This window comes from Streptomyces sp. NPDC089799 (genome assembly GCF_040684755.1).
Taxonomy (GTDB): Bacteria; Actinomycetota; Actinomycetes; order Streptomycetales; family Streptomycetaceae; genus Streptomyces.
In genome coordinates, this window is record NZ_JBFBGR010000035.1 from 1 (window position 1) to 88,834 (window position 88,834).

The following is an 88,834-nucleotide window of genomic DNA, read 5'->3' on the forward strand; positions in this document are numbered from 1 at the left end:
ACGGCACCCTCGCAGCACCGCGACACGCGATTGCGCTCGACAAGCCGGTCGGGCAGTGGCTCACCAACATCCGCCGGCCCGGAGGACTCGGCAAAGACCCCGCACGCGCCCGACGGCGGGCCGCCGCCCTCACCGCCATCGACCCCGACTGGAACCCCGGCGAGAACGGGTGGACCGTCGACTGGCAACGGCACCACGCCTACCTCGCCCAGCTCCTGGACGACGGCGCGCTCCTCGACGCAATCGTGCCCGGGGTGACCCGGCACGGCGAAGACATCGGCCGCTGGCTCGCAACCCAACGCCGCGACTACCACCGGCTCAACGCCGAACAGCAGCACCGCCTCGCCGAACTCGGCGTCACCGCAGCACCCGCGGGCGCCCGCCGGGCGCCCGCGATGACGAGCACGGTGTCCACAACCGGGCGCGGCGCGGAAGCCTTCCACAAGGGCTTGGCGGCCCTGCAGCAGTACCTGGCGCGGGAGGGCTCGCTCATGAGGATTCCGCGATCGCACGTGGAGACCGTGCGCCACGACGGACAGGAGGTGGAGGTCCGGCTGGGGGTGTGGCGCAGCAACATGCGCAGTCGGCGGGGTTCGCTTCCGGAAGGGCAGCGGAGGCAGTTGGAGGACCTCGGCCTGTTCGACTGACCCGCCCTGGGTGCGGGGCCCGTACGGTGGCGACCCATAACCGGATAGGCGGATGAGCTGTCTGTGTGGGTGTGACGGGAGCAAGCGAAGGCGCTTCCACTGGTTTCTTGCGGCGCAAGGTACTGGGTGAGTATCTTGTACCGCATGACAAAGGAACTGTCCGCGGCCGGTGACCAGCGGCGCAGTCAGCTCCTGCGCGGAGTGCTCGACCTGTGCCTGCTCTCTCTGATCGCCGAACGGCCCAGGTACGGCTTCGAGTTCGCCGAGGCGCTCGCAGCGGGCGGCATGGAGCTGGTCAGCGACGGCAGCATCTACCCGCTGCTCGCACGGATGGAGCGGGCAGGACTCATCTCTTCGTACCGTGCCCCGTCCCCCAGCGGCGGTGCCCCGCGCAAGTACTACCGCCTCACCGAGGCGGGACACGCCGAACTGAGCGGCGGCCGGGCCGGCTGGCTCGCCTTCGCCGGGCAGGTGGGCCGCATCCTGACCGCCACAAAACCCACGGGGGGAACCACACCATGACCAACGCGCAGATCCTCGCCGCCTGCCGCAGCAACTGGGAGTACCGGGGCATCGACGACGCCTCCATGAGAGATGCTCGAGGAGCTCTCCGCGCACCTTCAGGACGCCCAGGCAGCCGGCCGCACGGGACAGGACGTCATCGGGGGCGACGTCCGTACCTTCGCCGCCGCATGGGCACGGGCGCGCACCCCGTTACCGCTCCGCATGCTGCGCACCGCGTCCCTGGGGTGCTTCGCCATCGGCTGCCTCCTGCTGTTCTCGTATGCGATCCGGTGGACCACCAGCCTGGACATAACCCCCGGCCAGCTCGCCTTCTGGGCGGTACTCGGCACGGCCACCGTCACCTGGGAGCTGCGGCGCGGCAGCCTCGGCATACGCCGGAGCTGGGCCCTCGCCCTCGCCGCCGCCCTGCCCGCAGCGCTCCTCACCGAATGGCTGGCCGGCGACGCAGTGCTGCTCGAACTGCCTCTGTGGGCCGCGCCCCTCCTGCTGCTCCCCGGACTGCCCTACGCCATCACCGACGCACGCGCCAAGAAGAACAGCCGAGCCTGAACACCACGACCTGTCGGCCAGGCCCACACCGAACACCTCCCCGACAAAAACCACCCACTACACCGGCACCCGGAATCGCCAACCAGAGAGAACGACGCGACCGGCCCGACAACGGCCGACTCGCCGCGCTCACCGAACCCGGCATCCACTGGGCGCAGCAGAGCAGGATTACCCAGCCACCGGCACCGGCACCGGCACCGGCAGGGTTATACGTAGTGGGCAGCCCCGTTACAGGACATGCCCAGCGCTGCGGTGAGCTGTTTGATGTCGAGTTCGGCAGCAAGGGTGAGCAGCCGGGTCGAACGCAGGACTCGTGGCAGCAGGCCGACCGGGGCCAGGCTGTCACGGATGTGGGCGGCGCCGGCCGGTCGTGTGTGGGTTCTGGTCAGGCGGGTCACCAGGACATGTGGATTGTCCGTGCCCAGCGAGGCCCGGTGGTCGAGGCAACCCGTGAGCGCCTTCCACGTCGCGGTATCGAGTGCAAGGTCGGCGGTGCGTCCGGGGAAGCGGACCGCGTGACGGGCAGGGGTGAGGTGGTCGAGGGTGAGGAGGCGCAGTTCGGTCGTTGTCGCCGCGTGGAGGAGAGCCGCCAGGCCGATGAAAGCCTCGTGCGGGTGCATCTCGCCATGGCTGTTCCAGCGGCGGTACAGCTTGCGCTGCTCGTGCAGGGTGAGGGTGGCACCCTTGAAACCGCGTGACTGCGGGGCGTCGAGAGGCGCGGCCGGGTTGTGGAGCACCACTTTGGTGCGGTGAGCGTGGGCGAAGAACTGGCGCAGGCCCGCCAGCCAGGAAGCCCTGCGGGCCGGGTTGCGAGCCAGAAAAGCTTCGAGGTCGGTCGTGTTCACCCCTGCCCAGGTGGTGTGTCCCTTCGCGTGGAGGTGGAGCGCCAGGTCCCGAACGGTGTCGAGGCGGATCTCGATGGTCTTGAGCTGATTCGGTCGCAGCCCGAGACGCCCTGCGTTCTCCCGCCGGGCCACCATCACCTCCGCGAAAGCGTGTACGGCGGGTCGCAGCGGGGCCGGAACAGCCTCTATCCGGCGCTCACGACGAGTCGCAGCCCGTGTGCTCTGGATGTCGGCGGGGACGTCGAGGAGGTGGTGGGCGTGGAAAAAGTCCGCTAGCAGCCGACTGAGCCAGGGGCGCGTACGGCGGGCCTCGGCGAGCAGGCTGAGCGGGTCGGTGGCGTCTGTTTCGGTGACCAGACGGGCCGTGTGAGTGAGGGCATCCGCGCCGTAGATGACGTTACGGTGCGTTGCCAGATGCGAGGCGAACTCTTCCCACCACGGCGGCGTGCGGGGCATCCGGCGGGACCAGCCGACCGCGCGGGTCCGCACCGTGTGAGGCGAGTACTCGTAGCAGCGCTTGCACATGCCCAGCGCCCACTGGGACGGCACACCGCATCCCGTACAGGCCGCAGGCGGCTCCGCCCTCGCCGGATCGGAACACGGACGGCACCACTGGGTCGCCGCATCAAGGGTGCGCCGGCGCCCGCACCGCTGACACGGGCCAAGCGCGGGCCTCCCCGCGGCCCGACGCCGGCAAGCCGCACACGTCTCCTCCGCCGAACGTCTGCCACCCCCGCAACCAGGACACGTCCGCAAGCACCAGGCACACAGGCCCGAGCCGGGGCGCAGCCAGCGCAGCTTCGTACAGCCTGGGCAGCGGCCCTGCACGGTGTCAGGGGCGGACGCTGACATGGATCTTGAACCTGCCAGGTAGAAGGGTGGACGGACAACCAAAGCCACAGTGGTCACAAGGGAGGCAGTGACCGTCCCCCGGCAACCCGCAGCGGGTCAGGCGACGGCTGCCCCGAGGCCGGTACCCGTACCGCGGGACTCGCTACAAGGAGATCTCCAGGAGCGCAGTCCAGGGCCGTACACAGGGCAGCCAAGGTGGACAGCTTCACCTGGGAAGGCTGTTTGGTGAACAGAGCCGACACCGAGGCCGCGGACAGGTCCAGGCCCGCCCTCTCGGCCAGCAGCCGCCGCAGCTGGGTTCCCGTCCACACACCGCGCTCCGCAGCCGCCATCCGCAGCCGCCACTGAACGCCTGCCGCCGGGTCCGGGAGCCCGGGTCCTGCTGAGGTCATGCCCCTCGCCCTTCTTCGGTCAGCCGGCCAGCGCGCGGACGGCGGAGTCAGTCGCGCGCCGCCAGACATCCTCGACGAAGTGCTGCGACGGCTTCACGTACGCCATCGTCGAAGCGATATGCCGGTGCCCGAGGAGCTGCTGGACCGCGATCAGATCCATGCCCCGCTCGTACTGGTGCGTCGCGCACGCCCGGCGCAACGCATGAGGCGTGAACCGGTCCTCCCCAGCCGCGCCCTCGAGATCGAGAAGACGGGCCAGGCGGTCCCGGACCGTCCCCCTCTTCATGGGCCGGCCGTCCTCGTCGCAGAACAGTGCCGGGCTGCTGGGGAACAGTGGCCGCACATCGGCCAGGTACCAGGCCAGAATCCGGTCCAGGCCCTCCAGCATCGGTGCCCACCGCGGCCGCGGTCCCGACGCGTTCGCCGCCTTGCCGAACCGCACATGCAGCTTCCCCGACCGGCCCTGTTCCAGGTGCACGTCCACCTGGTCCAGGCGCACTAGCTCGCTCACCCTGACCGCCGAGAGATACGGCGTGCGCAGCATGGCGTAGTCGCGGGCCATGGCCCGGTAGTCCGACGCGACCGCCACCCGGGACCGGGCGAAGGAGAAGAACGCCTCCAGCCGCTCCCTGCCGGGAGGAAGACCCACCGCGGCGTCGTCACCGGCATGCCGGACCCGGTTGAACCGGTCCATCCCGCCCTTCCCCACCGCGACACCGAACGTGCCACGGACCTGGACTGCATACCGCTCGACGACGAAAGCGTGGAACGTGCGCAGCATCTGCAGGTACTGCCGACGCGTACCCGCCCCCAGACCCTCAACCACCAGAGCGTGGAGCATCCAATCCACGTCCTCGACTTCCACCGCCCACACTGGACAGTCCAAACGCCCCAGAACACGGGCGAGGAGAGAGGTGTAGCTACGGACCGTCGTCGGAGCAAACCCGCGCACCACCCACGACCGGGCGAACGCCTGCGCACATTCGGCCTGGAACACCCACGGATCCGCTCCGGTATCAGGACCGGTCAGCCCGCCAGCGAGCAGACACAGCCCGCCACGCTCCCCCACACCCACACGCAACACCCCATGAATCCGTCAGCTAAGGCAGCACCTGAACAACCCCGCCCACACCGACGAACTCAACGACACACCGAAGAAAACGACACCCCGCCAGCGAAACAACCGACTCATCCACACGCCTCCCCGTTGAGCCACTGCGCCTCATCCACCAGGAACGTCCGGGGCCGCTCGGCCAGAGCAGTCTTCAGCAGCCGGTCGAACTCGCTGGGATGGCGGGGCGGCTCACCGGGCAGGCGCAGAACGTCGAAGAGCTCGTACCGCACGGCGCGGGCAGTGGGGCGGGCCCGGAAGGTAACCCTGCAGACCTCCTCGCCGCGGGCCGTCTCCAGCTCGTGCAGGCAGATGTTGACCGCGAGGGTCTTCCCGAAGCCGGCATCGCCGTGGATGCACATCATCGCCCGCGCGGCGACCGTGTCGGCGATGTTCTCCCGCGCAGTCAGCAGCGCCCGGGTGGTCACGACCGAGGCGTCCGGCAGGTCGACGTACTGGTAGATGGAAGCAGTCACCGCGGTTCCCCCTCGCCGGTGGTGCCGGAATCGGCGTCGGTACCCGCGCCGGGAGCGCTTGCGGTGCCGGGGCCGGGCGGTTCATCAGCGGCAGGCACAGCCGGCGGAAGCGCGGGGCGGGTGCGGGCGGCGAGGGAAGGCGGTGTGCGCCATCCGGCAGGCGGCGCAGCCGGCGGGATCAGGTCCGGCAGCGCCAGCCGCGACAGGTCCGACCGTTCGGCCGCCGCCAGCTCCAAACCGGCCTCCACCTCGGTCACCGCTCCCAGCCTCTCGGGCTTCCCCGGGCGGGTGGCTGCGGCGTAGCGCTCACGCTGCGCCGCGGCAAGGTCCTGCCGCAGCCGGCGAGTGCGGGCGGCCCGCGCCGTACGTACCGCGCTGATCTGCTCCGGTGTGGCAGCATCCGCCAGTTCGGCGGGCCCCAGGTACCGCCCAGTGGCGGCGTCGAAGACCTCAATGCGGTGCTGGTGGTGCGGCATGAACCGCACCCGAACCCTCAGACCCGACTGGCCCGTCATCCACGCACCTACATAGTCACGGCTCCTGAACCGGACACCGTGCGTGGAGATCACCCGGAACCGGCCGGTCTCTTCCAGCGTGAACGTCCACAACTCCTCAGCACTCACCTCCCGCAACGGCGTCGGATCCGCCTCCCATGCTTCCAACGGGGTCCTCCCGCCCAGTGGATCGGGCTGGTGCACCGTGTTCCACCACGACACCCAATCCAGCAGCCGGGCGGTGAAGTCCTCGAAGTCCAGCAGCACCTCGTCCTTCGGCCGCGCCCGGCGACGGCCCGGGCGCGGCTGACGGACGTATCCGGGCAACGAGGCCAGGAACATCGACTCAACCGCCCGGTTCAGGCCCTCCACCGTGCCCTTCAGGTGCGGGGTATAGGCGGGTAGATCCTCCACCCTCACGTCCAGGACATCGAACGCGGCCGTCACCGTCCTCGACAGGAAGTCCTTGCCCCGGTCCACGCGTACTTTCTCCGGCAGCCCACCCTGCGGCCCGAACGGCTCCTCGTGCAGCACCGCCGCACGCAACGCGGCCAGTACCGACTCCCGTGAGGGATGGCCCGGCGTCACCGCCGACCCCATCACCGTGTTCGACGCGCAGTCCACGAACCAGGTGACCCACGGCCTGCGGACAGTTCCCTCGACATCGACCAGGACAGGGGCCTGAACGTGGTCGGTCTCCCAGACCTGGTTCCGCCAGCCCCGCGGCCGCGACAAAAACACGTCATGAGCCCGCGCTGCCCGCTCCCCACCAGCAAGGCCAGCCCGCTCCCCCGGCGACAAATCACGCTGGATCGCCCGGTGGAGAGTGGGAACCGAAGGCGGCGGAGGTCCCTGTCCCCTCACAGCGCGGGCAACAAGCTCACGGTGAACGGCGGCCACATTCCCCTTCCACAACGCGAGCAAGGCACGCACCTCCGGGGTGACCGTGAACCGGTCACGGGACTGCGCCCGCTCACCAGGACACATCGCCGCACACTCGTCACGCTCGGCAGCGGCCAGCCACCGCCACACCGTCCGCTCCTTCACACGAAGCGCTTCAGCCATCGACCGGACATGCCGGGACGACAGCGCACCCTCCCGCCGCAACGCCAGGAGCCGACGCACCGCCGGCCCGCGAAGAACCCTGGCCGAAGCCTCAGGCAGCCCCGCCGTCTCCCCCAACACCCGATCCCCAGACTCCACCCCTCGATCAGACCGAGCCCACCCCACCGACTACATAAGAACTCTCGAACCTGAGACAGCATCACCCACCATGAGATAACACCTCACGACAGTGAAATCTCTCGCCTCATGACAGTGAGAAACAGCCAGCGACAACTCTCTGACCAGCCACAAAGACCCACGACCACGACCCCAGCCACTGACACACACCACCACTGACACCAACCCGAGAGATCGCAGACGGGCCGGCCGGCCACAGTCGGGACAGACTGCTGTCTGCCATCGGTGAACACCACCCCGAGCGGGCGCAACGGTCATTACCGTCCAGTCGTATGACGACGGTCACAACCCGTACGGTCGAATACCCGGCCGACAACCTGACGATGATCGGACACCTCGCGCTCCCGGCCGGTGCCGAACGCCGGCCCGCAGTCCTGATCGGACCCGAGGGAATGGGGCTCAGCGATGTCGAGCGCCGGCGGGCCGAGGCTCTGGCCGAGCTGGGGTACGTGGCGCTGGCCTTCGACCTCCACGGCGGACGCTATCTGGACGACCCAGAGGAAATGCTGGCCCGTTGCATGCCGCTGCTCGCCGATCCCGACCGCATGCGAGGAATCGGTCACGCCGCGCTCGACGTGTTGCGTGCCGAACCACGGGCCGACCCCGACCGGACCGCCGCCGTCGGCTACGGCACCGGGGGCGCAGTCGCACTGGAACTCGGTCGCGATGGCGTCGACCTGCGCGCGATCGGGACAGTCAACGCACTGACCACGGGCCGACCGGGCGAGGCGGCACGCATTCGCTGCCCCGTATGGGCCGGGGTGGGGTCGGAAGACCCGATCATGCCGCCCGCGCAACGGGAGGCGTTCACCGCAGAGATGCAGGCCGCGGGCGTCGACTGGCGCCTCGTGGTCTACGGAGGAGCCCTTCACGCCTTCCACCACCCGCCGGTCGACCACACCGTGCCTCCCGGCGTCGGCTACCACGCACGGCACGCACAGCGAGCCTGGCGTGACATCGTCGCCCTGCTCGCCGAGTGCCTGCCCATCACGGATTGATCCGATCGGCTCCTGATACTCACTCCTGCCCGCCGTCATCGTCTTCGTCCAGCTCTGGGGCATCCGGGTCGCGCAGCGGGCGCAGCTCCTCGGCGAACAACCGGTCGGCATCCACGCGCACCGAGGGGAAGGCGCGCTGCATTTCCTCGGCCAGGCCCCAGTGGGTGGTGGCGACACGGCCGTCCAGGAGTCCGCTGCTTCAGTAGCTCCCGTCGTCGCCGCCGGTCTGGCGGATGCGGGATGTGCCGCGGGTCTTCGCGCGCTGGGTGAGGTGTTCAGGCGGCGTGCCGGGGGTGCGGCGTCGGGTGCGGGTGCCGGCCGTCTGCTCGACGACGGAGTCGCCACCGGCATCGGCGTACTGCCGCACCCGGCGGCCTCCGCCCGGAGCGGCGGGAGCCCCACCCCGCGACGTCCACCACGTCAGCCCGTACAGCACACCGGCCGCAACCACCGCACCGCAGGCCGTCGCCACCGCCCAGCGGTCGCCGTCGTCCTTCGGCAGCCAGCCCCACGGGAGCGCTCGCACCAGCCACACCGCCAGGGCAAACGAGACCACGGAGGCCGCCCCGGCCGCCGCCCACCGCACCGGACCCGACATCGCCCGCCTCCCGTTCGCCGTACGCCGTACGCCGTCCTGAGCCTGACTCCAACATCGCACAGCGGTAAGAGAATTGGTGTGGTTGCGGCCAAGTCCTGTGCTGCGGTCCCGGCCGCGCTGCAGACTTGGGCCATGGACGGAAGACTTCCCGAGGGGGGCGGCGGGTCCGGCGGCGACGGCGACCCGGGGGCCGAGGCGGAGGACTGCGCGGGCGGTGCGCGTCTACCGGACGGTGAGATCCGGCTCGTCGCGCGGGGGCGCGGGCGGGCCCAGATCCACCAGATCGTCGGCGGCACGCAGCATGTGGTCCATCACCACCATTACGGGGACGGGCCCGCCGTACCGCTCGGGCTGCCGGGGCTGCGGGTGTGGATCGACCGCATGGCTGCCGACTACCGCGAGATCTGCGCTGCGGGGGAGGCTCCGGGCGGGCGTCGGCAACGCGCGGGGCGGCAGCGTGAGCTGGCGACGCTGCAAGTCCAGCTGGCCGGCGACGGGGGCCACCGGAACGGCATCAATCAGGTGCGCCGACTGCTGGCTGCTGGGGCCGTCCAGTACCTGCACGCGGCGGGCCGGGTGCCCGCCGAACCGCTGCCGGAGGCTCTGGTGGTCGACTTCGCGGTGTTCGCGCTATGGCCGGTGGTCCAGGCGCCGGTGTTGCCGGCCGGCTGGGAGGGGTATCTCGCGGTGCTGACCTCGCCGCGGCTCGCGGTGCTGGTGGCCGCTGCGCGGGAGGCCGGCCGCGGGGAGGGCCTGGGACCCGAGGAGTTCGGCCGTTCACTGGCAGAGCGGCCCTTCGCGCACGGGGTGCTGGCCCTGCTGGAGGATCTGGCCGACCCGCGGCGCGGAGGTGCCTGCCTGACGGCTCTGGCGGTGGCGGCCCGTACGCCGCCTCCGCCACAGCGGCTCGGTGGGAAGGCGACGCTGGGCTGGTTGTTCGGGGCCGGGGCGGTGGGCGGCGTCACCGGGGCCGGGGCGGAGCTGGCCGAGCGAGTCTGGGAGTGGTTGCAGGAGGCGGCGGAGGACAGTCCGCTGCGGCTGTGGCTGGCCCGGGAGATAAGCATCGCGACCGTGGGCGCCCTCGATGCTGACGGCGTCGGACCGGGCGGCGACCGCGGGTCCCGCGACCGTGAGGGCGGGTTCCTCGACGGACTTCTCGACTGAGGGGGACGGCTATGTTCGATCACCTCCGGCAGCTGCTCCACCTCGCGTTGCTGTCTGCCGGTCTGTGGCTCGGCGTCGCGGCCCTGATGGCGCTCATGGCCTACGGGCACCCCTCCTCGATCCGCCGGTTCCTCGCCGTACGCCGGATGCTGCCAGGTCTGCCCGCGCCGGTGGTCTTCGAGTCCGCACGAGGCTGGCTGCTGGCGACCGCGCTCGATGCCGGTACGGGAGAGGAGGAGACCGCCCGGCTGATCCACACCGGTCGCCTCTCGCTGCTGGGCCGGGGCATGCGGGGGCCGGTCGACGCGATGGTGCTGCGCCGGCGGCTGGCGGCGGAGGTGGCGTGGCGGGTGGCCCTATTGGCGTTGGTCACCCTCCCCGCCCTCGCCGCTGCCGTATGGCTCACATACACGGTGAGTCCGGTGTGGGGCTGGGTGGTGGCCCTCCTGGCCGGGTACCAGTGGATGATGGTCGGCACGGGCGGGGAGCCCGTGTTGCCCGCCTTCCGGTTCGTTGTCCCCCTGCTCACGGCCTACCTCTTCGCCGGGCGCGTGGACTGGTGGCACCCCTCGCCGGCGGTGACCGCGGCTCTGTGCAGCACGTATACCCTGGTGGGGATGGCCGCCCACGGGTTCTTCAGCAGCGGAGAGCGGCGCTTGGCAGAGGAGTACCTGGCCGACGAGCGGGCCGCCGCCTGGGACAGTTAGACCGCGCGGGCGGGAGTCGCGGAGAGGACGACGCCAGGAGTCGTCGCGAGGCCGCGTCAAGACGATGGTGGCGCTTGACGCCCTGGCCCATCACTACCGTGCATCCCCGAAGCGCAGTACGTAGCGTCGTTGCCAGGGGGTCTCGACAGCACGGGGGTGGTAGTGCTGACGGACGAACGCGACAGCTTGTTCCGGCGGAACTCCGTCAAGGACGGCCATGCATGCCAAGGCTGTTCCGGTGCGGCCTCGCCCGCCTCGGCACGCGACCTCGACACGTTCACGTTCGTTCCCTGCCCGCGTCAACGCCTCCTGCAGCACATCCCGAGCTTGCCGGGGGTCCTTGGGAAGGCGGAAGTCAGGCCACGGCAGCCATCGAGCCGTCCACTCCGTCGGCGGAGGCTGCTTGCCCAGGAGGTACACCGCGAACGACGGCGTCGGCCCTGAGGGCAAGGGGTAACGCAATCCCCGGCCACGCACCAGCGCGCCTGAAGGAAACCGCAGGACCCCGTCCGTCGCGTGCCAGTCCTCACTCATGCGAGCACCCTATAGAGGGTTCATGCGCAGCAAGTCCGTCCTCCGGTAATGGACGCCGGCTGTCTGCGTCGACTGGTGTTGTCCGGTGTTGTCCGGTGTTCGGTGGGCTTTCGGGCGGGTCAGGTGGTGCGGTGGGGGCCGAGGTCGAGGAGGATGGCGGCCAGTTGCTCCGGGGTGAGGGCCGGGGCGGGCAGGGCCGATGCAGGGCGTGTCCCGGTGCGCAAGGCGTCCAGGAACAGGGTCAGTTGTCGGCGCCAGGCGTGCGGCGGTCCCGCGGCCTCGAGGGAGGGGACGGAGCGGCCCAGCGTGGCCAGGCTCATGAGCAGGTCCTCGACCGTGACGTCGGGACGCATGGTGCCGTCCTGCTGGGCACGGTCCACCAGCAGGGCCATCGTCTGGTGATTGTGGACGTGGACGGCGTCGAGGGAGGTCACGCCCTCGACCGGGGTGGTCATCAGATCGTTGATGCCGCGGTCCGAGGCCAGCACGGTGAAGACCGCCTCCAGGTAGCGGGCCAGCCCCTCCCAGGCGTCGGCCGCGCCGCGGGCTTCTTCCCCGGCTGCGATCGTTCCCTGGAGCGCGTCCTGGAACACCGCGTCGATGAGGGCGGGGCGGGTGGGGAAGTGCCGGTACAGGGTGGCGTTCCCGACGCCGGCCCGGCGGGCGATCTCGTCGAGGGGGGCGTCCAGGCCCTGGGCGGCAAAGGCCTTGCGCGCGGCGGCCAGCAGCAGCTCGCGGTTGCGCAGCGCGTCCCGGCGCATCGGCGCGGGCCGTTCGGTGCCAGGGGTCACACTCTCACTCCTTGCGTTGCTCGTGTTGCTTGTGTTGCTTGTGTGCATTTCGGTGGGGCTGGGTTCGGTACGGATGCTAGTGCCATGGGTCGCCGGATCAGGCCGGGAGGCGTCGCGACCAGCGGACCGGCAGGGCGGCGAGGCCCCTGAGCATGCTCCCGGGGCGGCGTACGAGGGAGTCGGGCTCGACGGCCAGGGCGAGGTCCGGAAGCCGGCGCAGCAGTGTCTCCACAGCGATCCGCCCTTCGACACGGGCGAGCGGGGCACCCAGGCAGTGGTGGATGCCGTGGCCGAAGGCGAGGTGGCCGCGGACGGTACGGCGGATGTCGAAGCGGTCGGGATCGGCGAAGTGCTCGGGGTCGCGGGAGGCTGCGGCCAGGGAGAGCATCACGCTGTCGCCGGCCGCGATGCGGACGCCCGCGATCTCCACGGGTTCCGCGGCGAACCGGAAGGCGGCGGAGGTGACGGGGCCGTCGTGGCGGAGCATCTCCTCGACGGCGCCGTCGAGGAGGCCGGGATCCGCCCGCAGGGCGGCGAGCTGGTCGGGGTGGCGCAGCAGGTTCAGGACACCGCCCGAGATGAGATTGACGGTGGTTTCGTGCCCCGCGACGAGCAGCAGGAAGGCCATCCCGAGCAGTTCCTCGGCGGAGAGTCCGTCCGGTGCGGCGGAGGCCCGGACCAGGGAACTCATCAGATCCGGGCCGGGATCGTCGGCCTTGGCTGCGATGAGCTCGGCGAAGTACGCGCTCATCCCGCCGGCTGCGGCACCTGCGGCGGCGGGCGATGACGGCGCAACGAGCTCGGTCGACCAGGTGTGGAAGAGGTGCTGGTCGCCGGCGGGAACTCCGAGCAGCTCGCAGATGACGGTCAGCGGCAGTGGCAGGGCGTAGTCGGCGACCAGATCGGCGGCCCCGACGGGCGGGAGGGCGTCAAGGAGGCCGTCGGCGATCTGCTGCACGCGGGGGCGCATCGCCTCGATCCGCCCGGCGGTGAACTCGCGGGCGACCAGGGCGCGCAGGCGGGTGTGGTGGGGCGCGTCGGTCTGCAGCATGTTCAGGCCGATGGCGTTGCCGCCGTCGCTCTCCCAGGTCGCGGAGTGCCGTATGTCGTTGCGCAGCCGGGGGTCCGTCAGTGCGGCGCGCACCTCGTCGCGGCCGAGAACGAGCCAGACGTCACCGCTCCCGGGAATGTGGACCCGGTGCACGCTGCCCTTCTCGCGCAGGGCGGCGTAGAGGGGGTAGGGGTCGGCGGTGAAGTCCGTTCCGGCGGGGGCGAGTTGGTCGAGGGTCGGGGCAGGCATGGCGGGTCCTTTGCTTTTCGGCGGGGCAGGGAGTGATCCCCCCTCCCCCTCCCCCGTGCGTTTGGCCCGGAGTGGGCCGGTGGGCGGTCCGCTGGTCGGGGGCGGGAGGCAGGTGAGGGGCAGGTGAGGGGCAGGTCGGTGGGCGGTGCTGGGGGCGGAGCCGGGCGCCCGGCGGCTCCGAGCGGTCAGGCGGGCTTCGGCAGGGTGACCTGGGTACCGGTGCCCCGGGCCCGTACGAGTTCCTGGCGCGTGCCGCCGCGCTCCATGAGGTGGAGCTTGTAGCCTCCGGGCTTGTGGGCCTCTTCGGCGAGGTGCTTGACGACGCTCGTGCAGACGACCTCCTTGAGCTTCGCGCCGGGGCGGCCGTCGACCTTGAACCAGATCGCGGTGTCGTACCGGTCGGCGAACTGGAAGATGCCGTCGCCCCGGCCCAGGCTGAGGCACTGGGCGCCGAAGACCTGGTTGAGCACGGCGGGCGGTTCGTCCCCGATCAGGCTGAGCACGGTGTCGGCCGCCCGGGCCCCCATCGGCATCGCGGCCTGGCAGCTCATCCTCAGTGGCATGCCCGACGGCGACGCCGAGTCGCCGGCCGCGACGATCCGGCCGTCGTCCACGCTGATCAGCGTCTCGTCGGTGAGCAGACGGCCTTCGGCATCGGTGCTCAGCCCGCTGCGCACGGCCAGGTCCGGGACGGCGAAGCCGGCGGCCCAGACGGTCAGCCCGCTCGGCACCTCGCGGCCATCGGCGAGCGATACGGCGTCGCGGGTCACGGCCGTCACCTGCGTTCCGGGGCCTTCGAGCACGGTCACCCCGAGCTTCGCGAGCCGCCGGGCGACCGAGCGCCGGCCGCGGGGGTGCAGGTACGGGCCGAGCGCCCCGCCGCAGACCAGGGTGACGGCGCGGCCTTCTCCCGCCAGTTCGGCGGCGGTCTCGATGCCGCCGGCGCCACCTCCGACCACCGTCACGGCGGTCGATGCCGGTGCGGCCTCCAGGACCGGCCGCAGCCGGGCGGCCTCTTCCAGGGTGGCGAGCGGGTGGGCGAACTCCGCGGCTCCGGGAACCTGCGGTGCGGCGCTGCCGCTGCCGACGGCGTAGACCAGGTAGTCGTAACCCAGCGTGCCTCCGTCCGCGAGGGCGAGCGTACGGTCGGCCGCGTCGATCCGGGTGACGGTGTCCACGACCAGCCGTACGCGGTCGGCCAGCACGTCCTCGTACGCGACGACCGCGCTGCCCGTCCCGCCGACCAGCTGGTGCAGCCGGATCCGGTGGACGAACGAGGGGCGCGGGTTGACCAGGGTGACGTCCACATTGCCGTGCCGGGTGAGGCGGTTGGCGGCCATGACGCCCGCGTATCCGCCACCGATCACTACGACGTTCGTGCTGCTGTTCATGATGACACTCCGCTTCGGGGTTGCGGCGGAAGGAGCCGCGTGGGTGACTGCTTTGGATGTGGTGGACCGCCCGCGTCGGAGGCGGACCGTCGAGTGCGTCAAGCGGCCCATACCGCGCGGACGGCGTCCGCGCACGAGGCTGCCTGGATGCGGCCGGCCCGGGCGGCTGCCGGGCGGCGGGTCTGGTCGAGCATGTTGCGGCCGAAGACCTTGCGTGCCGCACGGTCGGGGGTGAGGACCGCCACCAGGGAGCCGTCCGCGGCGAGTGCCGCCCCCTGCTCGGTGGCGCTCAGGTGCGGGCCGACGGCTTCGGGGATCGGAGTGATGGCGACGACGCGGTCGGCACCGCGGGCGAGATGCACGTTGGCCGTCGAACGACTGCCTCCGTCCATCCACCGGCGTCCGGCCGCCGATACGGGCGGCCAGACCACGGGTACGGCGCAGCTCGCCGCCACCGCCTCGGGGAGGGTGAGGGGTGAGGCGGAATCGAAGGCGACCAGTTCTCCGCCGGCGGCGTCAACGGCGGTCACCTTCAGGTCCGCCGCGGCGGGCCAGTCCGATACGCCGGCCAGGAGCACGGCGACCGCCTTGTGGACGTCCGACTCGGGGACGGTACGGGAGGCCAGCGCAGCCCGTCCGAGGCGCTGAGCGGATCGCTGCGGATCGCGGGACCCGAGCGCGGCCCAGAGGAAGCGGGCGGTCTGGCGCAGCGTGACGGTGACATCGATCTCCGGCGCTCCGTGGAGTTCCTCGCGGTACATCTCCTCCATGCGGACGCCGGAGGTGAGCCGTGCACCGATCACGGAGCCGGCGGAGGTTCCGATCGTCACGTCGGCGCCGGAGAGGTCGAGGCCCTCCTCGGCCAGGCCGGCCAGCATCCCGACCGTCCATGCGAGACCGACCGCTCCCCCGCCACCGAGCACCAACGCCGTGCTGGTCATGAGCCCCTCACTCCTCAAACCTAAGCGGGGATCTGTCCCCGTTTTGCTGACAGGAGGACGGTAACACGAAAAACGGGGAGTGATCCCCGTTTTCTTTGGGTGCGCATTCGTCCCGCTTCCGCCACCGCCCCGGCCCCCGCCTCACAGCGGGGGCCGAAGGGAACGCCGGCGGCGGTCAGGCCTGCCGGCGGGGGCGGGCCGGGAAGTCGTAGGTGACTGCGGTGAGGTTCTCCGAGAGGTCCCACAGGCGGCGGGCGGTTTCGGGGTCCTTGGCGGATTCGGCCGGCTGCACGAGGGTGGGGTGGCCCTTGGACTCGTTGCGGCCGTCGGGCCCGATGAACTGGCCGCCCTGGGCGCGCGGGGAGGCGGCCGCGTAGAGCTGGTTGAGTGCGCCGGTCTCCACGTCCTGGGCGACGAGCCGGTTGGTGACCTTGAGGATCGATCTGAGCAGTCCGGTCGGTCCGGAGGACTGCAGGTTGGTGGCGGAGTAGCCGGGATGCGCCAGGAGGCTGCGGACGGGGGAGCCGCTCGCGCGCAGTCGCCGGTCGAGTTCCAGGCCGAACAGGACGTTGGCGTACTTGGACTGGGCGTAGAAACCGCGGGGTGAGTACGAGCGGGCGCCGTCGAGGTCGTCGAAGTGGATGGCGCCGTTCTTGTGCAGGGTCGAGGTGACCGTCACGATGCGCGGGTCCCTCCCGGCGCGCAGCCGGTCCAGCAGGAGCCCGGTGAGTGCGAAGTGGCCCAGGTGGTTGGTGCCGAACTGGGACTCGAAGCCCTGTGCGGTCAGGGAGCGCGGCGGCATCATGATGCCCGCGTTGTTGACGAGTACGTCCACGGGCGTGTCGAGGGCGTCGGCGAACGCGCGGACCGAGTCCAGGTCGGCCAGGTCCAGTAAGCGCAGCTCTGCGGAGGCTCCGGGGAGTTCGCCGCGGAGTCCGGCCAGTGCGGCCCGGCCCTTGTCGGCGTTCCTCGCGGTGAGGATGACGTGCGCTCCACGGCGGGCGAGTTCCCGGGCGGTGACGTAGCCCAGGCCGCTGTTGGCGCCGGTCACCAGGACCGTGCGGCCGCTCTGGTCGGGGATGTCGTCGGCCGTCCACCGGCCGGTGGGGGTGGGGGTGGCGGTCATCGTGCGCCTCCTTGCGGTTGCCGGGGGGTGCGGAGCAGGTCCTCGACGCTCGCCGCCAGCAGCCGGTGCAGGTGGGCGCGGTCGTCGGGGAGTTTGCGGATGGAGTGCAGGGCGGCCAGGCCGTGCGCGGTGGCCCAGATGCGGGCGATGCGGTCGTCGTAGGGGTCCGTGATGCCCAGGGTGTCCGCGATCACCGCGCCGACGGCGCCGCCTTCGGTGACGGTCTCGGCGGCGGACACGCGGACCCCGCCCAGGCCGTACATGACCTGGTAGAGGTCGGGCTCGTCGAGTGCGAAGTCCAGGTAGGCGGCCGCCGCTTCCCGGGCGGACGTACCACTGGAGCGCATGCTCGCGGCGAGCCGGAGGAACCCGTCCCTGACGAAGGCCAGCAGGATGTCGTCGCGGCCCTTGAAGTAGCGGTAGGCGTAGTTGGCGGAGTAGCCGATCCGGTCGGCCAGGCGGCGCATGCTCACCGCCTCCCAGCCCTCGGCCCTGGCCAGGTCACGGGCGGCTTGCAGGATTTCGGTGCGTGCTGCGGCGCGTTCGCGTTCGCGGCGCTGCCGGGAGGGAGAAGGCTCGCGCTGCTGCGGTGGGGGGGTCACAGCGCCCGGCTCTCTGCCGGGTTCTGCGCGCCGGCGGGGGTGTCGGTGGGGGTGTCGAAGTCGGTGTCGGAGCCGGAGCCGGAGTCGGAGTCGGCGGGCGTGTCCGGCATGCCCATCGGTGCGAGCAGGCCCAGCTGGGTGAAGAACTCCAGGGTGTTGAGCTCGTCCCAGTGCTCCACCGCCATGCCGTCCCGGACCCGCCAGATGTCCAGCGACCGCATCTCCACCGCGCGTCCGGTGGGCTCCTCGCCGAGCAGCGAGCCCAGGTGCGTGGCCCGGTAGGTGAACCTGCCGACCACGCGGTCGCCGTCGGTCAGGACGTCCTCGAGGGTGACGCGGGTGTCGGGGAAGGCGGCGAACCAGCGGCCCCAGAAGGCCCGGTTGGCCTCGCGGCCGTCCTCGACGTAGGGGTTGTGGTTGACGTACTCCTCGGCCACGAAGCCGTCCACGGCATCGGGGTCGTGACCGTTCATCAGTGCGGCGAACGCGTGCGCGACAGTCGGGTGGGACATCGGTTCCTCCGATCGACGATGTGGTTACACCGTACACGGTGTGTACGGTGTAACCAATAGTCAATCGGGTTGGCTGGATGGCGAGTTGGGGCAACCGGCCCGCGGAGAGCGCGTCGCGAGGGGACCGCACGCAGCTCCGTCCGGAAAAACGGAAGTTCACGTCGTCGCGGCAGGGGCTGGTCAGGCCGGGCGTACGAGACGTTGCGCCGCAGGCAAGCGGAACGGAACCCGGCACCGGGTCCTCACTCGGGTGCGCCCGCACCGGTATCGCGGCACCGGGCGCACCGGGCCCGGCCCCGCTCTGCCGGGTGCGGGCAGCGCAGCGGCCCCGCGCGGGGGCCTGAGAGGTTCAGCCGGCGAGGCGGGTCCCGATCCGGCAGCGCAGTTCCCTGGCCGCGTCCCGGATCTCCTCCGGCTGCCCGGCCACGTCCAACTCCGGCAGCAGCATCATCAGGGCGCGGGCCTCGGCCTCGCCGAGCAGCGGCCGGATCGGCTTCTCCTCGTCGTGGTCGAGCAGTCCGTCCAAGAGGTACGTGTCCATGCCCCCTGCAACCCTGCGGCCCGGCCACAGGACACGGAGGTACCGGGCGGCGGCCGGGACGCCCGGTGTTGCGCGCCGGGGCATCGGGGGGTGACCGAGCGCTCCGGCTGGTGAGCCGAGCGCTCCTTACTCACAAGCCATGGCCGGGAGTGGCCGCCAACCGGCGGGGACGTCGCGCATGAGCAGGGCGCAGTCCAGGGTCGCGCTCCCCGGCGGGAAGCAGTCCGGGTCGTCGAAGAAGGACGACGCGGCGGAGCGGACCCGGGCGGCTTCCACGTGCCAGGCGTCGGTCCGCAGTTCCATGCCATCCAGGTGGCGGCCGGAGCCGGTGGCCGAGAAGCCCTTCGCCCCGCCCCGGAAGAAGCGGGAAGCCTCGGCAAGATCGGCGAAGAGCTCACTGCCTCGCAGCTCGTCGGACAGCTCGACGGTGACATCCACTCGGGTGTCGCCATCCCGTGTCGCCAGTGCGACGCGCATCCGATCGGGCGTCTCGTGCACGTCGAAGTCGGCTCGGCCGTGTTCGCCGGGGAAGAGGCGGCCTCCGGCCCAGGCGTTGAGCCGCGAGGCGGTGTCGCGTCGTGGAATGTAGACGCCGGTCTCGACGCCGTCCGGTCCGTCCCACTCGACGGCGATCCGATGTGCCGCGTTCTCGCTCCGCAGACCGAACGCCTTGGGTGCCCAGGCCGGGCGGACCCTTCCCAGGCGCAGCAGGCAGATGCCCGCGACCGCGTAGCCGTGCACCAGCTGCGGGCGCAGTGCCCCGGGGAGCAGGCGTGCTGCGGCATCCGGGGCGACTCGATAGTTCACCAGCAGCCGTCGTTCGATGACGCTGGACAGTCGCAGCTGCCTCATGATCCCTCGCTCTGCGCCCCGGCGCGCTATGTGGTGTGGCGAAGCACGATCTGCTCGGGACAGACAGCGCTGGGGAACCGACCAGTGCCGGTGTCCAGGCGGCCTTCGGTTAAGTGTCCGACAAGGGGGAGTGGGCCGGTGCCGGTGGGTTCCGGGCCGGCCCACGGTCGTCGTGTGCTGCCGTCGGCTGCTGCGGGCCGGCGTCTACGCGGAACGGCGGCGCCGGGTGACGGCGTACAGGGCTGCTCCGAGCGTCACGGCGCCAGCGGCGAGCCCGCCCGCGGTCAGCGCGGTGGATCCGGTGTTGGCCAGGTTGCCGCCCGTACCGCCGTCCGGGCCCGGGGTGTTGCCGGGCGTGGAGGCGCCGGTGCCGGGGGTGGTGCTCGCCGAGGATGAGGGTGAGGGCGATGCCGTGGCCGAGGCAGAGGGGCTCGGGGAGGCCGAGGCGGATGTCGACGGGCTCGGCTGCGGTGTGGCGGCCGGCGTCACCGTGATGGTGAGCTTGGCCGCGTTGTTGCCCAGGTCCCGGTCGATGTCGGCGATCCTGAGCTCACCGGGACCGCGTTCGGCCTTGTACCGGTACTCGCCCAGATAGGTGCCCGGCTTGACCCACGGCTCGATCTTGAAGATTCCCTTCACCGAGCCGCCGGTCCCGCCGAACACCCGGCGCCCCTCCGGACCCGGGCGGCCCCCCACGAAGCTGATGCCGGGCGGCAGCTCGAACTCGGTCTCCGCCACCTTGCTGTCGGCGCCCGTGGCGGCGACCGAACCGGTGCCGTTGATCTGCCAGCCCGGATCGAGCAGGACCCGGCCGCCGGCCGGACCGGTGCCGGTGGCGCCGTGCACGGTGAAGTCGGGCTGGTTCGCCGGGTTTCCGACCGTCACTTCCCGGCCCCAGAAGTGCCATGCCTTGAAGGGCTCGGACGGCACGACCTTGACGGGTGCGGCAGTGCCCCTGGCCCCGCCGCGCTCGGGCTTGTAGACCGGCCTTCCGCCCGGGGTCCAGGTGACGTAGAAGAGGTCCTTCCACAGCTCGGGGGTCGCGGTGATGTTCAGCCCCGTGTCGATCCGGTAGTACCGGCCGGGCTCGAAGGTGCCGGTGAAGCTGCAGAACAGGTACTCGTCGCGGTACTCCCGCACCGGGTCGACCTTGAAGTGCTCGCAGTTCGACGGTCGCTCCTGCGGATTCAGCTCCAGCCCCGGCGGCAGGTGGATGCCCAGCTCCGCCCCCTGCACGGGCTTGTCACCGATGACCGTGAAGCCGAGGCGGAGGCTCTGCTTCTGGCCATTCTCCACGGTGGTGTCGAGGAGTTCCTCGGATGTGGCGAGGCCGTGGAAGGGGTCGGGGTTCTTCTTCGCCGCGTCTTGGCTCTGCTTCCCGGGAGTGGTGTCCGGGATCACCGGACTGGGCGACGGCGCTGCCTGGGCAACGGCCGCGGCGCCCAGCACCAGTGCACCGGCGGCCAAGGCCGCGGCGGTCCGCTGCGTGGCCCTGGTGCGCGTACGGTTCGACATCTTCGGAGAGCCCCCTCAAGTCCTACGGGCAGGCGTTCGAACACGCCCGATCCCTGTACGACCGCCTCCGGGGCCGACTGGTTGCCCAGGAAAGATCAAAAGATTGCCGTCACCGACGCCTTCCTCCACGGCGACCGCCCGGTTCACGGGCGCCGGGAAGCGTCCGGCGTCGCCCTTCGGCCTGTTCAGTCGGCCGGCAGGACGTTCGCCAGCCGGCCCAGCGCCGCCTTGAGCCGGTCCGGCGTCACTCCCTGCGCGCGCTGCTGGAGGAAGACCTCCGGTGCCAGGGGTGCGAGCAGGCTGTCCACCAGGGCCTCCGGGTCCGGGGCGCCGGACTCGCGCAGCAGGACCAGGACATGGACGCGCCAGAAGCCGTACGCCCCGACGGTGAAGCGCTTCTCGCCGGTCTCGGCGCCCAGCACGAGGTGGCCGTGGGTGTCCAGCAGGTCGACCATGGCGGCGTAGAAGGCGGTGAGCCGCTCGCGCGCCGGCGCGCCGGGGCCCAGGGGGGGAGCGCCGCGCAGCAGCTCTTCCTGCAGGCGGCGTTCGTGCTCGTCGAGGAGGGCCGCGGCGATGGACGTGACGTCCGGGTAGCGGCGGTAGAGCGTGCCGCGGCCGATGTCGGCCGCCCGGGCGATGTCCTCCATCGTGACCGACCTCGGATCACCTGCGGCGAACAGTTCGGCGGCGGCGGAGAGCACCTTGGCCCGGTTGCGGGCGGCGTCCGCGCGTTCCCTCGTCTCCATGGCGGCCAGCCTACCGGAATAACCGGACAGCCTGTCCGGTTAGGCCCTTCGTCGGGTATAACTGGACGCCGTGTCCGGTTACCGTTCCGGCCGATACCGAGGGGGCCCCGTCATGTCCACGCTGCTGCACCTCGACGCCAGCGCACGCCGCCAGTCCTTCAGCCGGGAGGCCGGCGACGCCGTCGCCGCCGCCTGGCGCGCGTCCCACCCGGGTGGCGTCCACGTCCACCGCGACCTGGCCCAGAGCCCCGTCCCGCAGATCGGCGAGGCGTGGACCGAGCTGTGCGACTACGTCCTGGAGCACGAGATCACCGACCCCGCCCGTTACCGGGAAGCCGTGCGCACTCCCGCGCAGGAGGCGGCGTGGGCCGTCGTCGAGCCGCTGCTGTCCGAACTCGTCTCCGCCGACGTGGTGTTGATCGCCACGCCGATGTACAACTACTCGGTCCCGGCGTCCCTGAAGGCCTGGATCGACCAGGTCACCTTCCCGCGCATGTCCCTGGCCGGGCGGCGGTTCGTCGTGGCGTACGCCCGCGGGGGCGCGTACGGCCCGGGCACCCCGCGCCACCCGTACGACCACCAGGAGCGCTACCTGCGCGACTTCTTCGCCGGACACTTCGCCGTGCCGGAGGAGGCCATGACCTTCCTCGGCACCGAACTGGTCAACTCCCTCACCGATCCCGCCCTCGCCGGCCGGCGCGGGGCGCACGACGCGTCCCGCGCGGCCGCGCTGGAGGCCGCCCGCAAGACAGGAGGGTCCCTGTGAGCTGGCTGCTCCTCGTCGCTGCCGGCCTGGTGGAGGTCGGCTGGTCACAGAGCATCAAACCGACGGCCGGGTTCACCCGCCCGCTTCCCACGCTGCTCTGCTTCGCGCTCGCCGCCGTCGCCGTCTATCTGCTGTCCCTGGCGATGAAGGGCCTGCCGGTCGGCACGGCCTACGCCGTCTTCACCGGGATCGGCGCGGCCGGCGCCATCACCCTGGGCATCGTGGTCCACAAGGACCCGGTGACTGTGGGCCGCCTGATCGCCCTCACCCTGATCATCGGCGGCGTGGCGCTGTCCCACGCGACCGCGTCGGCGGAGTAGGGAGTCCCGGCACCTGCGCGGACCGCGCGCCGCCGCGGCGAAGGCCTGGGCGGCCCGCCTGCGGGCCGTCCGCCCCCTACCGTGCTACGGGGCGAGGTGGTCGACCGGCAGCGGGACCCCCGTGTCGGAGGCGGCGGGAATGACGTCGATGCCGGGCATGGGGAGGGTGCGGTCGCCGGTGAGGACGAAGAGGATCTCGCGCGCCAGGTCCCGTACCGCCGCCCAGGCCGGATCGGTGGCCAGGGCCTCGTAGGCCCAGGGGTCCGCCGGCCGGTCACCGCACATCTCCCGGAAGTGTTCCTCGATCATGCGGAGCTCGCCCATCACGGCCGCGGCGTCGATCTCGTCCGCCTCTTCGTACGCGAAGACCGGCAGGGCGTTGTCGAAGTCGTACAGCAGGTCGTCCGTGGCGATGGGGAACGACTTCAGCCACACCTGCTGCGCAGCCGCATCGGCGGCCAACGGGATCAGGGCGGCGATCAGAAGGCGGCGGGCGGAGGAGCCGTGGTGGGCGTACACGGCTACATCCTCGCGCAGTGGGGCGCGGGCCGGCGGCGGGGGCGGGGGTGAACTCCACAGGGGCGCCGCCGCAGCCGGCCTCAGTGTCCACCGGCGGATTCGTAGGCACCGGGGTGAGTGTCGACAGACGTTTCCTTTTCGGCGCATTGCACGCCGGGAACCTTCGTTCGTTCAGTGACTACGGGCGGCTGACGGCAGCTGTCGACACAGTCATGGGGGGCCTGAGCAATGACGGATGAGAAGGAGCCGGACGAGCGCCGGCGGAGACGCGGACGAGGCGTGCGTACGAAGCGGCCGTGGTGGAAGGAGCTGCCGGTTCTGGTCGGAGTGGCATTGGTTCTGGCGTTGGTGATCAAGAGTTTCCTCGTGCAGGCGTTCTCGATCCCCTCGGGTTCCATGCAGAACACTCTCCAGAAGGATGACAGGGTGCTGGTGGACAAGCTCACTCCCTGGTTCGGTGGGACACCGCAGCGTGGGGAGGTCGTCGTCTTCCGTGACCCTGGGGGCTGGTTGCCGGAGGGGGCCCCGCAGGAGAGCAATGCCGCCCTGCGCGGGATGCAGAAGGCGCTGGCATTCGTCGGTCTGATGCCCTCGGTGGACGAGAAGGACTTGATCAAGCGGGTGATCGCGGTCGGCGGCGACAGCGTGGAGTGCAATCGCGGCGAGCCGGTCAAGGTCAACGGGAAGCCTCTGGACGAGCCGTACATCCACCCCGGGTCAACGCCGTGCGACGACTATCCGGTCGGGACGGTCACGGTGCCCGAGGACCACCTGTGGGTGATGGGCGATCACCGCAACGATTCCCTGGACTCGCGCGCCCACGTGCACGAACCGGGCGGCGGATTCGTGCCCGTGAAGAACGTGATCGGGCGCGCCGTCACCGTGGCCTGGCCGATCTCCCGGTGGGACACGCTGCCGGTGCCCGACACCTTCCGCCGGTAGCGACGCGGCCTAGAGGCGGAGGACCACCAGGGCCGCGTCGTCGGTGGCGCCGGCGGCGGGGAGGAGGTCGAGGAGGAGGGCATCGGCCAGTTGCTCGGGGTCGAGTGCGCGGTGGACCGTGAGGGAGCGGGCCAGGCGGGTCAGGCCGGTGTCGATGTCCTCGTTGCGTCGTTCGATCAGGCCGTCGGTGTAGAGCACGAGGGTGTCCCCGTCGGTGAAGGCGTGTTCGGCCTGGGGCCGGGGGACGTGCTCGGGACGGGCCCCCAGGGGCGGGTCGGTGGCCTGGTCGAGGAACACGACGGCGCCGTCCTGGCCCAGCAGGGCGGGCGGGGGATGCCCGGCGTTGCTGTAGGTGAGCGAACGGGTGGTCCAGTCGACGTTCACGGACACCGCGGTGGTGGATTCGGCGCCCTCGACCGACCGGGCGTACAGACCGAGCACTTCCAGGGCCCGGGCGGGGCCGTCCGAGGCCCGGGAGGCGGCGCTCAGTGCGCTGCGCAGCTGGCCCATGACACCCGCGGCCGCCAGGCCGTGGCCCACGACGTCCCCCACGGCCACCGACAGGCCCCCGTCCGGGAGCTCGGCGAGGTCGTACCAGTCCCCGCACACGTTCAGGGCGCCCACGGCCGGCTGGTAGCGGACCGCGCTCTGGTGGTGCCCGATGGGGCGCGGGGCGGGCAGCATCGCGTCCTGGAGTGCGAGGGCGACCGACCGTTCCCGGGCGTGGGCCTGCCGCAGCCGCTGGTTGGCCTCCTGCAGTTCCCGGGACCGGGTGTACAGCTCGGCCTCCAGCACGCGGGCCCGGTCCCCGCCCGCCTGACCGCGGGCGCGGATCAGCTCGGTGACCTCCTCCACCCGGTGCACCAGCAGGACGACGCGGCCTTCGGCGTCCAGAACCGGAGCGTTGATCGGACTCCAGTACCGCTCCTCCCACTCGCCGGGGTGCTCCGGCAGCTCCACGTCGTAGCGCTGCAGTGCCATGGTGTCCCGTTCCTCGTCGGCGAGGACGCGCCGCAGGGACGCCTCGAGGTTGCGCGCCCCCGAGGCGGTCGGATCGTTCGGGTTGTCGGGGAACACGTCGAACAGGTAGCGCCCGATCAGGTTCCCGCGCGGGTAGCCGGAGTTGGTCACGAAGTCGTCGTTCGCGTCCGCGTACACCAGATCCGGCGTCAGCAGTGCCACCATTCCGGGCAGCGCGTGGAAGACCGCCCGGTAGTCGATAGCCGGTTCGCTCACGCTCACGTCCTCGTCTTTCGGGCTCCGGGCCCACGATACGAGCCGGAGGCGCCGCTCCGGCGCGCCGACCGTCGGCTGTCACACCTCCGGCCCATCACCCCGGGAGCCGTGTTTCGGCCAGACCGGCCGATTCCCTCGAAGCGCCCTCCCATCCGCCGGGCCGTCCGCTACGAAGAACACACGACCCACCGGCGGAGTCCGGTGGCCGGACTCCCCGTGCGGGCGGTCCGGCCCTGCTCCGGCCTGCTCCAGCGACAAGGACGAAGGACTGGCATGCGATGGACGACCCGCCCTCCGACGGCCGCCGCCGGCCGCTGCTCCGCCATCCGGCCGCTGTGGGAGTGGTGCGGGTGAACCGGCCCTTGCCCTTCGGTCCCGGCCGGTCCGGTGGATCGGGCCACGGCGACCTCGCCGCGGTCATGCAGAAGGTCGCCCAGGGCGACACACATGCCTTCTCGGTCCTCTACGACGGCATCGCCCCCATGGTCTTCGGGATCGTCGTGAAGGTCGTACGCGACCGGGCCCAGTCCGAGGAGGTGGCCCAGGAGGTCATGATCGACCTGTGGCGGCGGGCCGCCCGCTACCGCCCGGACGCCGGCTCCGTCCCGGCCTGGGCCGCGACGATCGCCCACCGGCGGGCCGTGGACCGGGTGCGATCCGCCCAGGCCGCCTCCGACCGGGAGCAGGCCCAGGCCGCCCGCGAGCACACGACCGCCTTCGACGAGGTGGTCGAGCAGGTCGAGACCCGTCTGGAATCGGAGCAGGTCCGCCGCTGCCTGCGCGGTCTGACCGAGCTCCAGCGCCAGGCGGTGACCCTGGCCTACTACCGGGGGCTGACCTACCGTGAAGTCGCCGAGACCCTGCGCACGCCGCTTCCCACCATCAAGACGCGCATGCGCGACGGACTGATCCGGCTCCGCGACTGCATGGGGGTGACCACGTGAAGCACCACGCGTCCGACGCCCACACCCTCGCCGCCGCCCACGCCCTCGGCGCGCTCGAACCGGGCGAACGCCAGGACTTCGACGCCCACCTGCGGACGTGCGAGGCGTGCCGGCAGGAGGCCACCGAATTCGAGGCGACCGCGGCACGCCTTGCGGCAGCCGTGGCCCAGCCGCCACCCCCGGCGGCCAAGGCCCAGGTCATGGCAGCCATCACCGGCGTACGCCAGCTGCCCCCGCGCATCCCCGCCACCACGGCCGCGACCGCCCCCGGCGGCATGCTGCGCCGCCGGGCCGTGCCCCTGGCGCTGGCCGCCGGGGTGGCCGCCGCCGCCCTCGGCGGCATCGCGGTGTGGCAGGCGCAGCACAGAGCGGACCTCCGACAGCAGACGCAGCGGGCGCAGCAGGCACAGCGGCAACTGGACGCCGTCAGCGCCGTCCTGGCCGCGCCCGACGCCCGCACCGTGCACGGACGGGCCGCCAACGGAGCCCTGACCACCGTCGTGTCATCCGACCTGCAGAACAAGGCGGTGTTCACCGCCACCAACCTGCCCGCGCCCGCCGCGGGCAAGACGTACCAGCTGTGGCTCGACCACGACGGCACCATGCGCCCGGCCGGCTTCATCGACGGCGACGGCACGGTCGTCCTCGCCGGCAGCCCCGCCGACGCGGGCGCGGTCGGGCTCACGCTCGAACCCGCGGGAGGATCGCCCCGGCCCACCACCGCCCCACTGCTGCTGATGACCCTCCCCGCCTGACCTGCCGTCCACGCCCGCCGGGTACCCCCGGCGGCGCCGTCCGAGCCGAAAGCATCGAGGTCCCTCATGGCCAACACCCCCGTGATCGGGGACGCCGTCGTCGATTTCCGCCTGCCCGGCGGGCACCTCGGCGACGACGACACCTTCCACCGCGGCGACTACAGCCTGTCCGAGCACCGCGGGAGCCCCCTCGTCCTCGCCTTCTACCCCGGGGACGGCACACCGGTGTGCACGGCCCAGCTGTGCTCGTACTCCGACGGCCTGGAGCAGCTCCGGACCGCCGGGGCCACGGTGTGGGGCATCAGCCCGCAGGGCCTCGACAGCCATGAGGCATTCGCCCGCGCCAGGAGCCTGCGCATGCCGCTGCTGTCCGACCACGGGCGGTCGGTGGCGAAGTCCTTCGGGATCACCGCGCCCCTGATCGGGCTGCGCCGGTCGGTGTTCATCGTCGACCGCCAGGGCCGCCTGCACTGGAAGCACGTCACCGCCGTGGGCGCCACCTATCCTCCGGCCGCCACGCTGGCCGAACGGCTGGCCACCCTGACCGGCTGAGCCGCCTCCCGCCTCCTGGTCCTTTTTTCGGACCGCCACCAATCCGTCCCGGCGGCGGCTGCGAATCACGGGTGAAGCGCCGCCGGCCGGCGGCGTGCCGGGTGGTGGGAGTGCCGTGGTGGAACAGCGGAGCGTGGCCGTGGTCGGCGCGGGGGTGGCGGGTCTGACCGCCGCCTACGTCCTGTCGTCCTCGTGCGAGGTCACCCTGTACGAGGCGGACGACCGGCTCGGAGGGCACGCCCACACCCATGAGGCGGCCGGCCCCGGCGGGCGCGCGGTCTGCGTGGACTCGGGGTTCATCGTGCACAACGAGCGCACCTACCCCACCCTGCTGCGGCTGTTCCGGGAGCTGGGGATCGGCACGCAGGACGCCGAGATGAGCATGTCGGTGCGATGCGACGGGTGCGGTCTGGAGTACGCGGGCGCCCGCGGCGCGGCCGGGCTGTTCGCCTCGCGGGCCGCGCTGCGGGGCCGCCACCTGAGGCTGCTGGCCGAGGTCCCGGTGTTCCACCGCCGCGCCCGGCGCCTCCTCGCCCGCGAACGGTCCCTCCACCTCACCCTGGGCGGTTTCCTGCAGCGGGGCGGGTTCTCGCCGTACTTCGTGAGCCACTTCGTCCTGCCCCTGGTCTCGGCGGTGTGGTCCTGTCCGGCCCGCACCGCCCTGTCCTACCCGGCCTCCTACCTGTTCGCCTTCCTCGACCACCACGGCCTGCTGTCCGTCACCGGCTCCCCGCAGTGGAAGACCGTCACCGGTGGCTCCGCGGCCTACGTCGCCGCCGCCGCCAAGCGCGTACAGCGCGTCCACACCTCCAGCCCGGTCGATGCGGTCCGGCGTACCGGCCGGGGCGTTCTGGTCACCACCCGGGAAGGCGGAACCGACGCCCATGACGCGGTGGTGATCGCCACCCACCCCGACCAGGCGCTGCGCCTCCTCGCGGATCCCACCGGCGACGAGAAGCGGTTGCTGGGCGCCTTCACGTACGCGCGCAACCCCACTGTGCTGCACACCGACACCCGGATCCTGCCCCGGTCGCCGCGCGCCCGCGCCTCCTGGAACTACCGCATGGGCGGCTGCGACCCGTCGGCGGAACCCGTCCGCGTCAGCTACGACATGCGGCGCCTCCAGCACCTGCCCGAGGGCGCCGACTACGTCGTCACCCTGGGCGGGGAGGAGGGCATCGCCGCGGACCGCGTGGTGGAGCGGATGGTGTACGAGCACCCGGTGTACACCCCCGTCTCGGTCGCGGCGCAGCGTGAGCTGCCCCGCCTCCACACGGGGGTGACCGCGTACGCCGGTGCCTGGCACGGCTGGGGCTTCCACGAGGACGGCTGCCGCTCGGGTGCCGAGGCCGCCCGGTCCCTGGGGGTGCGCTGGTGAACCGGACCGGAGGAACCGCGGCACTGTACGAGTGCGTGATCGCGCATGCCCGCACCACACCTCTGCGCCACTCCTTCCGGCACCGCACCTACCTCTGGTACGTGGACGTGGACCGGCTGCCGGTGCTGCCCCGTCCGGTGCGTCCGCTCGCCCGGTTCGACGCCCGCGACCACTTCACCGGCGGCGCGGCCTCCATCCGTGCCGGGCTCGACGCCTTCCTCGCCGCCCGCGGCATCGACCTGGGCGGCGGGCGCGTGATGATGCTGGCGCACGCCCGGGTGTTTGGGTTCGTCTTCAACCCGCTCAGCGTGTACTGGTGCCACGACCGCTCCGGCGCCCTGGTGTGCGTGGTGGCCGAGGTCCACAACACGTACGGGCAGCGCCACTGCTACGTGCTGCGGACGGATGACCCCGGCGGGGCGGAGGCGGAGAAGGAGTCCGAGAAGAAGTCCGGGAAGGAATTCGGGAAGGAGTCCGGGAAGGAGTTCGAGGTGGACAAGGACTTCTACGTCTCGCCCTTCTTCCCGGTCGAGGGCCGCTACCGGATGCGGCTCCCGCTGCCCGGAGACCGGCTGCGGCTGGCCGTCCACCTCGACAACGAGGAGGGCCGGGCGTTCACCGCCGTCGTCCGGGGCCGCCGCAGGCCCGCGACGGTGCGCGCCCTGTTGTCCTCCGCCGTCCGCAGACCGTGGTCGACCGCCGCCGTATGGGTGGGCATCCGCCGCCATGGCGTCCACCTGCTGCTGCGCGGCCTGCCCGTACACCCCCGTCCCCGGTCCTCCCCGCAGGAAGGCAAGCTGTCGTGACCCAGCCCGCAACCACCTCCCACGGCCGTGCCCGGCCGTCCGGCTGTGCCGTCGGGATCCCCCCGCAGCCGGAGACGCAGGAGCAGACGCAGGGGCAGACGACGCAGGAACAGGCGCCCCCGGCCCACGGCACCGGTCCCGTCGCGCCCTCCGTCCGCCGTATCGACGTCGACGCCGTGCGCTGGCCGGACGTGGCCCGGCTGCCGCCGGCCGCGCCGGGCCGGACCGCCGTGGCCGGACACCTGGTGGGCCGTGCCCTGGAACGGCTGTCGCTGACCGTGCCCGCCGCCGGCGCCTCCGCGGCCGCCTCCACCGGTCCGCGGCTGACCGTGCACGACCCCGACGCCTTCCACCGGCGCATCGGCCGCCACGGTCTGATCGGCTTCGGCGAGTCCTACATGGCCGGCGAATGGGACAGCGAGGACCTGGCCGGCGTACTGGCCGTGCTCGCCGAGCACGTCGACGAACTGGTGCCCGCCCCGCTGCGCCGGCTCCGCGGCCTGTGGGTGTCCGCCCGGCCCGTCGCCGCCCGCAACACCCGCGCCGGAGCCCGCGGGAACATCCGGCACCACTACGACCTGTCCAACGACCTGTTCGCCGCGTTCCTCGACCGCACGCTCAGCTACTCCTCCGCGGTCTTCTCAGGCTTTCCCGCCCGGTTCGATTCCCTGGCGGCCGCCCAGCACCGCAAGGTCGACCGGATCCTGGACCTCGCCGGGGTCGGGGAGGGCACCCGGCTGCTGGAGATCGGCACCGGCTGGGGGGAGCTCGCCCTGCGGGCCGCCGCCCGGGGCGCCCGGGTCACCACCCTGACCCTTTCCGCCGAACAGGCGGCGCTCGCCCGCGAACGCATCGCCGCCGCCGGACTCGCCGACCGGGTGGAGGTCCAGCTGCGGGACTACCGCGACGCCGAAGGCCGCCACGACGCCGTGATCAGCGTCGAGATGATCGAGGCGGTCGGCGCCGAGTACTGGACCCCCTACTTCGCGGCGCTGCGCCGCGCGCTCGCCCCGGGCGGCAGGATCGCCCTGCAGGCCATCACGATGGGCCACGGCCGGATGCTCCACACGGCCGCCACCCACACCTGGATCAGCAAGTACGTCTTCCCCGGCGGCCTGATCCCCTCCCGCCGGGCCATCGCCGAGCACTCCGCCGCCGCCGGGCTGCGCACCGCCGCCGACCACGGCTACGGCGAGCACTACGCGGAAACCCTCCGCCTGTGGCGGGAGCGGTTCACCGCCAACCGGCACACCGTCACCGCCCTCGGTTTCGACGCCGTCTTCCAGCGCATGTGGGAGTTCTACCTCGCCTATTCGGAGGCCGGGTTCCGCTCCCGCTACCTCGACGTGCGCCAGCTGCTCCTCACCGAAAGGACCCGCCCGTGAGGCCCGCCGCCGATCGTGTCGCCGAGCTCCTGGGCCACTTCCTGCCCGGCCCCCTCCCGGTGCGGGTGCGTGCCTGGGACGGCAGCCGGGCGGGCCCGGCGGACGCCCCCCTGGTCGTGCTCCGCTCCCCCGGCGCCCTGCGGCGCCTGCTGTGGCAGCCGGGCGAACTCGGGCTGGCCGAGGCGTACGTCACCGGGGACCTCGACGTCGAGGGCGACCTCGCCGACGCCCTGGCGCGGGCCGGGCGGACCGTCCGCGACCGGCCCGCGGTGCGTCCCCGCCCGGCCGGCCTGGCCGCGGCCGCCGCCCTGGCCGTGGGACTGGGCGCGGCCGGGCCGCCCCCTCGGCGCCCCGACGGGCGTGCGCGCCTGACCGGGCCGCTGCACAGCGCGTCCCGGGACCGGGCCGCGATCAGCCATCACTACGACCTGTCCAACGAGTTCTACGCACTGCTGCTGGACGAGACGATGGCGTACTCCTGCGCCTACTGGACGCGGCCCGGGGATCCCGCGTACACACTGGCCGACGCCCAGCGGGACAAACTCGAGCTGATCTGCCGCAAACTCGGGCTGCGCGCCGGTGACCGGATGCTCGACGTCGGCTGTGGCTGGGGCTCCCTCTCGGTGCACGCGGCCCGGGAGCACAAGGCGCGCGTCACCGCCGTCACCCTGTCCCGCGCGCAGCGCGACTTCGTGGCCGAGCGTGCCGTGCGCGAGGGGGTCGCCGATCTGGTGGACGTACGGCTGGAGCACTGGCGGCACATCGACGGCGGGGGCTATGACGCGGCCGCCGCGGTCGAGATGGGCGAACACGTCGGCGACGCCGAGTACCCCGGTTTCGCCGCGAAGCTGCACGGTGTGCTGCGCCCGGAGGGCCGGCTCCTCGTCCAGCAGATGTCCCGGGGCGCCCGTGCGCCGGGCGGAGGGGCGTTCATCGAGACGTACATCGCCCCCGACATGCACATGCGTCCGGTCGGCCGGACCGTGGACATGCTGGAGGAGGCGGGTCTGGAGGTCCGGTCCACCGAATCCCTCCGCGAGCACTACACGGCCACGATCGACGCCTGGCGGGCCACCCTGGAACACCGCTGGGGCGAGGTGGAGGCACTCGTCGGCCGGACCACCGGCCGGGTGTGGCGCCTCTACCTCGCCGGGGCCTCACTGGCCTTCTCCGAACACCGCATGGGCGTCGACCAGATCCTCGCGGTACGGACCGCCCGCGACGGGGCGTCGGCCATGCCGGCCACCCCCGCGGGCTGGTACGCCGGGGTGAGCCCGTCGTGAACGGCACCGACTGGGACGCCCTCGCCACCAACCTCGGCGTCGCCGCAGCAGCGGCGGGGGCGGTGATGCTCACCACGTTCGCCGTCGCCGTACGCCGCGGCCTGCACCGGCTCGTCGACATCGCCTGGGGCATCGCCTTCGGTGCCGTCGCCGTCGTCACCTGGCTGCTCTCGGCGGGACACGGCGACGACGGCCGGCGCCTGCTCGTCGCCGCGGCGACGGTCGTCTGGGGGCTGCGGCTCTCGGCCCACATCGCGCGACGCTCCCGTGGCCACGGCGAGGACCCGCGCTACACGGCCCTCCTCGACAAGGCCCGTGGCAACCGGACCCTTTACGCGCTGCGCACCGTCTACCTCGGCCAGGCCGCCCTCGTCTGGCTGATCTCCCTGCCGGTCCAGGCCGCCTCCTACGCTTCCGCACCTCTCGGCGTCCTGGCGTTCTGCGGGATCGCGGTGTGGGCGCTCGGGCTCGGTTTCGAGGCCGTGGGCGACCGCCAGCTGGCACGCTTCAAGGCGGATCCGGCCAACCGGGGGCGGATCATGGACCGGGGCCTGTGGGCCTGGACCCGGCACCCCAACTACTTCGGGGACAGCCTCGTCTGGTGGGGCCTGTACCTGCTGGCCTGCACCGCCTGGCAGCCGGCTCTCGCCGTCCTGGTCTCCCCGGTCCTGATGACGCTGCTGCTCACGGTCGGGAGCGGCAAGCGCCTCCTGGAGAAGCACATGGCGGACCGTCCCGGATACGCCGAATACGCGGCGCGGACCAGCGGGTTCCTGCCGCTGCCACCCCGCCGTGACCGCCCGCGGGACGGGGGGTAGGCCGTGCGGAGGCGATCGGGCGGTGTGGGAGGGGCGCCCGCGGCCCTGGTGCCCGTTTCCGCGGGGGCGCAGCCCCGGCGGGCGAAGGCGGCCGTGCTCGTCCTGCACGGCGGCCGCGCGGACGGCCGGCGGCCGCCGCCCCCGGTGAACCTGCCGGCGCTGCGGATGTGGCCCTTCGCCACCGCGATCGCACGGGCCACGGCGCACGACGGTGTTCTCGTCGCCCGGGTGCGCTACCGGTACCGGGGCTGGAACGGCCCGGACGCCCACCCCGTCACCGACACCCGCCGCGCCCTGGAGGAACTGCGCGCGCTCACCGGCCCCGTTCCCGTCGTCCTGGTCGGCCACTCGCTCGGCGGGCGGGCGGCGCTGCGCGCCGCGGCGGCGCCCGAGGTGGAGGGGGTGGTCGCGCTGGCACCCTGGTGTCCGCCGGGAGAGCCGGTCACGCATCTGCGCGGGCGCACCGTCATCGCGCTCCACGACGAGGCCGACCGCGTCACCTCCGCCGCGGACACCTGGGCCCAGCTCGTCCGCGCCCACGGGGCGGGGGCCCGCGTTGCGGGGATCTCCATGCCGGGCGGCGGGCACACCATGGTCCATGACGCCGGTCGGTGGCACCGCCTCACGGCCGATGCCACCGCCGCGCTGCTCGGCCTCGCGGCCTTCCCCGCCGTGCTCGCCGAGGGCTTCTCCCGTCAGGGCCGGCCGCACCCGGTGCGGGACGGGGCGGGACCGGTCACCGGGCGGTGATCCGTCGGGTGCGTCGTGCGGGCGACGCTGCGCAGCGGTCCGGCTGCTCCTATTCTTCTACATGCATGTAGATTCAAGACTGGTGGTGATCTTCGCGCACCGGTCCGCCGGCATGCCCGTACGCCGGCAACGGCAGCCGGAGGAGCGCCTGTTGACGGATCACACGTCGACTGCTCCCGCACCGCCGGCGCACCCTTGCGCCCCGGCGACAGGCCGCCGGGGCGCCTGCCCTTCGCGGCCGAAGTCGTCGACGAGGTAGGGGACTTCTTCGAAGGAGACGAGGGCGACGAGGGTGACGAGGACGGGGGCAACGAGGAGGCGTGAGGCCGGTCCCGTCAACCGGGCACCGTCGTTCCGGCAGCCGGCCTGATAACTTCTACAGTGTTGTAGAAGTTCGGCGGTCGAGGCCGGAGACGCATCCGGCCGACGACCGCCCCTGACGGTTACGGAGTTCCGATGGCCCTGTGGGACCGCATCAAGGAGTCCGCATCGACGATGCAGACCCAGCTGACCGCCAAGAAGAACGAGCTGAAGTCCGGCGCGTTCCGCGACGCCTCCATGGCCATGTGTGCACTGGTCGCCGCGGCCGACGGCACCATCGATCCTGCCGAGCGGCGACGGGTCGCCCAGCTGATCACCACCAACGAGGTCCTGCAGAACTTCGACGCCATCGACCTGCAGCGGCGCTTCGACGACAACCTGGAGAGGCTCATCGCCGACTTCGACTTCGGCAAGGTCAGCGTCCTTCAGGAGATCGCCAAGGCCAAGAAGAAGCCCGCGGAGGCCCGGGCCGTCATCCAGATCGGCATCGTCATCGGGGGCGCCGACGGCGACTTCGACAAGACCGAACGGGCCGTCGTCCGCGAAGCCTGCTACAGCCTCGACCTCCCCCCGCACGAGTTCGACCTGTAGCCGGCGCGCGGCCGGTGAGGAAGCCGGCCCCGGGGAACATCGGTACAGCGGTTATCGGTGAGAACGATCTTGTTCAGGGTGTGAGGGCGCTGGTCCTGCTCTCGTACTCGCGGCGGGCCTTGCGCTGGGCCGGGACCGCGGGAAGGTCCTGGCTGCCGTCGAGCGGCTGGCAGCGGGCGAGGAGCCCTCGGTGCACGGCGGGGACGGCGCGGACGCGCAGGGTGCAGCCCTGGCCGCGCTCGCGGGCGAGGGCGGCGATGGAGCGCCCTTCCGGGTACGCGGTGCGTACGTCGCCGGTCTTCGTGGCCGCAACCGCGGGGCGGCGCCCGCCCTTGCTGCCCTTGGCCTCGGCGGCGGGCTGGTCTGCTGGCCGGGAATCGGATCGCCATCAACGGGGTTGGTGGGGGACGAACCGTTATTGGAGGAGGGCCATGCGAGCGATACAGGTGTACGAAGTGGGCGGTCCCGAGGTGCTGCAGGAGGCCGAGGTGGACCAGCCGCGGCCGGGTCCGGGCGAGGCGGTCGTGGAGGTCGCCGCATCCGGGGTCAACTTCCTCGACGTCTACCACCGCGAAGGCCGGTACAGCCTCCCGCTGCCCTTCACCCCGGGCACTGAGGGCGCCGGCACGGTCATCGAAGTCGGACCCGGCGTCGCTGACGTCGCAGTCGGGGACCGGGTCGGTTGGGTGGAGATTCCCGGCACCTATGCCGAGCGGGCCGTCGTGGACTCCTCCCGGCTGGTGCCGCTGCCCGACGACATCGGCTTCGAGACAGCCGCCGCCGTGCTCCTCCAAGGCATGACCGCGCACTATCTCGTCAAGGACGCCTACCCGGTTCAGGGCGGCGACACGGTGCTCGTGCATGCGGCTGCTGGTGGCATGGGGCTGCTTTTGACCCAGCTCATCACCCATCTCGGCGGCAGGGTGATCGGCACGACGTCGACCACGGCGAAGGCCGAGCTGGCGAAGCGTGCCGGGGCCACTGAGGTGATCCTTTCCTCCGCCGTCGACGATCTCGCAGCCGAGGTGAGGCGTCTCAACGGCGGTCAGGGACTGCCGGTTGTCTTCGACGGTGTCGGCGCGCACACCTTCGATGCGAGCCTCGCCAGCCTGCGAACCCGCGGCCATCTCGTGCTCTTCGGCGCGGCAAGTGGTGCCGTGCCGCCGTTCGATCCGATACGGCTCGCCCACGGCGGTTCGCTGACCCTGATCCGGCCCAGCCTCGGGGACTTCATCGCCGATCGCTCCGAACTGCTCCGACGGGCCGCCGATGTGTTCGAGTGGGTGCGCTCCAAGGCGCTTGAGGTCACCGTAACGGGCCGCTACGCATTGTCCGAGGCCGCCCAGGCCCACAGCGATCTGGAGGCTCGGCGTACCACCGGCAAGCTGCTCGTCGTACCCGATGCGGCCGCTATTGGACGCCGCGAGGAGACGCAGAGCTGATCGCGGGTGACGAGGTCGGGGATCTTGGAGACTGAGATGTCGAGGGCATGGCCGACCGTCATCGCCAAGATCCCCGACAGCGTCAGGCACTCAGCAGGCCAAGATCAAGTTCTGGCGGGTTTCCGGCGTATCCGGGTCACACCCCCTTCAAGATCCCTCAGCCGAGACCTGGCTCTATTCCTGCACAGTGAGCACCGTGCACATCCGGAGCGCGAAGCCGAGCCGGTGATGCTCCGTCCGCCGCAGGGCGATCAGGTCCCGGTCCACGTCGTCCGGGAAGAAGAACCGCTCCGGCTCGGGCCTCGTCGGATCCTCGGCGAACGTCCCGTACGCCTCAGCCTTTACCTGTACCCGACCTTGAGCTGTCAGCGACGTACGGCACGTGGGACCCGAGGGGCGTCTGCTCCCGTGGCTGACACTTCGTCGTGACCATTGTTCGTGACGTTCGTTGCTCCATCCGTGGACCCAATGGATGGGGAGGGCCGGGGATGTACGTGCGACGGGTCGTGGGGACCGGGATGCGCCACGAGACGTACACCGTCGTGGACGGCGAGGGACGGGTCGTCGAGACGGTGGACGACTACCTCGCCCTGTGCACCGACCGGGAGCAGTCGCCGAACACCCTCCGGGCCCGTGCCTTCGACCTGAAGGCGTGGCTGGTCTTCCTCCAGCTCCTGGACGTCGATCTGCTGGCTGCCTCCCCGGAGCACGTCGACCAGTTCGCCGGGTGGCTGCGACGCCCCGTCCAGCCGGGGCGGCTGCGATCGGCGGACGCCGATGGTCCTGCCCGGGAGCCATCCACAGTGAACCGCGCGCTGAACAGCGTCTACATGTTCTACGAGTTCCTCGCGCGCCGCGGTGTCGGCATGGGAGCTCAGCTGACGCACCGCCGGGCGGCCTCGGTCGGCGACCATGCCGGGTTCCTCGCCGGCATCGCGGAACGCGAGGTGATGCGTCGGCCGACACGGCTGAAGCAGGTCAAGCGGCGACCGGCGACGCTGACGGATGCCGAGGTGCAGGGGATCCTTGACGCGTGCGAGCGGCTGAGGGACCGGCTGCTGATGGCTTTGATGTTCGAGACGGGCTGCCGGATCGGGCAGGCGCTGGGCCTGCGGCACGAGGACATCAACACGGACCGGCGGACGCTGACGCTGCGGCCTCGGGAGGACAACGCCAACCGCGCACGCGGCAAGAGCCACGACCCGAAGGAGATCCCCGTCCGACAGACGCTGCTCGACCTCTACACGGACTACCTGTTCACCGAGTACGGCGAGCTGGACTGCGACTACGTATTCGTGAACCTGTGGAACGGCACCGTCGGCACGCCGATGGGGTACTGGGCGGCAATGAGCCTGGTCAAGCGGCTGCGACGACGCACAGGTGTCGAGTTTCACCCGCACCTGTTCCGGCACACTCACGCGACCGCGCTTCTGCGTGCAGGCGTGCGGCTGGAAGTGGCGAGTGAGCTGCTCACGCACCGCTCGGTCCACACCACGGCGGACACCTACGGCCACCTGGACACTGACGACCTGGCCGACGAGCTGGACCGGGTCGGCTTCAGGGGCTCGTGGTGAGCGGCGACGGCCACCTGGCCGCCGTCGTCCCGTTGCCCGGAGATCCGTGGGCAGCAGCCCTGCTCAGCGTGGTACGGCCGGAATTCCGAGTCGAGCGCTTCGTGCCGCCCGCCGGGCACTTCCTGGCCCCGACCCCGTGCGTGGTCACCACATGTTTGAGGAAGAACGCCTCGCGCGGGTTGTGCGCCGCGCACGACGTGGCCTGGCGGAAGGCCGGCCGGCCCGAGCGGGAGGCGTGGATCGCGGACCCGGCGAACTGGCCGGCCGGGCTGAGCCTGGACGTGGCCTCGTGCCTGGTCAGCGGATGCCGGTACTCCGGCGGACTCTCGGGCCTGTGCGACCTGCACCTGGCCGACATCAACGGTCTGCACTCGCGGGGCCAGCGCATCAGCGTCCGTGAGTACGCCGCCGCGGCGCTGGTGCTCTCCCGTCCGGCGGCGAAGCGGTGCGGCTTCCCGGACTGTGGCTACGAGATCAGCCGCAGCGGCTTGTGCGACGGGCACCACTATCGCTGGACGAAGGTCGATCGGCCTCCGCTGGCCGCGCTGCCCGTCGAGTTGATGCTCCGCAACGTCCCCAGCTTCTCCGTCGCGGGCCTACCGCCGCTGGCGGCGCTGGAGTTCCAGTACCTGCTCCAGCTCCGCACCGACCAGCGACGCTCCAAGGTGGTCCCCAGCTCCTGGGTCCGCGCGGTCAACACGGTCATCGCCGAGGACGTCTCCTCGGTGCGCAACCGTCCGGCCCACCACTGGCGTCACCTGTCGCTGAACTACACCACCGTCCCGCAGCTCTTCACCGACTTGCTGGAGGCCCTCGGAGACCTCGATGGACCCGCCGAGGAGTGGGACAGGGACGTGTGGCGCCCCGAGCGGCTCGGCTACAGCATCGAGGAACGGCAGCGCGTCGCCCCGCTGGACTTCACCGGCATCACCCAGCCATGGCTGCGGCAAGCGATCAAGCGTCACCTGCGGCTGCGGCTCGCGCGCACGGAACTGCGGTCGGCCGCGCGCAACCTCCATGACTTCGTCCTTTTCTCCCGGTTCATCGCGGAGACCCGCCCCGACCGGCAGAACGACCCGGCAGTGCTGGACCGGCCGCTGCTGGAGTCCTATATCGGCTGGGTCGGCCGCAGGACGGTGGAGCAGAAGGGGCCGTACTTCGGCCAGCCCGTGTCCCCGGGCAGTCGCAGCCGCCTACTGTCGGCGGTCTCCACCCTGCTCGAAACGTGGCGCCGCTACGACTGGCAGCCCGCGCTGCCGGCCGACGCCCGGATCCACCGGGACGAATACCCACGGCCACGCGGGCTGAAGGCCAACTTCATCGACGAGCACCTGATGGAGCAGATCGAGTCCGAGGAGAACCTGACCCTGCTCGACCCCGAGACACGCGCACTCGTACTGATCTGCCGCGACGAGGGCCTGCGCATCAGCGAAGCACTCACCCTAAAGACCGACTGCCTGAAGAAGACCCCCTCCGGCCGCTGGGCCCTGGTCCACTACAAGAGCAAGGACAAGAGCTTCCGGGCCATCCCCGCCTCCCGCGTCGTGGTGGACGCAATCCGGGAACAGCACGGCCGGGTCCGGGAACGCTTCGGTGGCGCGTGCCAGTGGCTGTTCCCCAAGGTCAGCGGCAACCCAGACGGAAAGTATCCGATGCCCTACGGCACCGTCGACACCCGATTCGACGCCTGGCTGAAGCGGATCCGCCTCATCGACTCCAACGGCGACGCCGCCGCCGTCAGCTGGCATCAGTTCCGGCACACGTTGGGCACCAGAATGGCGAACGCGGGCGTGTCCGGGCGCACCATCCGCGAGGTCCTGGGCCACACCTCCTGGCAGATGCAGGAGCACTACTCGCGCATCGCGGACGACACCCTTCGCCGTGAGTACGAGGAGAAGTACGAGGTCCGCTTCAACCTCAAGGGCGAGGCCGTCAAGATCCACCGCGACAGCGACCTGTCCGGCGTCGAGTGGCTCGCCGAGAAGATCGGCCGCCGCCTCCACGCCGTCGCCGGCGGCTGGTGCGGACGGCACATCTCCCGCCCCTGCCCTAAGACCGCAGCCGATGGCTGCTACTTCTGCCAGGACTTCCAAAGCGACCGGCAGTTCCTGCCCATCCACCAGGACACCCTCGACCGCACTCGCGAACTGCAGGCCGGCGCCGCAGCCGCCGGCCGTTCCCGGGCAGCCGACCTCAACGCACGGCTGGCCGTCGCAGTCGAGCATCTCATCACGCGCATTACCGACCAGGAGAACGACGGAGTCGCCCCGGCCCCAGACGACCTGCCTGGCGGCCCAGTCGAGACGAAGGGGGAAGCAGATGCGGGCTGACAACTCGTCCCACCTGGCCGAGGCCGCACAGCAGCGCCGCCTGGACTGCATCGAGCGCGTCCAAGCCGTCCTGGGGGCCCTGGAACGCGACGGCGGAGCGGTGACCGTCGCCGGTGTCGCCGCACGGGCCGGGGTCTCCCGAACCTTCCTCTATGACGACGCCCAGGCCCCACTGCTGGCCAAGCTGCGAGAACTCGCGAACAAGCAGCCCGCCACGGGACGACCGGCCTTGCCCGACCACCAGCGCATCACCACCAAGTCACACGAGACAGTGGTGCGAGCACTGCGGGACGCCAACCGGAAACTGAACGAGGAGAACGAACGGCTCCGCAACGAACTCGCCATGGCCCTCGGACAGCTCCGCGACCTTCGCCGAGGCATCCCCGCCCCACCCGGCTAATGTCCGGTCTCGGGGTGCGGCCCGACATCGGCGAACCGGCGGATCCGATCCTGTTCGGCGGTCTCGTCGGAGGCGTCGAAGTGCCGTACCTGGTTCCACCAGCGGTCATGGTCGTAGCCCTCGCAGTGGTTGAACTCATGAGCCGTACTGCGTAGCCGCTGCCACTCCCGCACGATCGCGGCACGCTGCCACGTCTCGGGCCGCTCCACCGCGAGGATCGTGTACAGGAGCCCGGCCGAGTCGGAGACCAGGCGGAGCAGAGACCGCATCGCGAAGGACGTCTCACCGGTCTCCCCGACCTCCTCGTACACCCGCCCCAACTGGACGTTGAGGAACGTCTCCAAGGCGCGGACGTCCTCGGGCCTGAGGTCTTCGGCGTAGGTGAGGGTGCGCTCGGACGGCGGGTTCGTCATGCGGGTGGGGCCTCCCGTTCGTACGGTGCCAGCCGGATCAGCTCCGGTGACATCTGAGCAACTCTACGGAGAGGCGGCTGACACTGTCAGCCACATAAAAGGCCAGCTCATCACGCCTACCGGGCGCAAGAGGTCCAGATAACAGCCTGCTCATCGCCCAGAAATTCCACGGGCACGAGCCGGACCGTAGCCGGCCTCCCCGAGGCCGGAAGTGCCCCGGGCCGTCCTCACCGGCCGCTCTGCGGGCGCCTGGCCCGCACCCCGGGTCTTCGGCTACGCGTCCAGCGCGGCGTGCAGGATGAAGAACAGCGTCACCGCCGAGTTCGCCGACGACAGGGCCGAGACCATGACCCCGGCGGCAGCCGTCCACATGGCCAGGCCCAGGGTCGTGAACACCGACAGCCGGTTCCTGGCGACGGGAGCCGGGCCCAGCAGGGCCGCAACCCGGCGGGGCACCGGCCCGGCGGCGAAATGGGCCAGCGAGGTGAAGGGCCCGGCCGTGGACACCAGGGCGGACTTGCCCACCGCCACTGCGACGGTGCGGCGGCTGCCGGTCCGGGCCGCCGCCTCCTCGTCCGCCCACCGCTCCGCGGTGAACGCCACCGCCGTCCGCAGCGGGCGCAGGAAGGGGTTGGCCCGCGCCGCCAGCTGCACCGCCAGCAGGAACCGGTGGTGCCGGCCCGACAGATGGGCCCGCTCGTGCGCGAACAGCGCCCGCCGCTCGCCCGGCGCGAGACCGGCCAGCATGCCGGAACTGACCACGACCCGGCCGCCGCCGCGACGGCCGGGCACGGCGTACGCGTACGGGACCGCGTCCGGCAGCACCGCCACCGACCTGCCGGCCAGCCCTGCCACGGCACGCGCGGCCTGCTTGCGTACCCGGTGGTGCCGCCACCCCGTCCCCAGGCACGACACCAGTACGGCCAGCAGGGCCGGGATCGCCACCCGCCCGGCGACCTCGTCGTACGGGACCGCCTCGCGGACCTCCGGATCCGACCAGCCGTCCGGCAGAGGATTGCCCGGCAGCTGCGCGGTCCCCACGACCATCAGCAGGGCCAGGCACAACGTGCTGCACACCGCCAGCAGCACGGCCGTCCAGGTCAGCAGCCGGGTGGCGGGCCGCGGATGGAGCCGGTGCTCGGCCAGCCGGGCGATCGGCCAGGCGGTCAGCGGCAGCACCAGCGGCAGGAAGACGAAAACCCCCATGCCGTCAGTCTTCACCCTTTTCCGACGCCTGCGCCAGCAGATCCCGCAACAGCTGCTCGTCCCCCGGCGACAGCACCGTCACGAAGCTGGCCAGCACCGCCTGCCGGTCCGCCTCCGCGTCCAGCACCTTGCGCATCCGGAGCGCCGCCAGTCCCGCCTCGTCGGCGACGGCCGTCCACTCGAACGAGCGGCCGACCCGCTCCCGCGCCACCGCGCCCTTGGCCTGCAGCCGCGTCAGGATCGTCATCACCGTCGTGTAGGCGATACCGCCGCCGATGCGCTCCTGCACCCAGCCGGCCGTGACCGGACCCGACGCCTGCCCCAGGGCCGTCAGTACCTGGGCCTCCAGCTCGCCCTGGCCACGACGACGGGACGCCTGCCCGGCACCGCCGTTCGCGTCATCTCTCACCGTCGTCAACCTCCCGTCCACAGCGAGCTCATCGTACTGACCGCCGGCCCCTTCCACGGTCCGGTGGATTCCGGAGGCCGGACGGAGGGCGTCTCGGACCCGCACGAGCGTTCCTCAGGCGGGGGCGGCGGCGGGTGGTTCGGGCGGTTCCTCTCGAAGGAGGGCTGCGATGCGTTCGGCGAGCATGAGGGTGGGCAGGTGGGTGTTCGCCGATGGGACGTCCGGCATGATCGACGCATCGGCCACCCACAGGTTCTTCAGTCCGTGCACCCGGCCGGACCGGTCGACGACCGCCCCGGCGGACGGGTCGGGGCCCATGGCGCAGGTGCCGACCGGGTGGTGGTAGGTCCAGACGCCGGCGCGGACGAACCGTTCGACCGCCGCGTCACCGTCGTCGTCCGGCGCGTTCAGCAGGCCGGCGGAGAGGGCGGCGAGCGGCCCCGCCCGGGCCACCCGCCGTGCGCGGCGCACCGCCTCCACCAGTCGCGGCAGGTCGGCGGGGTGCGAGAAGTAGCCGAGGTCGATGCGTGGCGCGTCGAGGGGGTCCGGTGAGCGGAGCCACACCCGGCCCCGCGAGCGCGGTGTGAGGAGCGCACCGCCGACGAAGAAGGTGGCGCCGGTGGCGGCGGCCGCGGTGTCGAAGGGGCCGCCGACGATCAGTTGCAGGTCGGGGGGCCCGCGGTGTTCGCCGGCCTGCGCGCTGTGCAGGGTGGCGACGAGCTGGAAGGCGCGCAGGGGGCGCCCGGCCCCCGCGTAGGCGGCATCGACGGACACCGCGGGGTGATCGGCGAGGTTGCGTCCTACGCCGGGCAGGTCCAGCACCGGCTCGATGCCCAGCGCACGCAGCTCGTCGGCCGGGCCGATCCCTGAGCGCAGGAGGATCGCCGGGCTGGAGTAGGTGCCGGCCGAAACGATCACCTGATCGCCGTACACCTCCTCCCCGTCCGCCAGCCGCACCCCGGCCGCACGGCAGCGGTCCAGGACCACACGGCTGACCTGCGCCCCGCCCCGCACGGTGAGGTTGTGCCGCGCCCGGGCCGCCGCCAGGTACGTCGATGCCGCGCCCAGCCGCTCCCCCGCGACCTCGTTGACCGGGAGCGGTCCCACGCCCACGGCACCCGGAGCATTGTGATCGGGGATCGCGGGCACCCCCGTGGACATGATCGCCTCCTGCCCGGCCGAGGCGATGTCGCTGCGTTCCGCTCCCGCGTACCGGCGGACGGGGATCGGCCCGCGGCTGCCGTGATACGGCTCGTGGCCGAAGTCCAGGTCGTTCTCCAGCGCGACGAACCAGGGCAGCACCTCGTCCCAGCTCCAACCGGGATTCCCGCGTGCCGCCCAGGCGTCGAAGTCGTACGGCGAACCGCGCAGCGCGAAGGCCGCGTTGGTGGTCGAGGAGCCGCCGATCACCTTCCCGCGCGGCAGGGCGATCGCCCGGCCGGCCGGGCCGGGCTCGCTCGTCAGTCCCCAGTCGTGCGATGCCGTGTGCGGTCCGGAGCCGTCCCGCAGCGCGGCGGGCAGCTCCACGTAGTCCGGCCCGGCCTCCAGCAGGAGCACCCGCGTGGAGGGGTCCTCGCTCAGCCGCGCCGCCAGCACGCATCCGGCAGCCCCGCCGCCCACGATCACCAGGTCGTACCCGTCCGCCATGACCCGACCGTACGCCCGGGGTGTGAGCCGGGGACGCGCCGCGCGTCCGGCCCCACCCGTTCGTACACGGCCGCCGGAATGCCGGCGGCGCAGTCCGGCCGGGTGCGGATGCGCACCCGGGGTGGGTGGGCTCGCGTTGGTCCGGCCCACCCACCCCGGAGCGGGGACGGTCAGGAGCCGGCGACGATCTCGTTCACGATCCACGCACCGAGTTCCTCGGTCATGGCGGTGTGTGCCTCGTTGCGACTGGCGCACAGGAAGGCGTCGAGTTCGCCGGCATCCGGTGTGATCGGCGCGTAGAGCGCCTTCGGGTCGTCGATGTCACCGGCGGCGACGGCGCTGATGCTGGGGATGAAGCAGGACGTGCGGATGAGGTCCTCGTCCACGGTGTTGCGGAGGAACGTCATCAGGAGGCCGGCCAGGCCGAAGCTGCCGGGGTCACCGGTGGGCAGCGGCAGGGTGAACACGCCGCCGGGGGCGCCGTCGATCTCGGGCAGCCCGCGGGTGCGGACCAGGATCTGCTCCCCGCCGGTCTTCTGCAGCCGGGCGACGACCTGGTCGCCCCCCGCCTGGGTCTTGAGCCAGGTGTCCTTCAGCGTTTCGCCGTCGCCCCTGACCGCGTTCACGTCGGGCTTCACGCCGTTGCCGGTGCCGGTGGCCACGCCGTTGGCGACACCGATCCTGCGGACGCCCCGCGCCCATCCCCCGAGCTCCTCGAGCTCCCTGAGGAACGCCACCCGCTCCGGTGCCGGTGCCGGGGTCTGGTCGACCTTCCCGATGTACCAGCGCGCCATCTGCTTCGCGGCGGGGCTGTTGAGCAGGCCGGAGAAGAGTCGGATGGACTCCCCCACGAGGGGGTCCTCGCCGAAGTTGTCCGCCGCGAAGTGGATGAACGCCTGGAGGGAGACGGGCAGCCATCCGCCGTGGTGGGGGGAGTCGTAGGAGAGGTGGAGGGAGGTCTCGTGGTCGGGGAGGGCGGGGTCCTGCTCCATCCTGGCCAGGGCGTAGCGGGTGACCAGGCCGCCCATGCTGAAGCCGCCCACGACCAGCTTCGAACGGCCGACCCGCTCGTTGAGGGCACGGCGGATGCAGTCGATGGCGGTGTCGGCGTTGTCCTTGATCGACGCCGTGCGGTCGTTGTAGCCGAGGATGATCACGTCCCGGCCGGTCGCGTGCAGTTCGGAGATGAAGCGGAAGTCGCCGTTCTCCTCCAGGCCTTCCCAGAGCCGGTCGAGGTCGCTGGACCCGCTGGAGAAGCCGTCGGAGAGGATGACGGGCCTGATGAGCTGCCGGCGGTTCAGCGGGCTGTAGTAGACCCAGGCGGTTCCGCCGCTGAGGGACCACGTCTCGTGTGCTTCCGGGGCGGAGGCGATCGCGGAGCGGGGCTCGGGGGAGACCGGGCCCCAGATGTCGACGACGGGGGTAGGCATGATCGGTGGGCTCCTTGGGCAGTTCGAAGGCTCGCCGAACGGCTGACCTCAAACGGCACCTTATGGAGCAAATCGCCGTCACGGACAGTAGCGACGACGGGTGTTCACACGAAGGCGGCCACCTTTGTCCCGAAAGGTGTACGCGCCCGCGAACACGGGCACACTGCGCCGTCCGCCCGGCCGCAGTCCGCCGTCAGGCGGTCGACCGAGGGCTTGCAGACAGAGGGAGGTCAGCCGAGCCAGACGATGTCGATGACGTAGAGGCGGCCCAGGGGGCGGTTGATGAAGTAGACGGCGGTGAGCTGGCCGACCGAGGCGGAGCGGACGTCTTCGCCCTCCGGGTCGCGGCGGTCGAAGGCGGGGAAGGACCACGGGCCGCGGGAGGCTATGTCGAGGACGTCGCGGACCATCTCGGCCGCGTGCTCGGGCAGCGTGGCGAGCGCCTTCGCGGCCTGCGGGGAGAGTCGGGCCGGCCAGGTGCTCACGGTCGTGCCCCGAGTACGTCGTCCAGGCCGACCCCGTCGGAGTCGTCCATCCCGGAGGCGATGAACGCGTCGACGGCCGGGGCGGCGGCCATGCGCGCCTGCCAGGCTCGGACGACGTCGTGGAGCGGGCTGAGGCTGTAGCTGTGCCGGGAGTTCTCCAGCGCCCGCGACCAGTCCGCCTCGAACGCGGCCGCCCACTGGCCGGACCGGCGGTCCTGCCGGATCCGGACGAGCAGCTCGGCGGCGGCCGTCGGCGCGGGGGCGGGCGGCGGTACGGGCGAGTGCTCGGGCTGGGCGCTCATGGCTCCTCCAAACGGGTCTCCCGGCCACGGTACCGGGGCCGGGAGCCGTTGACAGGAGGGCCTCGAACCCGACGGCGCGGACCGGGAGTCGGGTCCGGACCCGGAGTCGGGCGCCGACCGGGAATCGGGCGCCGACCGGGAGTCAGCAGCCGTCGATGTAGGCGCGGGCCGCCACCATGACGTCGCGTTCGCGGCCGTCGGCGATGCACTGGGCCGGGGCCTGGTCCTCCAGCTGGGGGTTCATGCCGATCATCCAGGCGCGGGCCGTGTAGAGGCTTTCCGCGTTCTGGATGAGCTGGATGACGCTGAGGGCGGCGCGCAGGCGCTGTTCGGAAGCCGGCAGGGGGGTGATCTCGCCCGCCGCCCATTTGCCGACCTGCTCGTGGTCGCCGATGTCCGCGATGTGCGCGGTCAGGCGCGGTCCGAGGTTGTCCTGCAGGAAGCGGGCGACGTCGCTGGTGCTCGCCGGGGCTTCACTGGCTGCGCTGCGGCGGGTTTCGGCAGCGAGGATGTCTGTCTCGGTACGCATGTGCGGTCTCCCTCGTTGTACTGACTTCCCGCCTGCGTTGTCGCTGGTCGTGTGTCAGACGACGGGTGTGCGGATGCCCGTTGCCGCAGCGGGGCCATGCCGGGTGCCGGCGGCCGTGGCGGCGCGGGAGTCAGCGCGAGCTGTGAACGCTTCAGGAACGTGCTGCCGCTCTGCGGGGAAGCGTGACGCGCGCAGGCGGATCGTCCGTCGCTATGGAATCGACGGGCAGCATCGCTGTGTACCGAGTGGTCGGGAGGAATCCGGTGGTACGGCGAGGTCGAACCTGCGCGCTGATAACTGTGTGTCGGTCCGGACCATGATTTCCCCCACACGCTCCGTCGGCGATGTCCAAGTTCAAAGGTACCCATTATCATTGCCCAACTCCACCTGGTTGGTAGTATTGGGTCCGACCTGATGATGAGTCATGTTCAGTCCCGTGCAGTGCTGTTCGTGCTGTGACCTGCGACGCGGGATGGAATTGCCGATGCGTCCGCGGGACGTGTTCATTCCGGGTCGACCCCGGTGGAGTACGCCGGATGTGTCGTACTCCTGAACTGTCAAGTGGACGCGTGTGGTCGACCCCGTCGTAGGCGAAACGTCGCGAAGGTCACAGCGTCGCAGCCGCGGGCCTCGGTCATCGCACCATCTGCAGATCACAACATCGTGAGGGTGTAGTCCTGGGCGACCTTGCGCAGGGCGTCGGCTTCGGGGAAGACGAGGCTGGATTCCTCTTTGGAGAGTTCCACGCCCTCGAATACGGCCCAGCACTGGTACCGGCCGAGTCCGGAGCGGTAGGCGATGCCGTGGATGTGGCGCTCTTCGCTGCCGGTGCCGGTGCTCTGGTGTTCGGCCCAGGCGGAGATCTGGCGGGTGACCCGGCGCGCCGACGGGTCCGTACTGTCCTCGATGTGCCGGGCGGTGATCCGGTCGATGTTGAGTTTGGCGAGCTGGTCGCGGAGTTCGCGGCTCAGCACCGTCAGCGTGTCCTCGTCGTCCACGTCAAGGAAGCGTGCTTCCTTGACGGGCTGTAAGCGGAAGAGCGTGTGCCGGGTCGTCCAGTCGCGGGGGATCCGGCCGGGCGGCATGTGGGACGGGTTCGCCCAGTCGTCGGCGATGATCGCGCGCATGGCGGGGTCGACCCGGAACGGCGCCAGGGCCTCCGCGAAGCACCCTTCGTGCTCGGATGCGCAGTACAGGACACCGCAATCGACCAGGCTCCAGCGGTTTCCGCTCGGGCTGCCCGCGTCCTCTTCCCTGATCCGGTCGTAGGTGAAGGGTCCGCGGGCCTTGCCCAGGCGCCAGATTCCGCGTTCGGGCGCCGGGATCAGACGGACGTCCGACAGCGTGGAAGCCCTGGTCATGCGGCCACTCCTTGCTCCGGCGAGCCGCCGGCTGGGCCGGCCGGCTGCCGGTGATGCTCATGGCCGGGCGGCGGGGCAGGACTGGCTACCCCGCCGGACGGCCGGTGTCTGTTTCTCCGGTGGTGCGCCTGATCGGCACGCGGACCGTGTCAAGGGAACTATGCGGCGTAGTAGTCCCGGGGACGTGCCGAACGATCATTTTCGTGGCCTCAACGGACCGAAGCGAACCGGTCGGCGTGAGCAGACAGGGGCGCACGAAGGATCGAGGGGGCGCACGTCCCTCATTCCGTGTGCGGGTGCACCTCCGTGAGGTCGAGTACGACCGCGGCGGCGCCGGCCGGGCCGGAGAAGGCCAGCACGACCCGCTCGGGGGTGGGGGCCGGGTGGGCGGTGAGGTGGCGAACGGGCCCCACCACGGCCAGTTTGAGCAGGCAGGTGCCGCCGGCTTCGGCGCTCCACACCCTGATGGTGCCGTCACCGGATCCGGAGGCCAGGAAGTTGCCGCGTGCGGTGCTCCACAGTGCGAGGGCGTGGACCGCGGCGGTGTGTCCGGTCAGGGGCGGGCCGGGCAGCCGGGTGCGGGTGTGCAGGTCCCAGAGCTGGATGCGGCCGTCGTCGCCCGCCGTGGCGAGGTGGGGGCCGAGGCCGCCGGTGGGGCGCGGGTTGAGGGCGACGGCCCGGAGGCAGCCCTGGTCGCACTTGAGGGCATCGCCGAGCGGGCCGTCCCCGGTGCGGCTCCAGAGCCGTGCGGTGCCGTCGGAGGAGGCGGAGGCGAACCAGTCGTGCCGGCCGTCGGTGGCCGCCGCCACGCAGTTGACGCGCTCCCGGTGGCCGGGCCAGTCGTGCAGCGGGGTGCGGGGGTCGGCCGGGTCCCACAGCTTCACGCGGAAGTCCTCGCCGCCGCTGAGCAGGAGCCGGCGGCCGTCCGCCGTCGTGCAGGCGGCCAGGGAGTGGACCGGCAGGGGGCCGGCGGGGAAGCGGTCCGCGGGCCGCCGGGTCCCGGCGTCCCAGGCGCCGATGCCGTGGCCGGGTTCGGCCCAGTACAGGGTCCTCGTGGGGCCGGTCCCGCCGGTCCCGCCGGTGTCCTCGGGCCCCGGGCCCCAGGTCAGTGCCGTGGGTGGTGTGGTGGTGCCGATGGTGGCCGCCGTACGGCCGGTGGCGGTGTCCCGGATCTCGATGCCGGGCCCGCTGCCGCACAGGGCGAGCCAGGGAGGGTGGGGCGGGCCGCCGGGGGCCAGCGCGGCGCAGCTGACGAGCCGTGGGGAGTGCCGCGTGGTGAGGGCCGCGGTGAGGTGGTCCCCGTTCCACAGGCGGAGGGTCTTGTCCCTCGCCGCCGAAACCAGGACGTCGGTGTCGGCCGTAAGGCCGTCCGGGACGGGGACGCGCGTCAGGGCCGTGACCGTGTCGCTGTGGCCGGCCAGGACGCCCGAACTGCCGCTGTCGGGGTCCCAGACGGTGATGTCGCTGCTGCCGCCGGTGCCGGCGGCGAGCAGATGGCCGTGCGCGTGGGTCAGGGCCGTCAGGCCGGTGACCGGATCGTCCGCGGCCTTGAGGGCGGCCCGCTGCCCGGCACGCTCCCAGACGGTGATCGTGCCGTCGGCGTGACCGGCCGCGATGCGGTCCGGGCGGGTGGTGCGCGCGAGGACGCGGACGGCGCTGGCGAGGTCGAAGTGTTCGATGAGCTCGAAGGTTTCGGCGTCGTGGAAGGCCAGCCGGGTGCCGTCGGCGATCGCGATCACCGGCAGGGGGTCCTCTGCGGGTCGCCTGCCGGCCCCTTCTCCGGCTCCCTCGCCGGGTCCCGCCCCGGGTCCCTCTCCGGGTCCCTCGTCGGCCCCGTCTCCGGCGTTCCTTCCCCGGACGGTGGTCACGGCCATGGGCGTGGAACGGGGCCTCCGTCCCGGCAGCGTCGCCGCCTCTTCGGGCCCGAACCGCTCCTGCCAGCGCACCACGGTGCCGTCGCCGTTGACCGACAGCACGACCGCCTCGTCCTCGGTGTCGGTGAAGGCCGCGAGGTCGTCGATCCAGACGTCGCCGGGGCGGTTGACCTGGTCGACGAGGGTGACGTCCCCGGGGTTCCAGAAGCGGACCGTGCCGTCGTGGCTCCCGGACACCAGCAGGGGCGGCAGTCCCGGCCGTTCCGCGGTGGTCAGGCAGCAGACCACGCCCTCGTGGGCGGGGATCCGCTCGCCGACCGCGCTGCCCTCCACTGCGTCGACGAGTTCGATACCGCCGCGGTCGTCCCCTACGGCGAGCAGGGGCCGCCGCCGGGTGCCGTCGTCGGCCGGGAGGACCGTCATCGCCTGGGTGACGGCGGCCGTCCGGGCCAGCACGTTCCCGACCGGGGCCCACTGCGACCACAGCACGGCGAGCGGGGATCCGGGCAGGCGTGCGTACGCGGGTTCCGGGGCGGGGTCAGGGTCGGTGCGGGCGGCTGCGGCCAGGCTCGCGCGGGCCAGGTGGAGGCTGGCGATCCGGGAGGGCAGGCCGGCCTGCCCGAGGTAGGGCTCGACCATGGCCCACGCCTGCAGCCAGGCCCGGTCGCCCCGCCCCGGCGCGCCGGCATCGGCGTTGGCTACGGCGTCGGCGTCGGCGGGCGGGAGGCCGGCGAGCAGCCCCCGGACGGGGCTGCCGGTCAGCCACGGCAGGACCTCCTTGGGTACGTGCTCGTCGTCGAGTACGCCGCCCAGGCGGGCGTGCCGGGCGAGGTGGGCGCGTACGTACGGCGCGGGCGAACCCAGCGGGTGCGGGCCCACCAGGCGGGCGAGCGCCTCGGCGATGCGGGCGTGCGCGGCGGCTTCGCCGTGTGCCCCGTCGCCCGCCCCGTCCTGCGCCCCGGTGCCTGCACCGTCCTGCGCTCCGGTGCCCGCACCGTCCTGCGCTCCGGCGTCGCCACGGGCATCGTCGTCCGGTTCCTGCCTTGCTGTCACAGCGTTCCCCCCTCCCTGTACGTCCGGTTCGCCGGGCCGGCTCCTCAGCACCGCGGCCATCCGGTCGTGGGCCGGGCGGTAGACGCGGTGGTCGTCCTCGGTGTCATGGGTCAGATACCCCGCCAGGCGGCCGCCCAGCAGCGTCCGGATCTTGTCGTCCGCCGATTCGATCGGTCGGCCCAGCAGTGCGGAAGCCACGGCGGGCCACACTTCGCCCCAGGGGATCCCTCGGCCCAGGGCGAATGCGGTGGCCCGGAGCAGGGCGACCGCTTCGGCTTCGGCCAGTCCTTCTTCCGCGGCCTGTTCCAGGTCCGCCGTGAGGAGTCCCATCGTGCCCTGTGCGAGACGTCCCAGCCATGAGGCGTCGGAGAGGAGGGCCGGTCCCCTGGCGCGGAGTTGGTCCGCCGCGACCCGTGCGTCGATGAAGGAGCGGGAGCACGCGGCGGCGACGATGTCGGCGGCGGATTCCGCCTGACCGGTGTCCGGCCACAGGTCCTCGCCGTGCAGCAGGGCCCGTACGTAGGCGTGGATGTCCTCGCGCATGTCCGGGCCGTCGACGCGCAGGACGCGCGCGCGCGGGACGGCCTCTTCGAGGTGGGCCAGGAGGGCCGTTCCGGTCGCGGCGCCGGGGGTGGGGGTGGGTGCGGCGCCGGGGGCGGGCGCGGTGCCGGCGGGAATGCTGCTGCGGACGGCGACGAGCAGGCGGACGGGCCGGCCGGGTACGGGGGCCGGGGCGGCGGGGTCCGGCGGCGTCACCTCCGCGAGGGGTTCGAGGACCTGGGTGATGCAGCCCCTGGGGTCGGTCGCCTCGTCGAGGGCGTCGACGACGACGGTGATCACCGGTCCGGGGGTGCGCAGGTGGGCGCGGAGCCCGGCCTGCCACCGGCGCAACGGGTCGGGGGCGGTGGGGTCGGGTTTCACACCGAGCTTCCGGCAGAGGGTGCGCAGCAGCGGGAGGGGTTCCTGCTGCCGGGCGTCGACCGCCACGGTCACCGATCCCTGCTCGGGGAGGGTGTCCGGCGGGCAGTAGGCGACGGCGGCGGCGAACTGCGGGCCGGCCCGGAAGCCGGCGTCGCTGAAGGTCACGGCCCGGGCCAGCAGGGCCGACTTCCCGCTCGCGGCGATGCCGGTGACGACGAGGGTGCCGGCCGGGCCGGAGAGGAAGGCGGCGAGATCGGCGTTCAGGTGCCTGCGCCCGGAGAAGTACCAGCCGGGGTCGAGGTCGTTGACGCGGCCGCTGGCCTTCTCCAGCCAGTAGTCGAGGTCGTCCGGTGTGGCGGCGACCTCCCGGCGGGCGTCGGCGACGGTGGTTGCCTGCGGGCGGTAGCCGGGATTGGGCAGGGCGAGGGTGGGGACGTGGAGCTTGCCGGTGAGGACCGGGCGCGGCCCTTCCAGGTTCCGGTGCAGTTCGGAGTTGATGGTCCTGGTCGCGTGGACGAGCGCCTCGTGGAACTCCGACATCGTCAGGTAGCGGCGGGTGATGCCGCATTTCGGGTCGCTCAGCCAGGCGTGGGCCCGCCGCAGGGTGAGGGCGAACTCCCTGCCGAGCACCTTCCGCTGCGGGGCCGAGGTGACGAGTACGTTGAGCAGGGCGGTGGTGCGGCGCTCGGCGGAGAGCTCCCGTTCGAGGGCGAGGACCTCGCTGCCGACGTCCGCGGAGGCGCAGGTGTTCACGATCACCAGGACGTCGTCGGCCAGGGAGTCCAGGGCGGCGGCGATCATCTCGGTGGTGCGCAGGCCGGTGGCCGGGAGGCGGGCCGGATCGGTGTCCATGAGCTGTGCGTAGTGGTTGCCGGCGGCCGAGGTGAGGCCGTGTCCGGTGATGAACAGGACGAGCGGGGTGCCCTTCTCGACGTTGCGGATGCCCGAGCCGTCCAGCCATCGTTCGACGTCGTGGCGGTCGTGCAGGGGTTCCTTCGGGGCCATCATCGTGAAGCCGGGACCGGCCGGTGCTCCCGTACGCCACCACAGGGCGACGGCGTCCAGCTGGTCGTCGACGGCCTCCGCGAAGGGTTCCGTGCCGTCCTGCATGGCCAGTACGTAGAGGGCACCCTCGACTGCGGGTTCGTAGGCCGCCGGCGGCCTTGGGAAGGGCTCCGCGGAGCACTCCGGAGAAGGCTTCGGCGAGGGCTCCGGGACGGCTCCCGGCGGGCGGGCAGCAGCGGCTGCACCGGCCAAGCCGATTCCGCCCCGCTCCCCGTCCATGATGCCTATTCTTCACACACATGGAGCATCGACTTCCGCGAAACATCCGCTCTGACTCCGTCCCTTCGGCCGAGGCCGGGTTACCCCGGCATGTCACCCAGGACGCCGTGGTGATCGTCCCGGGCATCATGGGCAGTGCGTTGTACGACACCGGCCGCGGCACCCATGTGTGGGGGCTGGGCGGCATCTCCTGGCTGGTCAGGGCGTGGACGCTGCCGGGCGGGCTGAAGCCCCTCGCCATGACGGAGGAGGAGCTTGCGGGCAAGACGGGCCGGATCAAGGCCACCGGTCTGCTGGAACACTCCGCCTGGACGCCGTACCTGGCGGGCATCGAACCGTACGCCGACCTGGTCGTGGCGGTCGGCGGCTGTGTCGCCGATCCCGCGGCGGTGCTGAAGTTCGCGTACGACTGGCGGCTGCCGGTGGCCGTGAACGGGCGGCTGCTGGCGGCGGCGGCGCGCGACCACCTCACCGCGTGGCGCCGGCATCCGGCCCATGACCGGGCCCGCCGCCACCGCGTCGACGAGCGCGAGGGCCGGCTCGTCTTCGTGGCGCACTCCATGGGCGGGCTGGTGGCGCGCAGCGCCCTCGATCCGGCGCTGGACTCCGATCTGGCGGGCGACACCCGTGGTGTGATCACGCTGGGTACGCCGTTCCTCGGGGCGGTCAAGGCGGCCGTGATCCTCAACTCGGGCCGGGGCACTCCCGTACGCCTCCCCCACCGCAGGCTCCGGGCCGTGTGCGCGAACATGCCGGGCCTGCACGACCTGCTGCCGCAGTACAAGAGCGTCCGGGAGGAGGGCCGCGGTGGCCGGGGCGGCCACGGCGACCAGGTCCGGCACCTGACGCCGGGTGACGTCACCGCGATCGGCGGGAACGCGGAACTGGCCCGGAAGTCGGCCCTGTTCCACCGGGACCTGGGGCGCGTCGCCCTGCCGGGCCACCGTACGGTCGTGGGGGTCAACCAGCCCACGCTGCAGAGCCTGACGATCCGCGACGGGAAGGTGCTGGCGCACCTCGGCGGGGCGCGGATGAACTCGGACCGGAGCATCGTGCGGGACAGGGCGACCGGCAGGATCCTGTGGTTCGAGGTGGGCGGGGACGGCACCGTCTACAAGGAGTCCGCCTCGCTCGGGCCGGTCACCACGACCCTGCCGCTGCAGCACGGTGCGGTGGCCAAGGCCACGTCGGCGCTGGACGCGGTGGTGGAGATCGTCCGCGACGACATCCACCTCGGGCCGCCGATGGGGGACGTGGGGTGCGGGCTGGAGGTGCCCGACCTGGTGGAGGCGGGCGTGCCCTGGACGGTGCGGCTGAGCGATGTGGACACCCTGTCGGGGCTGGTGTGCGGCATCGCGAACGTCGAGGACCCCGCGGACGAGCAGCGCCTGACGGTGGCGTGGGAGGACGGCGCGGCCGTGGCCGGGGCCACGACGAAGTCCACGGGCCTGTACCGGGTGACCGTCCGCACACCGGACGGTCACGAGCTCAGTCAGCTGGTCATGTCCGCCGAGCCGGGCATGGCGCTGGAGGAGTCCGAGGACTGAGGGGGTTCGGCGAACCGGTCCTCCCTGCCCTCGCGCGGCCGCCACCGATGGATCACTGCGAACGTCCCGGGATTCCCCGGGGGCGGGGAGACGCAGGTCACATCCGTACGTGTCACAGGGGCGCGGGCTGTCTCGTCTCGGGGGTGTGAGCCACTGAGACCGTGAGGGAGTACACGCGATGGACGCACGACTGGACTACTTCGCCGACCCGACCGCCGGAAAGGCCCTGAAGTACGTGATGTCGGCCGGCAAGACCATCAAGGAGTCGTCGTTGCCGGCCGCGACGCAGGAGCTGGTGGCGTTGCGCGTGAGCCAGATCAACGGCTGCGGCTTCTGCATCGACATGCACACCAAGGACGCGGCCGCCGCGGGTGAGTCGGCGGTGCGGCTGCACCTGGTGGCGGCGTGGCGGGAGGCCGCGGTGTTCACCGAGGCCGAGCGGGCCGCGCTGGAGCTGGCGGAGGAAGGGACCCGGGTCGCGGACGCGGCCGGCGGGGTCGGGGACGCGGTGTGGGCGAAGGCCGCCGAGCACTACGACGCCGAGCAGCTCACCGCTCTGGTGATGCTGGTCTCGTTCATGAACATGGCGAACCGGTTGAACGTCATCGCCCGGCAGCCGGCCGGCGCGTACGAGGCCGGCCAGTTCCACTGAGAAGATCATCACGGGAACTGCCCGTGCCGGCGGGCGAACCGGGGCCGGGGTCGAGGCGGGTCAACAGGGGGGTTCGGGCGTGGGCAAGGTCGAGGAGTTCGAGGAGCTGCGGCCGCTGCTGTTTTCGATCGCGTATCGGATTCTGGGCAGTGTGGGCGAGGCCGAGGACGCGGTGCAGGAGACCTGGCTGCGCTTCGACGGCTCGGCGACCCGGCCCGCCTCGGCCAAGGCGTACCTCTCCGCCACGGTGACGCGGATCGCGATCGACGTGCTGCGCTCCGCCCGGGTGCGGCGGGAGGAGTACGTCGGGCCCTGGTTCCCCGAGCCGCTGCTCGCCGACCCGTACGAGGATCCGGCGCGGGCGGTGGAGCTGGCGGACTCGGTGTCGATGGCGGCGCTCCTGCTGCTGGAGCGGCTCAGCCCACTGGAGCGGGCGGTGTTCGTGCTGCGGGAGGTCTTCGGCTTCGGGTTCGACGAGGTCGCGTCGGCGGTGGGGCGGTCGGAGTCGGCGTGCCGGCAGCTGGTGGTGCGGGCGCGGCGGCACATGCAGGCCGGGCGGCCGCGGTTCGAGGCGGACCGGCAGGAGCGGCAGGAGCTCTCGGCGCGGTTCTTCGAAGCGCTCCGCGAGGGCAATGTGGTCGGCCTGCAGGAACTGCTCTCCGCCGACGTGGCTCTGGTCGGCGACGGCGGAGGCAAGGCACCGGCGCTGGCCAGGACGGTCGTCGGCGCGGTCAACGTGTCCCGGCTGCTCGCGGCCACCTTCGCCCGGCTGGGCCTGGTCGACGTGACGTTCGAGGCCCGGGAGGTCAACGGCCGGCCGGGCGCGATCTTCCGCGACCGGGAGGGGAAGGTGCTCCATGCGCTGGTCCTGGAGGTGTTGGACGGCCGGATCCGGACGATCCGTACGGTGATCAACCCCGAGAAGCTCGGCCACCTCGGCCCGGTCGCCGATGCCTGGGCCATCCACCACGAACTGAAGCGGGCCCGCCGCGGGCCGAACTGACCACCGCGCCGGGGCCGGTGCGGGCAGGGCCGCCCTCTCCTGGCGGGGAGGGCGGCCCTTGGGTGTGGCGGTTCAGTCGGTGCCGGGGTTGAAGCAGCCGCTCGGGCAGTTCTGCGTACCGCCGCATTCACCCCGGTGTCCGCCGCACTCGTTGCATGCCGTGTGCTCCGGTTCCGTCGCCCACCAGCTGGTGGCGCTGCCCTGAGCCGGGCTGAGCGTGCCCGTCCCGCGTGCCGCGAGCCATGCGGACCCCACCGCGAGCAGTGCGAGCGGCACCCATAAAGCCAGGAACATGTCCCATCCCCCATTCGGGGCGGGGTCCCCTTTGTCCCGCCCTGGAAGGGGGATTCCCGTGCGGGGCGCGGCTCAAGCGTGCGCCGGGGCGCCGAACCAGGTGGGGAGGTGGGCGAGGAGGTCCTCCTGGTCCTCGCCCACCCAGGCCACGTGGCCGTCCGGGCGGAGCAGGACCGCGGGTGCGTCCAGTTCCCCGGAGACGTCGACGACGTGGTCGACGCGGTCCGCCCAGCCGTCCGCCGAGAGGCGCCCGGTCTGGTCGAGGAGGAGGCCGCGGCCGGCGTGCGTGAGGTCGTAGAGGCGGCCCCGCTCCAGGCCGATGTCCCGCAGGCGGCGGCCGAGCAGTTCGTGGCCGTCGCCGAAGTCGTAGCGGATGCCGGTCGCGGTGATCTTCTCGATGAGGCGGCGGTTCACCTCTTCGGACTCCATGAGTTCCGCGAGGAGGCGGCGTACGGCGCGGGCGCCGGGGGTGGAGGACAGCAGCTCCATCTGGGCGCGGGTGTTGTCCAGTACGGCGGCGGCCACCGGGTGGCGTTCGGTGTGGTAGCTGTCGAGGAGCCCTTCCGGGGCCCAGCCGGCCACCTGGGCGGCCAGCTTCCAGCCCAGGTTGAACGCGTCCTGGACGCCGAGGTTGAGGCCCTGTCCGCCGGTCGGCGGGTGGATGTGCGCGGCGTCGCCGGCGAGGAACACCCGGCCCACGCGGTAGCGTTCGGCCAGGCGGGTGGCGTCGCCGAAGCGGGAGAGCCAGCGGGGCGAGTGGATCCCGAAGTCGGTTCCGGCGACCGCCTTGACCTGCTGCTTGAGTTCGTCGAGCGTGGGTGCGGCCGTACGGTCCCCGGCGAGGCCGGCGGCCGGGGCGATGACCCGGTACACGCCGTCCCCGAGCGGCATGGCGCCGAACCGCAGCTCGGTCTTGCGGGCTTCGGCGATGGTGGCCATCAGCGTCTCCCGCGGGACGTCCACTTCGACCTCGCCCAGCAGGGTCTCGGTGGTGGCGGGCTCGCCGGGGAAGGCGACGCCGAGCAGCTTGCGCACGGTGCTGCGGCCGCCGTCGCAGCCGACGAGGTGGCGCGAGCGGAGACGGGTGCCGTCGGCCAGTTCGGCGGTGACTCCGTCCTCGTCCTGGCTCAGCCCGACCAGTTCGCACCCGCGCCGGATCTCGGCGCCGAGGGCGGTGGCGTGCTCGGTGAGCAGGCGCTCGGTGGTGGCCTGCGGGATGGCGAGGACGTAGGAGTGCGCGGTGTCCAGCCGGTCCGGCCACGGCCGGTCGATGGCGGCGAAGAAGCCGCCGACCGCGAACTTCTGCCCGAGCGCGAGGAAGCGGTCGAGCAGGCCGCGCTGGGCCATCACCTCGATGCTGCGGGCGTGCAGGCCCTGGGCGCGGGACTGTGCGGTCGGCGCCCCTTCCTTGTCCAGGACGAGTACGTGCACGCCGTGCAGGCGCAGCTCGGCGGCGAGCATCAGGCCCGTCGGGCCCGCTCCGGCAATGATGACGTCGAACATCAAACCCCCCGTGTTTCCGGTTTCGAGCGAGATTCTGCGGTATGCCCGGGGTCTTGCCGCAAGGCCCCCTGTGCGCTATATGTTGAGAGTGGCAAGGAGACCGTGACCTCCTTGCCTTTTTTGTTTTCCCTGCATCCTTCCCTCAGCCTCTTCCTGCCCCCTTCCACCCCCTTTTGCCGTTTGTTGTGGCTGTACAACTACTCGGACGCGCCCGACCAGCGCTTCGGGCCGCACGCCGCGACGTACTACCACGGCGGGGAACTCCCGGGGTTCAACTCCTTCATCGGCCACGACCCGGAGAACCGGGTCACGCTGGTGGTCTGGACGAACCTGACGGTGTCCCCGGACGGCCGGACCACCGCGAACGCCCTACTGCCCACCGTGCTGAACCGGGTGTACCCCGGGCTGGACCTGCCCACCGGGACCGGCCAGGCGTCCCTTGCGGATCGTGTCCGGCGGCCGGAACGCATGATCATCGGCGGGCCGGTGTGGCCTAGCCTGCCCCCATGGTCTTCAAACGTCTGCTGAGCAAGGGCGGCATACCGCTCGATGTGAACACGATCGTCCGGAACGAAACGGCCCGCCCGGGCGAACTGCTCACCGGTGAAGTGGTGTTGCGCGCCCCGGACCGAGCCGTGAAGGTGAACGACATCCACCTGACGCTCATCTACAACCCGCCCCAGGTCCGCAAGGGCGGTGGCGAGGGCATGAAGGGCGACACGATCGGCCACCCCTACCCGAAGCAGCACTCCTTCGCCCTCGCCAAGGGCGAGGAGCGCCGGGTGCCCTTCGAGCACCGGCTCCGGTGGGAGACCCCGGTGTCCGAGACCCGCGGCCGGAAGCTCGCCGGCACCGTCCTGGGCCTGACCACCGGTGTCGAGATCGAAGGGGACAAGGCCCAGCGGGACTACGACCCGGTGCACATCACCACGCTGCCGCTGCACGAGGCGGTCCTCGACGGCTTCGGCGCCGCCGGGTACGGCTGCGACCTGACCGCGGTCCACAAGTCGCCCGTCCCCGACGTCGAACAGCACCTCTACCTCCGGCAGGTCTTCCTGCTCGACGGCCCGCGACCGCTGGAGCTGACCTTCCACACCAACGCGGTCGGCAGCGAGATCTTCCTGCGCGAGGCGGACCGGCGGCACACCTCCTGGCAGGACAAGCCGCCGGCGCTGCGCTTCGTCGCCGCCCACCACGAGGTCGGACGCGTTGCCTTCACCGAGGAGGTACGGCGCTGGATCAGCGGTCTCGACGCCCTGGGACAGGGGCACGGCCAGGGCCTCTGAGGGGAGCGGCGCCGCCGCCGGTCACCGGGCCCGGCCGGTCACGGGTCGGCCGGTCCCCGTCACCGGTCACCGGTCCTCCGTCACCAGTCCGGGCGGTCCAGGACCTCCACGACCGCGCAGGCCAGGGAGATGCTGCCGCCGTTGGCCATCATCAGGATGTGGTCGCCCGGGGAGACGGCACCGGTCTCCATGAGGTGGGACAGGCCCAGCACCTGGTCGGTGGAGGTGAGGTGGCCGTGGGCGCGCCCGAGGTCGAGCAGGCCGCGCTCGGGCGGTATGCCCAGCGGCCGGAGCAGGCTCGCCAGGTAGCGGGGGTGGCCGGTGAAGACGTGGGTGACCCGGGTGATGTCCCCGGGGCCGACACCGGCCTCCTCCATGACCTGCCGGGCCAGCGCCGTACGCGCCCGGACCAGGTCGCGGGTGACGGCCTGGAGGAGTCCGCCGTCGGGGTCGTGGCGGGCGACGTAGGAGGCCATCCGGCTGCCGAGGACGGCCTGGTTGCCGAGGAGGATGGGCGGCGGGTACATGGCCTCGTCGCCGCGGTAGAGGTGTTCCCAGGAGGAGAGGGAGGTCAGGGCCAGCGCGCGGACGCGCAGCGGGCCGCCCTCGGTGGACACGACCACTGCGCCTCCGGCGTCGCCGAGGATGGAGCCGCGGCCGGAGCCCCAGCCGTCGGCGTAGTTCCAGCGGTCGACGAGAGGGGTGCCGAAGTTGTCGGAGGCGGTGATCAGGGCCGCGTGCGCGGTGGGGTCCGTGGTCAGCTGGCCGTGGGCGAGGCGGATCCCGTCGAGTACGGCCGTGCAGCCCTGGTGGAGGCCGATGGCGGGGGCGGTGCCGCCGGTCACCCGGTCCTGGACGTAGTGCGCGGGGAACCAGCCGTCGGGTCCCTGGTGCCAGACGCCGGAGTGCAGGACCAGGGCGATCTCGTCGCTGCCCAGGCCCGAGCGTTTGAGGGCGTCGACGCCGGCTTCGGCGGCGAGTTCGGGCGCCGACAGGCCGCCGGCGACGGCCACGCTGGTCCATCCCTCGGCCTCGGCCCGGCCGGCGTCGTACCAGCCCCGCCGGACCGCCTCGGCGACCGGGAACAGCTCCGGGACGCGGGCGGCGACCCCGGCGATGTACAGGTTGTCCGTCCTCACGAGGTGGCCCCCAGACCGATCAGCAGGTAGCAGGTGAAGGCGGTCGGCAGGTAGCCGACCGTGGCGCGCAGCGGCCAGCGCGCCGCCCCGCCCCGGGTGAAGCTCCAGGCCGCCCGGGCGACGACCACGGCCGGCAGGAGCACCAGCCAGCCCCAGGCGCCGTGCCCCGCCGTCCCCGCCGACCAGGGGCGCAGCACGGCCAGGGACACCGCCGTGGAGGCGGCGGCGAAGCCCACCGCCAGGGCGGTGGTGGTCCGCAGGCCGAACACGTGCACGTAGGTGCGTTCGCGTGCGGCGGGGTCCCGGACCAGCTTGCGGGCCAGCTCGTGGTGGGTGGCCGCGAGCAGGAGGACGGCGAGGACCGGCAGGGCGCGGCGGCCGGCGGAGAGGCCGGTGTCGTGGAGGAAGACCGCGTACAGGTAGAGGTTGAGCACGATCTGGATCGGGGAGCTGAGCAGCACGCTGAGCACCACCGCGTCGCCGGGCGGCCAGCCGGACCGCAGTTCGGCGCCCACCAGGGCGGCGGTGTACGCGAACTGGGCGGCGAGCAGCAGCTGCGCGGGCCGGTTGCCGCTGTTGAGCAGCAGCAGGCCGGCGGCGCCGACGGCCATCAGGACGACCAGGTCCCGGGGCCGGACCGCACCGCGCGCCAGCGGGCGGCCGGGGTTGTGCACGCGGTCGTACGGCAGGTCGCGGAGGTCGTCGGCGGCCCGCAGCAGGAGCAGGTCCACGACGACGGTGACGGCGGCGACGGCGGTGCCCCAGCCGGGCCTCCAGTCGTGGGCGCGGGGGTCCGTGGCGGCGTACAGGCCGGTGGCGCCCACGGCCCAGGCGGCGGCGAACACGGCGGCGAGCGGCAGCGGGTAGCTGCCCCGCACGAAGAGGGCGAGACGGCGGATCATTCGGGCCGCTCCCCGGTCCCCAGTGCCCAGCGGACCGGGAGCCGCCAGACGCCATTGATGAACATGGTGCGGCGCCAGTCCAACTCGTCCTCGGTGGCGGCGAGTTCCAGGACGGGGAAGCGGCGGAGCAGGGCGGCGATGCCGATCCGCAGTTCGGCTCGGGCGAGTTCGGCGCCCGGGCAGAGGTGGCGGCCGTGGCCGAAGGCGAGGTGGCCGCCGGCGTCGGGCCGGTCCGGGTCGAAGGCGTCGGGGTCGGCGAACCGTGCCGGATCGCGGTTCGCGGCGTCGGTGAGCGGTACGACGACCTGGCCGGCCCGTACGGGGCAGCCGCCCAGCACGGTGTCCTCGGTGACCAGGTGGGGGGCGCCGCCGGTGTTGTTGAGCGAGGTCCAGCGGAGCATCTCCTCGACGGCGGCGGGGATCAGGGCGGGGTCGGCGCGCAGCCGGGCGGTCAGGGCGGGGTGCCGGAGCAGCAGCAGGACGCACATGGCGAAGGAGTTGCCGGTGGTCTCGTAGCCGGCCATGAGCATGCCGGAGGCGAGGGCCACCGCTTCCTTCGGGGCGAGGTGGCGGTCGGGGTCCTCGGGGGGCTGGGTGACCAGGGCGGTGAGCACGTCGGTGGTGGGGGCGGTGACTGGGACTGGGGCGGGGGCGGCGGGATCGGCGCCGTCCGTGCCGGTCCGGGCGTCGGCGGGGCGGCGCGCCTCGACGGCGCGGTGCTCCTCGGCAGCGCGGCGCTTTTCGGCGATCAGGCCGGTGAAGTAGTCGTTCATCCGGGCCTGGGCCGCGGCGGCCTCCTCGGGGGTGTGGCCTGTCGTGGACATCAGGACGTCCACCTCGCGGCGCAGCCGGTCGGCGTCGGCGAAGGGGACGCCGAGCACCTCGCAGATCACCCGCATCGCGAAGGGCACGGTGTAGCCGCCCACCAGGTCCGCGGTGCCATGGTCGGCGCCTGCGGTCAGCCCGTCCAGCAGCTCGTCGGCCAGCTGCTCCAGGCGGGGCAGCAGCCGGCGGACCCGGCGGGCGGTGAACGCCGGCTGGACGGCCCGGCGACGGCGGGTGTGGTGGGGTGCGTCGGCGGTGACCAGCGGGAGCGAGTCGGCGTCCCGGGCGAGCAGCGGCCGGGCGAGGGCCGCGTACCCGGCCCGGCTGAAGCGGTCGTCGCCGAGCACGGCGGTGACGTCCTCGTGCCGGGTGATCAGCAGGGCCGGGCGGCCGCTCGTCAGCTGGACCGGGTACGGCGCGCCCGTGGCCAGCAGGTCCCGGTAGCGGGACGGGGGGCGGACGTCGGCTTCGACGGGGAAGGGGAAACGTGCCGGGGTTGCCGGGTCAGTCATCGGTCTCCACCGCCTCGTCGTTCTCCGGCGCCCCGCCGGGCTGCTCCGCCGTGTCCGCCGGTCCAGGGGGTTCCGGGAGGAGTCGGACCGTGCCCGCCGTGCCGTCGATCTCGATCCAGGCACCGTCGGGGACGGCCTTGGTGGCGTCGGGGACGGCGACGACGGTCGGGACGCCGAGCAGGCGTCCGGTGATCGCGGTGTGCGAGAGCAGGGTGCCGCGTTCGACCACCATCCCCTTCGCGGACATCATCAGGAACAGCCAGCCGGGGTCGGTCTCCCGGGCGATCAGGATGCGGTCCCCGGCGAGGTCCGGGTCGGTGCCGGGGTCGAGGACCACCTTGGCGCGGCCCCGCACCACCCCGCCGCTGGAGCCGATGCCGCGCAGCACCCGGCCGCGGGAGTCGTCGCCGTCGCGTACGGGAACGGCGTACGGCAGTGCCCGTGCGAGCGGGAGTCCGCCGGGCACGCCCAGCAGGGAGGGGCGCTGCTCGGTGCCGGCCCAGCGCAGGCGGTCGGCGCGGCGGAGGGCGGCCAGGGCGCGCAGGTCGGGGACGGTGCCGGTGCCGTCGAAGGCGCCGATGACCTCCTCGACGGTCAGGTCGGTCACGTCCAGTGCGTCGTCGAGCACGCCGGTGCGGGCGAGTTCGGCGCCCAGCCGCCACATCACCTCGCGGGACATCCCGAAGAGCTGGGTGCGGCAGAAGCGGGTGTCCTCGCGGACCCGGGCCAGGTCCCGGGCGAGTGCCGCGTGGGCCAGCAGCACGCCCCGGCGCAGCCGGCCGGGGCAGGCCGTGCGCAGGCGCTCGCGGGCGCGTTCGGCGGCGGCCCGCTCCTCGGCTCGGTTGGCCTCGACGGTGGTGCCCTGGCGGACCAGCGGGCGGATCAGCGGGACGACGGTCCAGGGGCGCTGACGGGGTGTGGGCTCCTCCAGCTTCAGGTCGTGCAGGGCGCGGTCGCCGTAGCGGGCGACGTAGTCCCGGGCGGCGTCGGCGACGGCGGTGCCGTAGCGGCCGGCGGTCAGGTCGGCCCACACCTGCTGCGGGTCCTCGTGGTCGAGGACGGCGCGGCGCAGTTCGGGGACGGTGCCTGCGAGTTCGGCCAGCTCCATGGCGGCGCGTACGGCCTGCAGGGACCGGTTCTCCCTGCCGCCGACCAGGAGCGACACGAAGACCTGCGGGCCGAGGCCGGTCCAGCGGCGCAGCAGCGCGGTCCCGGAGCGGAGCACGAGCAGCGCGATCAGCCCGTTGACCAGGGTGATGCCCCACTGCCGGCCGGCGCGTTCCCAGACGCGCCGGTAGAGCGCGATCAGTTCCTCGGGGGTGCCGGCGGCGGTCACGGCGTCGATCCCCTCGGTCTCCCGGTCCCACCAGCGGAGGAAGCCCCTGACCTGCCACGGGTGGGCGGCGGTGCGCCAGATCAGCCGGGGCACCGAGGCGGCGACCCGGAGCGGCGAGTGGCGGCGGGTGCCGCGGGCCGGGCCGGTGATGCCCATGGAGGCTTCCCACTGCCGGCGGACGAGTTCGAACATCGGCATCCGGCCGTGGAGTTCGTGCCAGTCGTCGAGCCGGTAGTAGACCTGGCCCTCCAGGTAGCCGACCATCCGGTCGAGGCGGTGCGCGTTCTCCCGGAGCCGCCGTGCGGACACGCCCATGCGGCGGTAGAGGTCGCCGAAGGAGCGGCGGTAGAACTCGCGGGACTGGGAGTAGGTGAGGGCCCCCGAGGTTCCGGGGAAGCTCTCGGTGATGTTGTGGTTGCCCCAGTACACGGTGGATGTGTCCGGGTGCGCGTCCGCGCTCGCTTCTGCGCCGGCTTCTGCGTGCGCGTCCGCGTCCGTCTCCGTGTCCCGGCCGGGGCCGGGGGCCGGGGCGGTCACCAGCGGCCTGGCCTGGACCAGGTGGACGGTGCCGTCGGGGGTGATGGTGCCCTCGATGTCCTGGGGGACGCCGAAGAGTTCCTCGACCCGGGCGGCCAGGCCGGCGACCGCTCGGGCCTCGTCGTCGTCCAGCACCGGTGGGGCGGCGAGTTCCGCGGGCACGGGCAGCAGCACCGGCGCGCCCGAGGCGACGCCTTCCGGCAGGCCCATCGAGCGGCGCTTGTGGACGGTCTGCGCGGTGACGCGGCCGGTGGCGGGGTCGTGGAAGAAGTGGTCGATGTCGGCCTTCTCCTGGACGACGCCCTCGCCGATGCCGTGCGCGGCGGCGATCAGGTGCCGGTGCGAACCGTCGCGGGGGTCCCGGGTGAAGGCGACGAAGGAGCGGGTGCCGGGCACCATGCGCTGGATGCCGACGGCGACGCGCGCGGCCGTCGGGTCGAGGCCGCGGAAGCGGCGGTAGTGCACGGCCTGCGGGTTGAAGGCGGAGGCCCAGCAGCGGACGACGGCGTCGGTGAGACCGTCCCGGTCGACGTAGAGGAAGCTGTCGCTCATCCCGGCGAAGGGGTCGACGGCGCTGTCCTCCCCGATGGCGGTGGCGGTCGCGGTCGCGGTGGCGGTGTCGGCCTCGGGTCCGGTGGCGCCGTCCGGGGCGTTCGCGGTGTCCGGGTCGTTCGCGGCCGCGGGGACCACGCAGGCCCGTACGGCGACCAGGCCGTCCGCGCCCACCAGGGCGGTGAACTCCTGCCGGAGCCGTGCCGCGAGGGACTCGGGGACTCCGGACCCGGTGAGGGCACTGTGGGCGGCCGCGCACCAGTCCTCGGCCCCGGTCCCGTCCGCGGCGCCCTGCGGCAGTGGCGGCAGCAGCGGCCGTACGGCGTCCAGGGCCCGGTCGAAGGCGGTGGCGGGCAGGCAGAAGAACTCGGGGACGGGGAAGCCGGCCCGGCGCAGCACTTCCTGGCGGGCGAACTTGTTGCCCACCTGCGCGGGGTCGGTGAGGGCGTCCGCGTCCCCGGCCCGGGACTTGGCCGGTGCCCCGGTCGTGCCGGTGGCGGTCGCCGTGCCGGTGGCGGTCAGGAGGTCAGTCATCGAGCCCACCGCCCCAGGCGCCGTCCCAGCCGTCCAGGTGCAGCACGCTCTCCACGGGGCGGCGCGGAGCCGGCCGGAAGCCGTCCCCCAGGACGTGCGCGGTCGGGATCAGGGCACCCTGGCGCACGTCCTCCGGCAGACCGAGGAGGGCGGCGACCTCCTGCTCGGCGTCCAGGTGCGCGGTGGTCCAGGCGGTGCCCAGGCCGCGGGCGCGGGCGGCGAGCATGTAGCTCCAGGCGGCCGGGAGCAGGGATCCCCACAGTCCGGCCTGGCTGCCCTCGGGCAGCCCCTTGCCGGACAGCCGCAGGCACGGGATCACCAGCACCGGGATCTCGTGCAGCCGGTCGGCGAGGTGCCGGCCGCTGGCCATCATGCGGGCGTGGGCGCCCTGTTCGGGGGTGGCGGGAGGGGGACCGGCGGGGAGGTCGGCCGGCGGGTTGCGGGCTTCGAAGGCGCGGCGGTAGACGGCCGCGATCCGGCACCGCAGCTCCGGGTCGGCGACGACCAGCCAGTGCCAGCGCTGGGTGTTGCCGCCATTGGGCGCCTGCTGGGCGATCTCCACGCACTCCTTGACGAGGGCGAGGTCGAGCGGGCGGGACGGGTCCAGCCGCCGGCGCACCGAGCGGGTGGTGGTGAGCAGCTCGTCGGGCGAGAGGACCTCGGGGGAAGGCACCCCGGCCGGGGAAGGCGCTTCGGGGAGGAGCGGTTCGGGGGCAAGCGCGTCGGGGGAAAGCGCGTCGGGGAAGAGCACCTGCTGTGGCTCCGTCGGATCGGCGTTCACTGTCACGTTCGCTGTCGCTGTCACGTTCGCTGTCGCGCTGGCGCCGGCGGTCACGTTCGCGGTCACCAGACCCCCGGGACGAGGCGGGCGTGGTCGGCCGCGTAGGAGGGGTAGCCGGGGATGTCCATCAGCATCTGCTCCTCGGTGCGGATCCTGAACGTGATGGCGGCGGCGAGCAGCACCAGCAGCAGCACGCTCAGCGGGTTGAGGAAGTAGGCGACGAACCCGACGTGTGCCAGGAGCATGCCGGCGTAGGCCGGGTGCCGGATGAAGCGGTAGAGGCCGTAGGTGACGATCCGGTGGTCCTGCTGACGCATCACGTGGTGCGAGTAGAACCGGCCGAGCGTGTGGATGGCGACCTGGCGCAGCACGACTCCGCCGACGAAGACCAGGGCGGGCACGAGCAGTGCCCAGGACCAGTCGTGCCAGGGCAGCGGGCCCAGTACGGCGGCAGAGGCGGTCGCGATCCGGGCGGTCGCGTAGAGCAGCAGCGTCGCCGACTCGCTGGGCGGGGCCGTCGACGAACGGAAGGTGACGGGGATCTCGACCGCCAGCCAGCCCAGGTAGCAGGCGGCGAGCAGGGCGGCGACCAGGTGGACGGGATCGCCGGCGTCCCGCAGGTGGACGGCCGTGCCGGTGCCGACGGCGGCGACCGCGCACAGGAAGAGCAGGCGGGGTGCCCGGACGGTCCAGGAGGACCGGCCGCGTACGGTGGAGTGCTTCGCGGCGCTCACTGGGCGGCCCTCCGCTGCAGGTAGCGGGTGCGGCTGAGGGTGTGGACGGCGATCTCGATCCGGCCGAGCCGCTCACCGGTCACGGCGTGCAGCAGGGCCAGCGGGTAGGGGGCGCGGGCGCCGCGCGCGGGGGCGAACTCCCAGCGCAGTGCCAGCGGGACGGATGTGGGCAGGTCCGTCGGTACGTCGGCCTCCAGGGTGAGCCACAGCATCTGGGCGTCCGGATCGCGGCCGTGCGCGGCGTGCCCGAGCAGGGTGGCCATCTGGCGGGCCGACTCGATCAGTGCGGCGGGGGTGTGCAGGCCCTCCGGACCTCCGTGCAGCCGGTGGCCCGGGGGCGGGACCAGTACGGCGGCCTGCTCGCTGCGCAGCGACGGGCCGAGCAGGACGTTCTCGGGGTGGTGACGGTGCACCAGGGCGGCGTCGGCGGGGCGGGCGTGGTCGGCCGGGGGCTGCCCGGTGGGATGCGGGGTGGGGTACAGGACGGGGGCGGCACCGTGCTCGGGGGCGAACGCGGTGGCGGGGGCGGGGCCGGTGCCGGTGCCGCCGGGGGTGGCGGCGGTGGCGGTGGCGGGGCCGACGGTGGGGGTGGTGGCTGCCGTGGGGGTGCTGGCAGCGGTGGCGGTCCGGGCGAGGCTCACGGCTGCCCGGCAGACGGTGTGGTCCTCCTGTTCGGCACTCATCAGCCAGGCCGGTCCCTGCTCGTCGGGGGCCGGCTCGCTGTGCAGCAGCACCGGCTCGCCCAGCTCGCAGATCCGGTCGAAGGCCAGCGAGATGCGGAGCCGGTTCAGGCCCGCGTCCGCGTGGCGCCGTACGTCCACGCGGAGCACGTCGAGCAGTGCGGTGACGAGCAGCATGCCGGGTATGTGGTCGAGCGGGTGGTCGAAGAAGCAGGGGTCGGTCCGGTCCACGTGCAGCGGGACGATCGTCCCCGCCGCCCCGGACGCCGACGGGGCACGGACATCCGACGTGGCGTCGGCCGCACACCAGCCACTGCGCGCCCGAGATGTCTCACTTTGCGCTAAAGACGTCATGAGGGTCGACGGTAGCTACCGGCGGGTTGCGCCTTCAAGGGAGGCCGGGGAATTCGTGCATCCCACACATATGGCAGGGAGAAATGCACCCGCGGCGCGGGGCCCGTCCGGTGCCGGGGTGCAATCGGCGTCAGGGCACGTCCGGGGACGGATCGGGGTGCGGCCGGGGTCAGGTTGCGGCCGGGGTCAGGTTGCGGCCGGGCTGCCGCCCGGGGTGAAGGTCACCGGGAGGTTCAGGGGGCCACGCAGCCCGCCCGGGCGCCAGTGGATCTCCTCGGGCCGTACGGCCAGGGCGAGCCCGGGGAGGCGGCGCAGGGCCGTGCCGATGGCGATCCGGCCCTCCAGCCGGGCCAGCGGGGCGCCCAGGCAGTAGTGGATGCCGTGCCCGAACGCCAGGTGGGCGTTGTCCTGCCGGGTGATGTCCAGGCGGTCGGGGTCGGGGAACCGTGCCGGGTCGCGGTCGGCGATGGCCGAGGCGATAAGCACGGTCGCGCCGCGCGGGACGGTCACTCCCGCGATCTCGACGTCCTCGCGTGCGAACCGGGCGATGCCGGGGCTGACCGGGCCGTCGTGGCGGAGGAGCTCCTCGATGGCACCGGGCAGCAGCTCCGGGTCCTCGCGCAGCCGGTCGAGCTGGTCGGGGTGGGCGAGCAGGGTGGCGATGCCGCCGCCGATCAGGTTGACGGTGGTGATGTAGCCGGCGGCCAGCAGCAGGAACACCATGGCGATCAGCTCGTCCTCGGTGAGCTGCTGCTCCTCGTCCCGGGCGGTGATCAGAGCGCTGAGCAGGTCGTCGCCGGGGGCGGACCGCTTGTCCCGGATGAGCCCGGTGATGTACGCGCGCATGTGCTGCCACGCCTCGTCGACCACCTCGGGGTCCACCGGCGCCTCGCCGCGGGTGATCATGCGGTCGGTCCAGCGCTGGAAGTCGAGCCGGTCGTCCACCGGAACGCCGAGCAGTTCGCTGATCACCGTGACCGGGAGCGGCAGGGCGAAGTCCGCGACGAGGTCGGCGCGGCCGTCCCGGACGATCCCGTCCAGCAGCCGGTCGGTCAGGGCCTGGATCCGGGGCCGCATCGCGGCCACCCGGCGGGCGGTGAACGCCTTGGAGACCAGGCGGCGCAGTCGGGTGTGGTCGGGCGGGTCGCTGCGGAGCATGTTGCTCAGGATCGACTCCCGCTCCGTTTCGGGCAGTTGGCGCAGGAGCCGGGTGTCGGTGGCATCGCGTACGTCGCTGCTGAGGCGGGTGTCGGACAGCGCCTCCAGGGCGTCGTCGTAGCGGGTGACGAGCCACGCCTCCAGGCCGCCCGCGATCACGGCGCGGCGCACGGGGCCGTCCTCGCGCAGTTGCCGGTAGAGCGGGAACGGGTCGGCCACGAAGGCCGGGTCGGCGTAGGGAAGAAGGACGGGCCGCTCGCTCACGATGCCTCCCGGATCAGGTCGTCCGCGCCGTGCAGAGCGAGGGTATAGGGACGGGGGCCCATTGATCCGCTTTTCGGGCGCGAACGGCCGGTTCGTGCGGGTGGTGGAAGCCGCCGGGCCGGCGTGCGGGCCGGGCCGCCCGTTCATGACCGGTGCAAGGAACGGTCAGTGCCGAGCACGACAACTGCTTACCGATCCGTGCACGCCAACTGCACGACCCCTGCACAACTCGAACATACGGTTGTGGGCGCTGGGCGACAGGCGGGGGAAAGCCTGTGGCCCGCGAGCACCGCGCGTACCGTTCCATCGATGCCCCGGGGGCCGGGGGTATCGGCCCGTGACCGGCCCGTGGGCAGCCACGCGGGCGATCCCGCACCCCCGCAGCCGCACCGCACCCGCGCATCCCTCATCCCTCATTCGCGCTTCCCGCGTCCCGCGTCCCGCATCCGCACCCGCTCCTCGCCGTCGCCGTCGCCGTCGCCGTCGCCGTCGCCGTCGGAGGTTGCCGGGCGGAGGCGCGGACAGGCGGACGGGAAGCCTCCCGACATTCATCACCTTCCACGGCGTCGTCCTCACCGACCCGCCGGTTCGACGCGTGCCGAGACCCAGCCGAGAGCGAGCCGTCTCGAACGCCACCACAGAGAAGGACGGCCATCAGTCATGAAGTCATATCCACCGTTCATAGCGGGGCAGGCGGAGCCGTGCACCAAGTGGATCCACGTGCTCCGGGCCAGTGCCCTCCTCGACGACGCGTTCGGCGCGCTCACCCTGAAGCGGCAGCTCGACCGGGGCGCCGAGGCGGAGCCCGGTGACGACCGTCTCGCCGGCCGGGTCGGCCTCGCTTCACCGGAGCAGTCGGCCGCCGCGCTGGCCGCGGCCCGGAAGGCACAGCCGGAGTGGGCTCGGGTGCCGCTCAAGGAGCGTCTCGCCTTCGGTGCCGCCGTCAACGCCAGGTTCCGCGAGTACGCCGACGCGTTCGTGGAGATGCTGATCGCCGAGGGGCACCCGCGCCGGCTGGCCCAGTGGGAGGTGGCCGGCGTGATCCAGGGCTCCAGCCCGGAGAGCCTGGCGGCCACCGCCGAGATGATGCTGCGCGTCGAGCAGCTCGACCAGCGGGAGACCCGGCTGGTGCGCAAGCCCGACGGCGTGGTGTGCGTGAGCCCTCCGCAGAACGCCGCCGCATCGAACTCCCTGCTGGGGCTGCCCGCCCTGATCGCCGGCAACGCCCTGGTGGTCAAGGCTCCGCGGAGCGGGCCGCTGGGCACGGCCTGGGCCTGGCAGGAGCTCGTGGCCCCGGTGCTGGAGGAGTTCGGCGCGCCCAGCGGGGTGCTCAGCGTGGTGTGCGGGGCGCCCCGCGCGCTGCTGGACCAGTGGCTGGCCAGCCCGGACGTGGACGACATCATGTTCTTCGGCTCGTCCGAGCGCGGCCTGGAGCTGGAGCGCGAATGCGTGGCCCGCGGCAAGAAGCCGGTGCTGGAGCTGGCGGGCAACGACGGGGTGCTCGTCTGGCGCGACGCCGAGATCGAGCTCGCCGCACAGGCGGTCGCCGAGTGCTTCTACGGCTCCGCGCAGATCTGCATGGTGCCCAAGTACGCGATCGTCCACCCCGCGGTGGCGGACGAGTTCCTGGCGGCCCTGGGCGAGGTGGTCGCGCAGATCCGTCCGGGCCGGCCGGAGGAGGAGCACGCGCTGCTGGCCCCGGTCGTCAAGACCGAGGGGTTCTTCACCGTGCTGGAGGCGGCCCTGCAGGGCGGTGCCGAACTGGTGCGCGGCGGGCAGCGGCTGGACTTCGACGGGACCCCCTCGTCCTCGGGGGTCTTCCTGGAACCCACCCTGCTGCGGGTGGACGGTCTGGAGAAGGCGGCCGGGCTGGACGCCGTCCGGGAGGAGTCCTTCTTCCCCATGCTCCCGGTCGTCGTCCCCGAGCAGGCCGGTGACGCGGAGCTGCTGGAGCAGGCGCTGCGCTTCATGGACTCCAACGCCTACGGACTGCGCAACTCCCTGTGGGCGCGCGACCCGGAGGTCGTCGACGCCTTCTGCGACGGCATGCGCAACGGCGGACTGCTCAAGGTCAACGACAGCCACCTGGGCTTCGTCGGCGGTCTGCCGACCCACGGCGGCACCGGCCGCACGGGCGGCGCGTTCGGCGAGTGCAACTTCCCGATGCTGCGCACCAGCCACCTGCAGGGCATCAGCATCGCCGGAGGCGTGACCCCGCGCAGCCGGGTGTTCGACAGCGCCCTGCCGCCCGCCGCCCGCCGGAGCACCGAGGAGAGCCATGTTCCTGCAGAGTGACCGCGCGGTGCTCGACGAGCTGCTGCCCGGACTGGACCAGGAGCTCGCCAAGCGTTCGCTGGACGAGCTGGAGGCGCCCGGCAACGAGGGACTGCAGCTCTTCAAGGAGGCCGGCGGGACGGGACTGCTGATCCCGACCGAGCACGGCGGACTGGGGGCCAGCGCCCGCGCCTCGGTGCAGTGCACCCGCGCGCTGGGCACCCGCTCGCCCTCGCTGGCCGTGGCCGCCACGATGCACAACTTCTCGGTGGCCAGCCTCGTGGAGGTGGCCCATCACAGCGACGGCTTCGAGTGGATGCTGCTGGACGCCATCGCCAACGACCGGCTGCTGCTGTCCAGCGCGTTCGCCGAGGGCCGGAGCGGCCAGGGCGTGCTCTCGCCCAAGATGACGGCGCGGCGCCAGGGCGCGGAGTGGGTCGTCAACGGGCGCAAGAAGCCGTGCAGTCTGTCCCGGTCGATGGACCTGATCACCGCCAGCGTGGCGCTCCACGACGGGGACGCCGAACCGCAGCTCGGTTTCGTGCTCGTCCCGGCGAAGACCGCGGGGATCCGCGTGGTGCCGTTCTGGAACAGTGCCGTGCTGACCGGTGCCGAGAGCGACGAGGTCATCCTGGAGGACGTCGTCATCAGCGACGAGCTCGTCGTACGGCCCGACCTGGATCCGGACTCCCACCTCGACAACGTGCAGACGGTCGGGCTGATCTGGTTCTCGCTGCTGGTCGGCGCGAGCTACCTGGGGGTCGCGGGTGCGCTGGCGGAACGGCTGCGGGAGAGCGGCCGTGACGACCGTACGTGCACCACGGCGCTGCTGGACCTGGAGGGCGCGGGACTGGCGCTGGACCGGGTGGCGTGGGGGCTCGACACGGGCGAGGACGACAATCACGCCGTGGCCCGGGCGCTGACGGCCCGCTACACCGCGCAGGACGCCGCCCGGCGGGTGGCCGACGCGTGCGTGGAGGCGCTCGGCGGCATCGGTTTCGTGTCGTCGCCCGATGTCGCGTACCTCGTCGGCGCCACCCATGCGGCGCAGTTCCACCCCCCGTCCCGGCGTTCGGCCCTGTCGGCCTTCAGCGCCTACTTCGACGGCGAGCCGCTGCGCGTCGACTAGGCCGCGCCCGGCAGCACCGACCCCCTCGCTCCGCACCGTTCGACAGGGAAGGCAGTATGACCATCACCGAGGAGCTCACCGGGCCCGGCCCGCTGACGCTGGCCCGCCGTCACCTGAGCAGCTCCCGCGCCGCGCTGGGAGAGATGTTCGGCGGGCATCTGGAGGAGAGTTCGCACGGCGCGATCGTGACCACCCACGACGGGCAGCGGTTCCTGAACTGCGCCGGGTACGGGGTGTTCATCCTGGGCGCCACCCACCCGCACGTGGTGGAGTCCGTGGTCGACCAGATCAGGAGGCACCCCGTCTCCACCCGGATCCTGGTGGACACCGCCGCGCCGGCGGCGGCGGAGGCACTGGTCCGGGTGGCCCCGGAGGGCCTGACGAAGGTCCACTTCGTCGGGTCGGGCGCCGAGGCGACCGAGTGCGCGATCAAGCTGGCCCGCGCCCACGGCAAGCGGCGGCTGGTGACCACCGTCAACGGCTACCACGGCAAGACGCTCGGGGCGCTCAGCGTCACCGCGCGCCGGCTGTACCAGGAGCCGTTCGAGCCGCTGCTCCCGGACGTGGTCGAGGTTCCGTACGGTGACGCCGAGGCCCTCGAGCGGGCTCTGGCCGGGCAGCCCCCGTCCTGCTTCATCGTCGAGCCGGTCCAGGGCGAGGGGGGCGTCGTCATCCCTCCGCCGGACTACCTCGCGGAGGTGTCCAGGATCTGCGCCGAGCACGACTGCTTCCTGGTCTTCGACGAGATCCTCACCGGCATGGCACGGCTGGGGCGCTGGTGGGGCTCGCAGGCCACCCCGGTGCGCTGCGACGCGATGCTCGTGGGGAAGGGCCTGTCCGGCGGTGTCGCGCCGGTTGCTGCGGTGCTGGCGACCGAGAAGGCGTACAAGCCGTTCGACAAGGACCCCTTCATCCACACCTCCACCTTCGCCGGTGCGCCGATCGCGATGGCCGCGGCCCGGGCCGCCGTGGAGGCCATCGAGGCCGAGGACGTCGTGGCCCGTTCGGCCTCGCTCGGGGCGCACCTGCTGGCGGAACTGACCGACAGTGTCGGCCGCCACTGTCCGCACCTGGTCACGGAGGTGCGGGGGCAGGGCATGCTGATCGGCCTGGAGATGAACGACCCCGGTCTGGCCGGTGAGGTGATGCTGGAGCTGATCAGCGCCAACGTCGTGGTCAACCACTCGCTGAACAACTCCAGGGTGCTGCGTCTGACACCGCCCGCCGTGATGGACGAGGACGAGGTCCGCTGGCTGCTGAAGGCGTTCGACGACGCGCTGGCCATCGTCGGGCAGCGGTTCCCGCTCGCGGGCTGAGCCATCGCCCAGCCGATACCCGGGCCGGCGCGCGCCGGCCGAAGCCCTTCGAAGCCCTTCGGACCCCCTTCGAAATCCTTCGAAGCGGACTGAACAGGAGAGGCCCTTCATGCAGAAGGTCATCATCAAGGCAGTGATACAGGACCGGCTCCCGCAGGACGTGTTCAAGACCGTCAGCGCCTTCGAGCGGTACCCGGAACTGGTGGACACCGTCAAGGACGTCCGGGTGCACGACGGAGCCACCGGTACCGAGACCGTCAGCGACTGGCAGGTCTACTTCCGCAACGGGATCCTGAGCTGGACCGAGCGGGACGTCTTCGACCACGAGGCGCTGACGATCGTCTTCGATCAGGAGGAGGGCGACTTCGACGTGTTCCGCGGCACGTGGGCGATGTCCGCGTGCGACGAGGGCACGTCACTGTCCTTCGACGCCGAGTTCGACTTCGGTGTGCCCAGCCTGGCCAGCATCATCGACCCGGTGGCCGTGCGGGTGCTGACGGAGGCGATGGAGACGATCCTGCTCGGTCTCTTCGACGGGCGGGCGTCCTTCCGGCACGCCTCGTCGCTCGACCGGTCCGGAACGCTCGCGGTCTCGGGCAGCTGAGGCGGGCGGCCGCCGCCGGTCCGGGTCCGGGCTGAGGTCCGGACCCCCTCGACGGGCGCGGGCACCGCGCGGCGTTCGACTCATCCCCTTCCCTGAGTCGTCGATGCCCCCGCGCGGCTGCCCGCGTCCCCTTCCCGTTCCGGTTCGTGTTCCTGCCGTCCCGGCGCCGCTGTGTCCTTCGCCGACAGGGTGCCGGGGGTGCAGGCGCCGCTCGGGCGGAACGGTTCGGTGAGCTGGGCGAGATAGGCGGTGGGGTAGGAGGGTTTGGCGGCCATGCCGAGGTCGTCGCTGGAGAACCGGCGGGCGGGTTCGAAGGAGTAGGTGCCCAGCATCCGGTCCCACACCAGGGTGAACAGCCCGAAGTTGACGTCCCCCACACCGGCCCACTTCAGGTGGTGGAACCGGTGACCCTCGTTCAGGGCGAGCACGTGCTTGAGGGGGCCGACCCGGTAGTCGACGTTGGAGTGCTGCAGGAGCAGCTGGACCGCGGCGGCGAGGGCGAGGGCTGCCGCCACGCCCACCGGCATGCCGAGCAGCAGCAGCGGGCCCACGCCGGCGCTGAGTTCCACGGTCTGGTGCACGGGGTGCTTCATCAGTCCGTTGAAGCCGTACATGCGCCGCACGGAATGGTGCACCGCGTGGAACCGCCACAGCAGGCCGACCCGGTGGCTCGCCAGGTGGACGAGCGTCATGCCGAGGTCGGCGACCAGGATCGCGGCGAGCACCTGGAGGAGGAAGGGCCAGTGGTGCGGCCACACCCCGGCGAACGGCACCACGGCGGCCAGCAGCGGGATCGCCGTGACGCTGACCAGGATCAGCACCTCGTTGACCATCGCGTGGGCGGAGTCGCGGCTGCGGTCGTCGATGGGCTCGTTCCACCGGGGCTCGTAGGGCACCAGGCGTTCCGCGGCGAACGACGCCGTGATGGCGAGCAGCAGCAGTGCGAGCAGCCATGCTCTGGGGGCGCCCGCCGCGGCGAGGGCGATGCCCGTTCCGTTGATGCCGATCAGCAGGAACGGGGCGTAGACGTAGCGTACGAGTTCCTTGACCATACGGCCGAGCATGCACCCGGGCGCGCGCCCCGCACTTGAACGGATCCGCTGCCGGTGCGTCGCCGTTCGGGTCTTCGCGCCGGCGTTCGGATCATTGCTCCGGCGTTCGGGTCATCGCTCCGGCGTTCAGCCCTTGCGGGTCAGCGGCTGCGCGGCGAAGCTCACCCCGGCGAGGCCGTGGGCGATGAGGTTGCGGATGTTGCCGTGATCGGTACCGTCCGGCGTCGCCAGCACGCTGCGGTAGTGCTCGCCGAAGGCCAGCAGCGCCTCCTGGTCGGTCAGCCCTTCCAGCACGGCCAGTCCCAGCGTCTTGCAGGAGCCTTCGTTCTCACCCGCGGCGTTCTCCGCGTCCCCGTTGCGGAACGCCTGCGGCTGGTACGCGTAGTGCTCGGCGACGAAGGCCAGGGTGGCGGCGAACTCGTGCTCACCGGACGCGAGGCTCGCCCGCAGCGTGTTCAGATCGGTCATGTCGGCTCCCCTGGTTCGGACGGATGGGTCGGGCACGTGGGTCGGACAGACGATCCGGTTGCCGTCCGTGACCGGATGACCATACCCCGCTCCGGACCGGCCGGAAGGAATCGTCCACACGTCGGAACGGGCGGCATCTCCGCAGGTCGTGCAGGGGCGGCCGACGGTCGGCGGCGTTGTCAGTGGGGGGCGGGATGATGACTGCATGACCGAAAACAGTGCCCTGCTCTCCCCCGCCGCCTACGTGGAGGCCGTGACCACGGCCGTGGCGGCGTCGGCCGCGTACTACGGCGACGGGACCACCCCGCTCGGCGACGACGAGTACGACGGGCTGCTGCGCGCCATCGCGGCCTACGAGGAGGCCCACCCGGACGAGGTGCTCGCCGAGTCGCCGACCGGGAAGGTGGCGGGCGGTGCCGTGCAGGGGGATGTGCCGCACTCGGTGCCGATGCTCTCCCTGGACAACGTCTTCGACGCGGACGGGCTCGCCGAGTGGGCGGCCGGGCTGGAACGGCGTCTGGGGCACCCGGTGGCCGGGTGGTGCGTGGAGCCGAAGCTCGACGGCCTCGCGGTGGCCGCCCGGTACCGGGGCGGCCGGCTCGCTGCGCTCCTCACCCGCGGCGACGGCCTGGCCGGCGAGGACATCACGCACGCCGCCGACGCCGTCCTCGGCCTGCCCCCGGTGCTCACCGAGCCGATCGACGTGGAGCTGCGCGGCGAGGTGCTGCTGACGACCGCGCAGTTCGAGGAGGCCAACCGGATCCGGCTCGTGCACGAGGCCACGCCCTTCGCGCACCCGCGCAGCGGGGCGGCCGGCACCCTGCGGGCCAAGGACCGCCCGTACCGGATCGAGTTGACCTTCTTCGCCTACGGCGCGATCGGCCTGGACGACCTCGGCCACGTCGCCCTGCTGGAGAGGCTGGCCGCCCTGGGCGCGCACACGGCCGCCGGCACGGCCGCCGCCCCGGTGCGGTGCGAGACCATGGAGCAGGTGCAGGAACGCATCGACGTGATCGCCGGCCTGCGCGGAGACCTGCCGTTCGGGATCGACGGTGTCGTCGTCAAGGCCGACACCGCCGAGGACCAGCGGCAGGCGGGAAACGGCTCGCGCGCCCCGAGATGGGCGGTGGCCCGGAAACTGGCGGCCGAACACAAGGTGACCCGCCTGCTGGCGGTGGAGTGGAACGTCGGCCGGACCGGGATCATCGCCCCGCGCGCCGTCCTGGAGCCCGTGGTCATCGACGGGGTGACGGTCACCTACGCCACGCTGCACAATCCGTCCGACATCACCCGGCGCGGGCTCATGATCGGCGACCGGGTGTTCGTGTACCGGGCCGGCGACGTGATCCCCCGGGTCGAGGCACCGCTGGCCGACCAGCGCACCGGCGCCGAGAGCCCGGTCGTCTTCCCCGGGGCGTGCCCCCGCTGCGGAGACGCGATCGACACCTCCGAGCAGCGGTGGCGGTGCGTGCGCGGCCGGAGCTGTCAGGCCGTGGCCTCGGTGATCTACGCGGCCGGCCGGGACCAGCTCGACATCGAGGGTCTCGGCGGCACGCGTGCGGTCCAGCTGGTGGAGGCCGGTCTGGTCAAGGACATCGCCGACCTGTTCACCCTCACCCGCGAGCAGCTCCTCGGCCTGGAGCGGATGGGTGAGACCAGCGCCGGGAACCTCCTGGCCGCGATCGAGACGGCCCGCGGGGCCGCGCTGAACCGTGTGTTCTGCGCGCTCGGTGTGCGCGGCACCGGACGTACGATGTCCCGCCGGATCGCCGCGCACTTCGGCTCGATGGACGCGATCCGGGCCGCCGACGCGGACACGCTGGCCGGGGTCGACGGCATCGGCACCGAGAAGGCCCGTGTCATCGCGGCCGAACTCGTCGAACTCGCCCCGCTGCTCGACAGGCTCCGGGACCAGCAGGTCGGCACACAGGTCACCGAGCCGCAGAGGCCCGCGACGACCGCTGCGGCCGACCCGGCCGACGCGACCGAGGGCGGGGACTCGGCGGCGGGCGGCCCGCTGGCCGGACAGGCCGTCGTGGTGACCGGCTCCATGACCGGCCCCCTCGCGGCGTTGTCCCGGAACGAGATGAACGAGCTGATCGAGCGGGCCGGCGGAAAGGCATCGTCGTCGGTGTCCAAGCGCACCACCCTCCTGGTGGCGGGCGAGAAGGCCGGCTCCAAGCGCGCCAAGGCGGAGGAACTGGGCATCCGCATCCTCGGCCCCGAGGAGTTCGCCGACCTCGTCGCCGCCCTCCTCCCCACCGCCGCCCTTCAGTAGCGGCTCCGGTAGGCCCGTCCCCCGCCGGTCGCGGTTCCCGCAGCCAGGTGCGGGTTCCGAAGAAGCCGTCCGGGCTCGCGTCGCACCCGAACACCGGGCCGGGATGGCGGCTGCCGGCACCACGGCGGGGGCGGAGGAGGCGGGGTCAGCAGGTCATGGACCAGGTGTGGGAGTCTCCGTTGTCGTTGGCGGCGGCGTTGTGGTTGACCTCCTGGCCGGGGGTGAGGCAGATGGTCATGTGGCCTCCCTGGTTCGCGCTGGAGTAGACCTGCACGTGGTCCTTGATGCCCGGGCCGGAGATGCCGTGGTTGGCCCAGGAGGAGTCCTCGTCGGCGATCCAGCTCTCCCACCAGCCGTCGTCGCCGGACCAGTTGGCGCGCTGGCCCTGGTAGTCGGTGTGCTCCCAGGCGCAGAACTCGCCGCTGGGGCAGTCGGCGGCGCCGGCCGGGGCGGCCGAGGCGAGACCGCCGGTGAGGGCGAGGAATGCCGCGGCGGCGGTGAGGAGCTTGCTCTTCTTGAGCGGGTTCATGACGGGGCGTGGCCTTTCCGGTGGGGGGTGGGGGGTTCGGCCGGCAGGGCGGCGGCGCGGTGCACCGCGCGGTCGCGCAGCCGGTCGTAGGTGGCGATTTCCTCGCGGTGCGCGGCGCGGACCTCGGCGAGCCGGGCGGGCTCCAGCCGGGTGCGGAGTTGCTCCAGGCCGCTCGCGTCGGCGCAGCGGGTGTCCCGGTCGGCACAGGCCGCGCGGCGGGCGAGCGCGGCCCGGTAGGCGGGGTCCTGGCGGAGCCCGGCCTGGGCCTCGGGGCGCAGGTTGTTGACGGTGACCTCGGCGCGGAACCAGCGCTCCTGGTCGCCGTAGAGGTAGCGGTGCGCCTCGGCCAGACAGCCGTCGGTGTGCGTGCGGACGGTGTATCCGGTGGTGAGGGTGACGGAGAGCTCGGCGGGGCCGGTGCCGAAGAGGACGTCCTCGCGCGGCGGCGGCCCGGCGGCGTGCCGGGCGGTCATGCAGCGGTCCACCAGGACTTGCTGGGCGGCCTTGATCATGTCGGAGCGGCCGCGTTCGGAGGTGGGGAGCGACGGGGGCCGCGGAGCGGCCGCGCAGCCGGAGGCGAGGAAGACGGCGAGCAGGGCCGCAGGTGCGGCGGCGGCCGCCGCCCTCGCCCGCGTCGTCCTCCGCTCCGTCGCCCGCCCCGGGGCGGCACTGGTCCCCACGCCGGGTGAAACGATCAAGGGGGGCCGAGGTCACGGGGGTGGGAGCGGTGGTGTACGAAGGCGGGTGTGAGGGATCAGAGCCGTGCAGCCACCGTCCGCGTGTTCATAGCGCTGGCGCCGCCCGACGATGCCAAGGAGGAGCTGGAGCGGGCGCTGGGGTTCGCGTACGAGGCGTACCCGCGCATGCGGTGGAACCGGATCGAGGACTGGCACGTCACGCTGGCGTTCCTCGGCGAGCTGCCGGCCGGGGTCGTGCCGGCGCTGCGGGCACCGCTGGCGGAGCTCGCAGCGGCGCGCGGGCCGCTGGAGCTGGCGCTGTGCGGCGGCGGGCAGTTCGACGAGCGGGTGCTGTGGACCGGGATCGAGGGGGACCTCGACGGTCTGCACCGGCTCGCCACGGACGTGCGGGCACTGGTCCGGGAGTGCGGCGTCGAGTTCGAGGAACGGCCCCTGCGGCCGCATCTGACGCTGGCCCGGGCCCGCCGCGGCGATTCCACCAGTGTGGTGGAGGCCGCGGCGGGGCTCGCCGGGTTCACCGGCCGCCGGTGGCGGGCGGAGCGCCTGCACCTGGTGGGCAGTGATTTCGGGCGCGGACCGGGTCCGATCCGCTACCGCGACATCGTGTCCTGGGGGTTCAGCGGGGCCGCAGGATGACCCGGTCGCCCTCGGGGGCGGCCTCCGTGCCGCCGGCCGGGAGCGCGGTGACGCGGTGGAAGTGGGTGGTGCCGGTCCGGGGCGCGTCCCGCTGTCGACGGGAAGCAGCCCATAGTTTTTAAAACCGTCCCAGCGGTTTTAGATGCTCGATGGTGAGGCTAGAGAGCCACCGACTCCGATTCCGCTTCGGTGTTCGCCGGGGCCGCGGTGTGCGCCGCGTCCGCCATCCCGATCTCGGCGGCGACCCGGGCGCCCCGGTCCGCGGCCATGTCCAGCCGGGCGAGCACCGCGGGCGTGGCGATGCTCGGGTAGATGTGCTGGTAGACGCCCGCGATCCGGTACTCCAGGTCGGCGCGGTCGCTCAGGGTCTGCGAGTACACCTGCGCGCCGGTCCAACAGGCCGACAGCACCCAGGCCGTCTCGGCCGGGTCCACGTGCGGCAGCAGCTCGCCCTGGGCCTTCGCCTCGACCAGCAGCCGGGTGGCGATCTCGATCCAGCCCGGGATGGAGCCGCCGCCGAAGATGTCCCTTATCTCCGGGCCCAGGGAGAGCCGGGCACCGGCGCTGAGGAGCGGCTCCCGCTTCATGCGGTGGGCCAGCAGCAGGCCGGCGTCGACGAGTTCCTGCAGCTTGCTGTCGCGGGGCGGCACGCCACCCTCGGCGAACTGCTCGTCCAGGACACCCTGGGCGAGCATCTGCTTGGAGGAGAAGTGGAAGTAGAGCGCACCCTTGGTGACACCGGCGCGGGCGAGGATCTCGGCGATGGTCGCCGCCTCGTATCCGCGCTCGTCGAAGACCTCCGCGGCCGCTTCCAGGATGGCGCGGCGGGTCCGCTCCGCGCGTTCTTGCTTGGCCACGGTGCCTCCGCTTGGGGGTGGGATCCGGCAGGAAGACCCCTACCGGATCACCGACCGTCTTCAAAAATCAACCAGGAGGTCCGTATTTTATCAGGGCGCTGGCTTGGTTTCAGCCCTGTTTATCCGTTCCCAGGAGCACCGGAAGTTCCTGGTGTCCGTTGGAGATGAAGGACTCGATGCGCCTGAGCCGGTCCGGTGGGCAGGCGAGCGCCAGGTCCGGGAAACGGCCGAAGAGCGCCTCCAGGCCGATCCTGACCTCCAGCCGGGCCAGCGGGGCGCCCAGGCAGTAGTGGGTCCCGAAGCCGAAGGATATGTGGTCGCCCCGGGTCGGGCGGGTGATGTCGAACCGGTCGGCGCCCTCGCCGTGCACCGAGGGGTCACGGCCGGCGCCCGCGTACGAAACCGCGATCGGGGAGCCCTTGGGGATCACCGTGCCGTGGAGGTCGATCTCCTCGACGGCGTAGCGCAGGATGCCGGTGGCCGCGGGCGGTTCGTGGCGCAGGGTCTCCTCGATGACGTCCTCCCAGCCGGCGTCGCCCGCGCGGACCAGGGCGAGCTGCTCGGGGTGGGTCAGCATGGCGTGGATGCAGGAGGAGATGAGGTTCACCGAGGTCTCGTAGCCGGCGGTGAAGAGGAGGATCAGGTTGTCCACCAGTTCCTGCTCGGAGAGACGGGCGCCGTTCTCGTCGTCGCGGGCCGCGATCAGCCCGGAGGTGACGTCGTCGCCCGGCCGCTCCCGCTTGCGGGCCACCAGCTCGGCCATGGTCGAGTGCAGCAGGGCGCCGTTCGCCTGGGCGTCCTCCAGCGAGATCCTGGTGTCGAAGAAGCTCTGGGTGATGCGGTGCAGCGGCTCCCAGAACTCCTCGGGTATGCCGAAGAGTTCGAAGGTGACGTGGGTGGGCAGCTGGTGGGCGAACTCGGCCCGCAGGTCGACGGGGCGGTCCGGCGGGAGGGCCGCGAGGCGGTCCAGCAGGGTTTCGGTGATCCGCTCGATGCGTGGCCGCATGGCGGCCACCCGGCGCGTGGTGAAGGCGGGGGCCACCAGCTTGCGCAGGCGGCTGTGTTCGGAGCCGTAGGCGGTGATCATGTTCCGTACGGAGACCCAGATGGCCAGCGGCCAGGAGCCCTCGATCTCGCCGTTGATCCAGGCGGGCCAGTGCCGGTACGCGTCCTTGGAGACACGGTCGTCGGTCATCAGCCGCTTGAGGTCCGCGAGCCCCGCCACCGCCCGCGCGTCGACGCCGCCGGGCAGGGTCACCGGGGCGGCCGGCCCTAACGCACGGAGCCGAGCGGCCTCGGCATGCACGTCGGCACCCGAGGGGTCGATGGCGTAGGGGCACTGAGGGAGCATCGGGCGTCCTCCACTGAGGGCCGGGTTCCTTGTGCGGAACCACAGCGAACCGGTCGGCCGGATTTTTTTCCGGCGCCGCCGACAATATGTCAGGTCTTCGCACGATCCCAGGGGGATCCCCCTGGGATCGGTGGCGAATTGCCCTGCACGTGGCTGCCGTTGTGGAGCATCTGCAAGTTGTTTGCGAAAAGGGGGCGGAGCTAGTGTCCTGCGTATGACCGACTCCGCAGGACTGCTGACAGGTAAGTCGGCGCTGATCACCGGCGCCAGCACGGGGATCGGCGCGGCCGCGGCACGGGTCTTCTGCCGCGAAGGGGCGTCCGTGACGCTGGTGGCCCGGCGGGAGCGGGAACTGGCTGAGCTGACGGCCGAGTTGTCGGCTGCAGGACACCGCGCACAGTACGTGGTCGCCGATGTGGCGCGGCGCGAGGACGCGGACCGGGCGGTGGCCGCCGCGGTGGCGGAGTTCGGGCGGCTGGACGCCGCGTTCAACAACGCGGGGACGGCGGTGCCCCCGGAGCCCATGCACCTGATGGACGACGCGTCCTTCGACGCGGTCATGGACGTCAACGTGCGCGGCGTGTGGAACTTCATGCGGGCCGAGCTGGCCGCGATGCTGGAGACCGGTGGCGGGGCCATCGTGAACAACAGCAGTACGGCCGGACTGGTGGCCACGGTCGCCAGCTCCCCCTACGTCGCCTCCAAGCACGCGGTGATCGGGCTGACGAAGGCGGCGGCGCACGAGTACGGGGCCCTGGGGATCCGGGTGAACGCGGTCGCGACGGGCGCCACCCGCAGCGAGATGATGACCGGCTGGATGGCCCAGGACCACCCGGCGCGCGAACAGGCCATGGCGCGGCGGACGGTGCTGTCGCGGATGGCCGACACCCCGGAGATCGCGGAGGCCGCGGCCTGGCTGTGCAGCGACCGGGCCTCCTACGTGGCCGGTGCGACGCTGGCGGTGGACGGCGGCTGGCTGGCCCATTGAGCGGGCCGCACGCCCGGCCGGCCGTACGACTGCCGTACGACCGGCCGTCCGCTACGCCGCGCAGGCCGGGAGGCCGCCGTGGAAGGCCACCATCTCGGAGAACAGCTCCCCGATGTCGAGGTGGTGGCCGGGCAGGGCGCCGCGGGCCTCGGCGAACGCCCGGTGCAGGTTGGGCACGATGCGCTCGCTGTCGAGGAGCTCGGCGAAGGGTCCGAGGTCGGCTTCGCGCGCCGTTTCGAGCGGGGTCAGACCGGCTGCGATGCCTTCGGCGGCGAGGTGCTGGACGTGCCGCAGGTACGCCTCGGTGGCGTCGAGCAGTTCGGATCCGCCGACGGGTCCGTGGCCGGAGACGACGGTCAGGGGGCCGAGTGCGCGCAGCCGGGCGATGACGTCCAGCGAACCGGAGACCGAGCCGGTGAGGCAGAAGGGGGTGGCACCCGACATCACGATGTCCCCGGTGAACAGCACCCGGCGCTCGGGGATCCAGACCACCGTGTCGTTCTTGGTGTGTGCGGTGCCCAGGTGCATCAGCTCCGCCCGGACGTCGCCCAGGTGGAGGGTGAGCGGGTCGCGGAAGGTGAGGGCGGGCAGTTCGACGTCGATGTCGCCCCAGCAGACCTCCGGCCACAGCCCGGTGAGGTGGAGTCCGGCGAGGTCCATCTCGGCGCGCGTGGCCTCGTGGGCGATGATCACCGCTTCGTCGGCGAAGAGCCGGTTGCCGAAGGTGTGGTCGCCATGCGGGTGGGTGTTGACCACGTACCGGGGGGCGTACGGGGTGACGGTGGCGACGGCGTCGCGCAGTGCCCCGGCCCGGGCCTCGGTGGCGGCGGTGTCGATGAGGACGGGCCGGGGGCCGGCGGTGATCAGGCCGGCGTTGTTGAGGCACCAGCCGCCGTCCGGCTGGACGTACGCCCAGATGTCCTCGGCGACTTCCTCCAGCCGGGCGCCGGACGGGGAACGGTCGGTCACTTCGGTCTGCTCCTCGGGATGGCGGTCGGCCGGGGTGGCGGGTCGACCGGGCGTGGTTTCGGGGCGGCAGGTCCGGGCGGGGCACGGCTCGGACCGGCGCACGGCCGGCATACGGCTCGGGCCGGTGTACGGCCCTGGCCTGCGTACAGCTCAGGCCGGGGTGAGGGCGGGGTGGTTGCCGGGCCGGGTGAAGTGGCGGTTGTAGTAGACCATCGGCTCCGCCTCCCCCGCGGTGACGGACTCGACCCGGCCGACGAGGATGCTGTGGTCGCCGCCGTCGAGGACGTCGTACAGGCTGCACAGCAGGCGCGCGGTGGCGCCCGGCAGGCCGGGCAGGCCGGCCTCGCACGGCACCATCGGGGTGCCGGCGAACTTGTCGGTGCCCGAGCGGGCGAAGGACTTGGCAAGCTCCTCCTGGTCCGCGGCCAGGACGTTGACCAGGAAGCGGTCGGTGGAGACGAAGGCGTCGTGGCAGGACGCGGTCCGGGCCGGACAGACCAGGATCAGCGGCGGGTCGAGGGACAGGGAGCTGAAGGAGCTCGCGGTGAAGCCCCACCGCCGGCCCTCGGCGTCCACGGTGGTCACGATGGTGACCGGGGTGGGTACGTGCGCCATGGTGCGGGCGAACTCGGCGGGATCGACGGCGGGGACGACGGCGGGGTCTGGGGCGGTCAACGGTCCTCCTGGTTCGGGGCGTGCGGTGGGGCCGGGGCCGGCCGGGGGTCAGGCGGCGCGGACCACCATGGCGGCGTTGAAGCCGCCCCGTCCGCGGGCCAGGACCAGCGCCGTACGCAGGGGCCGCTCCGGCCGCCGCACCTCGGTGACCAGGTCGATCGGGCAGTCGGCGGCCGGTCCGGTGACGCCGGCCGTCGGCGGGATCACCTGGTCGCGGAGGGAGAGCAGGGCGGCGGCCAGGTCGAGGGAGGCGCCGCCCGCGGCGAGCCGTCCGGTGAGGGTCTTGGGTGCGGTGACGGGTACGCCGGCGGGGCCGAAGAGCGCCGCGATGGCCCGGGCCTCCTCACGGTCGGCGTCGCGCCTGCCCGCCGCGTCGGCGAAGACGACGTCGACGTCGGCGGGGGTCAGGCCGGCGTCGCGGAGGGCGAGTTCGGCGGCGGCCCCGAGCCGGGGGGTGCCGCCGGAGCCGGGGGCGGGGTCGAAGGTGGAGGCGTAGCCGGCCACGGATCCGTAGACGGTGGCGCCGCGCTCCCGGGCGGAGGCGGCGTCCTCCAGGATGACGAGTGCTCCGCCCTCGCCCGCGACGTGCCCGGAGGCGTCGGCCGAGAACGGGAGGAAGGCGCGGGCCGGGTCGGAGGCGGTGGTGAGTTCACCGCCGGCCAGGTGGGCGGCCCAGCCCCACGGGCAGAGTGAGGAATCGATTCCGCCGGTGACGACGAGGCGGACGCCCCTGCGGATCTGCCGCCGGGCCTGGGCGACGGCGTCAAGGCCGCCGGCCTGCTCGGTGACGAGGACGCCGCTGGGGCCGCGCAGCCCGTTCTTGATCGAGATCTGGCCGGTGTTGACGGCGTAGAACCAGGCGAAGGACTGGTACGCGCTGACGTACTGGCCGCCCTTGCTCCAGAGCGCCTGGAGTTCCTTCTGGCCGAACTCGAAGCCGCCCGCGGAGGCGGCGGTGATGACGCCGGCCGCGTAGTCGGGGAGTTCGGAGGTGTCGATACGGGCGTCCGCGAGGGCCTCGTCGGCGGCGGCGAGGGCGAGGCGGGTCATGTGGTCGGTCTGCGGGAGCAGCCGGCCGGGGACGTGCGCGGCCGGGTCGAAGCCCGGTATCTCGCCGGCGAGCCGGGCGGGGTACCGGTCCGCGTCGAATCGGGTGATCGGGCGGATGCCGCTCTCCCCGCGGAGGACCGCGTTCCACCAGGTTTCGGTGCCCAGGCCGTTGGGGGCGGTGACGCCGATGCCGGTGACGACGGGGGCTTCGGTGCGGGCGGTGGCGGCCGTGGTGGTGCGTTCGGCGGTGTCGGTGGTCATGCGGAGTCTCCCAGGCGCGGGCGGGTCAGGATCATGGCGCTCTGGAAGCCGCCGAAGCCGCTGCCGACGCTGAGCACGGTGTCGGTGCGCTGCTCGCGGGCGACGAGCGGGGTGTAGTCCAGATCGCAGGCGGGGTCGGGGGTGTGCAGGTTGGCCGTCGGCGGCACCGTGTTGTGTTCGATGGCCAGGGCGCTGGCGGCGACTTCGAGGGCGCCGATCGCGCCCAGGGAGTGGCCGATCATCGATTTGATGGAGCTGACGGGCACGTCGTAGGCGTGCTGCCCGAGGCTCGCCTTGAAGGCGGCGGTCTCGTGGCGGTCGTTCTGCTTGGTGCCCGATCCGTGGGCGTTGATGTAGTCGACGGCGGTCGGGTCGAGCCGGGCCTCGTCGAGGGCGACGGTGATGGCCTCGGCCATCTCGCGGCCGTCGGGGCGCAGGCCGGTCATGTGGTACGCGTTGCAGCGGCTGGCGAAGCCGGAGATCTCGGCGTAGACGTGGGCGCCGCGGCGGCGGGCGCTCTGCAGTTCCTCCAGGATGAGGACGGCGGAGCCCTCGCCGAGGACGAAGCCGTTGCGGGAGGCGTCGAACGGCCGGGAGGCGGTGGCCGGGTCGTCGTTGCGGGGCGAGGTCGCCTTGATGGCGTCGAAGCAGGCCACGGTGATCGGGGAGATGGGGGCCTCGGTGGCGCCGGCGATCATCACGTCGGCGCTGCCTTCGCGGATGAGTTCGACGGCGTGGCCGATGGAGTCGAGGCCGGAGGTGCAGCCGGTGGACACCATCTGTACGGGGCCCTGGGCGCCGGTGCGCCAGGCCACTTCGGCGGCCATGGAGCTGGGCACGAAGTAGTCGAACAGGTGGGGCACGGCCAGGGTGTGGTCGACCTGCCAGGTGCTGCCGCCACGGCTGACCGCGTTGTACTCGGTGTCGAGGCCCATGGTGCAGCCGACGGCGCTGCCGAGGGTGACGCCGGTCCGCAGCGGGTCCAGGCCTTCGGCGTCCAGCCCGCTGTCGCGGAGGGCTTCGGCGGCGCTGGTGAGGGCGAACTGGGCGGCGCGGTCGAGGCGGCCGGCCTCTTCGGCGGTGAAGCCGTGCTCGCGGGGGTCGAAGTCGGCCTCGGCGGCGATCCGGGACCGGAACGGGGTGGCGTCGAAGAGGCTGATGTCTCGGGTGGCGGTCCGGCCGGAGGTGAGGAGGGACCAGAACTCCTTGGTGCCCACGCCTCCGGGTGCGACCACGCCGATTCCGGTGATGACGACGCGTCGGCTCATTGGGTGTCCTTCACGGTGAGTTCTGCTGCTGTACGAGGGGTGTCCGGCCCGTGGGCCGGATGCGCTTCGCGGGTGCTGGGGCGGGATGTCCGAGCTTCCGAGCTTCCGGGCTTCCGCTCGACCACGGGTCGAAGGCCACTGGTGGCCGGTGCGGCCACCGGTGGCCGGGGCTGGGCGGGGGCGGGGGCGGGGGCGGGGTCATCGCCCGTCGGGGCTTCCGCCCCGTCCCCTCCCCCTCCCGGTCCCGGTCCCGGTCCCGGTCCCGGTCAGTAGCGGTAGTGGTCGGGCTTGTAGGGGCCTTCGACCTGGACGCCGATGTAGTCGGCCTGCTCCGGGCGGAGCGTGGTGAGCTTGACACCGA

General features: G+C 72.4%; 90 protein-coding genes and 1 pseudogene. 36 read left to right on the plus strand and 55 right to left on the minus strand.

Annotated features, from left to right (window positions below; all coding sequences use genetic code 11):
- The 3 genes from AB0O36_RS29760 to AB0O36_RS29770 all read left to right on the plus strand — a co-directional run.
- On the plus strand, nt 1-647 hold a 647-nt coding region (locus AB0O36_RS29760; RefSeq protein WP_365115524.1), incomplete at its 5' end, for a helicase associated domain-containing protein.
- Between the two features lie 144 nt (nt 648-791).
- A complete protein-coding gene (locus AB0O36_RS29765; RefSeq protein ID WP_365115526.1) occupies nt 792-1,169 on the plus strand; it encodes a PadR family transcriptional regulator in 378 nt (125 codons plus the stop codon).
- Between the two features lie 72 nt (nt 1,170-1,241).
- On the plus strand, nt 1,242-1,721 hold the full coding sequence (locus AB0O36_RS29770; RefSeq protein ID WP_365115528.1) for a hypothetical protein: 480 nt from the start codon (nt 1,242-1,244) through the stop codon (nt 1,719-1,721).
- A gap of 206 nt (nt 1,722-1,927) precedes the next feature.
- Here AB0O36_RS29770 and AB0O36_RS29775 read toward each other — a convergent pair whose 3' ends face one another.
- The 5 genes from AB0O36_RS29775 to AB0O36_RS29795 form a co-directional block, all read right to left on the minus strand.
- Nucleotides 1,928-3,115, minus strand: a complete 1,188-nt coding sequence (locus AB0O36_RS29775; protein WP_365115530.1) for an integrase — start codon at nt 3,113-3,115, stop codon at nt 1,928-1,930.
- Nucleotides 3,116-3,471: 356 nt separating this feature from the next.
- Nucleotides 3,472-3,879 carry a helix-turn-helix transcriptional regulator gene (locus tag AB0O36_RS29780; RefSeq protein ID WP_365115532.1) on the minus strand — a complete coding sequence of 136 codons (408 nt, stop codon included), beginning with the start codon at nt 3,877-3,879 and terminating at the stop codon, nt 3,472-3,474.
- Entirely contained in the window at nt 3,830-4,675 is an 846-nt protein-coding gene (locus tag AB0O36_RS29785; protein ID WP_365115534.1) for a tyrosine-type recombinase/integrase, read from the minus strand. Before AB0O36_RS29785 ends, AB0O36_RS29780 begins: the two co-directional genes overlap by 50 nt.
- A 323-nt stretch (nt 4,676-4,998) precedes the next feature.
- Nucleotides 4,999-5,397: an ATP-binding protein gene (locus AB0O36_RS29790; protein WP_365115535.1), complete on the minus strand. Its 399-nt coding sequence runs from the start codon at nt 5,395-5,397 to the stop codon at nt 4,999-5,001.
- Nucleotides 5,394-6,425 carry a Mu transposase C-terminal domain-containing protein gene (locus tag AB0O36_RS29795; protein ID WP_365115537.1) on the minus strand — a complete coding sequence of 344 codons (1,032 nt, stop codon included), beginning with the start codon at nt 6,423-6,425 and terminating at the stop codon, nt 5,394-5,396. Before AB0O36_RS29795 ends, AB0O36_RS29790 begins: the two co-directional genes overlap by 4 nt.
- 980 nt (nt 6,426-7,405) lie before the next feature.
- Here AB0O36_RS29795 and AB0O36_RS29800 point away from each other — a divergent pair.
- Complete coding sequence (locus AB0O36_RS29800; RefSeq protein WP_365115539.1) at nt 7,406-8,131, plus strand: dienelactone hydrolase family protein; 726 nt, start codon at nt 7,406-7,408, stop codon at nt 8,129-8,131.
- A gap of 85 nt (nt 8,132-8,216) precedes the next feature.
- Here the strand turns inward: AB0O36_RS29800 and AB0O36_RS29805 are convergent.
- Together AB0O36_RS29805 and AB0O36_RS29810 are read right to left on the minus strand one after the other, a co-directional pair.
- Nucleotides 8,217-8,330, minus strand: a pseudogene (locus AB0O36_RS29805) (AraC family transcriptional regulator); the annotation flags it as partial.
- The gene (locus AB0O36_RS29810; protein WP_365115541.1) at nt 8,331-8,729 is read right to left on the minus strand and encodes a hypothetical protein; all 399 of its coding nucleotides are present in this window, start codon (nt 8,727-8,729) and stop codon (nt 8,331-8,333) included.
- Between the two features lie 132 nt (nt 8,730-8,861).
- Here AB0O36_RS29810 and AB0O36_RS29815 point away from each other — a divergent pair, with 132 nt between their 5' ends.
- Entirely contained in the window at nt 8,862-9,893 is a 1,032-nt protein-coding gene (locus AB0O36_RS29815) for a hypothetical protein (protein ID WP_365115543.1), read from the plus strand.
- Between the two features lie 11 nt (nt 9,894-9,904).
- Nucleotides 9,905-10,600, plus strand: coding sequence for a hypothetical protein (locus tag AB0O36_RS29820; protein ID WP_365115544.1), 696 nt, complete (start codon nt 9,905-9,907; stop codon nt 10,598-10,600).
- A 93-nt stretch (nt 10,601-10,693) separates the two neighbouring features.
- Here AB0O36_RS29820 and AB0O36_RS29825 read toward each other — a convergent pair whose 3' ends face one another.
- The 12 genes from AB0O36_RS29825 to AB0O36_RS29880 all read right to left on the minus strand — a co-directional run bounded on the left by AB0O36_RS29825 (nt 10,694) and on the right by AB0O36_RS29880 (nt 21,451).
- Entirely contained in the window at nt 10,694-11,134 is a 441-nt protein-coding gene (locus AB0O36_RS29825; protein ID WP_365115546.1) for a protein-tyrosine phosphatase family protein, read from the minus strand.
- 119 nt (nt 11,135-11,253) lie between these two features.
- Nucleotides 11,254-11,895, minus strand: coding sequence for a helix-turn-helix domain-containing protein (locus AB0O36_RS29830; protein WP_365115667.1), 642 nt, complete (start codon nt 11,893-11,895; stop codon nt 11,254-11,256).
- Between the two features lie 127 nt (nt 11,896-12,022).
- Nucleotides 12,023-13,225 carry a cytochrome P450 gene (locus AB0O36_RS29835; RefSeq protein ID WP_365115548.1) on the minus strand — a complete coding sequence of 401 codons (1,203 nt, stop codon included), beginning with the start codon at nt 13,223-13,225 and terminating at the stop codon, nt 12,023-12,025.
- Nucleotides 13,226-13,410: 185 nt separating this feature from the next.
- The gene (locus tag AB0O36_RS29840) at nt 13,411-14,616 is read right to left on the minus strand and encodes an FAD-dependent oxidoreductase (RefSeq protein ID WP_365115550.1); all 1,206 of its coding nucleotides are present in this window, start codon (nt 14,614-14,616) and stop codon (nt 13,411-13,413) included.
- 98 nt (nt 14,617-14,714) lie between these two features.
- The gene (locus tag AB0O36_RS29845) at nt 14,715-15,557 is read right to left on the minus strand and encodes a patatin-like phospholipase family protein (protein ID WP_365115552.1); all 843 of its coding nucleotides are present in this window, start codon (nt 15,555-15,557) and stop codon (nt 14,715-14,717) included.
- Nucleotides 15,558-15,732: 175 nt separating this feature from the next.
- Nucleotides 15,733-16,683 carry an oxidoreductase gene (locus AB0O36_RS29850; protein ID WP_365115554.1) on the minus strand — a complete coding sequence of 317 codons (951 nt, stop codon included), beginning with the start codon at nt 16,681-16,683 and terminating at the stop codon, nt 15,733-15,735.
- Nucleotides 16,680-17,285: a TetR/AcrR family transcriptional regulator gene (locus AB0O36_RS29855; protein WP_365115556.1), complete on the minus strand. Its 606-nt coding sequence runs from the start codon at nt 17,283-17,285 to the stop codon at nt 16,680-16,682. Before AB0O36_RS29855 ends, AB0O36_RS29850 begins: the two co-directional genes overlap by 4 nt.
- Nucleotides 17,282-17,797, minus strand: coding sequence for an ester cyclase (locus AB0O36_RS29860; RefSeq protein ID WP_365115558.1), 516 nt, complete (start codon nt 17,795-17,797; stop codon nt 17,282-17,284). Before AB0O36_RS29860 ends, AB0O36_RS29855 begins: the two co-directional genes overlap by 4 nt.
- A 349-nt stretch (nt 17,798-18,146) precedes the next feature.
- Nucleotides 18,147-18,338, minus strand: a complete 192-nt coding sequence (locus tag AB0O36_RS29865; RefSeq protein ID WP_365115560.1) for a hypothetical protein — start codon at nt 18,336-18,338, stop codon at nt 18,147-18,149.
- A 126-nt stretch (nt 18,339-18,464) separates the two neighbouring features.
- On the minus strand, nt 18,465-19,190 hold the full coding sequence (locus tag AB0O36_RS29870; RefSeq protein ID WP_365115562.1) for a DUF2071 domain-containing protein: 726 nt from the start codon (nt 19,188-19,190) through the stop codon (nt 18,465-18,467).
- A gap of 204 nt (nt 19,191-19,394) precedes the next feature.
- Nucleotides 19,395-20,705 carry a hypothetical protein gene (locus tag AB0O36_RS29875; RefSeq protein ID WP_365115564.1) on the minus strand — a complete coding sequence of 437 codons (1,311 nt, stop codon included), beginning with the start codon at nt 20,703-20,705 and terminating at the stop codon, nt 19,395-19,397.
- A 185-nt stretch (nt 20,706-20,890) separates the two neighbouring features.
- Complete coding sequence (locus tag AB0O36_RS29880) at nt 20,891-21,451, minus strand: helix-turn-helix domain-containing protein (RefSeq protein ID WP_365115566.1); 561 nt, start codon at nt 21,449-21,451, stop codon at nt 20,891-20,893.
- 112 nt (nt 21,452-21,563) lie between these two features.
- Here AB0O36_RS29880 and AB0O36_RS29885 point away from each other — a divergent pair, with 112 nt between their 5' ends.
- Complete coding sequence (locus AB0O36_RS29885; RefSeq protein ID WP_365115568.1) at nt 21,564-22,217, plus strand: NAD(P)H-dependent oxidoreductase; 654 nt, start codon at nt 21,564-21,566, stop codon at nt 22,215-22,217.
- Nucleotides 22,214-22,537, plus strand: a complete 324-nt coding sequence (locus AB0O36_RS29890) for a multidrug efflux SMR transporter (protein ID WP_365115570.1) — start codon at nt 22,214-22,216, stop codon at nt 22,535-22,537. The genes AB0O36_RS29885 and AB0O36_RS29890 overlap by 4 nt, the downstream gene beginning before the upstream one ends.
- 84 nt (nt 22,538-22,621) lie before the next feature.
- Here the strand turns inward: AB0O36_RS29890 and AB0O36_RS29895 are convergent, their stop codons facing one another.
- On the minus strand, nt 22,622-23,056 hold the full coding sequence (locus tag AB0O36_RS29895; RefSeq protein ID WP_365115572.1) for a hypothetical protein: 435 nt from the start codon (nt 23,054-23,056) through the stop codon (nt 22,622-22,624).
- Between the two features lie 228 nt (nt 23,057-23,284).
- Here AB0O36_RS29895 and lepB point away from each other — a divergent pair, with 228 nt between their 5' ends.
- A complete protein-coding gene (gene lepB, locus AB0O36_RS29900) occupies nt 23,285-23,998 on the plus strand; it encodes a signal peptidase I (RefSeq protein WP_365115573.1) in 714 nt (237 codons plus the stop codon).
- A 9-nt stretch (nt 23,999-24,007) separates the two neighbouring features.
- Here the strand turns inward: lepB and AB0O36_RS29905 are convergent, their stop codons facing one another.
- Complete coding sequence (locus AB0O36_RS29905; RefSeq protein WP_365115574.1) at nt 24,008-25,234, minus strand: SpoIIE family protein phosphatase; 1,227 nt, start codon at nt 25,232-25,234, stop codon at nt 24,008-24,010.
- 350 nt (nt 25,235-25,584) lie between these two features.
- On the opposite strand from AB0O36_RS29905, the gene sigK reads away from it, so the two are divergent.
- The 11 genes from sigK to AB0O36_RS29960 all read left to right on the plus strand — a co-directional run bounded on the left by sigK (nt 25,585) and on the right by AB0O36_RS29960 (nt 34,817).
- Nucleotides 25,585-26,178 carry an ECF RNA polymerase sigma factor SigK gene (sigK, locus tag AB0O36_RS29910; RefSeq protein ID WP_365115669.1) on the plus strand — a complete coding sequence of 198 codons (594 nt, stop codon included), beginning with the start codon at nt 25,585-25,587 and terminating at the stop codon, nt 26,176-26,178.
- Nucleotides 26,175-26,933 carry an anti-sigma factor gene (locus AB0O36_RS29915; protein ID WP_365115576.1) on the plus strand — a complete coding sequence of 253 codons (759 nt, stop codon included), beginning with the start codon at nt 26,175-26,177 and terminating at the stop codon, nt 26,931-26,933. The genes sigK and AB0O36_RS29915 overlap by 4 nt, the downstream gene beginning before the upstream one ends.
- 66 nt (nt 26,934-26,999) lie before the next feature.
- Nucleotides 27,000-27,485 carry a peroxiredoxin gene (locus AB0O36_RS29920; protein ID WP_365115578.1) on the plus strand — a complete coding sequence of 162 codons (486 nt, stop codon included), beginning with the start codon at nt 27,000-27,002 and terminating at the stop codon, nt 27,483-27,485.
- Between the two features lie 118 nt (nt 27,486-27,603).
- Nucleotides 27,604-28,863: an FAD-dependent oxidoreductase gene (locus AB0O36_RS29925; protein ID WP_365115579.1), complete on the plus strand. Its 1,260-nt coding sequence runs from the start codon at nt 27,604-27,606 to the stop codon at nt 28,861-28,863.
- 35 nt (nt 28,864-28,898) lie between these two features.
- Nucleotides 28,899-29,669 (plus strand): DUF1365 domain-containing protein, encoded by a 771-nt coding sequence (locus tag AB0O36_RS29930; protein WP_365115581.1) that lies wholly within the window; start codon nt 28,899-28,901, stop codon nt 29,667-29,669.
- Nucleotides 29,670-29,830: 161 nt separating this feature from the next.
- Nucleotides 29,831-31,054: a cyclopropane-fatty-acyl-phospholipid synthase family protein gene (locus tag AB0O36_RS29935; protein ID WP_365115670.1), complete on the plus strand. Its 1,224-nt coding sequence runs from the start codon at nt 29,831-29,833 to the stop codon at nt 31,052-31,054.
- Nucleotides 31,051-32,337 carry a cyclopropane-fatty-acyl-phospholipid synthase family protein gene (locus AB0O36_RS29940; protein WP_365115583.1) on the plus strand — a complete coding sequence of 429 codons (1,287 nt, stop codon included), beginning with the start codon at nt 31,051-31,053 and terminating at the stop codon, nt 32,335-32,337. Before AB0O36_RS29935 ends, AB0O36_RS29940 begins: the two co-directional genes overlap by 4 nt.
- Complete coding sequence (locus AB0O36_RS29945; RefSeq protein ID WP_365115584.1) at nt 32,334-33,155, plus strand: DUF1295 domain-containing protein; 822 nt, start codon at nt 32,334-32,336, stop codon at nt 33,153-33,155. The genes AB0O36_RS29940 and AB0O36_RS29945 overlap by 4 nt, the downstream gene beginning before the upstream one ends.
- 48 nt (nt 33,156-33,203) lie before the next feature.
- Nucleotides 33,204-33,905 carry an alpha/beta fold hydrolase gene (locus AB0O36_RS29950; RefSeq protein ID WP_365115586.1) on the plus strand — a complete coding sequence of 234 codons (702 nt, stop codon included), beginning with the start codon at nt 33,204-33,206 and terminating at the stop codon, nt 33,903-33,905.
- A 195-nt stretch (nt 33,906-34,100) separates the two neighbouring features.
- Nucleotides 34,101-34,229, plus strand: a complete 129-nt coding sequence (locus AB0O36_RS29955; protein ID WP_365115587.1) for a hypothetical protein — start codon at nt 34,101-34,103, stop codon at nt 34,227-34,229.
- A gap of 132 nt (nt 34,230-34,361) precedes the next feature.
- A complete protein-coding gene (locus tag AB0O36_RS29960; RefSeq protein ID WP_365115589.1) occupies nt 34,362-34,817 on the plus strand; it encodes a tellurite resistance TerB family protein in 456 nt (151 codons plus the stop codon).
- Nucleotides 34,818-34,890: 73 nt separating this feature from the next.
- Here the strand turns inward: AB0O36_RS29960 and AB0O36_RS29965 are convergent, their stop codons facing one another.
- Nucleotides 34,891-35,013, minus strand: a complete 123-nt coding sequence (locus AB0O36_RS29965; protein WP_365115591.1) for a hypothetical protein — start codon at nt 35,011-35,013, stop codon at nt 34,891-34,893.
- A 235-nt stretch (nt 35,014-35,248) separates the two neighbouring features.
- Between AB0O36_RS29965 and AB0O36_RS29970 the strand changes: the two genes are divergently transcribed.
- Entirely contained in the window at nt 35,249-36,259 is a 1,011-nt protein-coding gene (locus tag AB0O36_RS29970; RefSeq protein ID WP_365115593.1) for a quinone oxidoreductase, read from the plus strand.
- A 174-nt stretch (nt 36,260-36,433) separates the two neighbouring features.
- Here AB0O36_RS29970 and AB0O36_RS29975 read toward each other — a convergent pair whose 3' ends face one another.
- The gene (locus tag AB0O36_RS29975; protein ID WP_365115672.1) at nt 36,434-36,733 is read right to left on the minus strand and encodes a DUF4158 domain-containing protein; all 300 of its coding nucleotides are present in this window, start codon (nt 36,731-36,733) and stop codon (nt 36,434-36,436) included.
- Nucleotides 36,734-36,747: 14 nt separating this feature from the next.
- Between AB0O36_RS29975 and AB0O36_RS29980 the strand changes: the two genes are divergently transcribed.
- The 3 genes from AB0O36_RS29980 to AB0O36_RS29990 are packed head-to-tail and all read left to right on the plus strand — an operon-like array spanning nt 36,748 to nt 40,563.
- The gene (locus AB0O36_RS29980) at nt 36,748-37,833 is read left to right on the plus strand and encodes a tyrosine-type recombinase/integrase (protein ID WP_365115594.1); all 1,086 of its coding nucleotides are present in this window, start codon (nt 36,748-36,750) and stop codon (nt 37,831-37,833) included.
- Entirely contained in the window at nt 37,830-40,163 is a 2,334-nt protein-coding gene (locus AB0O36_RS29985; protein WP_365115596.1) for a tyrosine-type recombinase/integrase, read from the plus strand. Before AB0O36_RS29980 ends, AB0O36_RS29985 begins: the two co-directional genes overlap by 4 nt.
- Nucleotides 40,153-40,563 (plus strand): DUF6262 family protein, encoded by a 411-nt coding sequence (locus tag AB0O36_RS29990; RefSeq protein ID WP_365115598.1) that lies wholly within the window; start codon nt 40,153-40,155, stop codon nt 40,561-40,563. Before AB0O36_RS29985 ends, AB0O36_RS29990 begins: the two co-directional genes overlap by 11 nt.
- Here AB0O36_RS29990 and AB0O36_RS29995 read toward each other — a convergent pair.
- The 10 genes from AB0O36_RS29995 to AB0O36_RS30040 all read right to left on the minus strand — a co-directional run bounded on the left by AB0O36_RS29995 (nt 40,560) and on the right by AB0O36_RS30040 (nt 53,303).
- The gene (locus AB0O36_RS29995; protein ID WP_365115600.1) at nt 40,560-40,976 is read right to left on the minus strand and encodes a hypothetical protein; all 417 of its coding nucleotides are present in this window, start codon (nt 40,974-40,976) and stop codon (nt 40,560-40,562) included. The two genes, AB0O36_RS29990 and AB0O36_RS29995, sit on opposite strands and share 4 nt — an antisense overlap.
- Before the next feature lie 273 nt (nt 40,977-41,249).
- A complete protein-coding gene (locus AB0O36_RS30000) occupies nt 41,250-42,182 on the minus strand; it encodes a M56 family metallopeptidase (RefSeq protein ID WP_365115602.1) in 933 nt (310 codons plus the stop codon).
- A gap of 4 nt (nt 42,183-42,186) precedes the next feature.
- Complete coding sequence (locus AB0O36_RS30005; RefSeq protein ID WP_365115604.1) at nt 42,187-42,591, minus strand: BlaI/MecI/CopY family transcriptional regulator; 405 nt, start codon at nt 42,589-42,591, stop codon at nt 42,187-42,189.
- A gap of 114 nt (nt 42,592-42,705) precedes the next feature.
- Nucleotides 42,706-44,238 (minus strand): GMC oxidoreductase, encoded by a 1,533-nt coding sequence (locus AB0O36_RS30010; protein ID WP_365115606.1) that lies wholly within the window; start codon nt 44,236-44,238, stop codon nt 42,706-42,708.
- Nucleotides 44,239-44,408: 170 nt separating this feature from the next.
- Nucleotides 44,409-45,668 (minus strand): hypothetical protein, encoded by a 1,260-nt coding sequence (locus AB0O36_RS30015; protein ID WP_365115608.1) that lies wholly within the window; start codon nt 45,666-45,668, stop codon nt 44,409-44,411.
- A gap of 230 nt (nt 45,669-45,898) precedes the next feature.
- Nucleotides 45,899-46,153, minus strand: coding sequence for a hypothetical protein (locus AB0O36_RS30020; protein WP_365115609.1), 255 nt, complete (start codon nt 46,151-46,153; stop codon nt 45,899-45,901).
- Nucleotides 46,150-46,455: a DUF6247 family protein gene (locus AB0O36_RS30025; RefSeq protein WP_365115611.1), complete on the minus strand. Its 306-nt coding sequence runs from the start codon at nt 46,453-46,455 to the stop codon at nt 46,150-46,152. The genes AB0O36_RS30020 and AB0O36_RS30025 overlap by 4 nt, the downstream gene beginning before the upstream one ends.
- Before the next feature lie 142 nt (nt 46,456-46,597).
- On the minus strand, nt 46,598-46,984 hold the full coding sequence (locus AB0O36_RS30030; RefSeq protein WP_365115613.1) for an XRE family transcriptional regulator: 387 nt from the start codon (nt 46,982-46,984) through the stop codon (nt 46,598-46,600).
- A 653-nt stretch (nt 46,985-47,637) separates the two neighbouring features.
- The gene (locus tag AB0O36_RS30035; protein ID WP_365115614.1) at nt 47,638-48,345 is read right to left on the minus strand and encodes an RES domain-containing protein; all 708 of its coding nucleotides are present in this window, start codon (nt 48,343-48,345) and stop codon (nt 47,638-47,640) included.
- A gap of 281 nt (nt 48,346-48,626) precedes the next feature.
- Complete coding sequence (locus AB0O36_RS30040; RefSeq protein ID WP_365115616.1) at nt 48,627-53,303, minus strand: hypothetical protein; 4,677 nt, start codon at nt 53,301-53,303, stop codon at nt 48,627-48,629.
- Nucleotides 53,304-53,584: 281 nt separating this feature from the next.
- On the opposite strand from AB0O36_RS30040, the gene AB0O36_RS30045 reads away from it, so the two are divergent.
- From AB0O36_RS30045 to AB0O36_RS30055, 3 genes are all read left to right on the plus strand, one after another.
- The gene (locus AB0O36_RS30045; RefSeq protein ID WP_365115618.1) at nt 53,585-55,024 is read left to right on the plus strand and encodes a hypothetical protein; all 1,440 of its coding nucleotides are present in this window, start codon (nt 53,585-53,587) and stop codon (nt 55,022-55,024) included.
- Nucleotides 55,025-55,202: 178 nt separating this feature from the next.
- On the plus strand, nt 55,203-55,676 hold the full coding sequence (locus AB0O36_RS30050; RefSeq protein WP_365115619.1) for a carboxymuconolactone decarboxylase family protein: 474 nt from the start codon (nt 55,203-55,205) through the stop codon (nt 55,674-55,676).
- A gap of 79 nt (nt 55,677-55,755) precedes the next feature.
- Complete coding sequence (locus AB0O36_RS30055; RefSeq protein ID WP_365115621.1) at nt 55,756-56,679, plus strand: RNA polymerase sigma-70 factor; 924 nt, start codon at nt 55,756-55,758, stop codon at nt 56,677-56,679.
- A gap of 72 nt (nt 56,680-56,751) precedes the next feature.
- On the opposite strand, the gene AB0O36_RS30060 is transcribed toward AB0O36_RS30055, so the two are convergent.
- Together AB0O36_RS30060 and rox are read right to left on the minus strand one after the other, a co-directional pair.
- Nucleotides 56,752-56,973 carry a hypothetical protein gene (locus AB0O36_RS30060; protein WP_365115622.1) on the minus strand — a complete coding sequence of 74 codons (222 nt, stop codon included), beginning with the start codon at nt 56,971-56,973 and terminating at the stop codon, nt 56,752-56,754.
- A gap of 72 nt (nt 56,974-57,045) precedes the next feature.
- On the minus strand, nt 57,046-58,476 hold the full coding sequence (gene rox / locus AB0O36_RS30065; RefSeq protein ID WP_365115624.1) for a rifampin monooxygenase: 1,431 nt from the start codon (nt 58,474-58,476) through the stop codon (nt 57,046-57,048).
- Nucleotides 58,477-58,656: 180 nt separating this feature from the next.
- Between rox and AB0O36_RS30070 the strand changes: the two genes are divergently transcribed.
- Both AB0O36_RS30070 and AB0O36_RS30075 read left to right on the plus strand, forming a co-directional pair.
- A complete protein-coding gene (locus AB0O36_RS30070; protein WP_365115625.1) occupies nt 58,657-59,004 on the plus strand; it encodes a hypothetical protein in 348 nt (115 codons plus the stop codon).
- Nucleotides 58,983-59,762 (plus strand): sporulation protein, encoded by a 780-nt coding sequence (locus AB0O36_RS30075; RefSeq protein WP_365115627.1) that lies wholly within the window; start codon nt 58,983-58,985, stop codon nt 59,760-59,762. Before AB0O36_RS30070 ends, AB0O36_RS30075 begins: the two co-directional genes overlap by 22 nt.
- Before the next feature lie 80 nt (nt 59,763-59,842).
- Here AB0O36_RS30075 and AB0O36_RS30080 read toward each other — a convergent pair whose 3' ends face one another.
- The 9 genes from AB0O36_RS30080 to AB0O36_RS30120 form a co-directional block, all read right to left on the minus strand.
- On the minus strand, nt 59,843-60,901 hold the full coding sequence (locus AB0O36_RS30080; protein WP_365115628.1) for a ketoacyl-ACP synthase III family protein: 1,059 nt from the start codon (nt 60,899-60,901) through the stop codon (nt 59,843-59,845).
- Nucleotides 60,898-61,803: a hypothetical protein gene (locus AB0O36_RS30085; RefSeq protein WP_365115629.1), complete on the minus strand. Its 906-nt coding sequence runs from the start codon at nt 61,801-61,803 to the stop codon at nt 60,898-60,900. The genes AB0O36_RS30080 and AB0O36_RS30085 overlap by 4 nt, the downstream gene beginning before the upstream one ends.
- Complete coding sequence (locus tag AB0O36_RS30090; RefSeq protein WP_365115631.1) at nt 61,800-63,140, minus strand: cytochrome P450; 1,341 nt, start codon at nt 63,138-63,140, stop codon at nt 61,800-61,802. The genes AB0O36_RS30085 and AB0O36_RS30090 overlap by 4 nt, the downstream gene beginning before the upstream one ends.
- Nucleotides 63,133-66,099: a PEP/pyruvate-binding domain-containing protein gene (locus AB0O36_RS30095; RefSeq protein WP_365115632.1), complete on the minus strand. Its 2,967-nt coding sequence runs from the start codon at nt 66,097-66,099 to the stop codon at nt 63,133-63,135. The genes AB0O36_RS30090 and AB0O36_RS30095 overlap by 8 nt, the downstream gene beginning before the upstream one ends.
- Nucleotides 66,092-66,886 (minus strand): nitroreductase family protein, encoded by a 795-nt coding sequence (locus AB0O36_RS30100; RefSeq protein WP_365115634.1) that lies wholly within the window; start codon nt 66,884-66,886, stop codon nt 66,092-66,094. Before AB0O36_RS30100 ends, AB0O36_RS30095 begins: the two co-directional genes overlap by 8 nt.
- A 56-nt stretch (nt 66,887-66,942) precedes the next feature.
- Complete coding sequence (locus AB0O36_RS30105; RefSeq protein ID WP_365115636.1) at nt 66,943-67,614, minus strand: isoprenylcysteine carboxylmethyltransferase family protein; 672 nt, start codon at nt 67,612-67,614, stop codon at nt 66,943-66,945.
- A complete protein-coding gene (locus tag AB0O36_RS30110; protein ID WP_365115638.1) occupies nt 67,611-68,648 on the minus strand; it encodes an AfsA-related hotdog domain-containing protein in 1,038 nt (345 codons plus the stop codon). The genes AB0O36_RS30105 and AB0O36_RS30110 overlap by 4 nt, the downstream gene beginning before the upstream one ends.
- Nucleotides 68,649-68,834: 186 nt before the next feature.
- A complete protein-coding gene (locus AB0O36_RS30115; RefSeq protein WP_365115639.1) occupies nt 68,835-70,070 on the minus strand; it encodes a cytochrome P450 in 1,236 nt (411 codons plus the stop codon).
- A gap of 413 nt (nt 70,071-70,483) precedes the next feature.
- Nucleotides 70,484-70,618: a hypothetical protein gene (locus AB0O36_RS30120; RefSeq protein WP_365115641.1), complete on the minus strand. Its 135-nt coding sequence runs from the start codon at nt 70,616-70,618 to the stop codon at nt 70,484-70,486.
- 112 nt (nt 70,619-70,730) lie between these two features.
- On the opposite strand from AB0O36_RS30120, the gene AB0O36_RS30125 reads away from it, so the two are divergent.
- From AB0O36_RS30125 to AB0O36_RS30140, 4 genes are all read left to right on the plus strand, one after another.
- Complete coding sequence (locus AB0O36_RS30125) at nt 70,731-72,365, plus strand: aldehyde dehydrogenase family protein (RefSeq protein WP_365115643.1); 1,635 nt, start codon at nt 70,731-70,733, stop codon at nt 72,363-72,365.
- Entirely contained in the window at nt 72,349-73,473 is a 1,125-nt protein-coding gene (locus AB0O36_RS30130) for an acyl-CoA dehydrogenase family protein (RefSeq protein WP_365115644.1), read from the plus strand. Before AB0O36_RS30125 ends, AB0O36_RS30130 begins: the two co-directional genes overlap by 17 nt.
- A 56-nt stretch (nt 73,474-73,529) precedes the next feature.
- Nucleotides 73,530-74,789, plus strand: a complete 1,260-nt coding sequence (locus AB0O36_RS30135; RefSeq protein WP_365115645.1) for an aminotransferase class III-fold pyridoxal phosphate-dependent enzyme — start codon at nt 73,530-73,532, stop codon at nt 74,787-74,789.
- A 109-nt stretch (nt 74,790-74,898) separates the two neighbouring features.
- Nucleotides 74,899-75,393, plus strand: a complete 495-nt coding sequence (locus AB0O36_RS30140) for an SRPBCC family protein (RefSeq protein WP_365115647.1) — start codon at nt 74,899-74,901, stop codon at nt 75,391-75,393.
- Between the two features lie 80 nt (nt 75,394-75,473).
- Here AB0O36_RS30140 and AB0O36_RS30145 read toward each other — a convergent pair whose 3' ends face one another.
- Nucleotides 75,474-76,445 (minus strand): sterol desaturase family protein, encoded by a 972-nt coding sequence (locus AB0O36_RS30145; protein WP_365115648.1) that lies wholly within the window; start codon nt 76,443-76,445, stop codon nt 75,474-75,476.
- 126 nt (nt 76,446-76,571) lie between these two features.
- On the minus strand, nt 76,572-76,913 hold the full coding sequence (locus AB0O36_RS30150) for a HopJ type III effector protein (RefSeq protein WP_365115650.1): 342 nt from the start codon (nt 76,911-76,913) through the stop codon (nt 76,572-76,574).
- Nucleotides 76,914-77,118: 205 nt separating this feature from the next.
- Here AB0O36_RS30150 and ligA point away from each other — a divergent pair, with 205 nt between their 5' ends.
- Nucleotides 77,119-79,191 carry an NAD-dependent DNA ligase LigA gene (gene ligA, locus AB0O36_RS30155; RefSeq protein ID WP_365115651.1) on the plus strand — a complete coding sequence of 691 codons (2,073 nt, stop codon included), beginning with the start codon at nt 77,119-77,121 and terminating at the stop codon, nt 79,189-79,191.
- Nucleotides 79,192-79,336: 145 nt separating this feature from the next.
- Here the strand turns inward: ligA and AB0O36_RS30160 are convergent, their stop codons facing one another.
- Both AB0O36_RS30160 and AB0O36_RS30165 read right to left on the minus strand, forming a co-directional pair.
- A complete protein-coding gene (locus AB0O36_RS30160) occupies nt 79,337-79,720 on the minus strand; it encodes a peptidase inhibitor family I36 protein (RefSeq protein ID WP_365115653.1) in 384 nt (127 codons plus the stop codon).
- On the minus strand, nt 79,717-80,400 hold the full coding sequence (locus tag AB0O36_RS30165) for a hypothetical protein (RefSeq protein WP_365115654.1): 684 nt from the start codon (nt 80,398-80,400) through the stop codon (nt 79,717-79,719). The genes AB0O36_RS30160 and AB0O36_RS30165 overlap by 4 nt, the downstream gene beginning before the upstream one ends.
- 66 nt (nt 80,401-80,466) lie before the next feature.
- Between AB0O36_RS30165 and thpR the strand changes: the two genes are divergently transcribed.
- Nucleotides 80,467-81,054, plus strand: a complete 588-nt coding sequence (gene thpR, locus AB0O36_RS30170; RefSeq protein WP_365115655.1) for an RNA 2',3'-cyclic phosphodiesterase — start codon at nt 80,467-80,469, stop codon at nt 81,052-81,054.
- Nucleotides 81,055-81,212: 158 nt separating this feature from the next.
- Here the strand turns inward: thpR and AB0O36_RS30175 are convergent, their stop codons facing one another.
- Together AB0O36_RS30175 and AB0O36_RS30180 are read right to left on the minus strand one after the other, a co-directional pair.
- A complete protein-coding gene (locus AB0O36_RS30175) occupies nt 81,213-81,911 on the minus strand; it encodes a ScbR family autoregulator-binding transcription factor (RefSeq protein ID WP_365115657.1) in 699 nt (232 codons plus the stop codon).
- A 109-nt stretch (nt 81,912-82,020) separates the two neighbouring features.
- On the minus strand, nt 82,021-83,262 hold the full coding sequence (locus AB0O36_RS30180; RefSeq protein ID WP_365115658.1) for a cytochrome P450: 1,242 nt from the start codon (nt 83,260-83,262) through the stop codon (nt 82,021-82,023).
- A gap of 214 nt (nt 83,263-83,476) precedes the next feature.
- Between AB0O36_RS30180 and AB0O36_RS30185 the strand changes: the two genes are divergently transcribed.
- Nucleotides 83,477-84,250, plus strand: a complete 774-nt coding sequence (locus tag AB0O36_RS30185; RefSeq protein WP_365115660.1) for a glucose 1-dehydrogenase — start codon at nt 83,477-83,479, stop codon at nt 84,248-84,250.
- A 51-nt stretch (nt 84,251-84,301) separates the two neighbouring features.
- On the opposite strand, the gene AB0O36_RS30190 is transcribed toward AB0O36_RS30185, so the two are convergent.
- The 5 genes from AB0O36_RS30190 to AB0O36_RS30210 form a co-directional block, all read right to left on the minus strand.
- Nucleotides 84,302-85,219 (minus strand): MBL fold metallo-hydrolase, encoded by a 918-nt coding sequence (locus AB0O36_RS30190; protein ID WP_365115661.1) that lies wholly within the window; start codon nt 85,217-85,219, stop codon nt 84,302-84,304.
- A 150-nt stretch (nt 85,220-85,369) separates the two neighbouring features.
- Nucleotides 85,370-85,894, minus strand: coding sequence for a flavin reductase family protein (locus tag AB0O36_RS30195; protein ID WP_365115662.1), 525 nt, complete (start codon nt 85,892-85,894; stop codon nt 85,370-85,372).
- A 48-nt stretch (nt 85,895-85,942) separates the two neighbouring features.
- Nucleotides 85,943-87,205 carry a ketosynthase chain-length factor gene (locus tag AB0O36_RS30200; RefSeq protein WP_365115664.1) on the minus strand — a complete coding sequence of 421 codons (1,263 nt, stop codon included), beginning with the start codon at nt 87,203-87,205 and terminating at the stop codon, nt 85,943-85,945.
- On the minus strand, nt 87,202-88,473 hold the full coding sequence (locus AB0O36_RS30205) for a beta-ketoacyl-[acyl-carrier-protein] synthase family protein (RefSeq protein ID WP_365115665.1): 1,272 nt from the start codon (nt 88,471-88,473) through the stop codon (nt 87,202-87,204). The genes AB0O36_RS30200 and AB0O36_RS30205 overlap by 4 nt, the downstream gene beginning before the upstream one ends.
- A gap of 266 nt (nt 88,474-88,739) precedes the next feature.
- A partial coding sequence (locus AB0O36_RS30210) for an adenosylhomocysteinase (RefSeq protein WP_365115673.1) occupies nt 88,740-88,834 on the minus strand: 95 nt, incomplete at its 5' end.

Bases quoted from the DNA above. Each gene is read 5' to 3' on its own strand.
- AB0O36_RS30180 (WP_365115658.1), bottom strand. From the start codon at position 83,262: ATGCTCCCTCAGTGCCCCTACGCCATCGACCCCTCGGGTGCCGACGTG.
- AB0O36_RS30140 (WP_365115647.1), top strand. From the start codon at position 74,899: ATGCAGAAGGTCATCATCAAGGCAGTGATACAGGACCGGCTCCCGCAG.
- AB0O36_RS29840 (WP_365115550.1), bottom strand. From the start codon at position 14,616: ATGAACAGCAGCACGAACGTCGTAGTGATCGGTGGCGGATACGCGGGC.
- AB0O36_RS30135 (WP_365115645.1), top strand. From the start codon at position 73,530: ATGACCATCACCGAGGAGCTCACCGGGCCCGGCCCGCTGACGCTGGCC.
- AB0O36_RS30040 (WP_365115616.1), bottom strand. From the start codon at position 53,303: ATGCAGGACGGCACGGAACCCTTCGCGGAGGCCGTCGACGACCAGCTG.
- AB0O36_RS30030 (WP_365115613.1), bottom strand. From the start codon at position 46,984: ATGCGTACCGAGACAGACATCCTCGCTGCCGAAACCCGCCGCAGCGCA.
- AB0O36_RS30050 (WP_365115619.1), top strand. From the start codon at position 55,203: ATGGACGCACGACTGGACTACTTCGCCGACCCGACCGCCGGAAAGGCC.
- AB0O36_RS29860 (WP_365115558.1), bottom strand. From the start codon at position 17,797: ATGTCCCACCCGACTGTCGCGCACGCGTTCGCCGCACTGATGAACGGT.
- AB0O36_RS29870 (WP_365115562.1), bottom strand. From the start codon at position 19,190: ATGAGGCAGCTGCGACTGTCCAGCGTCATCGAACGACGGCTGCTGGTG.
- AB0O36_RS29825 (WP_365115546.1), bottom strand. From the start codon at position 11,134: ATGAGTGAGGACTGGCACGCGACGGACGGGGTCCTGCGGTTTCCTTCA.
- AB0O36_RS30085 (WP_365115629.1), bottom strand. From the start codon at position 61,803: ATGATCCGCCGTCTCGCCCTCTTCGTGCGGGGCAGCTACCCGCTGCCG.
- AB0O36_RS29990 (WP_365115598.1), top strand. From the start codon at position 40,153: ATGCGGGCTGACAACTCGTCCCACCTGGCCGAGGCCGCACAGCAGCGC.
- AB0O36_RS30200 (WP_365115664.1), bottom strand. From the start codon at position 87,205: ATGACCACCGACACCGCCGAACGCACCACCACGGCCGCCACCGCCCGC.
- AB0O36_RS29875 (WP_365115564.1), bottom strand. From the start codon at position 20,705: ATGTCGAACCGTACGCGCACCAGGGCCACGCAGCGGACCGCCGCGGCC.
- AB0O36_RS30160 (WP_365115653.1), bottom strand. From the start codon at position 79,720: ATGAACCCGCTCAAGAAGAGCAAGCTCCTCACCGCCGCCGCGGCATTC.
- AB0O36_RS30075 (WP_365115627.1), top strand. From the start codon at position 58,983: ATGGTCTTCAAACGTCTGCTGAGCAAGGGCGGCATACCGCTCGATGTG.
- AB0O36_RS29780 (WP_365115532.1), bottom strand. From the start codon at position 3,879: ATGTCTGGCGGCGCGCGACTGACTCCGCCGTCCGCGCGCTGGCCGGCT.
- AB0O36_RS29810 (WP_365115541.1), bottom strand. From the start codon at position 8,729: ATGTCGGGTCCGGTGCGGTGGGCGGCGGCCGGGGCGGCCTCCGTGGTC.
- AB0O36_RS30145 (WP_365115648.1), bottom strand. From the start codon at position 76,445: ATGGTCAAGGAACTCGTACGCTACGTCTACGCCCCGTTCCTGCTGATC.
- AB0O36_RS30090 (WP_365115631.1), bottom strand. From the start codon at position 63,140: ATGACTGACCCGGCAACCCCGGCACGTTTCCCCTTCCCCGTCGAAGCC.
- AB0O36_RS29960 (WP_365115589.1), top strand. From the start codon at position 34,362: ATGGCCCTGTGGGACCGCATCAAGGAGTCCGCATCGACGATGCAGACC.
- AB0O36_RS29980 (WP_365115594.1), top strand. From the start codon at position 36,748: ATGTACGTGCGACGGGTCGTGGGGACCGGGATGCGCCACGAGACGTAC.
- AB0O36_RS30025 (WP_365115611.1), bottom strand. From the start codon at position 46,455: ATGAGCGCCCAGCCCGAGCACTCGCCCGTACCGCCGCCCGCCCCCGCG.
- AB0O36_RS29885 (WP_365115568.1), top strand. From the start codon at position 21,564: ATGTCCACGCTGCTGCACCTCGACGCCAGCGCACGCCGCCAGTCCTTC.
- AB0O36_RS30015 (WP_365115608.1), bottom strand. From the start codon at position 45,668: ATGCCTACCCCCGTCGTCGACATCTGGGGCCCGGTCTCCCCCGAGCCC.
- AB0O36_RS30130 (WP_365115644.1), top strand. From the start codon at position 72,349: ATGTTCCTGCAGAGTGACCGCGCGGTGCTCGACGAGCTGCTGCCCGGA.
- AB0O36_RS29920 (WP_365115578.1), top strand. From the start codon at position 27,000: ATGGCCAACACCCCCGTGATCGGGGACGCCGTCGTCGATTTCCGCCTG.
- AB0O36_RS29850 (WP_365115554.1), bottom strand. From the start codon at position 16,683: ATGACCGCCACCCCCACCCCCACCGGCCGGTGGACGGCCGACGACATC.
- AB0O36_RS30205 (WP_365115665.1), bottom strand. From the start codon at position 88,473: ATGAGCCGACGCGTCGTCATCACCGGAATCGGCGTGGTCGCACCCGGA.
- AB0O36_RS30060 (WP_365115622.1), bottom strand. From the start codon at position 56,973: ATGTTCCTGGCTTTATGGGTGCCGCTCGCACTGCTCGCGGTGGGGTCC.
- AB0O36_RS29995 (WP_365115600.1), bottom strand. From the start codon at position 40,976: ATGACGAACCCGCCGTCCGAGCGCACCCTCACCTACGCCGAAGACCTC.
- AB0O36_RS29815 (WP_365115543.1), top strand. From the start codon at position 8,862: ATGGACGGAAGACTTCCCGAGGGGGGCGGCGGGTCCGGCGGCGACGGC.
- AB0O36_RS29770 (WP_365115528.1), top strand. From the start codon at position 1,242: ATGCTCGAGGAGCTCTCCGCGCACCTTCAGGACGCCCAGGCAGCCGGC.
- AB0O36_RS30120 (WP_365115641.1), bottom strand. From the start codon at position 70,618: ATGTCGGGAGGCTTCCCGTCCGCCTGTCCGCGCCTCCGCCCGGCAACC.
- AB0O36_RS30110 (WP_365115638.1), bottom strand. From the start codon at position 68,648: ATGACGTCTTTAGCGCAAAGTGAGACATCTCGGGCGCGCAGTGGCTGG.
- AB0O36_RS30185 (WP_365115660.1), top strand. From the start codon at position 83,477: ATGACCGACTCCGCAGGACTGCTGACAGGTAAGTCGGCGCTGATCACC.
- AB0O36_RS29820 (WP_365115544.1), top strand. From the start codon at position 9,905: ATGTTCGATCACCTCCGGCAGCTGCTCCACCTCGCGTTGCTGTCTGCC.
- AB0O36_RS29970 (WP_365115593.1), top strand. From the start codon at position 35,249: ATGCGAGCGATACAGGTGTACGAAGTGGGCGGTCCCGAGGTGCTGCAG.
- ligA (WP_365115651.1), top strand. From the start codon at position 77,119: ATGACCGAAAACAGTGCCCTGCTCTCCCCCGCCGCCTACGTGGAGGCC.
- AB0O36_RS30095 (WP_365115632.1), bottom strand. From the start codon at position 66,099: ATGACTGACCTCCTGACCGCCACCGGCACGGCGACCGCCACCGGCACG.
- AB0O36_RS29865 (WP_365115560.1), bottom strand. From the start codon at position 18,338: ATGGACACGTACCTCTTGGACGGACTGCTCGACCACGACGAGGAGAAG.
- AB0O36_RS30010 (WP_365115606.1), bottom strand. From the start codon at position 44,238: ATGGCGGACGGGTACGACCTGGTGATCGTGGGCGGCGGGGCTGCCGGA.
- AB0O36_RS29830 (WP_365115667.1), bottom strand. From the start codon at position 11,895: ATGCGCCGGGACGCGCTGCGCAACCGCGAGCTGCTGCTGGCCGCCGCG.
- AB0O36_RS29845 (WP_365115552.1), bottom strand. From the start codon at position 15,557: ATGACCAGCACGGCGTTGGTGCTCGGTGGCGGGGGAGCGGTCGGTCTC.
- AB0O36_RS30150 (WP_365115650.1), bottom strand. From the start codon at position 76,913: ATGACCGATCTGAACACGCTGCGGGCGAGCCTCGCGTCCGGTGAGCAC.
- AB0O36_RS29765 (WP_365115526.1), top strand. From the start codon at position 792: ATGACAAAGGAACTGTCCGCGGCCGGTGACCAGCGGCGCAGTCAGCTC.
- AB0O36_RS29800 (WP_365115539.1), top strand. From the start codon at position 7,406: ATGACGACGGTCACAACCCGTACGGTCGAATACCCGGCCGACAACCTG.
- AB0O36_RS29835 (WP_365115548.1), bottom strand. From the start codon at position 13,225: ATGCCTGCCCCGACCCTCGACCAACTCGCCCCCGCCGGAACGGACTTC.
- rox (WP_365115624.1), bottom strand. From the start codon at position 58,476: ATGTTCGACGTCATCATTGCCGGAGCGGGCCCGACGGGCCTGATGCTC.
- AB0O36_RS30125 (WP_365115643.1), top strand. From the start codon at position 70,731: ATGAAGTCATATCCACCGTTCATAGCGGGGCAGGCGGAGCCGTGCACC.
- AB0O36_RS30000 (WP_365115602.1), bottom strand. From the start codon at position 42,182: ATGGGGGTTTTCGTCTTCCTGCCGCTGGTGCTGCCGCTGACCGCCTGG.
- AB0O36_RS29880 (WP_365115566.1), bottom strand. From the start codon at position 21,451: ATGGAGACGAGGGAACGCGCGGACGCCGCCCGCAACCGGGCCAAGGTG.
- AB0O36_RS30035 (WP_365115614.1), bottom strand. From the start codon at position 48,345: ATGACCAGGGCTTCCACGCTGTCGGACGTCCGTCTGATCCCGGCGCCC.
- lepB (WP_365115573.1), top strand. From the start codon at position 23,285: ATGACGGATGAGAAGGAGCCGGACGAGCGCCGGCGGAGACGCGGACGA.